Annotated in this window: 104 protein-coding genes and 7 pseudogenes (1 of these 111 running past the window's edge); 48 read left to right on the top strand and 63 right to left on the bottom strand. The window is 41.5% G+C overall.

The window, feature by feature from the left end; translation table 11 throughout:
- Together BN2628_RS01195 and BN2628_RS01200 are read left to right on the top strand one after the other, a co-directional pair.
- A pseudogene (locus BN2628_RS01195) lies at positions 1-659 on the top strand (DNA topoisomerase); the annotation flags it as partial.
- 4 nt (positions 660-663) lie between these two features.
- Positions 664-963, top strand: a pseudogene (locus tag BN2628_RS01200) (hypothetical protein); the annotation flags it as partial.
- Between the two features lie 19 nt (positions 964-982).
- Here the strand turns inward: BN2628_RS01200 and BN2628_RS01205 are convergent.
- Positions 983-1645, bottom strand: coding sequence for a hypothetical protein (locus BN2628_RS01205; RefSeq protein ID WP_154668358.1), 663 nt, complete (start codon positions 1643-1645; stop codon positions 983-985).
- Positions 1642-4692, bottom strand: coding sequence for an N-6 DNA methylase (locus tag BN2628_RS01210; protein ID WP_055095673.1), 3051 nt, complete (start codon positions 4690-4692; stop codon positions 1642-1644). Before BN2628_RS01210 ends, BN2628_RS01205 begins: the two co-directional genes overlap by 4 nt.
- 223 nt (positions 4693-4915) lie before the next feature.
- Here BN2628_RS01210 and BN2628_RS01215 point away from each other — a divergent pair, with 223 nt between their 5' ends.
- Together BN2628_RS01215 and BN2628_RS01220 are read left to right on the top strand one after the other, a co-directional pair.
- Positions 4916-6238: a DUF3945 domain-containing protein gene (locus BN2628_RS01215; RefSeq protein WP_055095675.1), complete on the top strand. Its 1323-nt coding sequence runs from the start codon at positions 4916-4918 to the stop codon at positions 6236-6238.
- A 26-nt stretch (positions 6239-6264) separates the two neighbouring features.
- Positions 6265-7786 (top strand): annotated as a pseudogene (locus tag BN2628_RS01220) (DNA topoisomerase).
- A gap of 97 nt (positions 7787-7883) precedes the next feature.
- Here BN2628_RS01220 and BN2628_RS01225 read toward each other — a convergent pair.
- From BN2628_RS01225 to BN2628_RS01275, 11 genes are all read right to left on the bottom strand, one after another.
- A complete protein-coding gene (locus tag BN2628_RS01225) occupies positions 7884-8402 on the bottom strand; it encodes a dihydrofolate reductase family protein (protein WP_055095678.1) in 519 nt (172 codons plus the stop codon).
- A gap of 403 nt (positions 8403-8805) precedes the next feature.
- A complete protein-coding gene (locus tag BN2628_RS01230; protein WP_055095680.1) occupies positions 8806-9084 on the bottom strand; it encodes a helix-turn-helix domain-containing protein in 279 nt (92 codons plus the stop codon).
- A 19-nt stretch (positions 9085-9103) separates the two neighbouring features.
- Complete coding sequence (locus BN2628_RS01235) at positions 9104-11149, bottom strand: bifunctional DNA primase/helicase (RefSeq protein WP_055095682.1); 2046 nt, start codon at positions 11147-11149, stop codon at positions 9104-9106.
- Entirely contained in the window at positions 11112-11465 is a 354-nt protein-coding gene (locus BN2628_RS01240) for a helix-turn-helix domain-containing protein (protein WP_055095684.1), read from the bottom strand. Before BN2628_RS01240 ends, BN2628_RS01235 begins: the two co-directional genes overlap by 38 nt.
- A gap of 216 nt (positions 11466-11681) precedes the next feature.
- Entirely contained in the window at positions 11682-12527 is an 846-nt protein-coding gene (locus BN2628_RS01245; protein WP_055095686.1) for an RteC domain-containing protein, read from the bottom strand.
- A 1-nt stretch (position 12528) separates the two neighbouring features.
- A complete protein-coding gene (locus BN2628_RS01250; protein WP_055095688.1) occupies positions 12529-13212 on the bottom strand; it encodes a 4Fe-4S dicluster domain-containing protein in 684 nt (227 codons plus the stop codon).
- Positions 13209-14336: a GyrI-like domain-containing protein gene (locus BN2628_RS01255; RefSeq protein ID WP_055095691.1), complete on the bottom strand. Its 1128-nt coding sequence runs from the start codon at positions 14334-14336 to the stop codon at positions 13209-13211. Before BN2628_RS01255 ends, BN2628_RS01250 begins: the two co-directional genes overlap by 4 nt.
- A gap of 91 nt (positions 14337-14427) precedes the next feature.
- Positions 14428-14877 (bottom strand): DUF2867 domain-containing protein, encoded by a 450-nt coding sequence (locus tag BN2628_RS01260; protein WP_082430116.1) that lies wholly within the window; start codon positions 14875-14877, stop codon positions 14428-14430.
- A 9-nt stretch (positions 14878-14886) separates the two neighbouring features.
- Complete coding sequence (locus BN2628_RS01265; RefSeq protein ID WP_055095693.1) at positions 14887-15426, bottom strand: TetR/AcrR family transcriptional regulator; 540 nt, start codon at positions 15424-15426, stop codon at positions 14887-14889.
- Between the two features lie 974 nt (positions 15427-16400).
- Positions 16401-16856, bottom strand: a complete 456-nt coding sequence (locus tag BN2628_RS01270) for a cupin domain-containing protein (protein WP_074023889.1) — start codon at positions 16854-16856, stop codon at positions 16401-16403.
- A 12-nt stretch (positions 16857-16868) separates the two neighbouring features.
- Positions 16869-17819, bottom strand: coding sequence for a bifunctional helix-turn-helix transcriptional regulator/GNAT family N-acetyltransferase (locus BN2628_RS01275; protein ID WP_044229087.1), 951 nt, complete (start codon positions 17817-17819; stop codon positions 16869-16871).
- 226 nt (positions 17820-18045) lie between these two features.
- Here BN2628_RS01275 and BN2628_RS17360 point away from each other — a divergent pair, with 226 nt between their 5' ends.
- On the top strand, positions 18046-18186 hold the full coding sequence (locus tag BN2628_RS17360; protein ID WP_257606334.1) for a hypothetical protein: 141 nt from the start codon (positions 18046-18048) through the stop codon (positions 18184-18186).
- A gap of 161 nt (positions 18187-18347) precedes the next feature.
- On the opposite strand, the gene BN2628_RS01280 is transcribed toward BN2628_RS17360, so the two are convergent.
- Positions 18348-18563, bottom strand: a complete 216-nt coding sequence (locus BN2628_RS01280; RefSeq protein ID WP_044229090.1) for a hypothetical protein — start codon at positions 18561-18563, stop codon at positions 18348-18350.
- Positions 18564-18597: 34 nt separating this feature from the next.
- On the opposite strand from BN2628_RS01280, the gene BN2628_RS17365 reads away from it, so the two are divergent.
- From BN2628_RS17365 to BN2628_RS01295, 4 genes are all read left to right on the top strand, one after another.
- Entirely contained in the window at positions 18598-18774 is a 177-nt protein-coding gene (locus BN2628_RS17365; protein WP_257606335.1) for a hypothetical protein, read from the top strand.
- Positions 18775-18905: 131 nt separating this feature from the next.
- Positions 18906-20465, top strand: a complete 1560-nt coding sequence (locus BN2628_RS01285) for a sulfatase family protein (protein WP_055095697.1) — start codon at positions 18906-18908, stop codon at positions 20463-20465.
- A gap of 113 nt (positions 20466-20578) precedes the next feature.
- Complete coding sequence (locus tag BN2628_RS01290; protein WP_074023890.1) at positions 20579-22084, top strand: calcineurin-like phosphoesterase C-terminal domain-containing protein; 1506 nt, start codon at positions 20579-20581, stop codon at positions 22082-22084.
- Positions 22085-22229: 145 nt separating this feature from the next.
- Positions 22230-23288 (top strand): class I fructose-bisphosphate aldolase, encoded by a 1059-nt coding sequence (locus tag BN2628_RS01295; protein ID WP_055095701.1) that lies wholly within the window; start codon positions 22230-22232, stop codon positions 23286-23288.
- A gap of 204 nt (positions 23289-23492) precedes the next feature.
- On the opposite strand, the gene BN2628_RS01300 is transcribed toward BN2628_RS01295, so the two are convergent.
- The 4 genes from BN2628_RS01300 to nfo all read right to left on the bottom strand — a co-directional run bounded on the left by BN2628_RS01300 (position 23493) and on the right by nfo (position 27157).
- Positions 23493-23762, bottom strand: coding sequence for a hypothetical protein (locus BN2628_RS01300; protein ID WP_021929473.1), 270 nt, complete (start codon positions 23760-23762; stop codon positions 23493-23495).
- A gap of 133 nt (positions 23763-23895) precedes the next feature.
- Entirely contained in the window at positions 23896-24954 is a 1059-nt protein-coding gene (locus BN2628_RS01305; RefSeq protein WP_055095703.1) for a threonine aldolase family protein, read from the bottom strand.
- A 141-nt stretch (positions 24955-25095) separates the two neighbouring features.
- Complete coding sequence (locus BN2628_RS01310) at positions 25096-26223, bottom strand: SGNH/GDSL hydrolase family protein (protein WP_052431533.1); 1128 nt, start codon at positions 26221-26223, stop codon at positions 25096-25098.
- Between the two features lie 97 nt (positions 26224-26320).
- Complete coding sequence (gene nfo, locus BN2628_RS01315) at positions 26321-27157, bottom strand: deoxyribonuclease IV (protein WP_055095704.1); 837 nt, start codon at positions 27155-27157, stop codon at positions 26321-26323.
- Between the two features lie 222 nt (positions 27158-27379).
- Between nfo and BN2628_RS01320 the strand changes: the two genes are divergently transcribed.
- Entirely contained in the window at positions 27380-28138 is a 759-nt protein-coding gene (locus BN2628_RS01320) for an RNA methyltransferase (RefSeq protein ID WP_021929469.1), read from the top strand.
- 560 nt (positions 28139-28698) lie between these two features.
- Here the strand turns inward: BN2628_RS01320 and BN2628_RS01330 are convergent.
- The 8 genes from BN2628_RS01330 to BN2628_RS01365 all read right to left on the bottom strand — a co-directional run bounded on the left by BN2628_RS01330 (position 28699) and on the right by BN2628_RS01365 (position 37017).
- Positions 28699-29535 (bottom strand): DUF4296 domain-containing protein, encoded by an 837-nt coding sequence (locus BN2628_RS01330; protein WP_021929466.1) that lies wholly within the window; start codon positions 29533-29535, stop codon positions 28699-28701.
- A gap of 50 nt (positions 29536-29585) precedes the next feature.
- Positions 29586-30212 (bottom strand): lipoprotein signal peptidase, encoded by a 627-nt coding sequence (locus BN2628_RS01335; RefSeq protein ID WP_021929465.1) that lies wholly within the window; start codon positions 30210-30212, stop codon positions 29586-29588.
- Between the two features lie 138 nt (positions 30213-30350).
- Positions 30351-30731 carry a TraR/DksA family transcriptional regulator gene (locus BN2628_RS01340; RefSeq protein ID WP_021929464.1) on the bottom strand — a complete coding sequence of 127 codons (381 nt, stop codon included), beginning with the start codon at positions 30729-30731 and terminating at the stop codon, positions 30351-30353.
- 144 nt (positions 30732-30875) lie between these two features.
- Positions 30876-34295, bottom strand: coding sequence for an isoleucine--tRNA ligase (gene ileS, locus BN2628_RS01345; RefSeq protein WP_021929463.1), 3420 nt, complete (start codon positions 34293-34295; stop codon positions 30876-30878).
- Positions 34296-34584: 289 nt separating this feature from the next.
- Positions 34585-35166 (bottom strand): Maf-like protein, encoded by a 582-nt coding sequence (locus BN2628_RS01350; protein WP_021929462.1) that lies wholly within the window; start codon positions 35164-35166, stop codon positions 34585-34587.
- 19 nt (positions 35167-35185) lie between these two features.
- Entirely contained in the window at positions 35186-35707 is a 522-nt protein-coding gene (locus BN2628_RS01355) for a KdsC family phosphatase (RefSeq protein WP_021929461.1), read from the bottom strand.
- Positions 35688-36476 carry a Rossmann-like and DUF2520 domain-containing protein gene (locus BN2628_RS01360; protein WP_021929460.1) on the bottom strand — a complete coding sequence of 263 codons (789 nt, stop codon included), beginning with the start codon at positions 36474-36476 and terminating at the stop codon, positions 35688-35690. Before BN2628_RS01360 ends, BN2628_RS01355 begins: the two co-directional genes overlap by 20 nt.
- Positions 36477-36489: 13 nt before the next feature.
- Complete coding sequence (locus BN2628_RS01365) at positions 36490-37017, bottom strand: nitroreductase family protein (protein ID WP_021929459.1); 528 nt, start codon at positions 37015-37017, stop codon at positions 36490-36492.
- Between the two features lie 276 nt (positions 37018-37293).
- Between BN2628_RS01365 and BN2628_RS01370 the strand changes: the two genes are divergently transcribed.
- Positions 37294-38319 carry an endonuclease/exonuclease/phosphatase family protein gene (locus BN2628_RS01370; protein ID WP_021929458.1) on the top strand — a complete coding sequence of 342 codons (1026 nt, stop codon included), beginning with the start codon at positions 37294-37296 and terminating at the stop codon, positions 38317-38319.
- A 254-nt stretch (positions 38320-38573) separates the two neighbouring features.
- Entirely contained in the window at positions 38574-40988 is a 2415-nt protein-coding gene (locus BN2628_RS01375) for a TonB-dependent receptor (protein ID WP_021929457.1), read from the top strand.
- 46 nt (positions 40989-41034) lie between these two features.
- Here BN2628_RS01375 and BN2628_RS01380 read toward each other — a convergent pair whose 3' ends face one another.
- The 3 genes from BN2628_RS01380 to BN2628_RS01390 form a co-directional block, all read right to left on the bottom strand.
- Complete coding sequence (locus tag BN2628_RS01380) at positions 41035-43119, bottom strand: ComEC/Rec2 family competence protein (RefSeq protein ID WP_074023894.1); 2085 nt, start codon at positions 43117-43119, stop codon at positions 41035-41037.
- Positions 43120-43261: 142 nt separating this feature from the next.
- Positions 43262-43915 (bottom strand): ribulose-phosphate 3-epimerase, encoded by a 654-nt coding sequence (rpe, locus tag BN2628_RS01385; RefSeq protein WP_055095708.1) that lies wholly within the window; start codon positions 43913-43915, stop codon positions 43262-43264.
- Positions 43916-44299: 384 nt separating this feature from the next.
- Positions 44300-44893, bottom strand: coding sequence for an RNA polymerase sigma factor (locus BN2628_RS01390; RefSeq protein WP_021929453.1), 594 nt, complete (start codon positions 44891-44893; stop codon positions 44300-44302).
- A 341-nt stretch (positions 44894-45234) separates the two neighbouring features.
- Here BN2628_RS01390 and BN2628_RS01395 point away from each other — a divergent pair, with 341 nt between their 5' ends.
- From BN2628_RS01395 to BN2628_RS01410, 4 genes are all read left to right on the top strand, one after another.
- Entirely contained in the window at positions 45235-46137 is a 903-nt protein-coding gene (locus BN2628_RS01395) for a glycosyltransferase family protein (protein WP_021929452.1), read from the top strand.
- 728 nt (positions 46138-46865) lie between these two features.
- Positions 46866-48110 (top strand): DUF3575 domain-containing protein, encoded by a 1245-nt coding sequence (locus tag BN2628_RS01400; protein ID WP_257606336.1) that lies wholly within the window; start codon positions 46866-46868, stop codon positions 48108-48110.
- A gap of 1 nt (position 48111) precedes the next feature.
- Positions 48112-49194 (top strand): DUF6562 domain-containing protein, encoded by a 1083-nt coding sequence (locus tag BN2628_RS01405; RefSeq protein ID WP_055095709.1) that lies wholly within the window; start codon positions 48112-48114, stop codon positions 49192-49194.
- Between the two features lie 58 nt (positions 49195-49252).
- Positions 49253-51277, top strand: coding sequence for a DUF6562 domain-containing protein (locus tag BN2628_RS01410; RefSeq protein WP_074023896.1), 2025 nt, complete (start codon positions 49253-49255; stop codon positions 51275-51277).
- A gap of 124 nt (positions 51278-51401) precedes the next feature.
- Here BN2628_RS01410 and miaA read toward each other — a convergent pair whose 3' ends face one another.
- Positions 51402-52301: a tRNA (adenosine(37)-N6)-dimethylallyltransferase MiaA gene (gene miaA, locus BN2628_RS01415; RefSeq protein WP_055095713.1), complete on the bottom strand. Its 900-nt coding sequence runs from the start codon at positions 52299-52301 to the stop codon at positions 51402-51404.
- A 237-nt stretch (positions 52302-52538) separates the two neighbouring features.
- A complete protein-coding gene (gene pepT / locus BN2628_RS01420) occupies positions 52539-53759 on the bottom strand; it encodes a peptidase T (protein ID WP_021929447.1) in 1221 nt (406 codons plus the stop codon).
- Between the two features lie 153 nt (positions 53760-53912).
- On the opposite strand from pepT, the gene BN2628_RS01425 reads away from it, so the two are divergent.
- The 6 genes from BN2628_RS01425 to BN2628_RS01450 all read left to right on the top strand — a co-directional run bounded on the left by BN2628_RS01425 (position 53913) and on the right by BN2628_RS01450 (position 60024).
- Entirely contained in the window at positions 53913-54725 is an 813-nt protein-coding gene (locus tag BN2628_RS01425) for a DNA/RNA non-specific endonuclease (RefSeq protein WP_257606337.1), read from the top strand.
- 13 nt (positions 54726-54738) lie between these two features.
- Entirely contained in the window at positions 54739-56139 is a 1401-nt protein-coding gene (gene mnmE / locus BN2628_RS01430; protein ID WP_055095893.1) for a tRNA uridine-5-carboxymethylaminomethyl(34) synthesis GTPase MnmE, read from the top strand.
- Positions 56140-56406: 267 nt separating this feature from the next.
- On the top strand, positions 56407-57318 hold the full coding sequence (locus BN2628_RS01435; protein ID WP_005859021.1) for a helix-turn-helix domain-containing protein: 912 nt from the start codon (positions 56407-56409) through the stop codon (positions 57316-57318).
- Between the two features lie 84 nt (positions 57319-57402).
- Positions 57403-58509, top strand: coding sequence for a site-specific integrase (locus BN2628_RS01440; RefSeq protein WP_005859027.1), 1107 nt, complete (start codon positions 57403-57405; stop codon positions 58507-58509).
- A 9-nt stretch (positions 58510-58518) separates the two neighbouring features.
- A complete protein-coding gene (locus BN2628_RS01445) occupies positions 58519-58884 on the top strand; it encodes a virulence RhuM family protein (protein WP_005859029.1) in 366 nt (121 codons plus the stop codon).
- Between the two features lie 264 nt (positions 58885-59148).
- A complete protein-coding gene (locus tag BN2628_RS01450; protein ID WP_005859030.1) occupies positions 59149-60024 on the top strand; it encodes a hypothetical protein in 876 nt (291 codons plus the stop codon).
- Between the two features lie 30 nt (positions 60025-60054).
- Here the strand turns inward: BN2628_RS01450 and BN2628_RS01455 are convergent, their stop codons facing one another.
- Both BN2628_RS01455 and BN2628_RS17120 read right to left on the bottom strand, forming a co-directional pair.
- Positions 60055-60912: a reverse transcriptase family protein gene (locus BN2628_RS01455; RefSeq protein WP_005859032.1), complete on the bottom strand. Its 858-nt coding sequence runs from the start codon at positions 60910-60912 to the stop codon at positions 60055-60057.
- 366 nt (positions 60913-61278) lie between these two features.
- The gene (locus BN2628_RS17120) at positions 61279-61434 is read right to left on the bottom strand and encodes a hypothetical protein (protein ID WP_154668359.1); all 156 of its coding nucleotides are present in this window, start codon (positions 61432-61434) and stop codon (positions 61279-61281) included.
- Between the two features lie 183 nt (positions 61435-61617).
- On the opposite strand from BN2628_RS17120, the gene BN2628_RS01460 reads away from it, so the two are divergent.
- From BN2628_RS01460 to BN2628_RS17375, 9 genes are all read left to right on the top strand, one after another.
- On the top strand, positions 61618-61983 hold the full coding sequence (locus BN2628_RS01460) for a helix-turn-helix domain-containing protein (protein ID WP_005859036.1): 366 nt from the start codon (positions 61618-61620) through the stop codon (positions 61981-61983).
- A gap of 11 nt (positions 61984-61994) precedes the next feature.
- The gene (locus BN2628_RS01465; protein ID WP_005859037.1) at positions 61995-63371 is read left to right on the top strand and encodes a DUF3987 domain-containing protein; all 1377 of its coding nucleotides are present in this window, start codon (positions 61995-61997) and stop codon (positions 63369-63371) included.
- 78 nt (positions 63372-63449) lie between these two features.
- Positions 63450-64529 (top strand): DUF6371 domain-containing protein, encoded by a 1080-nt coding sequence (locus BN2628_RS01470; RefSeq protein ID WP_005859039.1) that lies wholly within the window; start codon positions 63450-63452, stop codon positions 64527-64529.
- A 138-nt stretch (positions 64530-64667) separates the two neighbouring features.
- On the top strand, positions 64668-64976 hold the full coding sequence (locus tag BN2628_RS01475) for a MobC family plasmid mobilization relaxosome protein (RefSeq protein ID WP_004316509.1): 309 nt from the start codon (positions 64668-64670) through the stop codon (positions 64974-64976).
- Entirely contained in the window at positions 64966-65907 is a 942-nt protein-coding gene (locus BN2628_RS01480; protein WP_005859041.1) for a relaxase/mobilization nuclease domain-containing protein, read from the top strand. Before BN2628_RS01475 ends, BN2628_RS01480 begins: the two co-directional genes overlap by 11 nt.
- 34 nt (positions 65908-65941) lie before the next feature.
- Positions 65942-66340, top strand: a complete 399-nt coding sequence (locus BN2628_RS01485; protein ID WP_005859043.1) for a hypothetical protein — start codon at positions 65942-65944, stop codon at positions 66338-66340.
- Between the two features lie 74 nt (positions 66341-66414).
- Positions 66415-67113 carry a restriction endonuclease subunit S domain-containing protein gene (locus BN2628_RS01490; RefSeq protein ID WP_055095716.1) on the top strand — a complete coding sequence of 233 codons (699 nt, stop codon included), beginning with the start codon at positions 66415-66417 and terminating at the stop codon, positions 67111-67113.
- A 50-nt stretch (positions 67114-67163) separates the two neighbouring features.
- The gene (locus BN2628_RS17370; RefSeq protein WP_257606338.1) at positions 67164-67613 is read left to right on the top strand and encodes a DUF2971 domain-containing protein; all 450 of its coding nucleotides are present in this window, start codon (positions 67164-67166) and stop codon (positions 67611-67613) included.
- Positions 67614-67639: 26 nt separating this feature from the next.
- A complete protein-coding gene (locus BN2628_RS17375; protein ID WP_257606339.1) occupies positions 67640-67885 on the top strand; it encodes a hypothetical protein in 246 nt (81 codons plus the stop codon).
- An 84-nt stretch (positions 67886-67969) separates the two neighbouring features.
- Here BN2628_RS17375 and BN2628_RS01500 read toward each other — a convergent pair whose 3' ends face one another.
- The 7 genes from BN2628_RS01500 to BN2628_RS01530 are packed head-to-tail and all read right to left on the bottom strand — an operon-like array spanning position 67970 to position 75503.
- Positions 67970-68539: a restriction endonuclease subunit S gene (locus tag BN2628_RS01500; RefSeq protein WP_055095718.1), complete on the bottom strand. Its 570-nt coding sequence runs from the start codon at positions 68537-68539 to the stop codon at positions 67970-67972.
- Between the two features lie 10 nt (positions 68540-68549).
- Complete coding sequence (locus BN2628_RS01505) at positions 68550-68981, bottom strand: hypothetical protein (RefSeq protein ID WP_005859071.1); 432 nt, start codon at positions 68979-68981, stop codon at positions 68550-68552.
- Between the two features lie 36 nt (positions 68982-69017).
- Positions 69018-69443, bottom strand: a complete 426-nt coding sequence (locus BN2628_RS01510) for a hypothetical protein (protein ID WP_005859074.1) — start codon at positions 69441-69443, stop codon at positions 69018-69020.
- A gap of 12 nt (positions 69444-69455) precedes the next feature.
- Positions 69456-70457, bottom strand: a complete 1002-nt coding sequence (locus tag BN2628_RS01515; protein WP_005859076.1) for a virulence RhuM family protein — start codon at positions 70455-70457, stop codon at positions 69456-69458.
- The gene (locus tag BN2628_RS01520) at positions 70450-72126 is read right to left on the bottom strand and encodes an HsdM family class I SAM-dependent methyltransferase (protein WP_005859077.1); all 1677 of its coding nucleotides are present in this window, start codon (positions 72124-72126) and stop codon (positions 70450-70452) included. The genes BN2628_RS01515 and BN2628_RS01520 overlap by 8 nt, the downstream gene beginning before the upstream one ends.
- 2 nt (positions 72127-72128) lie before the next feature.
- The gene (locus BN2628_RS01525; RefSeq protein ID WP_005859079.1) at positions 72129-75293 is read right to left on the bottom strand and encodes a type I restriction endonuclease; all 3165 of its coding nucleotides are present in this window, start codon (positions 75291-75293) and stop codon (positions 72129-72131) included.
- Positions 75294-75299: 6 nt separating this feature from the next.
- Positions 75300-75503, bottom strand: a complete 204-nt coding sequence (locus BN2628_RS01530; protein ID WP_005859081.1) for a helix-turn-helix domain-containing protein — start codon at positions 75501-75503, stop codon at positions 75300-75302.
- 193 nt (positions 75504-75696) lie between these two features.
- Here BN2628_RS01530 and BN2628_RS01535 point away from each other — a divergent pair, with 193 nt between their 5' ends.
- A complete protein-coding gene (locus BN2628_RS01535) occupies positions 75697-76524 on the top strand; it encodes a GIY-YIG nuclease family protein (protein WP_008779797.1) in 828 nt (275 codons plus the stop codon).
- Positions 76525-76615: 91 nt separating this feature from the next.
- Positions 76616-77128 carry a DUF6155 family protein gene (locus tag BN2628_RS01540; RefSeq protein ID WP_005859085.1) on the top strand — a complete coding sequence of 171 codons (513 nt, stop codon included), beginning with the start codon at positions 76616-76618 and terminating at the stop codon, positions 77126-77128.
- A gap of 101 nt (positions 77129-77229) precedes the next feature.
- Here the strand turns inward: BN2628_RS01540 and BN2628_RS01545 are convergent, their stop codons facing one another.
- The 11 genes and pseudogenes from BN2628_RS01545 to BN2628_RS01600 all read right to left on the bottom strand — a co-directional run bounded on the left by BN2628_RS01545 (position 77230) and on the right by BN2628_RS01600 (position 86877).
- A complete protein-coding gene (locus BN2628_RS01545) occupies positions 77230-77505 on the bottom strand; it encodes a hypothetical protein (protein ID WP_005859087.1) in 276 nt (91 codons plus the stop codon).
- 627 nt (positions 77506-78132) lie between these two features.
- Positions 78133-78396, bottom strand: a pseudogene (gene rhuM / locus BN2628_RS17380) (RhuM family protein); the annotation flags it as partial.
- Positions 78397-78513: 117 nt separating this feature from the next.
- Positions 78514-79353: pseudogene (locus BN2628_RS01550) on the bottom strand (IS3 family transposase); the annotation flags it as partial.
- Positions 79338-79841, bottom strand: coding sequence for a helix-turn-helix domain-containing protein (locus BN2628_RS01555; RefSeq protein WP_154668361.1), 504 nt, complete (start codon positions 79839-79841; stop codon positions 79338-79340). The gene BN2628_RS01555 and the pseudogene BN2628_RS01550, both read right to left, overlap by 16 nt.
- Positions 79842-80006: 165 nt before the next feature.
- Positions 80007-81170 (bottom strand): MFS transporter, encoded by a 1164-nt coding sequence (locus BN2628_RS16625; RefSeq protein ID WP_074023902.1) that lies wholly within the window; start codon positions 81168-81170, stop codon positions 80007-80009.
- Positions 81171-81187: 17 nt separating this feature from the next.
- Entirely contained in the window at positions 81188-81895 is a 708-nt protein-coding gene (locus BN2628_RS01575) for an Mpv17/PMP22 family protein (protein WP_021929285.1), read from the bottom strand.
- 81 nt (positions 81896-81976) lie between these two features.
- On the bottom strand, positions 81977-82795 hold the full coding sequence (gene kdsA / locus BN2628_RS01580; RefSeq protein ID WP_021929286.1) for a 3-deoxy-8-phosphooctulonate synthase: 819 nt from the start codon (positions 82793-82795) through the stop codon (positions 81977-81979).
- Positions 82796-82809: 14 nt separating this feature from the next.
- Positions 82810-83511, bottom strand: coding sequence for a 16S rRNA (uracil(1498)-N(3))-methyltransferase (locus tag BN2628_RS01585; protein WP_055095722.1), 702 nt, complete (start codon positions 83509-83511; stop codon positions 82810-82812).
- 108 nt (positions 83512-83619) lie between these two features.
- On the bottom strand, positions 83620-84933 hold the full coding sequence (locus BN2628_RS01590; protein ID WP_021929288.1) for a NupC/NupG family nucleoside CNT transporter: 1314 nt from the start codon (positions 84931-84933) through the stop codon (positions 83620-83622).
- 46 nt (positions 84934-84979) lie between these two features.
- On the bottom strand, positions 84980-86221 hold the full coding sequence (locus BN2628_RS01595) for a nucleoside permease (protein WP_044231100.1): 1242 nt from the start codon (positions 86219-86221) through the stop codon (positions 84980-84982).
- 53 nt (positions 86222-86274) lie between these two features.
- Positions 86275-86877: a bifunctional nuclease family protein gene (locus BN2628_RS01600; RefSeq protein WP_044231098.1), complete on the bottom strand. Its 603-nt coding sequence runs from the start codon at positions 86875-86877 to the stop codon at positions 86275-86277.
- A gap of 478 nt (positions 86878-87355) precedes the next feature.
- Here BN2628_RS01600 and BN2628_RS01610 point away from each other — a divergent pair, with 478 nt between their 5' ends.
- The 6 genes and pseudogenes from BN2628_RS01610 to BN2628_RS01635 all read left to right on the top strand — a co-directional run bounded on the left by BN2628_RS01610 (position 87356) and on the right by BN2628_RS01635 (position 93397).
- Positions 87356-87859, top strand: coding sequence for a helix-turn-helix domain-containing protein (locus BN2628_RS01610; protein ID WP_154668362.1), 504 nt, complete (start codon positions 87356-87358; stop codon positions 87857-87859).
- Positions 87844-88683, top strand: a pseudogene (locus tag BN2628_RS01615) (IS3 family transposase); the annotation flags it as partial. The gene BN2628_RS01610 and the pseudogene BN2628_RS01615, both read left to right, overlap by 16 nt.
- 216 nt (positions 88684-88899) lie before the next feature.
- Positions 88900-89811, top strand: a complete 912-nt coding sequence (locus BN2628_RS01620) for a site-specific integrase (RefSeq protein ID WP_074023917.1) — start codon at positions 88900-88902, stop codon at positions 89809-89811.
- Positions 89812-90205: 394 nt separating this feature from the next.
- Positions 90206-91342, top strand: coding sequence for a DUF3575 domain-containing protein (locus BN2628_RS01625; RefSeq protein WP_055095729.1), 1137 nt, complete (start codon positions 90206-90208; stop codon positions 91340-91342).
- Complete coding sequence (locus BN2628_RS01630; protein WP_044231117.1) at positions 91339-92358, top strand: DUF5119 domain-containing protein; 1020 nt, start codon at positions 91339-91341, stop codon at positions 92356-92358. Before BN2628_RS01625 ends, BN2628_RS01630 begins: the two co-directional genes overlap by 4 nt.
- 73 nt (positions 92359-92431) lie before the next feature.
- Positions 92432-93397 carry a fimbrillin family protein gene (locus BN2628_RS01635; RefSeq protein WP_055095731.1) on the top strand — a complete coding sequence of 322 codons (966 nt, stop codon included), beginning with the start codon at positions 92432-92434 and terminating at the stop codon, positions 93395-93397.
- Positions 93398-93453: 56 nt separating this feature from the next.
- Here BN2628_RS01635 and BN2628_RS17385 read toward each other — a convergent pair whose 3' ends face one another.
- On the bottom strand, positions 93454-93813 hold the full coding sequence (locus BN2628_RS17385; protein WP_257606366.1) for a hypothetical protein: 360 nt from the start codon (positions 93811-93813) through the stop codon (positions 93454-93456).
- On the opposite strand from BN2628_RS17385, the gene BN2628_RS01640 reads away from it, so the two are divergent.
- From BN2628_RS01640 to BN2628_RS17390, 4 genes are all read left to right on the top strand, one after another.
- Complete coding sequence (locus tag BN2628_RS01640) at positions 93704-94588, top strand: fimbrillin family protein (protein WP_257606364.1); 885 nt, start codon at positions 93704-93706, stop codon at positions 94586-94588. The two genes, BN2628_RS17385 and BN2628_RS01640, sit on opposite strands and share 110 nt — an antisense overlap.
- Before the next feature lie 230 nt (positions 94589-94818).
- Entirely contained in the window at positions 94819-95826 is a 1008-nt protein-coding gene (locus BN2628_RS01645; protein ID WP_257606340.1) for a fimbrillin family protein, read from the top strand.
- Entirely contained in the window at positions 95819-98338 is a 2520-nt protein-coding gene (locus BN2628_RS01650; RefSeq protein ID WP_154668365.1) for a DUF4906 domain-containing protein, read from the top strand. The genes BN2628_RS01645 and BN2628_RS01650 overlap by 8 nt, the downstream gene beginning before the upstream one ends.
- A gap of 51 nt (positions 98339-98389) precedes the next feature.
- Positions 98390-98518 carry a hypothetical protein gene (locus BN2628_RS17390; RefSeq protein WP_257606341.1) on the top strand — a complete coding sequence of 43 codons (129 nt, stop codon included), beginning with the start codon at positions 98390-98392 and terminating at the stop codon, positions 98516-98518.
- On the opposite strand, the gene BN2628_RS01655 is transcribed toward BN2628_RS17390, so the two are convergent.
- The 11 genes and pseudogenes from BN2628_RS01655 to BN2628_RS17135 form a co-directional block, all read right to left on the bottom strand.
- Complete coding sequence (locus tag BN2628_RS01655; RefSeq protein WP_055095740.1) at positions 98508-98882, bottom strand: hypothetical protein; 375 nt, start codon at positions 98880-98882, stop codon at positions 98508-98510. The genes BN2628_RS17390 and BN2628_RS01655 overlap by 11 nt on opposite strands.
- Positions 98883-99003: 121 nt before the next feature.
- Complete coding sequence (locus BN2628_RS01660; protein WP_055095742.1) at positions 99004-99516, bottom strand: very short patch repair endonuclease; 513 nt, start codon at positions 99514-99516, stop codon at positions 99004-99006.
- A gap of 42 nt (positions 99517-99558) precedes the next feature.
- A complete protein-coding gene (locus BN2628_RS01665) occupies positions 99559-102852 on the bottom strand; it encodes a YobI family P-loop NTPase (RefSeq protein WP_055095744.1) in 3294 nt (1097 codons plus the stop codon).
- A gap of 27 nt (positions 102853-102879) precedes the next feature.
- Positions 102880-105123, bottom strand: coding sequence for an LlaJI family restriction endonuclease (locus tag BN2628_RS01670; protein ID WP_055095746.1), 2244 nt, complete (start codon positions 105121-105123; stop codon positions 102880-102882).
- A 7-nt stretch (positions 105124-105130) separates the two neighbouring features.
- Positions 105131-106942 carry an McrB family protein gene (locus BN2628_RS01675; RefSeq protein WP_055095749.1) on the bottom strand — a complete coding sequence of 604 codons (1812 nt, stop codon included), beginning with the start codon at positions 106940-106942 and terminating at the stop codon, positions 105131-105133.
- Positions 106943-106949: 7 nt separating this feature from the next.
- Positions 106950-108065: a DNA (cytosine-5-)-methyltransferase gene (gene dcm / locus BN2628_RS01680; RefSeq protein ID WP_055095751.1), complete on the bottom strand. Its 1116-nt coding sequence runs from the start codon at positions 108063-108065 to the stop codon at positions 106950-106952.
- Positions 108066-108077: 12 nt separating this feature from the next.
- The gene (locus BN2628_RS01685) at positions 108078-108287 is read right to left on the bottom strand and encodes an XRE family transcriptional regulator (RefSeq protein WP_055095753.1); all 210 of its coding nucleotides are present in this window, start codon (positions 108285-108287) and stop codon (positions 108078-108080) included.
- Between the two features lie 128 nt (positions 108288-108415).
- Positions 108416-108680, bottom strand: a pseudogene (locus BN2628_RS16630) (recombinase); the annotation flags it as partial.
- Between the two features lie 461 nt (positions 108681-109141).
- Positions 109142-109981 (bottom strand): aldo/keto reductase, encoded by an 840-nt coding sequence (locus tag BN2628_RS01690; RefSeq protein WP_055095901.1) that lies wholly within the window; start codon positions 109979-109981, stop codon positions 109142-109144.
- Entirely contained in the window at positions 109978-110538 is a 561-nt protein-coding gene (locus BN2628_RS01695; RefSeq protein WP_055095755.1) for a flavodoxin, read from the bottom strand. Before BN2628_RS01695 ends, BN2628_RS01690 begins: the two co-directional genes overlap by 4 nt.
- A gap of 17 nt (positions 110539-110555) precedes the next feature.
- Complete coding sequence (locus tag BN2628_RS17135) at positions 110556-110708, bottom strand: hypothetical protein (RefSeq protein ID WP_154668366.1); 153 nt, start codon at positions 110706-110708, stop codon at positions 110556-110558.
- A gap of 302 nt (positions 110709-111010) precedes the next feature.
- On the opposite strand from BN2628_RS17135, the gene BN2628_RS01700 reads away from it, so the two are divergent.
- From BN2628_RS01700 to BN2628_RS01720, 5 genes are all read left to right on the top strand, one after another.
- The gene (locus tag BN2628_RS01700) at positions 111011-111916 is read left to right on the top strand and encodes an aldo/keto reductase (protein WP_257606342.1); all 906 of its coding nucleotides are present in this window, start codon (positions 111011-111013) and stop codon (positions 111914-111916) included.
- A gap of 31 nt (positions 111917-111947) precedes the next feature.
- On the top strand, positions 111948-112949 hold the full coding sequence (locus BN2628_RS01705; protein ID WP_055095756.1) for an aldo/keto reductase: 1002 nt from the start codon (positions 111948-111950) through the stop codon (positions 112947-112949).
- Between the two features lie 272 nt (positions 112950-113221).
- On the top strand, positions 113222-114028 hold the full coding sequence (locus BN2628_RS01710; protein ID WP_055095758.1) for a helix-turn-helix domain-containing protein: 807 nt from the start codon (positions 113222-113224) through the stop codon (positions 114026-114028).
- Positions 114029-114233: 205 nt separating this feature from the next.
- Positions 114234-114410: a hypothetical protein gene (locus BN2628_RS17140; RefSeq protein WP_154668367.1), complete on the top strand. Its 177-nt coding sequence runs from the start codon at positions 114234-114236 to the stop codon at positions 114408-114410.
- Positions 114407-115343, top strand: the 5' portion of a protein-coding gene (locus BN2628_RS01720) for a porin (protein ID WP_257606343.1). 143 nt of this gene lie beyond the right edge of the window; 937 of the gene's 1080 nt are visible here — the first part of the coding sequence; its start codon is at positions 114407-114409; the stop codon falls past the right edge of the window. Before BN2628_RS17140 ends, BN2628_RS01720 begins: the two co-directional genes overlap by 4 nt.

The raw sequence follows: 115343 nt of genomic DNA on the forward strand, positions 1-115343 counted from the left end.
CCGGACTGCCACAGCTTCAGGAGGGAGAAACCTTGTCGCTCTCCGGCGTGGATCTGCTCGAAAAGCAGACCAAGCCGAAGCCTCTGCATACGGAAAGCAGCCTGCTTGCCGCAATGGAAAATGCGGGCAGGGAACTGGAAGATGCCGAGTTGAAAGCCAGCCTGAAAGATGCCGGGATAGGTACACCAGCCACCCGTGCGGCGATTATAGAAACACTGTTCGCACGCCAGTACATTATACGTGAGAAAAGGAATATTATACCCACAGAAAAGGGACTTGCCGTTTACAGGATTGTCAAGGACAAGAAGATTGCCGATGTCGAGATGACGGGTATGTGGGAAACTGCCCTTGCCAAGATAGAAGCGGGCAGCATGGATGCCGACACATTCAGGAAAGGCATCGAGGTCTATGCCGCCCAAATCACGGCGGAACTGCTTTCCGTACAACTGTCCATTGCCGGAGGTGAAACTTGTCCCTGTCCGAAATGTGGCAGCGGACGCATCCTGTTCTACCCGAAAGTGGCGAAATGTTCCAACGTGGACTGTACGCTTACCATATTCCGTAACAAGTGCGACAAGCAACTGACCGACAAGCAGGTTGTCGAACTGGTGACGAAGCGGAAGACCGGGTTAATCAAGGGCTTCAAGGGAAAGAACGGCAANCAACCTCACGCAAGGCATGTTCGTGGGGGCGGTGGCGGACAACTTCGATGAACGGATAGAACAGAAGATTTTCCACTGTGAAATCGTGGTGGACAACGAGAAGGTGAAACGGGAAACTGCCCGTTACGTGAAGCTGCCGCAGATTATTGACTTCACCGACAAGGACGGCAACGACCGGATGCAGGAAGAGATACAAGCCAACTATGACCGCATCCGTCAGGAAGTCCGGCAGATTGTCGAGGACGAGATAACCCGTATCAAGAATGATCCTAAATTGCAAAATCTACTGAAGTATGAATAATGTATAGAATCATTTAACTTTACTTCTTTATGTTGTTTGAGAAATCGAGCATCAAATGATAAATCGTTATATTATTATTATTAACTCTATGTATTGAATAATATGAATAATCGAAATTATTGACTATTTTTCGCTGTTGTATATTTTGTATTGTATGGGAAGGGAAACTTGAAGTTTTTATAATGTAATTAAGAGAATCAATATTTTCTTGAATATTTATAGGTTGTACGATGAAAGCAATCATACCATTTGTTTTATAATAGCATGAGTATTTAGAGGAAGTAAAACGACAAATTCCCTCTGAAATATATTCTCCATTTAATCCACTTGTACCTTTAGGATTGTTGGCATCCAATCTTTTACATTCTATAATATAGTATGCTTCATCACCTTTAAATGGGTTGATAGGCATTATTCTAATATCTATTCTTCCTTTATTTTCAGGTGTTTCAGAATCAAATAAATAATTCGTAAGATTAAATTGTTGCTTATAATGCTCTTTTTTTAAATAATTGTTTACTATTACATCCCTAATCTTATTTTCATCATTATAAACGTCTACTTTTTCTTTTAACATTAAAAGGTAACAAGCTATTATTTTTGATAAAATACTTTCAAATTCTGCATAATAATAAACAGACGAATATTTATAAGTTGAAGCATTTAATTCTGAAAACATCATAAGCCCCTCCCTATTTTAATAATAGCGTCAGAAAACTCATTTACATCTATGTAGCCAATAGCTTCATACCATAGACGCTTTTCATTAGGTTTTATAATGAAAAAATCATTACCGTTTGAATCAAATCCACGGATATCCTTTTGCACGAATAATTTATCTGTAATTTTTTCTACTCCTATTTTAGATATAAAAGATATTAGTTCAGCGTTATTTTGCTTATTGATCCATACTATATCTTGCTGATAATCTTGTATGGGAATCATTCTAAAAAATACTCCTATAATTTGTTCTGTATACCATATTTCAGCAATGAATTTTCTGTTTTCATTACTTAATTTCGATTTGAATTGTTGTATAAACAATGACACATATTTATTTATAATAACATCTTCATATTTTAAAGGGAAAAACAACCGAACTTTTTCTTCATTATTTCCTACAATAAAAATCCGATTAATGTCTAATGAGTATTTTATTAATGCAGTCTCGATTTCATTTAATTTTAATCTGCTATAAATTGTTTCATTTATATTGTTTAATTCTGTTTGAATCTTTTTATTTAGCGCATCTATCTTTTGGTTATCTTGTAATACCTCTTTTTTCTCTAAATATATCTCTTGATATGCCTTTTCAATTGATTTGATTTTATCTTTAACATTTAAATCAATATAAGGCAAGCTATATTTGTTATAATTTTTAACCCTTTCTCGTTCAATACCAATAGACACAAATGTATTTATAGCATAATAAGCAAACAAAGAAGAGCTTAATATCGCAGCTATATTATAGATTGTATCTATATTATTATTACTTAGACTTTTAATAGATGTTATTGAATCCTTAAACAGCACATCTTGTGTTGAAATAGCACATTTGGCAGTCAAGTTATGTAATTCAATACCTTCCCTTATTAAGAGCATTGGCGCTTTAAATAATCTTTCATCTCTACGTCTATGTACTTTCAATTTTTCAAAAAGAGAAATTTTTGAAAAATCAATAAAAAATGAATTTACACTATATGAATCTATAAAAGGATGTCCGATTAAATGAGTAGCATCATATAATGGATTGCTACTGTATTGAATACCTGTACCTTCAATAAATTTAGATTTATCAGAGATTATATCTCTTATTGAATCATATTCGTCTGTTAGACGTTTCAAAAAATTAAAATCTAAATATGAACCATATACTAATACTTTCCAAAGCCAATCAAAATCTTTAAACTTTTTTTGTTGAACTAACTTGTAGTCACTCCTATTTATGGTAAATATTTTAAATAAAGAAAAGAAACGACTAGGTTTTAATGTAATATGATTTACAATGTTATTATTCGTGTTTGCTCCTTTGGCATATCTATAGAATAATATTGCGGCAGGGGCTATTGCTGGATCATTTGATTTTTCAAAAACCTCATGCCGTACAGGTGCCAATTCGAAAACTCGATCAATAAAAAACTCTTCTAGCAAGTATTGCCTAAATGAACTATTATGCTCTTTGTTATATCCTAGATTATATAAACTACTGCTTCTTATAATTAATGCAACTTGAGTTATGTCAGAACAAAAGTCACTAACCCTAAATACAAAACCTTCTGCTATTTCATTATTGTTAATAGCTATATCAAATTTTAGGGACTGTTCTTTTTCTCTCTTTTTTCTGTCTTTCAAATATTTACTACCTAAATCTCCTATACCTCCACCTTTCCATGGTGGATTACCAACTATAAAATCAAATTTTATAGTTTTAAACAGAGTGTTAAATTCAGCTTTATCGTTAAAAAAATCTGATTCAAAAAAGTTTTCATTGATAAGCCTAGGAAATTTAAAGTCTTCTATTGCTGGAGGGTCTAAGTAATCCAATAGCGTTAAGTATATAGAAAAAATCGCAACTTGAACAGCATTTAAATCTTTATCGACACCAAAAATATTTTTTTTTGTAATATCTTTAATAGTTTCTTTAAATTCTATGGATTTTACATCTACTCCTGATGATATATATTTTTCAATTATTTTTCTAAGAGTCTCAACAAGAAAAATTCCTGAACCACACGCTGGATCCAAAACTTTGCAATCGTAATTTTCTTGAGTATTTAATTTGTTTTCAATGGTTTCTTTCAATATATAGTCAACAAGAAACAAAGGTGTATAGTATGCCCCCTCTTTCTCTTGATTATCTTTTCCTATAAAAAGTTCATATACATTACTGATAAATTCTATAGGGATGATTGAAAAATCGTAAAATTCAAAAAGAGAAGGTTGCATATTGTCCAAATCTTCTCCTTTTAATAATTTTTTTATAGTATTGTAATGAATAGATTGTATTTGAATATACTCTTCATCATGTAAAGGAAATAAGTCTCCATTAAAGCCTGTTTCTGGATTTTCCAAATAATCAAAGAAGTCTCTAGTCTTTTGAGGATTACTAAGAAGATTACAAAAATCTTCATTAGTCCAATATTTGGAAATTCCTTCAAAACAAAGTTTTACCCTACGATCTATTAAATATCGAACAAAAATAACTTTTCCAATTAAGGCATTAGCAATTTTGGAAGCTAACTTCTGTTCAGAGATTAAAATCCTTCTAGCTGCATCGATATTTTTTAGCAGATAATAATCAACTCTATTTTTATAATCTAAAGGTTCAGCATATTTTTCCCAAGTTTTACCTGTGACTAATTCAAAATAAGAAAAATTGTCCAGTTTGTCAATTCCCCCAAATTTTTCTAACGCTTTCTTATTTTTCAGAAAGTTGAATCCATTGTATATATCAACATGGTCATTTTCAATGATAATAGCTATAGGTGATTCATTAAAGTTCCATATAGCTTCATAAAGTTCTTCCTTATTAGAAGGATTATCAAAAAACAGAAGCAAAGGCTTATTATCAAAACAAAAAAAAGCATCCGGCCTTATTTTGTATTCTATTAGTTTTTTTATTCTATTAGGGAAAGACGTTTTCGCTTTCCAAAGACTATCCTTAACAAAAAAAAGTCCATTATTTTCGTTTAACCCAAGAGATGCTATTATGTTTTCTATTCTAATCATTTTTGCTTAAAGTATAGTTCCGCATTATACAAATGCCTTATTATGCAAAAGTACAAAGAAAAAATCACTTACTATCATGTTTTTATCTGATTCTGATATATAAGACAAATTTAGACAGTGCAGGACAAATCGGGACACTCATTGCCGCTTGTCAAAATATAGCATATTTAGTCGTTACCTTTGGACGGGAATAATCCCGTAACCACTAAAATTCCAATTATTTATGGCAAACAGAATGAACCCGCCCGCAGAGGGGCAGGAAAAAGACGTGATGCTGGTCTTGGATAAACAGCAAGGAAAAGTGAGTGCCGTTAAAGGTATCGACAACGAGGGTAATTTGCAGACCGTAGAACCGACCCAATCCCATAGCGGTGAGTTTATGCAGGTGGATAGGAACAGCGATGTGTTCAGCAACTTCATTTCCAATTTCTTCCGCAGGTATCAGGACACGGAGGGACTGGCTTTGTTCCGCAGCAAGGCTACGGAAGCGGAACAGGACGCAAAAGCTATCGAGGACAACCACCGCAACCCAACGCCGGAGGGCGACAGACGGGTGGAAATGTTGCGAGTTCCGAATCCCGACAATAACGAGGGCAGGCAGGACTACCGTTTCGACCCGGCTAAAATCAACTGGGAGGACTTGAAGAAAGTTGGCATTACCGCCGACACGTTGAAAAACACAAAGGATTTCGACAGGGTGATGCGTGGCTACAAATCCCGCAACACCTATACCGTTTCGGGGACGGTAGGCGGTTTCTACCTTAAACCTACCGATGTCAAGCTCTCTTTCTATCAGGCAAAGGACGGGATGGTAGTGCCTAAGCTGCACGGCGTGCAAATGGATGAAAAGCTGCTTCAACGCCCGTATAACGGGCACGAATTTTCCAAGCAGGAACAAGGCAACCTGCTGGGAACTGGCAATTTGGGCGGTATTATCCAAATCAAAGACCCGAAAAACGGGGAGCAAATCCCCGTGTTCGTCAGCCGGGACAGGTACACCCACGAACTGGAGTACATGCGGGCAGACAAGTGGAAATGTCCCGATACCGTTTGTGGCGTGAAAGTAAGCCCGGAACAGAAAGCCGCTTTTAAAGCCGGGAAACCCGTCAAGATGGAAAACCTGCAATTCAAGGACGGGACGAAACGCAGTGCCTATCTTCAAGTCAGCGCAGTGGAGCGTGGCTTGGAGTTCCTGCCGAGGTCTGCCGTCCAGTTCTTGCAGCAGGGGCAGCAGCCCGCACAGCAGCAGGTCACAGGATTAAAGGACGGCAAGGGTGTGGAGTTCAACGGTCATGTGCAACCTGGAGTACAGGGTAAATCCTCCGGCAAGGTGCAGCCGAAAGATGTTATCCCCGTTTCCGAGAGCCGGACGCAGGTAGCGGTCAATTCTGGAGGAAAGACCGATGAAGCAACCAAACAGACCAAAGAGCCGCTGAAACAGGGACAACAGAAACCCACTGCCAAGCAGAAAGAGAAACAGGAAAAAGCACATGACAAGAGCCTGAAAGCGGACAAGCCCAAGAAGTCCAGAGGGATGAAAATGTAGTACCTACCATTAAAAAGTGAAGAATTATGATTGCATTGATAGCGGAAAAGCCCAGCGTGGCAAAAGATATCGCCCGGATTATTGGGGCGACACAAAGGAATGACGGGTATCTGTCCGGCAACGGGTACATGGTGACATGGGCGTTCGGGCACTTGATACAGCTTGCCATGCCCGAAGCCTACGGCGTGGCAAATTTTCGCAGGGAGAGCCTGCCCATACTTCCGTCCGATTTCCGGCTAATCCCCCGTCAGGTGAAAGCAGAGAAGGGCTACAAGGCAGACCCCGGCGTGTTGAAACAGTTGAAAGTGATTAAGGAGGTGTTNGAACACGAAGCTGGATTTTTCAGCGGACAAGACGCTTTCGATAGCACAAAGCCTGTATGAAAAGAAAGTGATGTCCTATCCGAGAACCGGAAGCCGTTATATTTCGGAGGATGTTTTCGAGGAAATGCCGGAACGCATCGCACTGCTGGGACAATACCCCCGCTTTGCCGGATATGCTGCCAGCTTGAACAGCAACACACTGAACCGCCGCAGCGTGAATGACGGCAAGGTAACCGACCACCATGCCTTAATCGTTACCGAGAACCTGCCCGATGAACTTTCCGAAGATGAAAGGGCGGTCTATGAACTGGTAGCCGGGCGTATGCTGGAAGCCTTTTCGGACAAATGCGTGAAAGACTTTACCACCGCTGTATTGTCCGCCGGAAATACCGATTTCACCGTAAAAGGGGCGATAATGAAAGAAGCCGGATGGCGGGTTGTGTTCAACGAACAGGAAGCAGGCGAGGACGGAGAAGCTGCCGGACTGCCACAGCTTCAGGAGGGAGAAACCTTGTCGCTCTCCGGCGTGGATCTGCTCGAAAAGCAGACCAAGCCGAAGCCTCTGCATACGGAAAGCAGCCTGCTTGCCGCAATGGAAAATGCGGGCAGGGAACTGGAAGATGCCGAGTTGAAAGCCAGCCTGAAAGATGCCGGGATAGGTACACCAGCCACCCGTGCGGCGATTATAGAAACACTGTTCGCACGCCAGTACATTATACGTGAGAAAAGGAATATTATACCCACAGAAAAGGGACTTGCCGTTTACAGGATTGTCAAGGACAAGAAGATTGCCGATGTCGAGATGACGGGTATGTGGGAAACTGCCCTTGCCAAGATAGAAGCGGGCAGCATGGATGCCGACACATTCAGGAAAGGCATCGAGGTCTATGCCGCCCAAATCACGGCGGAACTGCTTTCCGTACAACTGTCCATTGCCGGAGGTGAAACTTGTCCCTGTCCGAAATGTGGCAGCGGACGCATCCTGTTCTACCCGAAAGTGGCGAAATGTTCCAACGTGGACTGTACGCTTACCATATTCCGTAACAAGTGCGACAAGCAACTGACCGACAAGCAGGTTGTCGAACTGGTGACGAAGCGGAAGACCGGGTTAATCAAGGGCTTCAAGGGAAAGAACGGCAAGGTTTTCGATGCTTCGCTAGTACTGGACGAACAGTTCAATGTCGCTTTTTCATTCCCTGAAAAGAAAGGAAAGCCGAAGAAATGACTTATCTTTACCGCTGAAATTTCATTGTGATGGGTTTTAAGGCTTATGATAATTGAAATTTTAGTGGTTGCGCCCGGAGGGAAACCGGGCGCATTTTTTATATGTTCCCGTCAAACAGGTAGGTCGAACGGACAATTCCGTTTCCTAATACGTTACTTTCCGACAACTTCCACTGCGAGCCGAATGTTTCCCCGACAAAGCCGATGCCTTTGCCTACCATGACGGGAACGATATAGATTGTCAGACTGTCCAGCAGTCCGGCTTTTATCAGCGAGGTAATCAGTTTTCCGCCACCCACCACCAGTATGTCATGCGTTTGTTTCAGTTCATAAACCTTTTGCAGCGGTTCTTCGGTCAGGAACTCCACCCCGTAGTCCGGCGTTACGTTGGTGTCGTAGTGTGACACCACAAAAGACCGCTTGCTTTTGTGCGGCCACCCGCCCCAGTGTTCAAAGATGTAGTTGTAGGTGTTCGCTCCCATGAGCAGGCAATCCGCTTCCAAGTATTGCTTGCCAACGATGTTTTTTATTTCACGGGGTAACCAGTCCAGTTCCTTGTCTAAGGTGGCTGTATGTCCGTCAAGAGATACGGCGATGTGCGCTTTTATTTGTTTCATACTATCAGGTATTTAACAGTTTAATATTCGTATTCAACTGTCCGCCAGTACCTAAAAAAGAAGCGTGGCTCTTACACTGCTTCGATACGTGGTACTGGCAATACCTTTGAGGAAACAGGCAAGACCACGCTATGCGATTGCATAACGTATCCTGCACTGAATATCCCCTCAATTTGAAAATTTGCCAGTTTTCGTATCAGGACGTTCAGCGGAACGCTAATTTTCAATATTATATATAAAGACGAAATCACAGTCAAAACTGTTCAATCGCCGCTATTCCCTTGTACTACTTTTGCAAATGTAATGAAAATCATTTAGAAATCATGGCATATAATAAAAAATCCTGCCGTGTTATCACAACAGGGCAGGACACGACTAATTGAATGATGACAAAAAACACTGTCTAATCCGTGCGCTCACGAATAAGCCTGTGTATGTCGCTTGCCCGATAGTAATATTTTCCGTCCAGAAGAAGATAGGGCAATATGCCTTTCTTTCGGTAACGCTGCAAGGTCTTGACGCTCACTTTAAGCATAAAGCATAAGTCCTGATTGTCAAGCAGCTTTTCACCGTTCAGGCAGTTGTGGCTGTTCATCAGACGGTCTATCTTTTTATCCTGCATGTCGAGCCTGTCCATGATACGCTCCATCCATGCCACGAAATTGTCATTGTCTATATACATAAGCTACCCCCGATTGAAATTAAATGAGACCTATCATAAAATAACTCTGGTTTGCCGGGTCCTTCAGGATGATTTCTTTCTCCCGCATGAAGCGGATATAGTTCTTGGCTGTCCGCTCCTTAATGTCCAGTACCTGTTGCAACTGTTCGCAAAGGTCTATGTAGGTGATGTGTGTCTGCCGCCCGAAAATGTCACGGGCTACACCCACCAGTTCCCTTTCCTTGCGTTTTTCTTTTTCTTCACGTGGCTTTTCGCCCCGGTACGTGTGCATCCCGGCTTTCTTGTCCCATGCGAAAAGCATCAGCGGTACGTCCAGCGGGCTTCCATCCCTTACTTTCAGGGCTTTCACTACCGATTGCGTGGGTTCATCGTCTTTTTCGATTGACAGGATGGTAGCTGCCTTCCTTTGCAGTTCGCTTCCAAGATGTCCACGCAGTTTTAATCCGTTCGGGACAAAATGAAGTACACAAAGTATGCAGGTGTTGTAGATACCAGCCAATCGATACAGTTCATCTATCACCGCTACGCTTTCTGCTTCATCGTTGGCACTCTTTACGAGGTCGGCGATGCCATCAATGACAACTAACTGGATGCCGCCATACTGGTAGTAGAACTTATCCATGCTTTGTATTATGGCGTTCAACCGCTCCTTTCGGGACATTCCCGTAAGGCAGAACGCTTTCAGTTCTTCTGGTTTTTCTTTTTGCCCCGCTCGTACCAGCAGGTTGCTTACGTTCTTGAAAAGCTGTACTTCCGACTGTTCGGTATCATAGAGCAAAACCGCCTTGTGCCTGTCGTTAGCGGTTATCCGTATGCCCAGCGTGTCTGTTTCCGTATCTGGCGGGCAGATACAGCCTGCCACGATTGCGGCCACATAATTACTCTTGCCCGTTCCCTCGCCCCCGGTGATGCCGAACAGGTTGCCTTGTGTTCCCAGTGGAACATCGCCCGCCGATATAATGACCTGTGCTTTGACTGGCGGATTGTTGAAGTCTATCTCGCATGATTTAAGCATAATCAGTGTGTCGCTATATAGGTCGTCTAAAAATCTGATAAACAATTTCAGGAAATCTTCACGGGTGTTTCCTGCCTTGAAATAATCCGATATGTCCTTTTCCTCTTTTGTGCCCGGAAGTGGGAGCGAAAGGCGTTTCACGCCAAATTCCCCCAGCACTCTTTCCTGTTTACTTGAACTCTCCCTGCCTGTCTTGTCCATGTCGAAAAGCAGGACAATGTGCTTGAAGCGGAACGTCAGTCGATAAACCAGCGTGGACGGTATCATTACCGTTTCACTGTTGAAACAGATGGCATGAAAACCATGTGCTGCCAGTGAGAGTACGTCCTTCTCGCCACCCGTAATAAACAATGTGTCACCTTTGGCAGGCAGTTGCTCCAACCCGAAACAGTAGTTTTCCCCGAAGCTACCGCCATATAGGAAACGGGGTGTGGAAAAGGGACGGTACAGCTTGATATACTGTTTGCCCTTGTAGCCGTACATCGGTTCAGCCGCCGATGAAATGTAGGTGTATGGCTTTCCCTCTACCGTTTCACTGCTGTATTCCCGGAGTGAGCAGACCTTGTAATGCTCCAGCACTTCGGGAGTGATGCCGTACTGCCGCCAGTATTCCATTTCTGCGGTGGAAAATTTCTGTTCCCTAAACTGGTAAGGCTTGACAGGCTTTTCGGGCGATTCAACAGGTGTGTTCGCCGCAATACGTTTGTCGGTAGTCTGGGATATAGGAACGGATGTCCCGGAAGATAAACCCAGTCCCAAGTCCCGGTCGATGGTTTCCAGTATCTCGATGAAGTCCAAAGCCCGGTTACAGTCCAGCCCTTTCAGTTGCCCCACGAGGAAAAAACAGTCGCCGCTGTAATTGTCGTTACCGAAGTCTTTCATCTTGTACATACCGCTATGACGGTCGAAGTAGATGTTGCAGGAAGCCTTGTTGTCTTTATACAACGGATTGAGAAAGTTCCTACCGATACGCCAGTTACCGGGCAGGTAGTGTTTGAACACCGACAAGCCGTTATTTGTCCTGCTTAGTATTTCTTCTTTCCTTAGCATACAATTCATGATTGGTTATCAGGTTACGCATACATTCGTCATTACTCTTTATCAGCCGTTCTTCCAGCAGGCGTTTCAGTTCGCCTATCTTGTAATAACACCGTCCTCCTATGTTGGAGAAAGCGACTACACCTTTTGCACGCAAACGTTGCAATGTTCGGTCGCTGATTTGGAGAAATGTGCAGACTTCGTAACTGTCCACCCAGATTTCATCCTCGTTTTTCGTGTCCTCCTGTGAAAACACATAATTGGCTATCACATCTATCTTAGCCACTATCTCCTTATAGGCTTTTGATTCAATCGTAATCACATCCATATTGCTAACTTATTGGTTTGCCGCAAAGTTCGGTAGAAAAAATAGCCCCAAAGTCATGGTTGTACCTATCATGGTATTACTTTTTTGAGGGAAAAATCGAGTAAAATGACGGATAAGTCCTCTGAAAAGGGGTGATTTTTCAAAGGACTTACCTACAAAAAAAGAAGCACCATATTAGGGTCAACATGGTACTTCTACAGACAATAATACAGAGGATTATTTCATATCATCTTCATTCATCCGCTTAACAAGATTATCTATCAAATGATGAAGATATGCCGTCCGGTTTTTTCTCTCTTTCATAGCTATATATGAAGCATAATAATCCCCTAAATCAATATGGAATATCGTACTAAGAAAATTCATCATTTCTTTTATTTCCACATTACCATTGTTTATGTCGCCTGAAGATACAAGAGAATATCCAAGCTCGATAAGATATGACTTTTTACCTGTGAAGCGGAACGGGTATTTGAAGCATCTTTGTAGATTATCTTCTATATGATTATCTGTTCCCAGTTTCACCAATCGTTTATTAAGATAAATGCGTAGCATTTCATTGACGATAATCTTTGCCACTTTATAGTCATATCCTGTTGAGAAATTAGGGTCTTTATCAAACTGTGCGCTATCGGTACATAACCGCAAATCTGCTTTCCCGCGTATAAAGTAATATTCATCGTACACTGTAGAGTGTGAACGGTAATATTGATAAAAGTCCAAATTACGATTGAAGAAATAGGTCAGACTATCCAGTTCTCGATTGATATGCTTCCTAATTACTTCATCGCTACCATTAGGACATTGTGTTTCAATCTTGTATATTTTATAAAAGAATAACAACCGACCAAGTATTTCCGGTTTCTGTGTCTTGAAAAATAAGATTTCGTCCTCTTTGGTTGGAAATATATAGGTTTGTATTTTTGTTCTCAATTCATCAAGAATTGTTTGCAGCTTATGTACCATTGAAAGAGAAGTTTCGATAATATCATAGCCGTAGAGGTCGATTTCGTCAATCTCTATGTCTATTTCCTGCAATATATTACCTATATACTCCTTCATTTTATTTCATAGTGATATATCGTTTCATGTACGCCTGGGTTTTCGGACAATAAACTAAACATTTCAAGCACGCAACACAGGCATAAACATTTACTATCTCATTCCTTGAAACATTTATGTCCCATCGAACTCCGTTCAACGCTTTTTGTGGACATACATTCTTGCATATATTGCAATTACCACATTGCGATGGTTTGATTTCGTGCTTCATTATTGATAGTGGTGCATTTGTCAGGACAGTACCAAGACATTGTGCGGCTCCATATTCAGCCGTAATGAACAGGTTGTTTTTACCGATATAACCATTACCGCTAAGTACGGCAATGGTCTTATGTGGTAGAACGGATGTTTTTGTTGCGAAGTCAAATGCATTTTCGGTTATCAAAGCATTGTCTGACTGTGATAGTGCTTTGTAACCTTTTCTGACAAGTAGGTCAGTCAGTTTGTCCGCAATTAATCCCACCCGCTTTTCTACTTGTGCATATTCATCACTGAGTGTATGCACATAATCAGGACTATCATGTACAGCTTTGATAAATTGTGGATTTAAGGCAATTCCTATCAATATGGCATACGGTAGCCCCTGGTTTTGTTGTATATCTAGTGTGGAAATATCCACGAAGCGAATAAAATCGGTATTTTCATTTATTAGCTGTTGTTCAATTTCCTTGTTTAAGCTATTCATTTGTTCTTTCGTACAATAGGAATATAAATATCCGTTCTCAACTCCGAAACAGGGGTCTTTTCGGGGGTATTGAGATAGGTTTCAAATGTATAGGGTTCTCGTAGCGTATATTCACTTGTTGGTAACCAATCAAGGTATATGTAACGATATACTCTGTTCAATTCGTGATATAACCCCTTGAATTGAAATACTGCATATTCTCCTGCTTCAATTTCATAAACAGAAAAGCCATTGGGTACGTTAAATGATTCTGGAACAGTTATACCCACCATAAACCGAATTTGTTCTTCCGAAGAAATTAGTGGACAATCTAATGTAAGGCTTATGTATTTACAGCCGTTTGACTGCAAATTGCAATTTTCAGAAAGACGTAGAATCTGTTTCCATAATACCGTAAAATCATGGTTTATGTGTTCAGTCCATTCCAATTTCAAACAGACAATACGGATTGTTGGAATTTTCTCAATGCAAGGAACTATTTGCACTGGATGTATTCCCGCAGGGTCTGCATTGGAGTGTCGCTTCCGAAATTCCGGTATCGTACACTTAAAATAACTCTTGAATGCTCTTGAAAGTGTATGTTTATTTTGGTAGTTTATTTGGCATAATAACTCTGTAACGCTTATATTGGTTGATATTAACTTGAAAGCAATATATTCTAATCTCAACCGTTGAATGTAAAGCCCGACATTTTCACCACATACAGCTTTGAAAACACGCCGGAAATGGTATTTGGAAATACCTGCCGCTTGCGACAGGGTATCTAAACTAAGTTCATCGAACAAATGTCGGTTAATATATTCTTGTATTCTCACAATCAACTCATACAGTACGTGTGCCGTATTGATTTTTTGTTTCCATCGTTTGATTTCGGGAAGCCGTCTTGACATTATATCCCTAATTTCTGATGAAGTATAGGATATGCCTACTTCTTTATAGTATTCTTCCGGGAAAAGTCCCCAAAGGTAAATCAGATAGTCCATTGAAAAATCATACCCCTTGACACCATGCTTTAAGCAATAGTCACAATACTCCGTACTTATGTTTTCCCCAAGATTATTATAGTCAATATTCAAGGGAATTCCACAAGTTTGGCAATATTTTATTTCTGTATCTGTTTGCATCATTATTTTGATTATCGGAAGCAAAGTTACTTAATGGGTTATGAAAAGAGTTACCATAAATAGCTATCTTTTAATATGTTCTTTTAAAATTTTATTTGTCATACTTCCTAACAGCTCTTTTTAATAGTCTATGAACTATAAATTTGTGAAATATCCATATCGCAAGAAAATACACTTTACCTAAAATATTATTGTATTTTACGAGTGTAGTTATACTTGCTATTTGTTCATTTCGTTTTGCTTCAATGCAAGATATAGACACATAGAATGTCAAATGCTTATCTTTTGTCCCTAAGATGATCTCGTGGCTATTTTGTTCTATGATTAACTCTTTGAACGATTTACTTGCTTTTATATTTAATGGTTTTACAATAAAATCACGTAACTTCAATAACCATGATACCCATTTAGGGTATTGGATGAACATTAAATCAAACAGTTCTTTTACAGCTACATTTGGCTTATTTGTAAGTTTTTCGCAAAAACAATCTTTATAGTCTGCTGGGAGATATTTGACAATCAAACTATCTTTTTGTTTCATGATTTACTTTTATTGTTTTGTTTCAAATTTTTCAATCAGCATATTTTGAAGTTCATTGAAATCACAAGCAGGGATTTCAGAGCAGATATGTTGCAATCCAATCAATAAGGAATAATGGATAGTAGCTATTTTATGCGCATATTCCATATCATAGCCACAATCTTGGATTAACTTTGTCAAATAGTCTAATCTCAATTTATCTACTTGTGCAACATATTGCTGTACAATATCATTTGTATAACTCCACCCTCTAATTCGTCCCTCACATTTGTATTCAGAAGAAGCAGACATTTGAGATAAGGTATGTAACTTCTCTTTTGAACTCCCTAATTTTTCTACTTTTTCAATAAATGCAAGTGTATTCTCTTTTACCCAAAAAGCCATAAGAGCATCTATATACCCGTCTATATTTTTGAAATGATGATAAAACGCTCCTTTTGTAATTCCCAAGAGATTACATAAGTTGTCTATTGTGATTTTTGTAACCCCACTGTTTTTTATAATTTGAAGCCCAATAATAAACCATTGTTTTTTCTCTACTTTCTTCATATTGCTGTTTTTTTACAATACCATACTATATGGTATGCAAATATATGAACGAAATCTTGATTAAGCAAACAGCCCTATTATTTTATGAAGAAAATTAGTGCAAGGTGCAAGTATATATCTATATATAGCTTGCACCTTGCACTAACCGTAGGACATTTATTTTCAACAATTTGCATAATTGAAAATAAAGTAGTATCTTTGAACCGAAGATAAAGGCAGACACAATCCTGACAAGGGAAGTCAAATGTTCTTTGAAAAAAGTGCCTAATTCGTACCTCCTTAAAGATTGAGGTACGCTAAAATATTGATTTTAAGACTTGTGATCCGCATGGTTCAAGACCCAAGCGGATCACAGAAACGCTGGACAGTAAATGTACAACTCCTACAATATCAGGGTATTGTAGGAGTTTTTCTTTGTATAATGTCTGTGCCCTAAGACATGAAAAGGTCTCAAAAAGACACACTTTCGTGACCAATTCGTGACTTGTCCACCCTCTAAGATTTTAGGTCACGGGATGTCCCAAATCGGCGGTTTGTTGTCTTGATTTGTCCGTACTGCAAATATCTCATTTTCAGTTTGTCAATTTAAGTTTGTAACTAAAAAAAGAGATTATGAGAAGTACTTTTAAGCTACTCTATTTCGTCAAACGGAATGCCGTAAAGAAGGACGGCAACGCACCGATTATCGCGCGTATCACTATCGACCAAGTATTTCCGGCTTCTTGGACTTAAAGAATGATATTTCATCTTCCTTAGTGGGGAAAACATAAGTTCGTAATTGATTTCTTAAATCATTCAATACGTCTTGTAACTGATGCGCCATTGAAAGAGAAGTAGGAATAATATCGTAGCCGTAGAGGTCAATTTCATCTATTTATTAGAACTAATATTGGGGAAAGGTTCTCTTTCATCTGCAAATTCTTTTGTAAGTCATCCACCTTGCTAAAATCAACAGCAAGGTGGATTCTCAGTTATTACAAGTAATCTTCTCGTTGAGGGGTGAACACATCAACAACTTCACCACCTTCAATAACTTCGAACGAATGGGGCGTGTTTCCAGGAATAGCATAGCTATCGCCTGGATGAAGCAATATATCAATATTTTTTTCCGGTATTTCCACTTTCAATCGGTATTCCCCTGAAATGACATAGCCGCATTGCTCATGCGGGTGTTGATGTGTTGTGGCGAAATTGCCTTTTACATAATTCATCTTGGTTACCATTGACTTTTCACCAATTGCCAAAGAATCCAATGAAACACCTTTAAATACTTTTTTCAAGGCATCTTTTTTGTGTACTACAATTTTTGTCTTTATCATCTTTCTACTTTTTAGATTAATTGTTTTTTCGTTATCTGTTTTCAATATGTTTTCATTAAAAGGATACTTACATAAATTAGCTACACTCAAAACGAATAATCTACTAAGCATAAATATTGTGATTTATATTGTCAGCTCCATTTGAATATTACCTCTTTCATAAGCAGGATGATATTCAGAAAGTTCTTTGAATCCTATCTTTTTGTATATATGGATAGCAGGTTTTAACAGTGTGTTGCTTTCAAGGAATAATTTCTTGGCTCCGAGTTCTTTTGCCTTATTTACAGCAGCTTTACATAACAGAATACCAATACCTTTCCCTTGTGCTTTTGGGCTGACAGCAAGTTTTGCCAATTCGTAATCAAATATTAAATCATCCATTTTGCAGAGAGCACATACGCCAACTGGTTCGTTTTTGTAAGTCGCAACAAAAATATATCCACCTTTATCAATAATATTTTGTTGGGGATAATCGAGATATTCCAAATCATGTGCTTCTAAACGCCAATGGGCAGTTATCCAATTCTCATTCAACGATTTGAATATAGCTTGAAAACTTGGGTTATAAGGAACTATCTGTATATCATGGCTTTCTCTTGCCTTTTTCGCTTCTTTCACCCGTTGAAATAAACTTTTCTCAGAGAGTAATTCTTCCCATTCTTCAATAGCTCTCCATAAATCATTACGTGTTTCTTTTGATATATTCTCGATTGCTGTTGCTACATCAGAGCATTGCGTAGATAAAATATCTGCCATTTCTTTTCCTTTATCAGACAGAACAATAACATTTCTTCTTTTGTCTGTTTTGTCTGTTATTTCTTTTATTAGCCCCTTCGCATCCATTTCTTTTACAATATTACTTACTGACGGGTGAGTATGGCCTATTTCTTTGGCAATACCCGTTATCGTCTTAGCTTCTCCATCGGATAATACAAAAAAAACGGGAAACCATTTAGGCTTTATTTCCACACCATACAATTGATAAATTTGAGATGCGTCAGCCGTAACTTTATCGGTAAGCATACGTAATCTGCTACCAATGGCCATTTTACCTGTTTTTTCAAAAAACTCCATATTATATATTATTAAAAACGTAATTGATTACACAAAAATATAAAACAAACTTTTATCTGCAAAAGAAGTACAGAAAATATTTTCTTTCTTGGCAAGTAATAAGTTTATTCTGAGAATTTATGCCTACAAATTTTTAGTGTAAGGTGCAAGTATATATCTATATATAGCTTGCACCTTGCACTAACCTTAGAATGTTTATTTTAACGGTTTGCAGAATTCAAAAATAATGCGTACGTTCGAACCCAAGATGTTGGCAGGCAGACACCGGACAAGAGCAAATAGTTTTTCAGGACTAAAGTGTGACGGATGCAAAGCCAAAATTTCTGAAAGTACTGATATTGAGGAAGAAATAACGTTTGGTTCATAATCCAAGCGGATCACTGGAACGCTGGACAGAAACGGACAGTAAATGTACGATTCCTACAATGTCTGGGTATTGTAGGAGTTTTTCTTTGTATAATGTCTGTGCTCCAAGATGCGAAAGGGTCATAAAAAGGGGGTGACGTAAAAATCAGAGGGCTTCATTGCTTACGCATAAATTGGGGGCGGTCTGAACAGAAAGGCCGCCTTGTCCTTTTCTTTTCTGAACTGAGAAGGGAAACTCTTTATTTTAGCACTGCAAGATTCGGACGCAGCGTTTGTAGAACGTTTTTCAAAGAGGTGTATGGTTTCCAAATGATGTGTCCGTACGGATTTGGCCCCGCCTTCCAAAAGCAAGGAAGCCGGATTTGTTCGCTTCATCATACTATCTTGCCGGTCTTGTCAAAGCCGTATCCTTATGTTTGTACTGGTGGTAAATCACCCCAAGCCTCATTGGACAAGGGCTGTCTCCCTGCTTCGGGGACGTCTGCGCCCGGAGGGTTCCAACAGGACGGAAGTAACAGTTCTTACACCAGCATCTTTTATGATTGCAATGATACATCCCGGACTTAGCGAAAGTAGGGAAATAATATAGTGTAATATATTGTAGGTAAATAAAAAATAATTTAGTAAATTTAGAGCTTTTAAAGATAGATAAAGGGGAAGGACAAAATTGGGAGTCGTATAGTGTAAGGTATATATACTCAAATCTAAAAACAAAGCCTGATGAAACATTTTGTTAGAAACGGAATTTGGCCGTCTATGGCGTTATTAGCATTTATAGGATGCAAAGGAGAAAAGAAAAGCGCATCACAAGAGTTGCCCAATGTTATATTTATTTATGCTGATGATATTGGATATGGTGATTTTAGTTGTAATGGATATGCTACGGTAGAAACTCCGAATGTGGATCGTTTAGCGAAAGATGGTATTCGTTTTACGAATGCTCATGCGACAGCTGCTACCAGTACCCCGTCACGCTATTCAATGTTAACAGGTGAATATGCCTGGAGGCGTGAAGGGACAGGGATAGCGACGGGTGATGCCGGTATGATTATACGTCCTGAACGGACAACTATAGCTGATATGTTTAAGCAGGCGGGTTATGTAACCGGTGTTGTCGGAAAGTGGCATTTAGGTTTAGGGGATAAAGCTGGTACACAAGATTGGAATGGAACAGTAACTCCAGGTCCGAAAGACATAGGTTTTGATTATTCTTATATAATGGCGGCTACAGGAGACAGGGTACCTTGCGTATGGATGCGTGATGGAAGAGTTGTAAATCTTTCTCCTGACGACCCTATTGAGGTAAGCTATACGACACCATTTCCGGGAGAACCTACTTATATGACAAATCCTGAACTTGCAACCGTGATGAGGCCCAGCCCCAATCATGGGCATAACCAGTCTATTATTAGCGGAATACCTCGTATCGGTTATATGAAGGGGGGGCATTCTGCGCGGTGGAAGGATGAGACTATAGGTGATAGTATATTGGTAAACGCGTTACAATTTATTGGGCAAAATAAGCAGCATCCCTTTTTTTTGTATTTAGGTACAAACGATATTCATGTTCCGAGAGTTCCTCATCCCCGTTTTGTTGGAAAAAGTGGATTAGGCCTGCGTGGAGATGCTATATTAGAGTTTGATTATACTGTAGGAAAAGTTTTAGATTTGTTAGATAGTCTTAATATCGCAGACAATACTTTGATTATTCTTTCGAGTGATAATGGGCCTGTGGTGGATGACGGTTATGCTGACAAGGCTTGGGAACTGTTGGGTGACCATAAACCATGGGGACCGTATAGAGGAGGAAAATATAGTTCGTTCGAAGCCGGGACTCGAGTGCCTTGTATTGTGCGTTGGCCTCAAAGAGTGGAATTCGGGGTCTCTGGGGCATTGGTGTCGCAGATTGATTGGTTTGCTTCTTTGGCTTCTCTTATCGGTATACAGTTACCTGATAGTGTGGCTCCTGACAGTCGAAATCAGATAGAGGCATGGCTTGGCAAAGACCTTAGAGGCAGAGACTATGTTATAGAACAATCGTTGAATAATAATCTTTCGGTAATATCGGCTGATGGATGGAAGTATATACAGCCCAATGGTGGCCCGGCTATTGAACAATATACTAAAATGGAATTGGGAAACAACCCGCAACCGCAGTTGTATAATATGATGAAAGACCCCGGGGAAACTGAAAATCTGGCCAAGACATATCCTGCCATATTGGAGCAGATGCAAAAGGTTATTGCTGACGAGCAGCAGAGAACGGCAGTCGTAAAATAGAGTGTTTGAAAATGATTTATGAAGTGCACTTCAAAAGTTAAAACTTGGACTTTTGGGGTGCACTTTGAATATTAGAAGTTTTATATATTCTCATTTAGTATAAAAAGTAAGATATGAGGGAGTGGATTATTTGTTTGTTATTCTTTTTACCAGGGATGTCAGTGGCACAATCGATTGTAACGGGGAGAGTATATTGGGATAAAAATCAAAATGGAAAATATGATAAGGGTGAGCCCGTCTTGAGGGGCATACCTGTATCGAATGGTGATACCATTGTGATGACCAATCGGAATGGGGAGTATTCGTTGACGGTATTTTCTGGAGAGAGTGTTTTTCCCATATTGCCGTCGGAATATACGTTGACAACTACAAATGAACAAATAGAAAATTCCCATTATGTTTATTTTCCGGCAGGAGATGTACCGGCAAAGAACAGAGTAGATTTTGCACTTTCCAGAATAGTTGTTGCTCCATCTTTTAGAGTAGCGGCAGTCGGAGACATGCAGGTAGGAAAATATTCGGAAGAAAATTATGCGGGAGCTACGATTCTCTCTGAATTGGCAGAGCGTCGAGATATAGATTTTAGCATTCATCTTGGAGATATAGTAAATGAGCCTTTTCCTTATTTAAAGAATATGTATGGTATGATGAGAGTGATACCTACTCCGTCGTGGACTGTATTAGGAAACCATGATAGGGATTTGACTCATGGGCCGGAAAAACAGGAATCTGTTTTTAATACTTATTTTGGTGCAGCAACTTATTCGTTCAATCGTGGAGGTATTCATTTCATTGTTATTAATAATATTTTTCCTGATGGACAAAGGGGGTATAATGGGGGTTATAATGATAAACAAATACGTTTCTTGAAAAATGATTTGAAATTGGTGCCCAGGCAAAATCGTATAGTGATATGCCAACATATACCTATGATGTATACAGCTCAAAAAGAACAGATTCTTGGTCTGCTGGCCGGTAGAGGTGATGTATTGGTGCTATCAGGACATACTCATCAGATAGCCCGCCATTTTATGGTTGGTGATCATGTCCGTATACATGAGTTAGGTGTCGGTGCTACTTGTGGAAGTTGGTGGGTCGGTGAACGGGATTGGATGGGAATTCCTGCTGCCATAATGCAATGTGGAAGTCCCAGGGGATACTTTACATTAGATTTTGACAGAATAGGGTATGATATTAAATTCAAAGGTGTAGGTCTTGATTCGAATCGTCAAATGGATATATGGGTAAATGGATTGGATTCTATTGATGGTAAGATACCAGGCCTGGATACGCTGAAACCGAATACGATAATAGTAAATGTGTATGGCGGATGTGATAGTACAGAAGTGAGAATTCAGCTTGATAATGGCACTTGGAATACGATGCAACATGTTTTGATGATTGCCCCTAATGTAAGCCGCATGTTGTATTGGAATAAAACCGCAGGTTATCCTACGAAATATAGCCGTCGTGCAGTTTTACGTCGACAAAAATCTCCTCATATATGGAAAATAGAATATCCAGATGCTTTAACGCCTGGTACTCATTTTGTAAAGATAAAAGCTTATGATAAATATGGCCTTGATGTGACTGGGGCTATGTCTTTTGTAAAAGAGTAGATGCAATAAGAGATAAAAGTAAAAAAATAAAAAATATTTATTTGTTGAACATTTTCATTTTTGTACTTGTATATATACATAGTAATATTATGATTGATTCTAAGCGTCTGTCGTAGGGGCTTAGAATCAATAAAAAATTGAATATATGAGTACAAAAAAAATAGTCGATTTGTTAGGAGATGAGGCTAGTCATTATCTCGATTATACGTGTAAAACCATTGATAAATCTCTTCTTCATCTACCATCGCCTGATGTCGTTGACAAGGTCTGGGTACAATCAGACAGGAATACTCCGACATTGAATAATTTCCAGATTTTGCTTAATCATGGTCGATTAGCAGGCACAGGGTATCTTTCTATATTACCAGTAGACCAAGGTATAGAGCATACTGCGGGGGCGTCATTTGCTCCTAATCCACTATATTTTGATCCGGAGAATATAATTCGTTTGGCCGTTGAGGGAGGGTGTAATGCTGTGGCTTCAACATTTGGCGTTTTAGGTTCTGTAGCGAGAAAGTATGCTCATAAAATACCTTTTATTGTAAAGCTTAATCATAATGAACTGTTAAGTTATCCCAATACTTACAATCAGATAATGTTTGGTTCAGTAAAAGAGGCTTGGAATATGGGGGCCGTGGCAGTTGGGGCGACAATATATTTTGGGTCAGAAGAAAGTCACCGCCAAATAATAGAGGTGGCCGAAGCATTCGAATATGCTCATGAGTTAGGTATGGTTACGATTTTGTGGTGTTATTTACGGAATGAAGCATTTAAGAAAGATGATGTGGATTACCATGCTTCTGCAGATTTGACCGGGCAGGCCAACCATTTGGGAGTGACTATTAAAGCTGATATTGTGAAACAAAAATTACCGGTTAATAATGGCGGATTTGTGAATCTTGGTTTCGGAAAGAGCGATAAGCGCATGTATACAGAACTGTCGTCAGTACATCCAATAGATATGTGCCGTTATCAAATTGTGAATGGGTACATGGGGCGTGTTGGTCTTATAAACTCAGGAGGCGAATCTTTGGGTGCGTCTGATATGAAAGACGCTGTGGTGACTGCCGTTGTAAACAAACGGGCCGGTGGTATGGGACTTATCAGTGGCCGTAAGGCATTCCAACGTCCGATGAAAGAAGGTATAGAACTGCTGAATACTATTCAAGATGTATATCTTGATAAGGATATTACGATAGCATAGAAAAAGTGAAGGAGAATTATTCCCTCTCAAAAAGAATAGTCAAAATATTCTTTTGGGGAGGGGATGGTTTGTAATAGTAAGATTGAAAAAGGATAATGATATTTTTATGGACAGTGTCTAAAAAGGAACTATCCACAATTTTGTGTGTTTATTGATGATAAAAAAGGTGTGTTAAACAACACACCTGAAAATGCGGGATTACTATTATCCGTTAATTTCGTTTTTTATGATTTCTTCTTCAATTATTTCTTCGGCATGATACGTGTTTTTATCCGGTATCCTTAATAATTTATTTATTTGATGGCGTTTATCGAGATCCTTGAAGTAGGTTTCGATTACTTTATATAAATCGAATCCGTCGGTAGAACCGGCTGCTATGCCTAATCTGTCTATCATTTTTTCTATAGCTTTATGAATTTCACTTGTTTCTATCAGGTGAAGTTCGTTGCTATGTATCAACCAATTTTCTTCCATAATGGTTTGTTTTTATAGTTATCTTATAAAGATAACCATCATTGAGGAAAGAAAGTTCAATGGATTAGATAACTAACCATTATTTAATAAAAATGAAAAACCAGGAAAATGTCCTGGTTTTTGTTTTATATGTTTATTTTTCGGAATTGACCGTAAATTTTAGTGGAAATTCTTTCAATGCATCTTTCAAATCTTCCAGGAAACTATGAACATCTTCGGGGGTTGTGTCGAAAGAAGTTACTAAACGCATTTCGTCAGTAATTTCGTTCCAGATATAGAATACATATTTTTGTTGTAATTTTTCTATTACTTTCCGAGGCATACACATCAATACGATATTGGCTTCCACTTTTTGAGAAAACTCGACGTCGCATATTTCTCGTATTCCTTTTACCAATAATTGGGCCATGTTGTTAGCGTGTAAAGCATTTTTTCGCCATAATTCATTGGTCAAATACGGAAGGAATTGGCAGGAAGTATATCTCATTTTAGAATATAATTGTCCAGATTGTTTCCGTATGTATTTCATGTTCTCAGAAAGTTCCGGCCGGAATGAGATTACCGCTTCTCCTAACATCATTCCGTTTTTCGTACCTCCAAAACTAAGGATGTCGACGTCGCAATCGGCTGTCAATTCTTTGAGTGTTACGCCCAAATAAGCAGCAGCATTTGCCAGACGAGCTCCGTCAACGTGTAAGTACATACCGTATTTGTGTATCAGGTCAGCAATAGCTTTTATTTCTTTGGGTGTGTATACAGTCCCGTATTCAGTGCATTCTGATATATATACGACCTTCGGCTGAGATTGATGTACGGCCCCGAAACCTACCAGTTTTTCACGAATTAGTTCAGGAGTTAATTTCCCGTCACGAGTTACAATTTCTTTTATCTGGCATCCTGTTTGGAATACAGGGGCTCCGCATTCGTCCATGAATATATGGGCCGATTCTGCGGCAATAATAGAATTGAATGTACGAGTGCAAGCTCTTAAAGCTACTGAGTTGGCTCCTGTACCGTTAAAAACAAAATAGGGGTCGGCTTTGGAACCGAATACTTCTTTGATAAGTGTTACAGCTCTGTTGGTCCATTCATCTTCGCCATATCCCATTGCGTGATCTTTATTGGCATCTTCAATAGCCTTTAAAACCAAAGGATGTATTCCGGAGTTATTGTCACTGGCAAAACTTCTCATGTCGATTTTTTTCTTGTATAATCAGGTTTATTTTAAATCCATTGCAAAGATATAGCTAATGACGCAAAGAAAATTGTATTTTTATGAAAAATTTTGGTATAACTTCGATATTTTAGCAAGCCAATATTTTAATGGTAATTTTTAGAAATTGTTTTTGACAAAAGGTTTTAAAGTAGGTACTAATTTGTTTATAATTTTGCTGGTTCCGGTTTCATTAGGATGTGTACCGTCTGAAAAGTCACTTTCGGAAAGCCATCCTGTAGTATCGATGAAATGTATTTTTTCATCTCCCATTGAGTTTAGCCGTCTTACGGCAGAAGATAGGGCATTTTCATAAATTCCCTTGAAAGGACGCATTACGAATATCTCGGCATCGTTGAATTTTTGTCGTATTTTGTAAATCATATTGCGACTATTTAGAGAAACAACTTCTTCCGGTGCTTGCCCACATTCATCATTTGTCCCTAAAAAGATAAATACAATATCGGGGGTGTAACTGAAATTCCAGGGAATTACAGGGCGCTCGTGTATATGGTTATAATTTTTTAGATTGAAATAAAGGGAATCCATACCGATTTTGGTATCAAGGCAACCATATCCGGAGGAGAGTGAGAGCCCGCTGAAAGAAATTTGAGTATGGTCGCAGCCCAGAAGTTCGGCAGTCTGCCAGGCATAGTTTACGGTAGGTGTATTATCCGAGCCTCCGAAAGCTGTGATGGAATCGCCGATATATTCGATCAGTAGCTTTTTGTCGGGGGGATAAGTTACGGCGTTTTTGTCGAGGACGAGACCTTCGAATTCAACTTCATAGTTTTGCCCTGCCGAGCCTACTAATAAAGTATGAGTTCCTTCTGATAGGGTAGTTGTATTCAAGAGTGTAATTCCAGACTGGCCTACTACAGCTCGGGGAGTTTCTCCGTCAATACTGACAACTAAGGAAGTGTTTGAACGCAATTTTATTCCAATAGACTTTCCTGTAAAGTTGACTCTTAAATAAGCTCCTGTCCAGTAACTGTGAAATACTGTATTATCACTTTTATCCCACCGTCCTACATATAAGATATTTTTATCGGTGATGCTTCCATCTCCTGGAGTTTTTATTTCTGGGGTGTTGGTATCTTCGGGTGTTTCTGGGATAATGGCATTTTCCGGAGATATTACAGGTGCGGATGAACAGCTGTTGGTTGTGAAGAAGAATAGGATGGCAAGAAAATAAAGGATAGGTCTGTGGCAGTGAATCCTTGATAAGAATTTTTCTGTATTTTTCATTTTATAGCATTTAGATTGTTTGGGACAAAGCTAAATGCTATAAGTGAGTATAATGGGCTTGAGTGTAACAAAAAAGGTTCGATATGTATCATTTCCTTTATAAACTATATAACCAGCTGATTTCTTTAGCCCATATATCTTCGTTTGGCGTTTCTAAAATAAGAGGAATATTGTCGAATCTGCTGTCTTGCATTAATAGTCTGAATAGTGTCGTACCCAATTCTCCTTTGCCTAAACTTTCATGGCGGTCAATATGTGACCCTACACCTTTTTTAGAATCGTTGAGGTGCATTGCTCTGAGATATTTGAATCCGATAATTTCATCAAATTCCCGAAACGTTTTTTCAAACCCCTCAGCTGTAGCAATATCATATCCTCCGGCAAATGTATGGCATGTATCTATACATACGCCTACACGGCTTTTATCTTCAACACGATTAATAATGTAGGCAAGATGCTCGAATTTGTATCCTATATTTGAACCTTGTCCGGCAGTATTTTCGATGACAGCTGTTACTCCATAGGTTTTATCCAATGTCAAATTTATTGATTCTGCTACACGATTTAAGCACTCTTCCACTGAAATTTGTTTTAAATGACTACCTGGGTGGAAATTGAGCATTTGTAATCCAAGTTGTTCGCATCGTTGCATTTCATCAAGGAAGGCTTCTCTTGATTTTTTTAAAGCTTCATTTTCGGGATGTCCTAAATTGATTAGGTAGCTGTCATGGGGTAATATATGTTGAGGTGAAAAGTTCAGTGATTGGCATCGTTGTTTAAATAATTCGATACTATTAGCTGAGAGTGGAGACGATTTCCATTGTCGCTGATTTTTTGTAAATAGAGCAAATGCTCTGGCTCCGATTTTCTGGGCATTTTCCGGAGCATTCTCTACTCCTCCGGATGTACTTACGTGTGCTCCTATATATTTCATATAGTTCGTTTTTAGCTGATATTTGTACAAATATAGTGATTATTGTGTTTTTTGTTGTGCATTCTTCAAGAAGTTTTATTTGTAGGGAAAAGATATTTATGATAGAAAAAGGAAAAAGAAGTGTTATATTTTTGATGTTTGAGGAAAATGAAAATAATGATATTCATAACATATTTTTTGTATCGGATAATTTCTGTTATTTTTGTTTGATAAAAAGTGAGTATGCTGAGTAAAAATAAAATAAAATATATACAGTCGTTATCTCAGAAAAAAAATCGGATGGCTACAGGGTGTTTTCTTGCTGAAGGTAATAAATTGGTAGGAGATACTTTATCTGCTTTTCATTGTGAGTTGTTGGTCGCTACAGAAGAGTGGTTGGCTGCTCACGCCGGGGCCGAGGCTGACGAGATACTTATTGCCGGGCAGGAAGAGATTGAGCGGGCTTCATTGCTGCGTTCACCGCAGTCGGTTATGGCTGTGTACCGTATGCCAGATAGGCATATGGACTATAATCTCGTATCCACGTCGTTGTCGCTTGTTTTGGATACGATACAGGATCCTGGAAATTTGGGGACGATCATTCGTCTGGCAGATTGGTTTGGCATTGAAAATGTTTTTTGTTCACCTGAGTGTGTTGATGTTTATAATCCGAAGACCGTGCAGGCTACTATGGGAGCATTGGCACGTGTAAAAGTTTTTTATTTACCTTTAGTCGAGTTATTTGGGCAGTTTTCAAAATTGCCCGTATATGGTACGTTTCTTGACGGGGAAAATATATATGAACAGGAATTGACGCAGAATGGATTTGTACTCATGGGTAATGAGGGGAACGGTATCTCGTCGTCATTGGAAAAATATATAAGTAAACGGCTATATTTGCCTAATTATCCTCCTTTCCGGCAGACTACAGAGTCTTTGAATGTTGCGGTAGCGACAGCTATCGTTTGTGCTGAATTCCGGAGAAGGTCGATTGGGAAATAAATGATTGAAAATATATTTTCTTAGAATTTGTTTTTAAGTTTTCGATAGAAGGAATTTTTTGCTACGGAGTATATTTTTATTATCATATACGGCCGGCTCCTTTTGAGGATAGGGAGGATTGGATGTTTGTTTTTGTCTTGGGATATTGGGCCGGTGAGGGTTTTCTCTTTGGGGGAGGGGAGGATGGCAATCTGTCATACTTTAATTTTTATTATTTCTATATTTCCCGGTTGAGAAGGACGNCCGTGTAATCAATATAAATAGGATTATTGAGAATTGCATTTCCCACAGTCAGTTTTAGATTTGTATCTAATTGTTTTTTGAGAATATCAATGAATATTTGCTCTTTTTCTTCAAATTCAGGAATAACGACAAACAGGACGCCTTCACAAAATGTAGTTAAAGATACTTCTTGCTGAAAAGGGAGTATCGATAAAATGGTATTATCATCAGAAGAGAGATAAAGGATATGTTTGTTTAATAGCAAACTTTTATAACAAATTTGGTGGGAGAAATATCCTTTTTTCATCTTCTTAATGGTGTTATCTCAAGTTATAGGGCTACTTATTTTTTATGGAATCTTTTTTCTCTACATTATGTAGGGAAGGTGGAATCTTTTCAGAGGTTTTGGGTATGATACCTTCTTTATATCGTATTCTCATTAGGGATATACTATCGATATACATTGTTGCCCGGCTGGGCTCAGAGGGTACGATGACACTACCGAATATCCTTGATGCTTTTGTTCCTTTGTCTGAGGTAATCATTAAACTGACGGGCCCGTCGTGACGGATATCGGTGGAAGTAAACCTGATAGAATCGTTTTGTTGTTTAAGGGCCAATATTACTTTGGGATAGTTGATATGTTGTTTAGGCAACATACCGAATTTTAATTTTAAAACGAATATGTCTTGTTCTCGTGTATTTTCGTCTGAATTGATTTCGAAAGTAAAAACTTGCCGACCGGCATGAGGTTCAAAAATAAAAAAGTTATCTCTCCTCCAGATATTTATGCTGTCACCCGGCCGAGACAGGGGCTGTGAATTATTGTCTGTTATAAGTCCGCTTACTTGTTTTTCTTGTGTCCTTAGCCGTTCAATGACTTTGCCGTATATATCGACGTATTTTTCGAGATTCCGCCCGTACCACATGAGTGAAGTATCAAATTGGGCTTTATTGGTGTTGTGTTTTCGAAATACAGATTCCCTTAATGCTTCTTTTTTTTCTGAAGTGTTGAATTTTTCATATTCGGTCTCTATCAGGGCTTCGGATTTGTGTATATCGACTAATAAGTCTTCCATCTGTTTCTCTTTTAGTATATAATCTGGTGTATGATCACAAGCTATAAATAGGGTATTTATTATCAGACATACTAATATGTGAAACGATGTTTTCATTGAATCTGTCTAATTTGCGATGGTAATTTTGTCGTAATTATCTGTATTTTTTATTTTTTCTCTTTTTCTTCGTCAGTTGATAAATAGCGGCGATAAAATAAGAGTACTAATATAACCCCTACCGATATGGCCGAATCTGCAATATTGAATACGGGGCGGAAAAATTCAAATAATTCTCCTCCGATTCCGGGAACCCAGTCGGGCCAATAGAAATGGAATAATGGAAAATATAACATATCTACGACTTTCCCATGAAATAGTGTTCCATATCCGCCTCCTTCCGGGAACAGTGTAGCAATAAAGGGTGCAGGTGGAGCATCAAATATAATGCCATAGAAAATGCTGTCTATAATATTTCCTGCCGCACCGGCCAATATCAATGATATACAAACGATGTATCCGGTTTTTGTTTCTTTTTTTTGGTGTACTAGTTTGAATAGATAATAAGAGATGAACAAGACTGCTATTATACGAAATAGGCTGAGAAATAACTTACTGATAATCTCGATACCGAAGGCCATTCCATTATTTTCTACAAATAAGATATAGAACCAATTGGTAATACGTATATCTTCCCCTAAATACATATGTGTCTTGACCCATATTTTACTTGTTTGGTCTACAAGTAATACTAAAAAAATAACTAAAATGGCAATTTTACCTTTTGTAAGTTTCATATGATAATGTATTCCTCTTGTGCATAATGGCTTTTGAGCTATGATGCCGGCATATTATAGCTCTTTATAACAACAATTCGATTCCTGTATCGTGAAATACTGGTATCGAATTGTTATTTTATTTTCTAAGAAGGCATTTTACTTCTGGCCTTTTTCTTTGGCATTGATACTCAATGTAGCATGCGGTACGGCCCGTAATCTTTCTTTGGGAATCAATTCACCTGTTTCGCGGCAGATGCCGTATGTTTTATTTTCGATTCGAACCATAGCAGCTTGCAGATGTTGTATGAACTTCATCTGACGCTGGGCTAACTGACCTGCTTCTTCTTTCGAAAGAGTTGAGGCGCCTTCTTCTAATACTTTAAATGTCGGTGACGTATCCGAAGTATCGTTTCCGTCAGTATTCATGATTGCACTTTTCAGCAAATCATAATCGCGGTAAGCTTTTTCGAGTTTTTCTTTGATGATTGCTCGAAACTCTTCTAATTCCGCATCCGAATATCGTGTTTTTGTGCTCATAGTGTTGAGTTTTTGAGAGGTTCTGTATAAAAATTCTAAAATATTTATTTCATATAACTATTATAACCTTTGTTTTGTTTATAGTGCGAATGTAAATAAATTAGTCTAATATACAAAAATTAATAGCTTCATTATCGAAGATTTTTAGGCTTTAACAATTGAAACTTTTAATTTGAAGTTTTCAAAATCCAATTCGTTGATATCTCTATCTAATTTTTCGGTTATCTCTATTGAATTTGCTAAAACCTGTTTTGCTATGTAAGTCTTGTATTCTTCCACAGCGGCATCAGTTTCTTCATTGGAAGATATTCTGATATTTATTTTATCTGTGATATCGAATCCGCTTGATTTACGTATATTTTGTATACGATTTACCAACTCACGAGCAATACCTTCTCTTTTTAGATCATCGGTGACTGTGACATCCAATGCTACAGTCAGTTTGCCTTCATTGGCCACTAACCAGCCGGGAATGTCTTCTGATATTATTTCGACATCGGAAGTTTCTATAACTGCATGTTGTCCGTTGATATCAAATAAGAAATTTCCTTCTGTTTCAAAACGAAGGATATCGTCTTGGCTCATCGCAGCTATCGCAGTTGCAAGTTGTTTCATTATTTTACCGTATTTCGGTCCCAGTTTTTTGAAATCGGGTTTGATACGTTTTACTAATATACCTGCCGCGTTATCGACAAATTTCAGATTTTTTACATTTACTTCATTTAATATCAATTCCTGTACAGCCTCGATATGTTCTTTTTGATACTCGTCAAGGATGGGTATCATAAGGGTTGTCAGGGGCTGACGTACTTTTATGTTGACTTTACGGCGTAAGGCCAGTACCATAGAAGTAATATCTTGAGCAATATGCATCCGCTCTTCAAGTTCCTTATCTATGATTTCTTCATGTAGAGTAGGAAAGTTACATAAATGTACTGATTTATCGGCACGTCCTGTCGCAGTTGTCAAATCGGTGAAAAGTCTGTCCGAGAAGAACGGGGCGATGGGTGCCATGAGCAGAGCAACAGTTTCGAGACACGTATATAAAGTCTGATATGCTGATAATTTGTCTTCATTCATTTCTCCACCCCAAAAACGTTTCCGGTTTAGGCGCACATACCAGTTGCTCAAATTGTCATTGACAAAATCTGAGATGGCTCGTCCAGCACGGGTGGGCTCGTAAGAATTGTAATGTTCGTCTACTTCTTTGACAAGAGTGTTTAATAGGGAAAGTATCCAACGGTCTATCTCCGGACGTTTCTCTACTGGAATATCTTTTTCTTTATAATTGAATCCGTCGACGTTAGCATATAAAGCAAAGAATGAATAGGTATTGTAAAGTGTCCCAAAAAATTTACGGCGGACTTCTTCTATACCGTCCAGGTCAAATTTTAGATTGTCCCATGGTGAGGCGTTTGTTATCATATACCATCGTAATGGGTCTGAACCGTATTTTTCGATGGTGGAGAAGGGATCTACAGCGTTTCCTAATCGTTTAGACATTTTGTTCCCATTTTTGTCGAGAACAAGTCCGTTGGAAACAACAGCTTTGTAAGCTACACTGTCAAATATCATTGTTCCCAATGCATGTAAGGTAAAGAACCAGCCGCGAGTTTGGTCTACGCCTTCAGCAATGAAATCGGCCGGGTATACTTCCCGTTTATCAAAAACTTCTTTATTTTCGAATGGGTAATGTATTTGTGCATATGGCATTGCTCCAGAATCGAACCAGACATCGATAAGGTCACTCTCGCGCTTCATTGGTTTGCCTGATTTTGAAATTAAAACAATATCATCGACATAGGGGCGATGCAAATCTATCTTGTTGTAATTCTCAGCTGTATATTCTCCTGGGATAAATCCTTTATATGGATTTTCTTTCATATAGCCGGCTTTGATGGCTTTTTCTATTTCGTTGTATAATTCCTCGACCGAGCCGATACAAATTTCTTCAGAACCGTCTTCTGTACGCCAGATAGGTAAAGGTGTACCCCAGTAACGGCTTCGAGATAGATTCCAATCTTGCAAATTTTCCAACCATTTGCCAAAACGGCCGCTTCCGGTAGATTGGGGTTTCCAGTTGATAGTATTGTTGAGCTCTATCATACGTTCTCGACAAGCGGTCGTACGGATAAACCAGCTATCTAATGGATAGTATAATACCGGTTTGTCTGTACGCCAGCAATGGGGATAACTGTGTATATGCTTTTCTATTTTGAAAGCTTTATTTGTTTGTTTTAGTAAGACACTTATATCTATATCGAGGCTGGGGTCATTTTCTTTGAGAGTACTGTCGTAAGCATTTTTTACATACCGTCCGGCATATTCTTTGTAAAGGTCTACATTTACGTATTTTTTTACAAATTCAGGGTCAAGGTCTTCTATTTTGTAGAATTTCCCCGTCATATCTACCATAGGCCGCTGGTTTCCTTCTTTGTCTATCATCATCATAGGAGGGATACCGGCTGCTTTGGCAACTCTATTATCATCGGCCCCGAAAGTGGGAGCAATGTGTACAATGCCTGTACCGTCTTCAGTGGAGACGTAGTCTCCCGGAATGACGCGAAACGCGCCTTCACCCGGATTTACCCAAGGTAATAACGGCTCATATTCCATACCTATCAAATCGTTTCCGGTATATTCGGCTACAATTTTATACGGTATTAGTTTATCGCCGGGTTTATAGTTGTCAAGGGGCAAATCGGCAGCTTTGACATTAAATAATGAAGATACGAGTTCTTTGGCAACAATAACGCTGATAGGAGCTCCGGTATACGGGTTGTAACTTTGTACTAAAACATAAGTTATATTTGGCCCTACACATAAAGCTGTATTCGACGGCAAGGTCCATGGGGTGGTGGTCCATGCCAAGAAGTAGGCTTCTCCAAAAGCTGTCATTTCAGGTTTTGGATTTTTCATGTGAAATTGTGCTACACAAGTAGTGTCTTTTACGTCTCTATAACATCCCGGCTGGTTCAGTTCATGGGTACTTAATCCTGTCCCTGCTGCCGGAGAATAGGGTTGGATAGTATATCCTTTATACAAAAGCCCTTTGTTATAGAGTTGCTTCAGCAGCCACCAAAGAGTTTCGATATAGCGGTTGTCATATGTAATATATGGGTCTTTCATGTCGACCCAGTATCCCATTTTATGTGTTAAATCTTCCCATTCATGGGTGTATTTCATGACATCTTTCCGGCAAGCGGCATTGTAATCGGCAACCGAAATGGATTTTCCTATATCTTCTTTAGTAATGCCCAAAGCTTTTTCTACTCCAAGTTCAACAGGAAGTCCATGGGTATCCCATCCGGCTTTTCGTTTTACATGAAAACCTTTCATCGTTTTGTAACGACAAAAAATATCTTTAATCGATCGAGCCATTACATGATGAATACCCGGCATTCCGTTAGCCGAGGGAGGCCCTTCGTAGAATACGAATGAGGGGCATCCTTCTCGTGTTTCCAAACTCTTGTGGAATACATCATTTTCGTCCCATTTTTTCAGCACTTCTTTGTTTACCTCTGATAAGTCGAAGTGAGAATATTCGTTAAATTTCTTGCTCATATCTGATTAAAAATATAGTTTCTTTTAAAAATTGCCACGAAGGTACGAAAAATGAATGAAATATAGAAAAACGATAATCATTAAATAATAAGACCGGTTTAAATTTGTGTGGGGGAAGTTTGGGGTGTTGAAATTATTTTTACCGTATATAAAATATTAAGGCATTCTCCAATCCTTACCGATTTGTTTAAAGAAGATATCTTTCTGATTTGCCTATTCATGGGGAATTAAAAAAAACGGATAAGGGATGGAAGATGGGTATTGAAATTTAAATCTTGTCGGTTTTGTTTTAAAATTGTTTTAGTTCTTGATATAACCTTTGGACAGGGAGTCCCATCACGTTGAAATAAGATCCTTGGAGTTTGCATACACCGATGTAACCAATCCACTCTTGTATACCGTAAGCTCCAGCTTTGTCTAAAGGATGGTAATGGTTTACATAATACTCGATTTCTTCGTCTGATAATTCGGAAAAGGAAACATCGGATGTTACTGCGAAAGAAACTTCTTTTTCTTGAGTGCAAATGGTTACTCCTGTAATTACCTGGTGTGTTTTTCCTGATAAATTTTTCAGCATGCGTTTGGCGTCGGATTCATCCGAAGGTTTTCCGTACACTTTTCCATCAAGCCAAACGATGGTATCGGCAGTAATAAGGAGTGTATTTTTTTTCATTTTAAAACGGTATGCTTTTGATTTTAATTTTGAAATAAAAAGCGGAATGTTTTCACCTTGGAGTGTATTAGGGTACGATTCATCTACATCGGGCAGAGAAGTGACTCGGTAATTAATGCCCAGACCGCTCAAAAGTTCACGCCTGCGAGGGGAATTGCTGGCTAACAGGATATCGTATTTTTCTAAGTGAGAAAGCATAGTATTTCATTTTTTTTGGTTACCATCCGAAAGCTTCATCGGCCATCCACTTGTTTTGGGCTTTCAGGACTTGTTCTATGACATCGCGCCCGCATCCGCAACCTCCGTTTTTATAGGATATATAAGTTGATATTGCTTTGATTTCAGGTGATGCATCTGCAGGGCATGCAGGTAGTCCGACTTGTCGCATTACTTCGTAATCAGGGATATCATCGCCCATGTACATAATCTCTTCTGGCTTTAGGCCGGTTTCTTGTATTAGATTTTTGTATTCGTTCATTTTTACGCTTGCACCCATATAGATATAAGGAATGCCTAAAGCTTCAAAGCGTTTTCTGACGGCATCGGTTCTTCCTCCTGTAATAATGGCTACGATATAGCCTAACCTTACGGCAAGTTGTAAAGCGTAACCATCTTTAATGTTCACCATTCGCATAGGTTCCCCGTTCGGGTGTAACGGGACCATATCGGCTGATAATACTCCGTCAACGTCAAAGACAAAAGCTTTTATTCGGGTCAAATCATAGTTTATTCTGCTCATGGTCTGTTTGGCTGAATTTATGTATATTTTTACTGATTAGATGATATATTTCTTTTTCTATGCTGTCAGATAACAATTCTTGTTGGGCTTGCATCACATTTTCATCGTATCGTACAGCGGGGCCTGTCTGAGCCTTTATGGGATTCATTTCGTGTATTTTTGTTGCTGTTTCGTCAATAAGAGGTAATAAAACGTCAAAAGAGAGCCCTTGTTGCTTTAATATATTGTTGGCAATGGCGTACATGTGGTTGGTAAAATTGCATGCAAAAACGGCCGATAAATGTAAGTATTTTCTTTGTTCGGATGTTGTTATTGTCACTTTTGTTGCTAAGCTATGGGCAATATCGGATAGCAATTTTAAGTCTTCAGGTGCAGATGCTTCAATAAAAAAGGGGGTAGTTGATATATCTATACTGCGGGTTTTACTGAAGGTTTGTAGCGGATATAGTACTCCATATCGTCGGATATATCCCTCGAATATGTTCATTGGCACGCTGCCTGCAGTATGTACCCATAATGCGGTATTGGGTTTTAGACGGGCAACGGTTTCTTTTAGGGCTGTATCTTTCAAAGAAAATATGTACAGGTCGGCGTTGTCTTTTACAGATGTGATATCTGTGGTATATGGAACCCCGAGTACTTGGCCTAATTGGGATGCTGATTCATTACTACGGCTAAAAACTTGTATAATCTCATATTGTTTGTTTTGCATGGCGACAGACAGATGTGTCGCTAAATTTCCGGCTCCTATAAAAATGACTTTTACCATTGTTTTTTTTGATTTACCATTTGTCTATATGAACTTTTTCCCACATCGTCTTCTCTTCATCAAAGGGTTTACGTTCTTCGTTTTTGTGGCCAAATGTAATGACTGATAGTACTTGTATCTGATAGGGGATACCTAACATTTCTCGGATGTAATCTTCTGCAGATTGTCCATTTTCAGTCAGCCTATTTCTTATTTGTATCCAACAGCTCCCTAATCCTAAATCTTCTGCTTGTAGTTGCATGAGTATTGAGGCTATTGATGCGTCTTCGATCCAAACATCACTTTTTAGAGGGTCTGCGAGTACGACAACGGCCATTGCTGCTCCTGCGATAGGTTTGGCTCCGAATTCTTTGCAATAGGATAGTTTTTCCAATTTTTCCTTTTCTTCTATTACGATAAATTCCCATCCGGTCGACCGTTTGGAGGATGGAGCCATTAAAGCTGCTTCGAGTATAAGCCTTACATCTTCCGGAGATAATGCTTCATCGGTATATTTTCGTATACTTCTACGGGATTTTAGCAATTCATGGAATGTTTTCATACGATAAATATCTTATAAGTGTTATGTTAGCAAATGTACTGATTTTTTCGGATAACTATAAAATGTGGTTTTAATTTTGGTGGGAGATAAAATATTTGATTTCTTATTTAGAGGGTGGAAACGCTTGTTCTATTTTCCTTTGGAATATTATAATTATTTTGAGAGTTGGATATTTTTCTGTTTTTTGGGACAGATTTGACTAATATTGAGTGTTTGTTACAATTTTTTTATACTTTTACTGTCTGTTGGAAGTATAAAATTAAATAATGAATATAGATGAGAAAGTTGGTATTGTTATCTGTTGTTTTTGTATTGTGCTTGGGGTGTAATAGGAAGCAAACAGTGAAGTTTTTACAATTGAATGTTTGGCAAGAAGGAACGATGGTCAAAGGTGGCTATGATGCTTTAGTTGATGAGCTGGCCCGGACAGATGCGGATTTTGTGATGTTGAGTGAAGTGCGTAATTATGATGGAACCCGTTTTTGTGACCGGATAACTGCGTCGTTAAAAGAAAAAGGGAAAACTTATTATTCATTTTACAGTTATGATTCGGGTCTTTTGAGTAAATATCCTATAATAGACAGTGCTACTGTTTTTCCGGAAAATGAAGACCATGGCAGTATTTATAAGTTAGTTGCCGATATGGACGGGCGGGAGGTTGCTGTGTATACTGCACATTTGGATTATCGCAATTGCGCTTATTATGATGTACGGGGATATGATGGAGATAATTGGGCAAAAATGGAGGCTCCTTTGACGGATATAGATAGTATATTGAGAAAGAATGTGGCATCTCAGCGGGATGATGCTATCCGCCAGTTTTTAGATGATGCTGCAAAAGAAAGAGAAAAAGGTCGTTTGATATTTATTGGAGGAGATTTTAATGAACCTTCTCATCAAGATTGGACGGAGGCAACGAAAGATAGTGCCGATCATCATGGATTGGTAATACCTTGGACCGTGACTACATTGTTGGCAGAAAATGGATATCAGGATGCGTATCGTACTTTGTATCCAGATCCTGTGAAATATCCTGGGTATACTTATCCGGCAGATTGTAAAGATATTGATATCAATAAGCTGTTATGGGCTCCGGAGGCTGATGAACGTGAGCGGGTGGATTATATTTTTTATTATCCGGCAGAGGGGTTGGCGTTATCTGATGTCGCTTTGTACGGGCCGAATGGTTGCATTCGTAAAGGGCAGCGGGTTCCGGAAAATTCTCTTGATAATTTTATCGCTCCTATTGGTGTCTGGCCTACTGACCATAAAGGGGTGATTGCGGAATTTCAGATACAATGATATAATCAAGTTGTGAGATTCAGAATTTGTTTATCGAGAATTACCTCCGAGAGTTGTATTTTGACTTATTGGAGGTAATTTTTGTTGGCATTATGTTGCAGTGATAAGGTGAGGGGCCGGTCTGATGTTTTGATTATGTAGCGATGATGATTTGAAGTTTGGATAAAATAACAAAATTGTATGGTTTCTTCTGAAAAATATACGGAAATCTGAATTTTTGCGTTAATATAAAATGTATTGTATATTGGAATTGAATGAACTCTAAATTGTATATACTAATTTTGTTCCTGCTTTGTGGCTCTGTCCTTCATGCCCAGAAAAAGGTAAAACTTTCGGGGAGAGTGATTGATGCAAATAATGAGGGAATAGAATTGGCGAGCATTAGGATTGAGGGAACGACTCAAGGCACAATGACCGATTTGAAGGGTAATTATGAGATATATGTGGCACCGGCTGATACGGTTGTCGTTATATATTCGTGCTTGGGATATCGAACTGAACGAAAAACGCTTCTTTCTCCGAAGCAGGACATGATGATGAATGTGCGTCTTTATACGATAGATCGTACAATAAAAGAAGTTGTAGTGACAGAGCATCGTAAGCAGACGAGTACTTTACAGCGTATCGATTCTAAAGATTTGAAACTGATGCCTGATGCAACGGGAGGGAGTATCGAAGCAATGTTGACAACAATGGCAGGGGTGAATTCGAGTAATGAATTGAGTTCGCAGTATTCGGTTAGAGGAGGGAATTTTGATGAAAATATTGTGTATGTAAATGGTATAGAGGTTTATCGGCCATTGACTGTTCGTTCGGGCCAACAAGAGGGGTTGAGTTTTATTAATCCGGATTTAGTGGGTAGTATAGGTTTTTCTTCGGGAGGATATTCTGCCGAATATGGAGACAAGATGTCTTCGGTGCTGGATATTACATACAAACAGCCGGAAGCGTTTGAGGGTGCTGTTGCCGCCAGCTTTTTAGGTGCAAGTGCTTCTGTGGGACAGAGTACATCTAAATTTTCGCAATTGCATGGGTTCCGATTTAAAACCAATTCAACGTTATTGAGTTCTTTGGATACTAAAGGGGAGTATAAACCTTCTTTTTTCGATTATCAGACCTTGATTGCCTACAAGTTTTCTCCTCAATGGAAATTGTCTTTTTTGGGAAATGTCTCGAACAATACTTATAAGTTTACCCCACAGGAACGTACAACAAAATTCGGAACATCGTCTAATGCCGCTCAATTTAAAGTTTATTTTGACGGTCAGGAAAAAGATAAGTTCCAGTCTTTTTTTGGAGCTTTATCTTTGGATTATTTTAAAAATAAAAATACTGCTTTTTCATTATTGGCGTCTGCTTTTGTTACGAATGAAATCGTTCGTTATGATATATCAGGGCAATATTGGCTGGACGAGCTTGATATGTCGGGAGAGGTTACGGAAACAGAGGCTGCTGGGACTTTAGGGGTGGGTACTTATCATGAACATGCTCGTAATAGATTGAATGCCGGAGTGATGTCTATAGCATTAAAAGGGGTAACTCGTATTCGACAAAATGATATAAAATGGGGACTCAATTATCAGATGGAAAAAATTACTGATAGGGTGAGAGAATGGGAGATGAGGGATTCTGCCGGGTATTCATTGCCTAATTTGGAGCATAGTTTGGAGTTGATTTCAAATTTGAATTCGAAACAGGATATGCAAACAAATCGTATATCTGCATACGTCCAGGATACATACCGTTTGCGTAAAGATGTAGGGTTGTTTACTTTTACAGGAGGAATACGGGCTTCATTTTGGGATTTTAATAAAGAGTGTATTGTTAGTCCCCGGGCCTCGGTAGGGTTTATTCCGGCACGGGAGGAGCGACTGACACTGCGTTTTGCAACAGGGATTTATTATCAGGCTCCTTTTTATAAGGAATTTCGTGATACTGTTCGTGATGAACGGAACAATCTTATAGTTGCTCTTAATAGAAATATAAAATCGCAACGTTCTATCCATTTTGTGCTGGGACAGGATTTTTCATTCAGGGCGGTCGACCGACCTTTTAAATTTACGGCTGAACTTTATTATAAAAAGTTAGACAATCTTATACCTTATGAGGTAGATAATGTGAAGATATGGTATTCTGGGAGAAATGAATCGAAGGGATATGCTGCGGGACTGGATATGAAATTGTTTGGTCAATTTGTTCCCGGAACAGATTCTTGGCTTAGTTTTTCATTGATGAAGACTCAGGAGAAAATAAATGGGAAATGGGTACCTCGACCTACTGAACAGCGGTATAGCATAGCGTTGTTTTTCCAGGATTATGTACCTCGTTTTCCGAAATATAAATTTAATTTGAGGGCTATATGGTCTGATGGATTACCTATTGGAGCACCTAAGTTGGGACGACAAGCGGGATATTTTAGAACAACACCTTATCGTCGTGTGGATATAGGTGCCTCACGTTTGTTGGTAGGAGGTGAAGACCGTATTATGAGACGTGGATTTTTCCGTCATTTTAAGAGTATTTGGATTGGATTAGACATATTTAATTTGTTGAATATCAGTAATGTGAATTCTTATTATTGGGTGACTGATGTGTATAGTAATCAATATGCCGTGCCTAACTATTTGACAATGAGACAATTTAATCTTAGGCTTTCTGCAGAATTTTAATGTAGATGTTTCGATAACTTGTTTTCCAGATTTCTTGGATGAGAAATTAGGGACGGGGCTCGTTCTTATCGAGGCTTGCCCAAGCTCCTTCTTTTCGTATTACATAACAATTTATATGATGTTTTGAACATTCCCGTTCGAGCCAATAACTTTTGAAATAAGTAATATTGGATGGTATTATCAGGTGTTTTATCTTGAATAGAGGCAAGAGGTCAGACAAGCGGCCTTTAAAATCATTGGTTGCGATGACATAATCGATAGGGAGTTGGTAAGCCGAATTTTTTGTTTTCCAGTTCGTTGAGTCGAGTAATAGAATTCGTTTTTGTCGGAAAAGGATAAATGGCCTGCTAATGAATAAATTGCCATTATTCATAGAATCTTTGGCGATTATAAATTTGTTTATCCCGTTTTTTATCCAAAAATTGGATGCTATTTTTTCTATTTTGGGATAGTCTACTATCGAGTCAGTACTGTATAAAAAATTATTTTTATCATCGATAAAGTTGATGACGGTATTCTGGTTGTCATTATAAATGACCCATCCGTTTTCTATTTGCTTGGGTAGGGGGACGGCTTTATTGTATATTAGGAATAGAAGTATAAAGGATAGGCAGAAAATAATCCAGTTACTTTTTTTTTGTTTGAAAGCTATATAAAGTGAAGATAATATTCCGAAATATAGCACTATGTGTCTCGGTTCTAACCATATTTTTAGTGAATTGCAGGGTATTTTGTCGGTGTAGTAGGCCACTAAAGACAAAAAATGCAGTAAATGTTCTGTGGCATAATGTATCCAAGTAATGGAAATATCGATTGCTGTCAATATAACAGAGATTATGCTTATGCCGAGTATGATTGGCAATAAAGGAATAATCAGTAAGTTGGTGAATAAGAAAAGTAAGGGTACCGTATGAAAATAGTAAGCTGCAACAGGTAATGTCCCGATTTGGGTTGCCAGAGAAATAGCAATGATTCCGGCAATTTTATTCCATAATTTGTTATTGGTCATGATGCCATGGAATATGACAGGGTAGAAAAGTACGATGGACAATACTGATATGTAACTGAGCTGAAATCCTATGTCGAAAAGATAATAAGGTTGGTATAATAGCATAAAGAAAGCTGCAGCGCATAAAGAGTTCAGCGTATTGCCTTTCCTGTTGAGAACATATCCTACGATAATGAATGAGGCCATTATACAAGCTCTTATTACAGAAGGAGAGAGTCCGGTAATGAAGGCATATATCCATAGTCCGACTATTGTGAAGATATGTCTCATTTGCGGCATACGTAACCATATTAACGGATAGAATGCAATATATAATATGCCCAATATAATGCCGGTATGTAGTCCGCTTACAGCCAGAATGTGAGAAAGTCCGGAAGAAGAGAATAACTTGCGTTGCTCTGTCGATATTTCATCGGTATATCCTAATAATAGGGCATTTAAAAGAGCTTGTTCTTCTTTACCCAGATTTATTTCAGAAATGATATTAACTACTTTTGTCCGATAGTATAGGGCTTTTTCTTTCCATGTCATTCGGGGAGAGAATCCAAGTCGTCTCCAGTCTTTTTCTGGCAGATATTGGCTATATAATATTCCTTTCCTTTGGGTATAAGAAGCGTAATCGAATGCTTCTGGATTGGGGATGTTTTGTATAGGTTGGAGCTTTTGTTTAAAGATGATGTAATTACCGGGTACCAGGGCGCAGGAATGATCATCCGGGTAAAAATAGAGAATGGCTTTTTTACTGAATTGATGATATGCTTCGTTTTGGTCGATTAGATGTTCTATTGTAACAGTGCATGAAACTGACTTGATTTTTTTCCCGTTATTTTCATCTATACGGGCAATTGCTTTTATGTATGTAGCGGGTATAGGTGTTTCTTGCATTTGCTTCAATGCAACGGAAAGCATGCCTAAGGTACAAAATAGAAAGCAAATTGATATGCCATATGTATACCGAAATCTGAATTTTTCTGCCGGATTGCGAGGGATAAGGTAGAACAAAAAACTGCAAATCGTTGTTATAAAAAATATGTAGATAAGGTTAACGGCAGGGCAAAAATGTTGAATGCAAATACCTGTAATAAGTGGGCATAATAACCGTATGAAAGGGGCGTTTTGCATGGAAAATTAGGAATAAGAGAGACAGAACTTTGAGATAAAATAAGTAAATTGTGTGTGTTTTTCGGTTTATTGGAATTAGATGAGATTAACAAAGAATGTGAGTTGTTGTGTCTTTATCTTTGTTCTGTCTCTCGTTATGCTTTTAGTCTAAATGTTTCAACTGATGTATCATTTGAGTAGGATTTTCTGCCTTAAATACAGAATTTCCAGCTACGAGAACATCAGCCCCGGCTTCAACAATTTGTTTTCCGGTTGTTAGATTTATTCCCCCGTCTACTTCGATGAGGGCTTTAGCGTTTTTGCTGTTGATTAGTTCTTTTAATTTTTTTACTTTTTCTATAGAATGTTCTATAAATTTCTGTCCGCCATAGCCCGGATTTACTGACATGATAAGAACCATATCTACATCATTGATAATGTCTTCGAGTAGGGATATCGGAGATGAAGGATTCAGAGTCACTCCGGCTTTCATTCCTGCTTCTTTTATTTGTTGTATCGTACGGTGTAAATGTATGCATGCTTCGTAATGGACATTCATCATGAAAGCTCCTGAATCTCTGACTTCTTTGATGAATTTGGCCGGATCGGTAATCATCAGGTGTACATCCAGAGGCTTTTGAGAAAGATTTTTTACATATTCAAGAACCGGAAAGCCAAAGGATATGTTGGGAACGAAAACTCCGTCCATTATGTCAATGTGTAGCCAATCGGCTTCACTTTTATTTACCATATCGATGTCGGCTTTAAGATTGCCGAAATCGGCGGATAGTAAAGAAGGGGCTATTTTATGATTCATAATATATAATCACGACATTTTTGCTTATACAAATATATAAGGAATGTATTTAATAATGAAGTAAATCGGGGAAAAATAAATGTATCTCCAATCGGTTATTGAACAAATGCTTAATAACCGATTAGAAATTTATAGTTTATCAGAATTAATTGATAATATAACTATTCAATTTTTCTGGCAGGCTACTCTCAAATGTATATGTTCGTGCAAATTGTTTAAGCTTTGTGAGAGTAAGATTGTTCGGGGCCAAATTGGTGTTCAAAGCTTTTTTTGATATAATTCCGGGAGTAATTTTTTTATTCATAGGCAAATTTTTAATTTTTTGTTATTGTTTACCTAAAAAACGCTCCCTGTATAATATTATTGTATATGGGCTATCTTTTTTTACAATGTTAACACAATATTGTTTTCTTCTGCCAAACGACGCATATTCAATATGGCATAACGCATTCTGCCGAGTGCAGTATTTATACTTACATTCGTTGCATCAGCAATCTCTTTGAAGCTCATATTTTTGTAATAGCGCATGATAAGAACCTCTTTTTGATTGTCAGGAAGTACGCTTATCAATTTTCGAATATCAGCGTCGATTTGTTTTTTTATGATGCTGTCTTCAATAGTGCCTTCACTCAATTCTTTATTGTTGAATATATCTGCACTAAGTTCATCATTTGAGATTTGGTTTTCACTTTTTTCTTGACGATAATAGTCGATAATCAAATTATGAGCAATACGGGTTATCCATGCCGGAAATTTTCCATTTTCGGTATATTTTCCCTGGCGTATGGTCATAATAGCTTTCACAAAAGTTTCCTGAAAGATATCTTCTGTCAAGTCACGGTTATGCACTATATAATAAATGTAAGAATATATTCTGTCTTTATGACGGTTTAGCAGAATATCGAAAGCTTCATTATTACCTTTTGCATATAAGCCAACCAGTGTTTCATCTGATTGCGATAACAAATTATTATCCATTACCTCTTGTTTTTGATTTAAGCGTAATGTTATATCCTATAGGCTTCTGAATTTTTATTGATTAATAAATAGAATAATTGTTCGTTGCAAATGAAATATATTTTTCTTAAATGAAAAAGGTTTGGGGCCTTTTTTTCTTATAAATTCTAATATTTAACCTTATTAACTAAATATTGTTAAGGCGGATATATTCATTTAACAAGTTACTTTTTTTCATTTCAAAATATGTAATTTAGTAGCGAAAATAATAATTAAATAATAGTGTAAAATATACATTTATTTTTAATACATTTGCAGTATTATAAAAATAACACAAACAATAATTACTTAAATTTTAAGAGATGAAACCGACACTTTTTGTTTTGGCAGCCGGTATGGGCAGTCGTTATGGAGGTTTGAAGCAATTGGATGGCTTGGGCCCCAATGGGGAAACTATCATGGACTATTCTATCTTCGATGCAATTCGCGGAGGGTTTGGCAAGGTTGTTTTCGTAATCCGCAAGGATTTTGAGGATGATTTTAGGAGAATTATTTTAAGCAAGTATGAAAATCATATTCCTGTAGAGCTCGTATTCCAGTCATTAAATGATTTGCCGGAAGGTTTTGAATGCCCGGAAGGCAGGGTGAAGCCTTGGGGTACAAATCATGCTGTATTGATGGGTAAAGATGTTATAAAAGAGCCGTTTGCAGTTATCAATGCCGATGATTTTTATGGTCGTGATAGTTTTGCCGTTTTAGGTAAGGCATTGAGTGAGATGGAGGGTAAGAAAAATGATTACTGTATGGTCGGTTATCGTGTAGGAAATACTCTTTCAGAAAGTGGTTCGGTAGCTCGCGGGGTATGCGAAACAAATGCGGAGGGTTATTTGACAACGGTTGTAGAACGTACGGCAATAGAACGGATTGACGGTAAAGTGTCATTTAAGGATGAAAATGATCGACTGGTGACTATTCCGGATAATACGCCTGTGTCAATGAATATGTGGGGTTTTACTCCTGATTATTTTGCATATTCCGAAGAATACTTTAAAGAATTCTTAAAGGCAAACATGGAAAATTTGAAGGCGGAATACTTTATTCCTTTGATGGTGAATAAATTAATACACGAAGGAGTGGCCAAAGTCAAGGTTCTTGATACTACATCGAAATGGTTTGGTGTTACTTATGCTGCCGATCGTCAAGGTGTGGTAGATAAAATTCAGGCATTGGTAGATGCTGGAGAATATCCTGCTAAATTATTTTGATTTTAGTCGGAAATAGAATAAATGCTATATATAATAAAAGAGGAGAGAAAATCCTATTAGGATTTTCTCTCCTCTTTTATTATTCTTAATTTAATAAATGGCAGTAATTGGAAATTATATATAGATTATAAATAGACAAATTTTTTCGTTTATCCAATCAACCCTAAAACAATATAGTGTGAGATTATCAGCGAGATAAAAAAGTGAGAACAGTTTGATATTCCCAATATTTATTTATGTATAAAAGGGAAAGATATAATTTCTAATAAAGAGATGTTACAAATTTTTTACAAAGATATATTTTTACATGAATTATACAATTATAAAAAATATATTTATAAATAGACCTACGTTTATATGTTATATAATATTCAGATTATTAACTATTTAGAATAGTAATAGTTAATTGAAAAAATTATATTATTTATATATAATATAATCTCCCTGTTCTCTTCAGAATCGATTTGGTATATAAATATTAGATAAAATAATCCAAAGAGAGGGTGTTGTATCTGATATATATATGATAATCAGATAAATGATAGTTTGTAACATCTCTTTATTAGAGACATTACATCCAACAAATGTAATAAAGTTAGATTATACCAACATTTATTAATATTTGAAAAACGGAAAGTAAAGATTGATGCAATCTTGAATTATTCTTATTTCCTATAATGAGTTGCATAAATATAAATAGATACGGGAGAAAGAAGATATTACTATTGGTGGTTAGTATATTTATGTTAGGGACTTTGTATGCAGAAAACCCTTTGGATTCTATCGTATCTTTTAGGGAAGCAGATTATCCAGATTATGTTATTTCTTTACCTGAAAAGAAGATTGATTCTGTTTTTTATTATGCTAACACTTCTATTGTTCCTGTAATATTTAAAGTTAATAAATATCGCTTATTTAATAATAAGCAACTTGATAGTATTGCGAATGTCTTGTGTCAAATATTACAGGATACAACGATGCGTTTGGCTTATGTTTGGATTGGAGGGAGTGCTTCGCCAGAAGGTCCTTCGAAATGGAATTATCAATTAGGAGATTATCGTTCACGGGCTCTTGCTGATTTTTTACGTCAAAAGACAGGGATTCAAGAAGATAAGTTGAAAGTAAAGAATCTTTGGGAAGATTGGTATTCTTTTGAATCGGCATTGAAAAATGGAGCAGAAATTCCTAATAAACAAGAAGTTTTAGATATTTTGGAAAAAGAAAGTGATAATGAACAACGTAAAAAACAGATAAAGGGTCTGGATGATGGTCATACATGGCAGTGTATTGTTCGAGATATATTTCCTCCTTTTCGGAATGCACGTATGGCTATTGTATGTCACGAAAGGCCGGAACTATTACCTTCCTTGCCGGTGGGGTTTGAACTTCAAGAATTTTGTTTGCCGGGATTGGCTCCATTGGTTTTACCTCTGTATTCGCGGCCAGAACCTAAGGAATGGATAATTGCAGTTAAAACAAATTTGTTTTTTATAGCGGCATTGACATCTAATATTGGAATGGAGGTTAGCCCTTGGTCTCATTGGTCATTGGATATTCCTGTTTGGTATTCACCCTATAATATTAGTTCAACTCGGAAACTGAGATTGCTGGCTGCTCAACCGGAGATACGTTGGTGGCCCAAACATGCGATGACGGGGCATTTCATAGGATTGCATACTCATATTGCAGGATTCAATGTTGCGATTAATAATCATGCTCGTTATCAGGATCCCAATCACGCATTATGGGGACTGGGGGTCAGCTATGGTTATACAATCCATTTGGGTACAACGGGAAAATGGGCATTGGATTTTAATATAGGAGCCGGATTTACAGAATATAGTTATGATGCTTACCGCAACTGGAAAAATGGGCCGAAATTTCATTCTGGGTCAGAGTGGTATTGGGGGATAACGAGAATGGGGATTTCTATATCTTATAAATGGTATAAACAGCGAAAAAGCAGAAGATGATATGAATATAAGAGGCCTGGTAATTATTGTGTCGTTGGTACTTGTGATGCTGGTGGGAGCGTGTGATGCTACCATTCATGAGTATCCCATGCTTGAGAGGTCTCTTGTTATCGTAAGACCTCATGTCGATAGGCAACCACCTCTTTATTATAAAGAAGTAGTTTATGATGAGAAATGGAATTGTACAGTTCGTGACTTAGAAGAAACGGCCGCACAACCTTATGTTCCCGAAGAAGATTATGAGTTACGCATTATTTTGGATATTTATAGGGGAAAACCCGATAAAAGGAACGGGTATATTCAAAGTAGAGAGGAACGACGTATTGTCTTGACAGATAAGGATGCGCTTCCTCCGCAGGATACGGTACATTTTTATTTGTCTGACGGGGATTATTATGTATTGGGATGGGCAGATTATGTATATAAAGGCAATCCGGTGGATTGGCATTATTATACCGATGTACTGACTAATATCCGGACTGATATAAGTACTTTTCCTTCTAATACGCATCATTGCAGCTCGGCGGCAGGACAAGAGAAATTTGCCATTGATTTTGGATATTCACAAAATGGTTATCCTGTATTGAATAACAATGTTATATCATCACGGATTGTTCCGGTGATGATGCAGCGTCCTATGGGGCGTTACAGGGTGGTGGCAACTGATTTTGAAGATTTTATACAGACAAGGGGATCTTTGGAGGGATTGACGGTGAAAGTCGTTTACAAGCAATATGTCAGTATCGGGTATAATGTAATGACGCAAGAACCGAACTTATTTATTACGACTTATAGTTTCAATATCGTTCCGGCACAAATAACATATGAGGGAAAAGAGCAAGCTTCGTTGTTTGGTGACTATTTGTTCACAAGTTATGGAAATGAAACGAATATACAAGCTGATTTCTATTTTTTTGATGCGTCTGGAAATGAAATCAGTCATTGTCAGAATATAAAGATTCCTTTAAAACGTAATCATGAGACGGTTGTAAAAGGATTCTTTCTTACTCGAGAGGTAGGAAAAGGTAATAATGTGGCTATTGACGATAATTTTGAAGGAGAATATGTCGTAGGGATTGATTAGGGGGTATTTCAATTTTGAAATGGATTCTGAATATATGGTTTAACAAAAATGTAATTGAATGAAAAGAATTAGTAATTTGATGTGTGGATTATGCTTGTTATTTGCAGCATGCCAATCAGAGGATGTATTTATTGACAGTCCGGTGGCTTCGGGAGAAGGGAATGTCAATTTTATGGTTTCTGTTCCTGAAGTATTAGAGACAACACGGGCCACATTGGGTAAAAGCAGTAATAGCGCTCGCGGAGGAATTACCAATGTAGATTTTACGAAGTATGATTTACGTTACCAGTTGGCCGTTTATAGAGTAGATGGGGAAGGTGAGTCCGTTACTTATACACAAGTAATCTCTCCACAAAGAAAAATTGTCGATAATTATCAGTCGGTGAATTATTCATTACGTCTGACGCCTAACCGTACTTATAGGTTTGTTGTTTGGGCAGATTTTGTAATGCAAGGTACAGATACAGATTTGCATTATGATACGGGCAGTTTTGAAAATATTACTTGTAAAGATGAGGTTGATGAGCAGCTGAATGATGAAAGCCGTGATGCGTATTTTATTACAGAAGAGGTGGCTGTGGGTGCAGATGGCATAATGAAGGATTTCGTATTGAAACGCCCATTTGCCAAAATACGTATTGTTACTACAGACTGGAATATCGGCAAGTTAGAGATGCCGGACAACTTTAGAATATCATATTATGGCTGTAAGCGTTTTTCAAGTATTAATGTTTTGACAGGTATATCTGAAAGTGAAGATTTAGGAGAGAATGGAAGTACATTGGTTTATTCCGGTTCTATTGATAAAGAAGAAAAAGAGTATGCTGATAATTATGATCAAGGTGAACATAATCGGACATTGGTGGTAGACTATCTAATGGCCGATTTAAATGAGCAAACCCCTATTCATTTTACTTTTGAGGCTTTGGATGGTGCAGTTCCGATCAGTTCTCATAATTTAAACACCGATATACCTATTCAGCGTAATTGGTTGACTACTGTAATAGGAAATATATTGACAACGGATGCTCAGTTTACAATCTCTATTGATGAAAATTTTGAAAATGATTGGATTGAAGGTGAGGAGTGGTGGAATACGGAAATTCTTACTCCAAAGGAACCTCGTTATGATGAGGCTACGAAAACTTACCGTATTTATACAAAAGATGAGTTTGCATGGTTACCTGACCATATACTCGATATGGTTACTGAAGTGAATGATGCAGGGAATCGGGTATCGAAAGGTGTTACGATTCTTTTGGAAAATGATATAGATATGAGTGGGATAGAATGGAAACCTATATATACTTCTGGAGAGCCTACTTATACGGTAGATGGACAGGGGCACGTATTGAGAAATTTTTCAATGAATGGAAAATTTGGAGCAGTATATGAATATTCTGCATTAGGAGGGTTGATTAAGTTAAAGTATAATGCGTATACAGGAGTGTGGGGCAAGTTTGAAGGAGTCATGAAGAATTTGATATTTGAGAATATAACCATTAATGGCCTTGCTAATGATGAGGTGCACACTGATGTCGAGGGCAATCCGATAGATCATAGTAAAGAATATGCTTATTTTGCAGGTTGCATAGGGTATACAGGTGCGAATTATAGTACTACTGCTCAGTTTGAGAATGTACATGCCAAACATATTCATGTTAAAGCTTCTACAGGATTGACCACTCAGAATATTGGTGGTTTGATTGGCTGGATTGGTGTAGGCGGAGGCGCAACGTGGATGGATAATTGTTCTGTAAATGATGTGCATTTGACCGGTTATCAGGCTGGGGGATTAGTCGGCCAGATTGTAGGCGGCCGTGGCATTGCCATTAAAAATTGCCTTGCGGAGAATGTATATATCCGTATGAGAAGTAGGTCAGGAATATCTGGATTTGTCGGGCAATATAATGATGGAGCAGGCTCGAGAATAGAGAATTGCGTTTATCCGACCTACGTCGAATATTTGGATGATAAAGAGGGGGCTATTGTGGAATATGTTCCCGAGAATAATTTTTTTGGAAGATGTACCAAAAATAAAGATAAAATTGTTATAATATCGTCAGAAGTTCCAGAACCGTAATTGTAAAATCTGTCCGAATTTATTGTCATTGATAAAATTCGGACAGATTTTTATTACATGCATATAGAATATGTCTATTTTTGTTTAAAGGAAAGGTATTGTAGATGTAAGAAGATTCCTGATTTTATATTTTTTGTTCGATATACTCGATAATAGCTTTTTCCTCTTCAGGATGAAACCATCGGATGGTATCGTCTTTTTTGAACCATGTGATTTGTTTTTTTGCATACACTCTGGTGTTTCGTTTTATTTTTTCTGTTGCTTGTTCGAGAGACCATTCCCCGGAAAGGTATTTGAACATTTCTTTATACCCTACGGTATTGAGGGAATTATAGTCTTTGTAAGCATACACTCGGCGGGCTTCTTCTATAAGGCCTTTGGCAACCATTTCATCTACACGAGTATTTATACGCGAAAACAGTTCTTTGCGTTCTCGGATTAGTCCTATTTTTATGATATTAAAATTTCTTTCTTTTGTCTGGTTGGTGCGTAATTCCGAATATGGCCGCCCTGTCATATAGCAGATTTCTAAAGCGTGAATGACCCTTTTGGGATTTTTCAAATCGACTTGTTCGTAATATATGGGATCAAGCTTTTTTAGTTCACGGCATATGCAATCTAAACCTTCGGAGTTGTATTTTTCTACGGTGTAATGTCGGATTTCGTCCGATATCGTTGGGATTTCATCTATTCCTTTACATACAGCGTCAATATACATCATAGACCCTCCACTCATGAGGATTACATTATGGGAAAGGAAAAGTTTATCCAGTAATTTTATAACATCTTCTTCATAGCGGGCAGCACTATAATATTCATGTAAGTCTAATGTACCTACAAAATAGTGTTGTATACGTCCCATTTGTTCTTGTGTGGGTGCAGCTGTCCCGATTGTCAGTTCGCGATATAACTGACGGCTGTCTGATGAGAGAATAGGACTATGATAGTATTCGGCTAAACGGAGCGAAAGCTCTGTTTTACCGACTCCGGTAGGACCTAAAAGTACAACCAGTGTTTTGGACATGTAGTATAAAGAGATGACTTGATTTATAATAGAAGGTACCTCAATTTATTTCGATGACCTTAGATTCTAATATATGTACCTTCGGATAATTAAAAAAGATGTGTCGAAATTATTTCCTGTTTATCTAACTAAAGTATTTTGTATCATGTAAAATATGTTTTCACGATACAGAAGATTTTGATAGATTTTTAGAATAAAAATAATTTTGACACATCTTTAGTGGAATATAGGAAATTCTTATTTTTCGGCTGTCAATTTGGCAATTTGTACAACTACCTCTTTGGCTTTTTCCATTGATTGGATGGGGACAAATTCATATCGGCCATGGAAATTTAATCCTCCTGCAAAAATGTTAGGGCAGGGCAGACCTTTGAAAGAAAGTTGTGCACCGTCTGTGCCTCCGCGTACTGGCTTTACAATAGGGGTGACACCTACATCTTCCATCGCTTTAAAGGCTAAATCGACGATGTACATGACAGGCTCTACTTTCTCGCGCATATTATAGTATTGGTCTTTTATTTCGAGACTGGCACAATCAGGAAATTCTTTGTTTATTTTTCGTGTCAGATGCTCGAATTCCTTTTTACGACGTTCAAATCGGTCGCGGTCATGGTCTCGTATGATGTAAGTGAGCACCGTTTTTTCCACAGTCCCTTCAAATGAGATCAGATGATAAAATCCTTCGTAGCCTTCGGTATGTTCAGGTGTTTCCCATCGAGGTAACATAATTGCGTACTGGGTGGCAACCCGTATAGAGTTGATCATTTTATGTTTGGCATATCCGGGATGTACATTTCTTCCTTTAAATGTGATACTTGCAACAGCGGCATTGAAATTCTCATACTCTAATTCTCCGATTTCGCCACCGTCGAGAGTATAAGCCCACTGAGCTCCAAATTTTTTTACGTCGAATTTGTGGGCTCCTTGACCGATTTCTTCATCAGGAGTGAACGCAACGCGTATTTTCCCGTGTTTGATTTCCGGGTGTTGTATCAGGTATTCCATTGCAGAAATGATTTCAGCTATGCCGGCTTTATCATCAGCACCCAATAGAGTTTTTCCATTTGTGACAATCAGGTCTTGACCGATATAATGCAATACTTCGGGAAAGTCTTCTGTCCTTAGTACAATGTTTTCCTCTTTACATAAAGTGATATCTTTGCCGTCATAATTCTTTAGAATGCGAGGAGTAACATGCCGACCTGACATGTCAGGACTGGTGTCAAGATGAGCGATGAAACCTATGACCGGAACTTCTTTATCTGTGTTCGAAGGCAGGGTTGCCATCAGGTATCCATTTTCGTCAAGCGAAACTTCGGTCATACCTATTGCTTTTAATTCTTTTTCCAGTTCACGAGCAAAAATCATTTGTCCAGGAGTACTGGGAGTCATATTAGTAAGTTCATCCGATTGGGTATCGAAGCTAACGTAATGGAGAAAACGATCGGTTAAATTCATATATGTGTTTTTATAAATTACAATTTCAAGGTTCGTAAATTTTGACAGACAAAGATAGAGATTTTTGTGTACATTTGCACAGCGTTTTATAAATATCTATTTTCGATTATGGTAAAAAAAAGGCGAAATAGGAAACCAAAAAGCCCGTCGTCGATGAAATATCTTACTATCGTAGCATGGGTCATATTTGTGCTTATATTACTATATTGTTTTAGAGAACCTATAAAATCTTTTTTTTCAGTTTCTAAGGGTGTGGGGGGGAAATATAATATTGAATCTGCCGATTTAGAGATACCTGGACCATTGAAAAACAGGCAAGAACAGCACATACGCCATACGGGCTATACAGTCTCATATAATGAACAGTGGAAAATACCTAATTGGGTGGCATATGAATTGACACGAGATGAGCTGGGAGGTGATGTGAAGCGAACGAATAAGTTTATGGTTGACCCTATGACAGGAGGGGTGAGTGCTACGAATCCTGATTATTTGCATTCTGGATTTGATAAGGGACATATGGCTCCGGCAGGAGATATGAAATGGAGTAAGAAAGCAATGAAAGAATCGTTTTACTTTTCGAATATGTGTCCACAACGACCGGGATTGAATAGGGGAGCGTGGAAAGTGCTTGAGGAAAAAGTCAGGGATTGGGCAGTTCAAGACAGTGCTATATATATCGTGTGTGGCCCGTTGGTTAAGGCATCAGATTCGACCATAGGTAAGAATAAAGTAAAGGTGCCACACGGTTTTTTTAAAGTTGTTTTGTCTCCTTATACCAGTACTCCTAAAGGTATTGCATTTATATTTGAAAATAAAAATGAGGATAAAAAACTAACTTCTTACGTTGTTTCAATTGATAGTGTGGAATCTCTTACAGGAATGGATTTTTTCCCAACTTTGCCGGATGAATTGGAAGATAACATTGAGTCGACGGTACAAATATCGGATTGGAATTTTAAGTGAATATTAGTATATGATGATAACGAATGATACGATATGTGCAGTATCCACAGCTCCCGGAGTTGGCGGAATTGCCGTGATACGAGTGAGTGGGAAAGAGGCGATACCCATAACAAATGGCATTTTTGTAGGGATAAAAAAGAATATGTCTCTTTTTTCACAGAAAGCTTATACCTTGGCTTATGGAAGTATATTGGATGAAGAGAATCGACTTATAGATGAGGTTATAGTCGCTCTTTTCCGTGCACCGCATTCCTTTACCGGAGAAGATGTTGTTGAGATATCGTGTCATGGTTCTTTATATATACAACAACAAATTATTGCTTTGCTTATTCGTAAAGGATGCCGGTCTGCTCTTCCGGGAGAATTTACACAACGGGCGTTTGCAAATGGGAAAATGGATCTTTCGCAGGCGGAGGCTGTTGCTGATTTGATAGCTTCAACATCGGCTGCGACCCATCGTCTGGCTATGAACCAGATGCGAGGAGGATTCAGCCGTGAATTGACCCTTTTGAGAACCCGATTGCTCAATTTTGTATCTCTCGTGGAGCTTGAGCTTGATTTTAGTGAGGAAGAGGTAGAATTTGCCAATCGGGAGCAGTTGAAAGATTTGTCGACACAGATAGAGCAGGAGATACGCCGTTTGTCTGAGTCATTTAGAGTAGGAAATGCCATAAAAAATGGAATCCCTACAGCAATAATAGGTGAAACCAATGCAGGAAAATCGACCTTGCTTAACCGTTTTTTGCATGAAGACCGGGCATTAGTGTCTGATATTCATGGAACTACCCGGGATGTTATAGAAGATACGATAAATCTTCAGGGCATCACTTTCCGGTTTATCGATACCGCAGGAATCCGGGATACCCAGGACAAGATAGAAAGTATGGGTATAGAGCGTACATTCAGGAAACTTGAACAGGCATCTATTGTGTTATGGGTGATAGATGTAACACAGGAGATAGGAAAAATCAAAAGATTAAGTGAGCGTATATTACCATTGTGTGAAAAGAAAAAGCTGGTTTTAGTCTTTAACAAAATCGATAATATGAGCGGTTTTGTAGAAGAAGAAAAAGAACGGTTTGCTCTGACTCTGCCTGGGGTGGAATATATTTTTATTTCAGCAAAAGAAAACAAATGTATTGTCCAGCTTGAAGAACTGTTGGTACGTGCTGCTCAATTACCGGAAACCGGGGAGAATGATATAATTGTCACCAATGCGCGTCATTATGAAGCGCTTACTCGTGCCCTTTCTGCGATAGAAAGAGTGCGGCATGGTCTTGATACTGATATTTCCGGGGATTTTCTTTCGCAGGACATACGTGAATGTATGCACTATCTGGGCGAAATTACCGGACAAATTTCTACAGATGACATTCTCGGTAATATTTTTAGTAAATTTTGCATCGGTAAGTAGGTAGTGATTACCAGCGATTAGCATATATCATCAATGATTATTAAGGCGTTCATTTTGAGCGCCTTTCTTTTTAGCCTTATAAGCGATGGTTATCGTTTATAGGGCTTTTTCAGCTCATTTTTGTACCGTATTTGTTACTCGCTTGTTACTCTCCGATTTTAGGTCGGAAAGGTCGTGGAGAAAGTTGACTGTGGTTGACTATGATTGACGATAGTTGAACAAAATGGAGAAATAACAAGAGAAATAAACCTCTAAAAAGTAACGAATATGGCAACAAGTAAAATGAAAATCAAAAAGGTATGCGAGTGGTGTGGCACAACATTTTATGCCCAAAAGCTAACAACACGCTTCTGTTCTCATCGGTGCAATAATCTTGCATACAAAGAAACGGTACGGCAGAAGAGAATACAAGAAGTAGAAACCAAAGTCCAAACGATCATCAGTGAACAACCCATATCCGATTTCAAGGATAAAGAATATCTATCGTTCAAAGAAGCTGCGACTTTATTAGGGCTGAGTAAACAAGCCGTATATAAAATGGTATATGCCGGAAAGCTGCAAGCATTCCGCATCAGTAGCAGGTTGTCTTTTATCCGTAAAAAAGATATTGACCGGATGGTAGAAGCTCGTCCTTATGAACAACGACATCCGAAGGACACTATTCCTATCACCGATTTCTACACCACAGCCGAAGTCAAAGAGAAATATCATGTAAATGAATCATGGATATTTGCGGTAGCCAAGAAGAACAACATTCCTCGCACTTTCAATCGTGGCAAGACCTACTGGAGCAAGAAGCACATGGACACTTACTTTGCCAAGAAAGCCCCGAGTCCAGACATCAATGAATGGTATAGTACACAAGAAATGCAGGAAAAATTCGGCATGACCTTATCCGCTATCTACACTTTCGTTTCTAAGAATGCCATTCCAAAGAAGAAAGAAGGTATCATGGTGTATTATTCCAAGAAACATGTCGATATAGCCAAAGGAGTGGAAGTACCCGAAGAACCTCAGTATTATACGGTAGCCGAAGCTATGGAGAAGTTCAATCTTACCCGTGACCAACTCTATCATTATGCGAAATATCATAATATCCCAAAGGTCAAGAAGGGCAAATACACGCTTATCTCCAAACCTGAATTGGATAAGCTACTTGCAGCCCCAAAAATTGAATAAGTTATTTATCGATGAATGTTCTCACCATTGAATCACCTTATTCCTTTGCACCAAACAAATGTAAAACTCTAAATATTAAACAGTATGACACACACGTGTACAAAAGTAACAGTTCGTCAGAGAGCGATTCGGAATAATCGCATCTCCTTGTATCTGGATTATTATCCGGCAGTTCGTAACCCCGAAACCATGCAGATGAGCCGTCGGGAATATCTCGGCATCTACATCTATGCCCATCCTAAAAATGAAATGGAACGGGAATTCAACAACGATATGCTAAACAAGGCAGAGGCTATCCGTTGTATCAGAGTGCAATCGCTCATCAATGAAGAGTTCGGTTTCTTAGACAAGACCAAACAGAAAGCCGACTTTCTCGCCTACTTCAAAAAGATGTGCCGAAGCAAAGACCAGAAATGGATGTTTGTCTATCAGCATTTCTACAACTTCGTCAAAGGGCAATGTACCTTCGGCGAAGTGAATGTGGATTTATGTAAGAAGTTCCGTGAGTACCTGTTGAATGCCAAGCAGCTCAAACACAGCAATCGTCCCATATCTCTCAATTCGGCATCCGGCTACTACTCTACTTTCAGAGGATTGTTGAAGATTGCTTACCGAGACAAATGGCTTCGAGAAAACATCAATGACTATCTTGACAAGATTGAACCACAAGATGTGAAGAAAGAATACCTGACACTGGACGAAGTGAAACAACTTGCCGCCACTCCTTGCGACATCCCCGTTCTGAAAGCCGCCTCATTGTTTGCTTGTCTGACAGGTTTACGCATCAGCGATATTCTCAATCTTCAATGGGAAGATTTTGCCATTGCTCCCGACCAAGGCTATTGCTTGCGTATCAGAACTCAGAAAACCCAAACGGAAGCGACACTCCCCATCAGCTACGAAGCCTATGAACTATGCGGTATGCCCGACACAGGTAAGGTATTCAAAGGGTTGAAACGAAGTATGATTAATTATCCGCTGAAGAACTGGCTCAAAAAGGCAGGAATAACGAAGCCGATAACCTTCCACGGATTTCGTCACTCCTACGCAGTTATCCAAATCTCTTTAGGCACAGATATTTACACTGTCTCAAAGATGCTAACCCACAAGAACGTTTCCACTACTCAAATCTACGCAGATTTGGTCAATGTAAAGAAACGAGAGACAGCCAATAAGATTTCACTGAAATAAATTACAGCTATGAAACGAGGAATCATAACAAACAACGGACATGGTATCCATATTTCTGATGGAGAAGTATGGATGACCGTTTGGGAGATTGCCGACTTATTCTATACAACAGTTGGATCAATCAATTCCCGTTTAAAAGCAATATTGAAAGCCAATGTCTTAAAGAAGTATGACATCTGCCAATGTATAAAGTTGGAAAATAGGAATAGTGCCGATGTATATAATCTCAACATGATTATAGCTCTATCCTATCAAATAGACACTGGACATTCTGCAGCATTCAGGAGATGGTTAATAAACAAAGTTACTCATAATCAAGATTACAACATCCTGTTATATCTCAACAAAGGTACAAACCATACATTGTATTGCTAATAAACTATACCTCTATACCCTATTGATTATCTGCATTGTTTATCCCAAATGATGCAGATAATTTTTATTTTTGAGATACACAAGTTTGTTGCACCAACTATTTTCATCTAAAAACAAGAAATTTGCAATACGCTTATTATTAAGCATGTAACATGATGAAAAGTGATGAAATATATCGTCAAAAGCCCATTGACAAGCAAAACTATGGATTTTCTCAAAAATTAATCCTATATATTTGCACACAAACGATTAATACAACTCACTATGGAGCAGAAAAAGATAGAACAGATAACATTGCATCTGATTGTTTTTGGTACAATCATTATCATTAGTGTTTTAGCCCGTCAGACCGTACTTCACTATGGTTGGGACGAGTTCAGCAGCTACCTTATTCTTATAGTATGCTCTATTGTCATAGGAGCTATCTACCTCAATCTACAAATGGCATTCAGACAACTCCTTTCCCCAACAATAGAAAGATGCATTTTGAGATTTGAGGGCTACCGTAATAAGGCTGTGGTGGTAGAAGCTCTAGTGAAACATTCGAAACTTGCCGAAAGTACCATTATTTCAAAATCCATCATTTCTGAACCTGAAATTGAAATTAAATCTGACACAACAGAAGAAGTTTCTACCCCTTCGTGTTCTGAACTCAATGAAGATGTGACAGAACTTCCAAAGGAAGAAGCCACACCTTCTACCATCAATAATATACCCATCGCAGAATCCAATCAGCCATCAGAATACGAGATATTCCGTGCCAACGCTATGGCTGAGAAGGAACGAGCATCGCAAGAAAAATTAGATAAGGTTCTCGCATATACGAAACAAAACTTGGTTCTCTACCTTAGCGAAACTGACCTCAATCGTCTATGTGGATATATTACAGAATATTACTTATCAGATACTATGCCCAAAGTCGAGCAAATAAAGGTTGATGCCCAATTAAAAACCATTGACATCATGCACTTTGGTTGGAATATAGGTAAGGCATTTGGCAAGCCACGTTTGCAGACAGCCACATTTATCAAAAGGGTATTTGCTCATACCCTCCGTGATTCAGAAATATCTACCATTGAGCGTAAGATGTCGCATACGGAATCCGTATGCAAGATTAAATTAGATAGGAGAATTGCATAAAATCACCACATATAATGACAACATAAATAGTCAAAGCGAACTTGATTTTTCAATTATTGACAAATACGCTTTTATTCCTTGTAGCTTATTCTTTATAAATTCGTGCGTTGAGAGCTGCTTGGATAGTATTGCTATCTTTTTTTTATAACCCAAAGGAGCAAGAAGTCGGTTATTTTGGCATATTACACCTGTTATAATAGGATTTTTAGTTTGATAATGTGTCTTTTTGTGACTGATTCTGAATCCTGACTTTTTAATGATTGCAAGGAACTGAGGTACTAGATTTTTAAAATCAACTTTAGATGACAAAGTTATATCATCAACAAACATTGAAAATTTAATATGATGCTCCTTTGCTAACTGGTCAATTTCCGTACCTATGGGTTTAAATACCAAATTAGCAATTAAAGTTGAGGTTGGAACACCTTGCGGAACTTGATATTTATGAGTAGTTAGTTTAGTTAATATTCTTGCTATAGCAGGCGTACAACCCTCTCGAAGAAACATTTGAAAAACTTGCTTATGAGAAATAGATGGAAAAAATGACTTCAAGTCTGTCGTAAATATATATTTATTTCCTTGATGAAGACGAGCATTACGCACATTATTTTTCCCCCGAATACCACCATAAACATATTGAGGAATTTTAACTTGCTTTGACATAAAATCGTAAAGGCGCGTTTGAACCTCTTTTAGTTTTCCTCTAGACGAGTTTATTTGTCTAGTGGCAATTTCTCCATTACTATTCTTCTTTGGTTTGTCAGTAAACTTATTAAATTTTACTCTTTCAAAAGAATAATAGTAATCTTCTATGTGTGCCAATAAGTAATCCAACTGTCCCTTATTAACACCCAGTATATATAGTAAATATTTTTCGTTTGTTATCATCAAAAAAAGAAATTAGAGAGCTGATTATAACAATTCAAAAAAAGATTTGCACCATTCAATCAAAGGCTTCATTACATTCGATAATTGAATCAATGCCTTTATAAATTCAGCAATGGCTTTAATCCATTTTGCCAATTTTTTTATCTTCTTCTCCTGTGTTACAATCATTGGAGAACAATGGAGGGAAATTTTGTAAGCCTTCTTCCCTCTCTTTGAAGGCTTCTTCTTTTTTTAGCCATAAGCATTTAATTTTAGTTCGGGCAATATTGCCACGTGCCTAAAATCAATATGACCTAACTAAAATATGCTTAGACATTGTCTTCCATTGTACTCTCTATTTTCACGTGCCTAAAAAATGGACACAAATTAATGAAGTAGATACGAATCTTCCATGTATCGACAATCGGAAATAATGAACGAACTATATGAGATGTTCTTGTCTCCATTCTGCCATACTTCAAAACTATATCCGCCCCATTTTACCAATGACTTGGTGCGATTGCTCGCTTTAGGTTTTAGCATAATCTAGTCTCCAAAGCCTTCCTCAGTCTATCAAAGAACTAATACATTGTAAACATAGCGAAATCTTCGCAATTATTCTACCAACTACATCAAAAAGTTATTCATCAGTTATATTTTGGTGAATAATTCCACCATTGAAACACCTGTTTCCTTTGCCATCGAACAATTAAAAACGATTGGCGTATGCAAAAAGAAACAGTAACATTTGATAAGCTGCCCGAAGCGGTAGGTTATCTGACCGAACAAGTCATCGAGTTGAAAAGAATGGTATCGGAACTTCAACCGCCCGCATCAGACAAACACGTGTTGGTTGAAATTGAGGATGCTTGCCGTATTATCAGAAAAGCCAAGCCTACCATTTATACATTGGTACGCAAAGGGCTGCTTCCTGCCTATAAGAAAGGAAAAAAACTCTATTTCTACGAAGACGAACTTCTAGCATGGATTGAGAATGGTCGAAGAAAAACTTCCGAGCAAACATACGAAGAGATGCTTGCCAATATGCAAGGCGGCATCCGTCATAAGCCCAAATCATCCGTGAAACTTTAATAGGTGTGGCTATGGATACATATTCTATTAATCCGGCATCCATCATTGACGAAGCGGTTGATTTAAGTATGCGACTAACGGGTACTGATTTCCCTGTTAGCATATTCCCTACAAGAATCCAACGTATCATCAGCGAGGTACACGAATGCCATAACTACCCAACCGACTACATTGCCGCAGCTATCCTTACGGCACTAGCAGTCGGCATTGGCAACACGCATCTTGTCCAAATCAAGCAAGGCTGGGTGGAAAGCCCTATCCTATATATAGCATTAATTGGACGACCGGGAGCAAACAAAAGCCATCCGCTCAGCTTTGCGATGAAGCCGTTTCTTGATTATGACTACCGACAGAATCAGGAATTTGAAAAGGCACTTGCAAAGTACGATGAGCTGATGAGCATGAGCCGCAAGGAACGTGCGGAAAGCGGTAGTGAGCAATTTCCACAAGAGCCTATCCGCAAACGCTTCTTGGTTTCGGATGTAACGCCCGAAGGATTGAGCCTCATTCATGCTCAAAACAAACGTGGGTTATGCTTGTGGGCTGATGAATTATCCGCTTGGTTCAAGAATTTCAACCGCTATAACAACGGTTCGGAGGAACAGTTTTGGCTCTCAGTATTCAGTGCAAAGACCACCATGTCCGACCGCAAGAACGCCAAGAGTTCCATCTTCATCAAGCGTCCGTACATATCGGTTATTGGGACTATCCAAAATAAAATCTTGAATGAGTTGGCTAAAGGTGAACGTTCCAGCAACGGGTTTATCGACCGCATCCTGTTTGTAATGCCGAATCTGCAACAGAAAGCACGGTGGAATGACAAAGAACTGCCGGAAGATATAGAGCAAGAGTGGAATGCCATCATTGACAAGCTGATACAATCAGAGTGCCACCTCAATGAACATGGAGAGATTGAACCACAAATCCTTTTTTTCTCAGAGGATGCCAAGAAACGGCTTTACGAGTGGCAGCACCATTTTTCTGAGCTGTGCGACCGGGAAACAAACGACACCATCGTAAGTATCTATTGCAAGCTGGAAATATACATCATCCGTTTCTGTCTGATTATCCAATTAGCACGATGGACTTGCGGAGAATGTGATAAGACCTGTATCGACCTGTTGACAGTGGAACGAGCAATCAAACTGACGGAGTATTTCAAAGAGTCTGCATTGAACGTTCAAAATGTCCTCAATGAAAATACGCTCAACAGCCAACAACAGACAATAGTCAATCTGCTTCCTCCATCCTTTACAACCGCCCAAGCTATGCAGATAGCCGAGCAAAACGGGATGAAGGAGCGCACGTTTCAACGCTTTCTCAATGACAACATCGGGACATTGTTTCGCAAAGAGAAACATGGAGAATATTCAAAGACTAACCCGTGACATTTTTGTCGGTATTGACACTTTCCAAACGAAAACGACAATAACGACAAAAGTGACACACTAAAAAAGAAACATACAATGAGTACACATAGATTCATATTAGAACCCTACAAAGGTGTCAGCACTCGACATACTTGTCCGAACTGTCACCGCCAAAGATGCTTTTCCAAATACATTGATACAGAGAAGCAAATCAAGTTCCCAGAATACGTGGGGCGTTGTGATCATGAGCAGAAATGTGGTTATCACTTCACGCCTCGTGATTACTTTGAGCAGAATCCATCTGAGAAAGAAAAGTTTGCAGAGAATAGCTTCGGAAGTTATACACCTATTAAAGAAGTAAAACCGATAGCCATCTCCTACATGGATTTGGATATAGTCAACCAATCATTACGAGGCTATTCTGCGAACAAGTTATTTCAGTTTCTATCGGCCCAATTCGGAGAGACGGAAACATTGAATCTTATGAAGAGATACAAGGTTGGTACATCCAAGTATTGGGATGGTGCAACCGTATTCTGGCAAACGGACAATCGGAGTAAAGTCAGAACTGGTAAGATAATGCTTTACAATTCCAAAACGGGTAAGCGAATAAAAGAACCATACAATCATGTTACGTGGGTGCACTCCGTATTACACAAAGATGATTACAATTTGAAGCAGTGCTTCTTCGGTGAGCATCTGCTTTCCGAAGACAAAAACCGTCCAGTTGCGCTGGTCGAAAGCGAGAAAACGGCAATTATTGCATCTTACTATCTGCCGCAATTCCTATGGATAGCATCAGGTGGAAAGAACGGTTGCTTCAATGTCAACAGCCTATCCGTTTTAGCAGGAAGAAGCGTTGTATTATTCCCTGATTTAGGTGCAACCGACTATTGGCAGAGCAAAATCAGCCTGATGAAAAGCTGCGGAATTGAAGTACAAATGTTCGATTATCTGGAAGCCAACGCTACCGAAGACGAACGCAAAGAGGGCTACGACATAGCTGATTATCTACTCAAAGTGAAGCCTGACGAAGCCATTCTTCAACAAATGATAAGGAAGAATCCTGTCTTGAAAACACTGATAGAGACATTCGATTTAAAGCTCATCAGCGTACAACAAGGCACTCCACAACCGAAGGTTTTACCACCCAAGAAGCGAGGATTCAGACTTTGAACTCAGGGAGAGGAATCGAGGCTTTTTTACTGTAGCAAGTTAATGTCGGTGTATTACATTCCCCGACCACTTGCTCCTCAAAAAGTCTGAGGAGGCGGCTCCCGATGGTCACACATTATTCACTAAAAACAGATTCAAATGGAAAAGAAATATACAGTAACACTCCGTCTGTCATATCAGCAATACGCATGGCTTGGTGCGCTTTGCAGACGGAGCAAGCAGACTCAAAGCGAAGTGATCCGTTCGCTCATCGAAAACGGTTCGGTACGTGAACGAATCACGCAAGAGCATATTCACATCATCCGTCAACTGATTGGCGAAAGTACCAATCTTAACCAGTTGGCAAGACAGGCAAACACCTACGGTTTCTTCGCCGTAGCGGACAGATGCAAGGAAATGGCTCAGCACATTAACCTACTTATAAAACGTTTGAAAGATGATAGGTAAACAGACTAAAGGGACATCGTTCGGTGGCTGTGTTAGCTATGTTCTCAAAGAGGAGAAATCCAAATTGCTGGAAGCAGTTGGAGTAGAAGGTACACCCGAACAGATGGCGGAGCAATTTGAGTTACAATCGCTGCTCAATGATAAGGTAAAGAATATTGTCGGACATACTTCGCTCAACTTCTCACCGGAAGATAGCGAACGCTTGAAATATGATGATGAACTGATGTTGCAAATTGCCCACGACTACATGAAACTGATGGGAATCGAAAACACGCAGTACATCATTGCCCGGCACATCGACCGTGAACATCCGCATTGCCACATCGTCTTTAATCGAGTGGACAATGACGGCAAAACGATTAGCGACAAGAATGACTTTCGCAGGAATGAGAAAGTTTGCAAAATGTTGACCGCCAAATATCGCTTGCATTTTGCCAATGGTAAAGACCATATCAAGGAGGAACGATTGCGCCCTTATGACCGAGCAAAGCATGAGATATACAAAGCGTTGAAAGAGGAACTGTCCCAAGTACAAAATTGGGCTGACTTAAAGGATGCACTTGCCGACCGAGACATTGATATGAAATTCAAGGTCAGCCGAACTACACGGGAAATACAGGGTGTAAAATTTGAGTACAACGGTTTTTCTTTCTCCGGCTCTAAGATTAGCCGAGAGTTCAGCTACTTGAATATCGACAACCGACTGGAAGAGAATGCTTGTGCATCCTTGTTTGAATCACCCAAACAGGAATCCAGACATAAGGAAGATAATGTACAACAAAGCGTTTCCCATTCCGATGATGGCTCAAGCATCAGTCTCGGCTTGCTAAACGGCAACTCGTCCTACGATGCCACTGCCGCAGAAGAAGCCGAGTTCAATCGGCTGATGAAAAAGAAAAAGGCTAAGCGCAAGCGAGGCTTTCATTTATAATCCACTTTTTATTAACACTTTAAATCAATTATTTATGGAAGATTTGATTCTAGATTTCAATCTCTACTTGTGTGAGAAGTTCGGCTACAGAAACAGTTGTAGCGTGATGCAAAATGCCAATGGCTTTTGTGTGAACATCAGTGAACGTGATCTAGACTGCTACATCCGCTTCTGGGAGTATAGTTGTGGAAGAGGCAATTTCCCCGACTGGTCTATCATCATTGTGCGCAGTAACTTCAAGAAGAACCAAGAAGAAAGCCTGAAAGATTTGGCTCGCTTCTTCAAGGAGTACATGCCACGCTACGGTTACAAATACCTTTGTACCGAAGGTGATAACTACAAGTATTATCAAACACTCGGTTTAAAGCTCATCTATCGAGGAATCTTTGATCAAAACAATTATGGATTGCCGATTAAAGACTTAAATGTCTGACACATCGTTTAAAATTGAGGAGGGGACTTTTCCTCTCCTTTTCTTATATACCGATAAATCAGAATTTAGAGGCGATGGCAAAACGACTCTACGATTATTGGTTTGTGCAGTTTGATTTTCCGAATGAAGAGGGTAAACCGTATAAGAGCAGTGGCGGAAAAATGAAATGGGATAATAAACTTAACCGTAATATTCCTAAGGATTGGCATTGTGGAAATCTCTTTGAAATAGCAGCATTTACAAATGGTCTAGCCTGCCAAAAATATAGACCACAAAAAGGAGAAAAGCCTTTACCTGTTATCAAAATACGAGAAATGCACGACGGTATTACGTCAGATACAGAAAAAATTACATCCAATATACCTGAAAAAGTAAAGGTTTATAATGGTGATGTACTATTTTCATGGTCAGCATCTCTTGAAGTAAAGCTTTGGGCTTATGGTCTTGGAGGATTAAATCAACACATTTTCAAAGTTACATCAGCTAACGATTTCCCAAAATCATTCTATTATTTCCAGTTATTGGATTATGTGGATGTATTCAAGAAAGTGGCAGAAGCAAGAAAAACAACGATGGGACATATTACACAAGACCATTTACAACAAAGTACGATAGCAGTCCCTGATAACAAAAATATTACAGATAAATTTGAACTAATGGTATCGCCTATCTTTAAACAACTTATTAGGTTGCAAGAGGAAATATCAAGTCTTACTAAGCAGCGTGATGAGCTTTTACCACTTTTAATGAATGGACAAATAACGATAGAATAAAAATGTCTCGCATACTCTACAAATATTTAGATATAGATGGCGCAAGATGCATGATTGGAAACCAGAATCTCCAATTCACTAATGCGTCTCAGATGAACGATCCTTTCGATTGTCATCCTAAATTAATCGACTATTCGAATGCACCTGACATTAAGCTCCAAGGATGGATACCAAAGGAGTGGTGGGTAGAGAAAGAGGAAAACGATGCACTCAATTTGCGCAATGATACATGGCTACGCAGTTTATCAAAAATCAATGATTCATTACTCATGTGGAGTCATTATTGTTATAACCATAAAGGTATTTGTATAGGACTTGATGTAGACAAAGTGATGGAAGCTGTTACACCGATGTTTGGTACACTATATCTTGAACCACTTGTCATAGATGTTCAATATCAAGATATAATAGAGCGTCCAAACGCATATAATAGTGCAAATGATAGATGCAGCTACCAATGGGGACAAAAGCAAAGGATTGGAAATATGAACAGGAAGTAAGATTAGTCATACCAAAACCAAGTCCTATGTATACAGCATTCACTCCTCAACAGGCGAAGCTGAAAAAGGAAACATGGGATTGGCGTGAAATACACCATTATTTGCCGCTGAAAAAAGAGTGTTTTGACTCAATCTATTTTGGAATCAATACAGAACAAACTGAAAAAGAAAAAATTATTCAATATGTTCGGAAGGAACTAAATCCGCAAATCAGGTTATACCAAATGGAAGTGGATGAAAATGCTCTTAGATTACGACCTGTAATCATATGAACGGTCAAATATCAGTAAATTCGGACTAACGTTCGCATTTACGGCTGCGATTCAGCAAAGGGAAAACAAGCTTTCCTTCTGCTCTCACCTTGCACGTAAATTCTGATTTATCGAACGGTTTATAGCCGTTTTCCCATCGATAGTACGAATAGTTTTGGCCAGTTTCTTTTGCTCAGCAATAGAAATTGGCTTTATTTCAATGGCTTGGTATGCCTGCTCTAGTTGTAGGTTCTTAATTCCTGAAGTTTTGCCCTCAAAATTGAAGAAAGCTCCCATGTTATAAAAGTGCTGAATGTAGAGATAAATGTATTCCGCATCCCACTCTTTTTTCACACGGAATGCTGCGCAAAAGTTTGAACAATCAACCGATTGCAACTTTTCTATAAGGTTAGGCGTTATAAGGCAAACTCTTCCTGTCGATTGTGTGGGGCTGCCTCCTGATTTTTCTACAATTATATCACCTACTTGTAGCAGCTTATTTTCATAACTACGTTTTGAAATATACCTTTTGGGTATATGATTATAATCTTGGTTTTTGATGGGCTCAATATCTGCACCACGTACACAGAAGACTTCGCAAGGAGTGTCTTCCGTATGTGATTCATTGCCCCAATCACCTGATATAAAAGTCTCTATGGTTTCTATTAGTTTCATTATTAAGAAATCAGATAGCGTTAATACTTATTGAAAGGATGACAGATATGAGCGCAACTATCAATGCCCACTTTGCAATTAAACGAGAGTATTTTGCTTCATACAATGATGCAAGAATACTATGGTATCTTTGCTCTTGACAAGCTTTATAGCCTTCTGGTGTGAGAGACATTTGCTGTGAGTTTTCATCAAAATTGATGAGACCCAACCATAACATTTCATGGACCCAAAGTTCAGTTTGTGCATGAATAGAGTCAATATAGTCAAATGTGCATTGTTTGTCAAGATACGTATGGATGTCCTTATATGATACATAGTCCTTACCAATATAAAATTGATTGGCAAGTAAATAATCCAAGATTTTACAGAATAGCCAATATTTCACTCGGCAATCTTTTGATATTTTGGTTTCACTTTTAAGAAATTCTTTAATTTCAGTCATTATATCTAATCGTATATATTTACTTTTGTAGTTTTATTACCAGTTTCTTTTTTCTTCAAAATTAGCTATTTTCTTTGACTCCCAATGCTCGTTGAGAATTTCGTAGAAGCGGTCATATATCTTTCTTTTAATAGACTCAGAGTCAAATTCGTTATCATAATAGCATTGGCTATAATCCACAAAGAACCGCTCTTGCGGCAATAGTTTCTCGTACTCATTGTCCAATACCCCCTCTATGGCGTCCTCTAAGCAGGGTGATATTTCATCGTAACACTTGCTTTGGTACTCTATTGAGAGAATATTAAAAAAGTTAAACGAAGAAGGATAATCATCTGTACCTATGTGAATGTTCCAGGAGTTTATTTTACGAATGGCTCGCTTACAAAGACTGTTTATGATGCCTTTTGCAAAATACTCGCATTGATCCTGTACTTCTTGGATAAGTTTTTCGTCTTCTGTCATACTATATCTATATTATTCACCCAACATTCCCCTAACTTCTTTATCGAAGTCAGAATCAATCCGTTGGGTTTTATTAAAAATATCGTATTCGCTTTCTGCCTTTGTCTTGGCTTGTGCCGCAGAGATTCGCCCTTTGTCGGGCAATATCTGATATTTGCGGAAAGTCAGAAACTCATTGACACTGGCTGCAAATTGCTCCATATTGAACGTGTTTTCACGCTCTATAAGGTCTTCTATATAGTCGAAATATCCTGTTACTACACGTTCCAACCGACGGATTTCATTTTCCTGCAAATAGTTCTTGGCTATTGACACATCCGATTTCAAGATACGCCCATCGGGAGCATTCTTCCATGTAGTCAGCCCCATGTGTTCTTGGGTATGGTCAGCCTTAGTGTAGATGATTTCTGCTGCTGTTTGCCCGGTAATGGCATAGTGAAAACGGTTCTGTATCATGGCATAGAAATCGTGTGTGGTAGGCGAGTTCTTGTCATAGTCAATACTGCACTCTGCATATATATCGGTAATCTGTTGCCAAATACGCCGTTCACTGGCACGGATGGAACGTACCCTTTCCAACAATTCACGGAAATAGTCTTTTCCGAATACTGCCGTTCCCTGTTTTAAGCGTTCATCGTCAAGCACAAAGCCTTTCTTGATATACTCATTCAGAATCTTGGTAGCCCACTGACGGAACTTGGTAGCTTTTGGAGAAGATACACGATAGCCAACAGCAATAATCATATCAAGATTATAGAAATCAACCAACTCTTCAACCTCGCCTCTTATGCCTCGATTTACGACGGTTGCAATTTTTGCAACCGTCGTGTCTTGCTGTAATTCTTCCTCTCTAAATATATTGGCTATGTGGCGGCTAATACCTGATTTATCAATACCGAAAAGCTCTGCCATAGCCTTTTGCGTACACCAAATGGTTTCGTCTTTTATAACCACCTGTACTCTTCCCTCTTTATCGGGAAGATTGTATAACAAAAACTGTATTTCGTTACTCATTGTTTCCTACATTTTCGTTGAACTGCAAAGCATCCAACTGCTTCATAATTTCCTCTTCCAACCGATGGCTTTCTTTAAATTGCTCGGAGAGTATTTGTTTATAATTTGCCATACGGTTGTTAAACTCTTCTTCCGTTATATCTACATAATCTATCTTGATGTCGAAATATTGTCCAGCAGAAAGAGAATAGCCCTTTTCCTTTATCTCATCGTAAGAAACAGCTACGGAAAAATCCTCTACAACTTCTTTGTTGCGGAACGTATTGACTATTAAATCTATCTCATTATCAAGCAAACGTCGTTTCTGGTTATTGCCTTCTTTATATTCTTCACCTAATTTGCTTGCATCAATCAAAATTACTTTATCTGCTGTTGCCGACTTATCAAAGAATATAACGGACACATTCGTTCCGGTAGTAGCAAATACATTAGTAGGCATTGATATACATCCACATACTATATGTTCATCTACAATTTTTTGAAGAATATTATAGGCAACAACATTGTTACGTTTTTTTGATGTAATAAAACCAGTTGGGACTACGACAGCTGACTTCCCTGTATCCTTTAAAGAGTTTATTACATGCTGTAAGAAACACAAATATATTCCCATCTGAGGCTTTTCGGGATTGATTTTTTTAACCTTATTCGGAACTCCAGCCCAAAACCGAATCGTATCAGCAGCTAATGTATCACGATACTCTGGAAAATCAAGTTTAAATGGAGGATTTGAAACGATAAAATCAAATTTCTTCAATGCGCCACTTAATTCTGTATGTGATGGTTCTGTCAATGTATTGCCCTGTACAACATTTGGCAGAGAAGCAGACAAACTATTCAGAATAAGGTTTAGACGCAACATTTCACTCGACTTTTCTGATATATCCTGACTATAAATCGAGCATCTATCTTCTCCTATCTGATGAGCAAGAGCCATAAGCAATGTACCTGTTCCAGCCGATGGGTCGTAACAAGTCACGCCTCGTAAATCTGCATTGTCCCCGACCAATAATCTCGCCATAACTTGGGCTATGGCACGTGGAGTATAATATTCGGCATATTTACCACCTCCGGCATTATTAAATCCCTTCAGCAAATGCTCGAATATTCTTGAAAAGAAGTCATACTTCTCAATAAATACATGTTCAAAATTGAATGAAGCAACATTACGCATCAGCGATTTTGCAAATTCATCACGCTTTTGTTGGTCAGTTACAAATGTTGTTATGGCACTGAAGATATTTACCTTACTTTTTCCGGAAGTTGTTACAGAAAAGGTATCTGCATTGATATTGGCTATATCTATTAATGTAGCATCCAACAATGTAGAGAAATCTCCCTTTCCTGTGAAATTATATAGATGAGAGAGTGTATGTTCAGGTTTAAGTCTCGGCACAGAAGCAGGCAAATAACTGAAAAGGTCTTCTACCTCTTCCTCTGTAAATGTATCATATTCGGCATCCCACTTTTCTGCTTTGCTTAGCCGTTCTCCGTACATTTTATCTCGCTTGGCTTCATAGCCGAACTTATCATTAAAGAACTTGTACAGAAACATTTCGGTTACGATTTTGTATTCGCTTCCTGTTCCTGCCAAACCAAATGCACCTGTTGTACTTTTCAAAGAATCAATCAGGGCAATCGTTGATTCTGTTATATTTATATCGCTCATAATCAATATGCAAAATTACGTTGTTGGAAATATTCTGTTGTGATAAGATTGTTGATATATTTACGGTCTGTCAAATTTGCCTTAATTCCAAGGTCTATTAATTTACGACCAATAATAGCCAATACATCACGCTTAAAGGCATCTTCATTATCCAAAACATTGATATTCAAGAATAACATATTGTCTATTTGAGACTTCATCTGTGACAGATTCTCGGCTATTTCATATTCGTGTGCAGATATAATAGGCTGTTCACGTTTTTGATTTTCCTCCTCAATCCGCTTGTGAATACGAACAAAACGCTCATCACCCTTATATTTTTTCTTCAAGATATTATTCCGTCTGTTTATTTCCCGAATCTTTTTCATTACATTATCCATGTAATCAATGCTGTCTTTTGCATCTTGAGTATTTTGCGGAACAAAACCTTTTTTACGGAAATATGCTCGGAACTCATCTGCAAGGATGACATATTTTTCTTCATTCCTATCAAAATTGGCATCAAATTCAGTTTGTACCTTTTCGCAACGCTCACGAATATCATTGACAACAATTCTCAGTTCCTCAGATATTCCCTTTTTGAACTCAAATTCCAATTCTGACAGAGCGACATTGATTATTCCGGCAACATCTGCTTTATGCTCTGTACTTTCAAACAGATTCATCCTCTCTATGCGATGCGTAACCTCTGTAACCAAAGTAGGAATACCACCAAAAGCCAAAGACTCTATTTTTTCTTTCAATTCATCATCACCAAAGGCTCTGACTTGATTCAAAATAGCTTTAGCATCATTCAATACTGACCGTAGTTCATAGAGCCTGTCTTTATCCTCAATTTCATCAATTTCCTGTCTGAACTCTTCCGGATTATCGCAAGTGAAATTAAAGAGAATACTCTTGATTTCTTTCATTTTCGCTATTATCTCTTCCTTATCTTCGATAATAGCATTACCAACAGGCTCGTCCTGTTGGATCTCCTTAATATCCGCTGTACGGTTTAATTCTCTCAGATAGCGGTCATTTGTAGAATCAAAGTTTTCCTTTATATCTACAAAGTCAACCACATAGCCATATTTAAAATCTTTATACGGACGATTTACACGCGTAAGAGCCTGTAACAAATCATGACCGTCAAGACTACGTCCCAAATATAGTTTCTTCAACCTGGGAGCATCAAATCCGGTAAGCAACATTTGATTGACAATCAGTACATCTACTGTCTGCTGCTTCTTATATTCTTCAATATATGCCTTTCTTTCTAATTTGTCTCCTTCATCATGCAATATCAGAGAGGCACGTAATGGTTTGGCATGACCATACGCAACCATTGGCTCTGCTACCATTCCCAACTGTTCTTCCCATTTATCTTCAATGCGCTGCGCAAATCTAAAACGCTGCTGCCATAAACGAAACATTTCACGAGCCTGTGGATTTGTTTTGCACACGATCATTGCCCCGATAGAATCATCAGCTTGTTCTTTTCTGAATCTTCGCAAATCAGAAATGATATAATCAAGCAAAGCATTCAGGTAACTTTCATGCTCAATTATTTTATTTTTGTCTATATCACTTTTCTTGACCTCTACGTTTCCAGCCAATTTATCAAGAATGCTCTCAATACGCTCTTTATAAATGGTTTCTATCGGTTCACGCATCAGTTTTAGCGTATAACCATCCGCTATCGACTTATCATAATAGTAGGTGTCAATGTAATCACCAAAGACACGCCAAGATTCTTTTTCTTCTCGCAACAAAGGAGTTCCTGTCAATGCGATTTTTACAGCATCCTTATCAGCTTCCAGAAGATTTGCAAGAAAACTACCCTGTGGACTATATCCTCTGTGTGCTTCGTCTATAAAGAATACACGCTGAAGATTAGTATTATAGCCTGACTCTATCTGTATTTTAGTGGAATCCTCCTTAAATTTCTGTATGTTTACAACCATTATTTCCGCTTTACCCTCACTGTTCACTACAGGGGTGGTATCGCGGATATCTTTCATTAAATCATCCCGACTATTGACATTCCTTACGACTAAGCCACGTGCAACAAACTCATCACTCGCCTGCTCCATCAGCGCAATACGGTCCACTATAAAGTAGAATTTAACAGCCGTCTCGCGTTTTGCATAATAATCGGTCAAACTACGAACTGAATAATACGCCAATGCTGTCTTGCCACTGCCTTGTGTATGCCATATTATTCCACTCTTGACACCTTTAGATAGTTTTTTGCGAATAGCCAATGATGCAAACAATTGCTGATAGCGCATCACATGTTTTTCAAGAGTTGTGATTTTACTGCCATCTTCCAGCTCTATAGTTCGATTAACATACGCAAAGCCATATCTTAACAGAAACAAAAACCTCTCCCGGCAAAGCATTGATGTCAAAACACGATTCGTTGGAGTATCTACCTTCTTATTGGTTTCATAATCGGGCAAGTTTTTAATAACGATACAGTTCCTATGTTTGAGAACCTGTTTTTCTGAATCTTCCGTCAACGCTAAATATGGATATTTCGACACGAAAGTAGCATCAGCCTCTCTAAACACATTAAAGAAAGCTCTCTCTTTTGCTGCACAACAATAAAATGCACCTTGTATCGGAACTCTGTTTTCATTATCGTATTCCTGATTATTGGAAAAAATCATCAATTGGGTAAGATTGATAAAGCGACGAAAACTCTTGCTCCGCATCCGTTTATTAATCCTATCCCGCTCTGCTAAAATTCCATCGTGATTATTAGGCTTCTTGACTTCGATAAAAGCTAAAGGCAAGCCGTTTATAAAGCACGTAATATCCGGACGGAAGCTATCACCGGATTCGACATTTTCGCATGTAAACTCTGTCGTAACGTGCCATTCATTATTATTCGCATCAGCGAAATCTATCAACTTCACACCACTGTTGGAAGAAAGCATAGTATAGAATTCCTTGCCCAAATCATCATTATTCAAGATTCCGACAATTTTATCCAGTAACTGGCTGCATTCCAAGTCCGTCAAAGCAGGATTCAGACGTTTTACTGAACGGATAAAAATATCCGTCAAAATATTCGTTTGGGGATTGTATGATGTTAAATCATCCAAATATGTATAACCGAGCTTGCAAAGATGCAATGCAGCCGGGACTTGTACTCTTGTATTCTCCGTAAAGTTTTTCATTGCATTTTACCTTTCCTCTTTATCTGTTATCAAATCCTTTAAATCCACCTGTAAAATCTCAGCAATCCGCTGAAGTGTTTCCAAATTCGGCTGAATTCTATTGCACGCATAAGCATTGACCATGCTAAAACTTTTATCAAGTTGCTTGGCTAACCATGTCTGGGAGATGCCTTTATCCGACAAAACAGTCTTTATTTTATTTAGCTTCATTGTTTAATGCGATTTTATAGTGCAAATATAGCGAATTATATTCGATAATGGTGTATATTTGCATTAAGAAAAGGCTATACTTAAATAAGTTATACCTCAAAACAGTTGAAATTAGACATATTTATGCAAAATCTTCGATTACGAATATAACAGTAAGTACAACTATCCTCAAAATCACTGAAGTTGAATAACAATGGGAAAGACTGTAACAACATATTTAATCGACGGAGATCCTAAAGGAACTCAATATGCATTCATTAGCAACAAAATTTGCCAAATGTTTGTCGTACCACGTTCTAATCTCTCCTATTTGAATACACAAGAGAAATTACAAAAACCTGCATTCTATATATTACTGGGGGAAGATGAATCAACAAAACCGCAGGCATATATAGGTGAAACGGAAAATTTCAAAGAACGTGTAAAAGACCACGACAGCAAAAAAGCGTTTTGGCAAAAAGCACTCATATTCGTATCGAAAGATGCCGATATGACTAAAGTTGATGTGCAATACCTAGAACATAAAGCGATAGCCGAAGCCAAGAAAGCAAACGCTTTTGTTTTAAGCGATAATAAACAAATCCCTAAAGCACCGAATCTACCAGAGCATCAACAGGACTCAATGGATGAATTTTTCGAAGATGTGAAGTTTCTGGCATCATTTATCGGTTGCAATATTTTTGATGTATCACAACCCAAAGAAGAACATCTATTCTACACCAAAGGTAGAGGATGCAATGCAAAGGGCTTCTATAGTTCCGATGGCTTTACAGTCCTAAAAGGAAGTACTGTTGCCAAAACAATGGTTCCGTCTTTCAACTGGAAAGAAAAACGAGAAAAAATGCTTCAAGATTACACTTCTACTGAGAACGGAATATTGGTATTGACATCAGATAAAACTTTTTCAAGTCCCAGTACTGCCGCAGATTTCTGTATTGGTAGCAGTAATAATGGCTGGTTGATATGGAAAGACAAAGATGGAAACACATTGGATTCAGTTTATAGAAAACAGCTGGATTAATAACATATCAATTGGAAGCATATATGGAAGAAAAAGGATTGTTTGGAAATTAGCAGGAATGTAAAATACACAATCAATTGAAAATCAATCTATGTCAAAAGCAAAGCTAAAAAAACACTTGTTGTCACTTACAAAAGAACAGATAACCGACATTGTTCTTGAACTATACGATGCACGTAAAGAGGCAAAAGATTATCTGGAGTTTTATCTTGCCCCAGATTGCAACGCTGAATTAGAAAAGAGCAAGAAAGCTATCAGAAACGAGTTCTTCCCAACTCGTGGATTTTCCGAAAAGCCGTCATTTGCCAAATGTCGAAAAGTCATTTCCGATTTTCAAAAGCTAAAACCGGAGCCGACCACTGTTGCCGATTTAATGTTGTTCTATATCGAACAAGGATGCGAATACACACTTGAATTTGGCGATATGTGGGAACAGTTCTATACAACACTGGAGGGAAATTTCGACAAAGCTATGCGCTTTATCTTTCTCAACGGATTGTTAGCCTGTTATTACGAACGGATTGAAAAGCTTATTGATAGCGTATCGGATTGTGGTTGGGGATTTTATGATACATTACAAGATATTTATTCTGAATATCGGTAGTGTTTTTAATCTTTGATAAAGCCTTGCCCTACACAAAAAAGTAAGGAACTGAACCTGTGCGCATAATGGCACAGATTTAGTTCCTATCCTGTCCCTTTAAACTACTCCATTGATTCCCGAATAATACGCAAAGTTTCTTTCTTATACTCTTTGCGGTCATATTCAAATCCTCTGCACATCCAGCAACTACACGGAGTTCCTGTAGTTTTGTAAACTTGTGCCCATTTGTCTTTTGCCAACTCAAACCAATGAGGATGTTCATAATAGCTTCCATCCTCACGAATGATGCAATGACCATAAGCGGCATACAGAATCATACGAGTCTTAAACACACGAGCCATTTGTTGGCGTCTCCACAATTTATTTCTTTTGTCCATCGTCTCTTTCTATTAAAGTTAGGATGAACAATGATGTTACTTTGGTGAGACTTAATATATCCATAGCATAATACCTTTAATGTTATACCCTTTCGGATACAAAATTAAGACAAAACATCAACAATATACCAGTATGGGTATAATTTGTTTGTATCTTTTAGAGGTATGTAATACGCGCATACATTTTTTATGCGAATAATTCAACCTTATTACACTTTTCCCAACGTATATCACCCATTGCACATTGCTCTACACTTTTTCAAGCGAATCAAACGTAAACCTTACAAAAGTTTTCAGGTTTTATGACCGATTCTATCATCCAACACCTTCTGGAAAATAAAAAACACACCGCAAACCACAGAAATTCCAAGAAAACCACTACCTTTGTATTCAACAAGTGTTCTGTAACATACCTGCGGAAATGCCCTATCATTCAACACCTTGTATCTGATAGCGGACATTCGCAAAAAAGGCTAAAAGAAAGCGGTACAACACATATATGCAAAGCTATGAAATACACCGATTTGCATTTGTCCCCACATTCTGTGTATTTGTCAAAACAGAGGTTGTACCGATTAAAATGAACAGTCACTGATAATCAGTGATGTAAATATGCTGCATCGGGAAATAGTTCTTGGCTATTTCCACATCACATCCATAGTTACATAGTTGCTTGTGTAGTTGGTCATTTCCTCAAAAGGCTTTTCGTTATTTACCTGATGATGGATTACTTCTGCAGTGGTATTCTCATGGACGGCATAGTGTAACTTGTGTTGTATGGTGGCAAAAAATGTTTTGGTCATTTCACTACGAGGGTCATAGTCCGTTGTAGTGGTATATATCCGTCACTTGCTGGTAAAGGTTATGTCCACTGCTGTGAATATATCTGATGCTTGAGGAGGTGTCTGTTGGTTTTAGGTGGTTGTTTTGATTTGAGGTGGCTATGCTTGGACGTGACACACCCCCAGCCCCTCTGAAGTGCCCCCAAAAAGTTGGACAGGTAATACATTATCCGGTAATGGAAAGAGTCCGGTATTGTACCGGGCTCTTCCCATTTAACCGGGATTTTATTCTCCTATGGTTATAATAGTCTATATATTCCTCCAAAGCTCTCGTGAAGGCTTCAGGGGATTCGAAGTTTTCGGCATAGAGCAGCTCGGACTTCATGATGGCGAAGAAGCTCTCGGCCATGGCGTTGTCCAGACAATTGCCCTTGCGTGACATGCTTTGGACCACGTTGCGCTCTTCGAGCCGTTGGCGGTAGCCGTAATGCTGGTATTGCCAGCCTTGGTCGGAGTGCAGGATTAGTCCTTCCAGGTCGTCATTCCGGGAAAAGGCCTTGTCCAACATATCGTAAATCTGTTCCATGTTGGGGGTTTCGGAGAGGTTATATGAGATGATTTCTCCATTGAACATGTCTATTATCGGCGAAAGGTACAGCTTGGCCGGACCGATGTTTATCTGCGTCACGTCCGTGGCCCATTTGCGGTTGGGGGCTTCGGCCCTGAAGTTCCTGGCGATGATGTTGGGGGCTGTCTTGCCGGCCTGGTGCCTGTATGAGCGGTAACGGACTTTGCGGATTCTGCTCTTGAGCTCCATTTCATCCATGAGCCGACGTACGGTCTTATGGTTGGTCGTGAAGCCTCTGTTGCGCATCTCGGCCGTCACCCGACGGTAACCGTACCGGCCCTTGTGCTCTTGATAAATGGTCTTTATCGTGTCTCTCTCCAAGGTGTATTTCTCTTTCTTGGTCAGGGCTTTCTTGTGGTAATAGAATACGGAACGGGCCATCTGTCTTGACTCCAATAGCAAGTCAAGGGGGTATTCCGACCTTAGTTCGTCGATGACTCGTGCCCATTCTCTCGTGCCCGGGCTTTCTTTTCCTCGACTAAGGCCTTCACTTTTTTTAGCAGCGCATTCTCGGCTCTGAGCCGCAGGTTTTCTGCCTGGAGTTTCTCCAGTTCTGTCTGTGGTTCTTTTTTCTTGGGTCTTGCCATGGGGCTCGGCTGTTTTATCCGGTAAAGGGAACCTCCTGTGCGGGCCTTTCTCAGCCAGGATTTTATGGTACTGCGGTCTACATCGTAACGGAGGCTCAGTTCTTGCAAAGATATTCTTTTTTTTGTATGTTCCCATATTATTCTTTCTTTTTCTTGGGTGTTGAAGTGGTATTTTGGGGTACGTATTCGGAGGCCTTGGTCTCCGTACTTTTCGTATCTCAGCAGCCAGTCTCTGACCATATGGCGGTCGAGATGTAGGGCCTTGCACAGGCTCGAGAGGGGACGGCCTCTCTTGATTTGCCTGACTATGTCCCGCTTTTCTTCTAAGGTGTGTTTCATTATTGTACTGTTTTTATAGGGTTTTTTGTCCAACTTTTGGGGGGCACTTCACTTTTCGAGAGGGGAGGTTGGGATGCTGCTTTTTGCTTGGTAATGAGGGGGGTGTAGTCTTGGCTTCTGCTCTCCGGAGGGGAAGTTTCTATGTTTTTGTCTTTGGTGGTGCTTTTATCGGGGGGTGGATTTGGGGATTGGGGCGAGCAGGAATGAGGCGATGGTGAGCAGCAGGAAGCAGGCGAATATCGTGTACATTCCTTGTGTGGATTGTGTGAGGTCGTTGATATAGCCGATAAGCAGGGGTATTATGGCTCCTCCGGAGACGGCCATAATCATCAGTCCCGATATTTCGTTGGCTTGCCGGGGTTTGTGCTGGAGTGCCAGTGAGAGGAGTATGGAGAAGATGTTGGCACACATGAGTCCTGTGATGAATATGCTGGTGAGTACCCAGGGGGTGTTGTGGGGCATGAGCATCATGGAGAGGAATGTGAGTGTGCCTGTGATGAGGATGATTTGCAGTAGTTTGCGGGCGGGATAGCGTACGAGTATCCATGCTCCGAGCAACGAGCCGATGATGCGTGCGGTGAAGTAGAGGGTGGGGCCGAGCCCGGCTTCTTTGAGGCTGAAGTGGCTGTGCGTGATGAGGAACCGGGGTGTGTAGACGTTCATGGCTACGTCGATTCCGACGAAGAGGAAGAGGGATGTGAAGAGGAGCAGGATGTACTTGTCGGTGAGGAGGGGGAGCAGGGACTTGTTGCCGGTTTGTCCGGGGGCTCTTTTTTCTTGTATGGGCATTTTCCACAGCCAGAGGGTGGCTGCCAGCGTGATGGTGCAGTAGAGGATGAATATGTTTTTCCAGTTGTCGGAGATGAGCAGGACGAGGGCGAGAAGGGAGGGCCCGAGGGCCGATGATGCTGACCTGAAGAATTGCCCTAATGTGAGTGAGGAGGTGAGGTGTCGGGGGTCTACGACATCGCCGAGCAGGGGATTTACGGAGGTTTGCATGAGGGTGTTGCCTATGCCTGCCAATGCGAATGCTATGAGCATGTGTGTGAATGTGTAGCCGGTGAGGGGTACGAGCATGGCGGCGAGTGTGATGATGAAGCTGAGCAGGACGCTGTTTTTCCTGCCGATACGGTTCATGAGCAGCCCGGAGGGTATGGCCAGGAAGGCAAAGCTGATGAATGCCATCATGGGGAGGAAGGATGTCATGGACTCGTTGAGCCGGAAGTCTTCTTTGACGTAGTTGGCTGATATGCCTACGATGTCGACGAGCCCCATGATGAAGTATGCGAAGTAGATGGAGGCGAGTGTGAGGGTTGCTTTGTTTCTCATGCGGTGTGTAATGTGGGTCAGTTCTTGTTTTCTTTTTTGCGTCCGGCTACGGCTGCGATGGAGAGTATGACTCCTAATACGATGCTCAGTGATGCTGCAAAGAGTACTTGTGACTGGGGTGGCAGGAGGAAGGTAATGGTGTGTGCGGGTATCCAGAAGAGGGGTATCGTCTTTTTGAATACGAATTGCCATTGTACTTTCCAGTTGAGCGAGCCGAGTATTTTGCCGAAGGGTATGGGGGTGATGAGGGCTTTGGGCTTGCCCCCGCAGTTGAGGATGTGGGTGTCTGTGATTTTGTGCAGGGTCATGAATACGGGGCCGAAGGTGGTGTTCATCATGAGGCTGATGAGGAATGCCCGCAGGAGGTTGCCCGGGGTGAGTCCTTCTTGTGCGGGGTGTATGAGGTCTCCGAGCCCGAGGCTGGTCATGAGCCCGGGCACTCCTGAGGCGAAGGTTTTCATGGCGATGGCAATCCACGTGCCGAGAAGTCCCCAGACTACGGCGCGGGGGAGTATGCCGAAGCCTTTTTCGGTGTAGTTGCCGTTTTTTATCCTGAGTCCTATCATCTCCCCGAAGGTGGCGAGGAGGGCAAACTTGGCGAATGCGAGCAGGTAGGGGTGCTGGCGGTTGGCTTCTTGATAATGGTCATAGACGGTGTCGCTCAGCAGGAAGGGAGCGAAAATGGCGATGATGATGAGCAGGCATATCCAGTCTTTTGTTTTCATGGGTTGTTGTTGTTTGTTGATTCTTATTTTATTTTGGTGAACGCCGAAGGTGGCGGCACGCCCTCTTGAGGGAGGGGTGCGTCAAAACCGGTTGATGGTCTGCCGTATGGCTACGAGTCTTTCGAGCAGGGGTTCGAGCAGGTCGAGGCGCAGCATGTTGGCTCCGTCGGATTTGGCTTTTGAGGGTTCGGGGTGTGTCTCCATGAACAGCCCGTCGGCTCCTGTGGCGATGCCTGCGCGGGCTATGGTCTCGATGAGCTGGGGCATGCCTCCGGTGACTCCGGATGTCTGGTTGGGTTGTTGCAGGGAGTGTGTGACGTCGAGTATTACGGGGTATCCGAATGTTTGCATTTCGGGGATGCCGCGGTAGTCGACAATGAGGTCGTGGTACCCGAATGTGGTGCCTCGCTCGGTAATGGCTACTTTGTCGTTGCCGGCGTCTATGACTTTTTGTGCGGCGAATTTCATGGCTTCGGGGGAGAGGAATTGTCCTTTTTTTATGTTTACGGTCTTTCCGGTCTGTGCGGCGGCTATGAGCAGGTCGGTCTGCCGGCAGAGGAAGGCCGGTATTTGGAGTACGTCTACGTATTCGGCAGCGATGGCCGCTTCGGCGGCGGTGTGTATGTCGGTCACAACGGGTATGCCGAATGTTTCGCTTATGCGGCGCAGGATGCGGAGGGCTTTTTCGTCACCGATTCCGGTGAAGGAGTCGATACGCGAGCGGTTTGCCTTGCGGTATGAGCCTTTGAATATGTAGGGGATGTCGAGCCGCCGGGTTATCTTGACGATGTGCTCGGCTATGTTGAGTGCCATGTCTTCGCCTTCGATGACGCAAGGGCCGGCTAACAGGAAGAAATTGTTTGTTTGTGAGGCTTTGAGTTTGTCTGTTTGTAATAGCATGTTTTTTATTTGTTTTATTCGTTTATCAGTTGTAATGTGTGGCAGGCGACTACTCCGGCGGTTTCGGTGCGTAGCCTGCTGTTTCCTAATGATACGGGGATGAATCCTCCGGCGATGGCTGCTTCTACTTCTTCGGTGCTGAAGTCTCCTTCGGGCCCGATGAGGACCAGTGTGTTTGTGCCCGGCTTACAGGTGTTTTTCAGCAGGGTTTTATTGTCCTGGTCGTAGCAATGGGCTATGTATTTGTCTCCGTCAAAGGGTTGTGCGATGAACTTTTTGAAATCGGTGATTCCGGACAGTGCGGGCAACGTGGCTTTGAGGGATTGCTTGGCTGCTGATATGATGATTTTTTCGATGCGTTCGTTTTTGACTTCTTTGCGTTCCGAGTAGCGGCAGTGCAGCAGGGTAATGGCGTCGATGCCTATTTCGGTGCATTTTTCGGCAAACCATTCTATGCGGTCGATGTTTTTGGTGGGTGCTATGGCTATGTGCAGGGTGCAGTTCCACGGGTTGGGGGAGGGTATCTTCTCTATGATGCTGACGGTGCAGTGCTTGGGGTGTGCCAGGGTGATGGCGGCACGGTAGAAGGTTCCTTTGCCGTCCATCAGGCGTATTTCGGTGCCTTCGGCGAGGCGCAACACGCGTACGCAGTGCCGCGATTCATCTTCGGGCAGTTCGAGGGTGGTTCCGATATGGGGTGTGTAGAAAATGTGCATAATTTGTTGTTGTATTTTTTGTATTTTTTATGGGTGCGGGCCGTCTTGTCTTGTGTTTTTCCCGAAACGGGGCTTGTTGCTTCCGGTTGTCGGGAGGGGGACGGCGCGTTATCCGACTATCATGCCGATGAGTGTTGCCGACATGCAGGATGCCAGCATGCCGCTTATCATCGCCAGGGGCCCGTATCGGGTCAGCATTTTTCTCTGGCCGGGTGCCAACACGCCGATGCCTCCGATTTGCATTCCGATGGAGCTGATGTTGGCAAATCCGCACAGTGCAAATGTAGTGATAATTATGGATTTTTCTTGTATGAGGGCTCCTGCGTTTTTCAGGGTGTTGAAGTCGGCGTAGGCGACAAATTCGTTGAGCACCATCTTGGTTCCCAGCAGGCTGCCGACGGCGGCCATGTCTTCTTTGCAGACGCCCATGAGCCATGCCAGAGGGGTGAAAATCCACCCGACAAGTGTCTGGAAGTCGAATTGCATGGGTCTCCCGTATAGTGTGGAGAGCCATTGGTTGAGTCCGGTGTATCGGCCGATGAGTCCTCCGAGAAGGTAATTGAGGAGGGCGATCATGGCGATGAATGTGAGCAGTAGTGCGGCGACGGTGACCGCGAGTTTTACTCCTTGCACGGTGCCTTTGGATATGGCGTCGAGCAGGTTGTCGCCGCTGTCTATCGTGTTTACTTTTATGGTGTTGTCTGTTTTCTCGTTTTGGGGGACGATGATTTTGGCAAATACGATGGCTGCAGGGGCTGCCATGACCGAGGCCGAGAGCAGGTAGCGGGCGAATGTGACTCGTGCTTGGGGGTCGTCGCCTCCCAGCATGCCTATGTATGCGGTCATGACGGCTCCGGCGATGGTTGCCATACCGGCTGTCATGACGAGGAATATTTCGGAACGGTTCATCCGGGGGAGGTATTCTTTGGCAAGCAGGGGTGCTTCGCATTGTCCGAGGAAGATGTTTCCGGCCACGGTGAGTCCTTCGGCTCCGGAGATGCGGAATATGCCTTTGAGGCACCAGGCGAAGAGTTGTACTATTTTTTGTATGATGTGCAGGTAGTATAGCAGGCTGGTGAGGGCCGAGAAGAAGATAATGGTGGGGAGTACTTGGAAAACGAATATGTATCCTATGTGCTTGCTGTCGAGCAGGCTGCCGAAGAGAAAGGCGGAGCCGGCTCGTGTGAAGTCCATGATTTTTACAAACGCTCGTCCTGCCCATTCGAAACTGTTCTGGATGAATGGGACGTAGAGGATGCCGAATGCGAGAATGAGCTGGAGGGCCAGTCCCGTGGCGACGGTGCGCCAGGGGATGTTTTTCCGGTCTGTGCTCAGGAGGTATGCGATGAGGAGGAGTGCCATTATTCCTAATATGCCTCTTCCTATGGATAGCAGGCTGATGCCTTGTGCCGGGATAGTCATGTTACGAACGGTCGGTAATAAGGGTTTGTAATTTTTTTGAATCTCGTCAGGCTTCTTGTTCGAATTCCCGAGGGTTATGCTTGTATTTGAATACGAGGGCAAATATGATGCCTATGGCCAGTGCGTAACCTGCGAATACGAACCATGCTGCGGGCCAGTCGGTGACGTGGTCGGTGGTGAAGTAGTCTACTACCCAGCCGCTTGCATTGCCTCCGATGATGGCTCCCAGCCCGTTGGTCATAATCATGAAGAGCCCTTGGGCGCTTGCCCGGATGGAGGGGGTGGTTTCTTTCTCGACAAACAGGGAGCCTGATATGTTGAAAAAGTCAAATGCCATGCCGTATACAATCATCGAGAGGATGAGGAGTATGAGTCCGTTTCCGGGATTGCCGATGCCGAAGAGCCCGAATCGGAGTACCCAGGCAAACATGCTCATGAGCATGACTTGCTTGATGCCGAAGCGTTTGAGGAAGAAGGGTATGGCGAGGATAAAGAGGGTCTCGGACATCTGCGAGATGGATAGCAGGATATTGGGGTGCTCTACTCCGAAGGAGTGTTCGTATTGTGGTATGGACTTGAAGCTGTCGAGGAAGGAGCCTCCGAAGGTATTGGTGATTTGGAGTGCTGCGCCTAACAGCATGGAGAACAGGAAGAAAATGGCCATTTTCTTTTGTTTGAAAAGTACCAGTGCATCGAGCCCGAAGGCTGAGAGCAGGGTCTTTTTCTGGCTTTTTGTGGGTGGGCATGCGGGAAGGGTAAAGGCGTATATTCCCAACAGCAGGGCTGCTGCTGCGCCTACGTAGAGTTGCATGGGGCTGCGGGCTATGCCGCTGAGGTCGACGGCCCACATGGCGCAGATAAATCCTACGGTACCCCATACCCGTATGGGTGGAAAGTCTTTGACTATGTCGAGGTGGAACTTTTCCAGGGCGTTGTATGATACGGCATTGGTAAGGGCGAGGGTGGGCATGTAGACCATCATATTGAGCAGCATAATCCAGTACATGGGCTGGTAGGTGGTAAGTGTGGAGGCGTACCAGAGGAGGGCGGCACCGAGCAGGTGGCAGACTCCGAGCAGCCTTTCTGCGTTTATCCAGCGGTCGGCGATGATGCCGAGCAGTCCCGGCATGAAGAGGGAGGCTATGCCCATGGTGGCGAATATTTTTCCTATTTGACCGCCTTCGAAGTGCAGGCTGGCTCCCATATAGCCTCCTAAGGAGATTAACCAAGAACCCCAGATGAAAAACTGGAGAAAGTTCATAATGGTCAGACGAAGTTTTATATTCATAGCACTTAATAAATTATGTTTTCAAGTTTTATGGTTGTGTTGTTTCCCGAAGTTTAGCATCGACCGGGGTTTTCATTTCGCCGGTTGATTTCTTGCTGAATCTGGGCTGCTATTTCGTAGGCCTCATCATCGATTGCTTTTTCGAGTTGTTCTTGTAATTCCTGTATCGTGAAATCTTTCAGTGTGCGTTTTTTGGGGGTGTCTTCTCTTTCTGTATCGTCGTTGTTTGCTTCTTCGGGTGTTTCGTCGAAAATGATACCGGCTTCTTCCACGATTTCGGGTGTGGTATAGACGGGGGCTTGTGAGCGGAGGGCAATGGCAATGGCGTCTGACGTGCGGGAGTCTACGCGAATCTGCCTTTCTCCGTCATCGAACAGGAGCTCGGAGCTGAACACTCCGTCTTCAAATTTGTAAATGAAAACTTCGACGAGGCGAATGCCAAAGGCGTGTGCGAAGCTGACAAAAAGGTCGTGTGTCATGGGACGGGGGGGAACAAGGTGTTCGAGCCGTATGGCAATGGCTTGTGCCTCGGCGGTACCGATGATGATGGGGATGCGATGCGGCCCTTCTTCTTCGGCCAACACGAGGGCGTATGCCCCGTTTTGTATCTGGCTGTAGGTAATGCCTAAGACTTTGAGTTTTATTCTGTTTTCCACTAAATTATGTTTTGTATCGTACAAAGAGTCATCATTGTAGAAACAAATATAGAAAATATTTTGTTGCTGTGGGGCAGAGGCCGGCTAAATTTTCCCGTAAAAGGGGTTTTTTGTTTTGGTGTGCGTTTTATGTCCGGTATACTTGGTTCTCTTGGGGGTGGTATCTGTCAGCTTCGGGTGGATGTTTTTGGTTTGAGGTGGCTGTGCGCAGGCGTGACACACCCCCGACCCCTCTCGAGAGGGGAGTTTTGGATGCTGCTTTCTGTTTGATAATGAGTTTTTTGAGAGGGGAGTAAGGGGTGTGTTATGGTGAGGGGCGCGGTTGGGATGTTTTTGCTGCTGTTTTTTGAGGTGCGGTTTGTTGGTTTCGGGTGTTTGTTTTTGGTTTGGGAGGCTATGCGCAGACGTGACACACCCCCGGCCCCTCTGAAGTGCCCCCAAAAAGTTGGACAAAAAACCCAATAAAAACAGTACAATAATGAAACACACCTTAGAAGAAAAGCGGGACATAGTCAGGCAAATCAAGAGAGGCCGTCCCCTCTCGAGCCTGTGCAAGGCCCTACATCTCGACCGCCATATGGTCAGAGACTGGCTGCTGAGATACGAAAAGTACGGAGACCAAGGCCTCCGAATACGTACCCCAAAATACCACTTCAACACCCAAGAAAAAGAAAGAATAATATGGGAACATACAAAAAAAAGAATATCTTTGCAAGAACTGAGCCTCCGTTACGATGTAGACCGCAGTACCATAAAATCCTGGCTGAGAAAGGCCCGCACAGGAGGTTCCCTTTACCGGATAAAACAGCCGAGCCCCATGGCAAGACCCAAGAAAAAAGAACCACAGACAGAACTGGAGAAACTCCAGGCAGAAAACCTGCGGCTCAGAGCCGAGAATGCGCTGCTAAAAAAAGTGAAGGCCTTAGTCGAGGAAAAGAAAGCCCGGGCACGAGAGAATGGGCAAAAGCCATCGACGAACTAAGGCCGGAATACCCCCTTGACTTATTGCTAAAGTTAAAAAGGATGGCCCGTTCAGTGTTCTACTATCATCTTAAGCATCTGAAAGACAAGGACAAGTATGCACACGAAAAGGAACTTATCAAATCCATTTACCATGAACATAAGGGCCGGTACGGTTACCGTCGGGTGACGGCCGAGATGCGCAACAGAGGCTTCACGACCAACCATAAGACCGTACGTCGGCTCATGGATGAAATGGAGCTCAAGAGCAGAATCCGCAAAGTCCGTTACCGCTCATACAGGCACCAGGCCGGCAAGACAGCCCCCAACATCATCGCCAGGAACTTCAGGGCCGAAGCCCCCAACCGCAAATGGGCCACGGACGTGACGCAGATAAACATCGGTCCGGCCAAGCTGTACCTTTCGCCGATAATAGACATGTTCAATGGAGAAATCATCTCATATAACCTCTCCGAAACCCCCAACATGGAACAGATTTACGATATGTTGGACAAAGCCTTTTCCCGGAATGACGACCTGGAAGGACTAATCCTGCACTCCGACCAAGGCTGGCAATACCAGCATTACGGCTACCGCCAACGGCTCGAAGAGCGCAACGTGGTCCAAAGCATGTCACGCAAGGGCAATTGTCTGGACAACGCCATGGCCGAGAGCTTCTTCACCATCATGAAGTCCGAGCTGCTCTATGCCGAAAACTTCAAATCCCCTGAAGCCTTCACGAGAGCTTTGGAGGAATATATCGATTATTATAACCATAGGAGAATAAAATCCCGGTTAAAGGGAAAGAGCCCGGTACAATACCGAACCCTTTCCATTACCGGATAATGTATAACCCGTCCAACTTTTGGGGTGCACTTCACTCTCGAGAGGGGAATTTTGGATGCTGCTTTTTGTTTGATAATTGGTATTCTGCATACAATCATTTTTTTCTCTATTTTGTTGTAGTAATTGGATTCTGCGGGGGACGGTCCGGACAAAAGCGGGGCGGATGCCTGTGGGATTTGGTTTGAAAAATGTCTCACAATTGAAAAAATGAAAGTTATGGAAAGAAAAGGAAAAAAGAATCTCATTTCGAAACAAAAATTCAGCGATAAACTTCTTGAGCTTGTTCGGGAGGTGAAGGCGGAGGGCAGGTATAGCACGGCGGCCAATTACCGGCATACGTGTTCCAGTTTTTTTCTCTTCTTGAGGGATACGGGTTCGGATTTCTTGCTAAATGGCTTGTTGATGGAGAGGTATGAGCGTTGGCTGTGGGGTCGCAGGGTTTCTCGTAACAGTTCTTCTTTCTATATGCGTAATCTGCGGGCGATGTGCAATGTATTGGCGAAGAAAGGGGTTATCGCGGATGCGGGGCTTTTTGCCAATGTGTATACGGGTGTGGCCAAGACTCGCAAGCGTGCTGTTGCCGAGGGGGTGCTTGCCCGTGTGAGGGATGCGGACTTGACGCTGTTTCCCAAACTGGCTTATTGCCGTGATTTGTTTCTTTTCAGTTTTTATTGCCGGGGTATGGCGTTTGTGGATATTGCTTATTTGAGGTGGAGGGATATAGAGGGGGAGTATATTTATTATACGCGTCACAAGACGGGCCAGAGGCTGGAGGTGCGGATAGAGCCTTGTATGCGGGAGATTATGCGCCGGTATGCGGGGAGTGCGGAGTATGTGTTTTCGATATTGACGGCTGCTGACCGGGAGGGGGCTTACCGGCAGTACCGTACGGCTATATGCAGTTTTAACCGGGCTCTTAAGTCTTTGTCGAAGTTCTTGGATATTCCTGTGCTTTCTTCTTATATGAGCCGCCATTCGTGGGCTACGATAGCGCGGAACAAGCAGATTCCTCTTTCTGTCATCAGTGAGGGGATGGGGCATAACTCGGAGAGTACTACTCAGATATATCTGGCTTCTTTTAACCAACAGGTCGTGGATGAGGCTAACAGGAGTGTTATAAGTATATAAAATATGTATATTTCTAACTAAGAAATATGCCGCAAAGTTATTATTTTTCATCTATTTATGCAATTTTTTAATTTATATTTCTAACTAAGAAATAGACAAAAGTCCCCTTATATTGTGTGCTATTGAGCGTACAGACCTGTCCAGGGGTACTGACTTACATTCAGATATTGAGGGAAATGGGGGCAATGGTTTGATTGCATCGCTCTACGGTTATTGGTTGTCACGGCTTGTGATACGGACAATCGAATCAATTTATACAAAATAATATAGGATATATTATTTTGTATATCAATATTTTACATGTATTTGTATATTTCTTAGTTAGAAATATACAAGTGGTAATTGGTTTGTATGTATCGGCCATTTTGTGGCGGCAGACCGGAGTAAAGTAGGTATGAGGAAAAGCGTCAGTATTTTTATCTTAATTTTCGTTATCGTGCAGGTTAGCTGGGGGGCTGTGAATGGGGATACTGTCCGGGTACATGCGGATACGGCCATCTTGTTTCGTTTGGCTCCGCAACGGCTGATGTTTTACTCTCCTTATCGTGGCAATGAGGTGGCTATCGGTGAGGCTATGGCGCTGATAGAGTCTCATCGTGCGGCTATCGTGCGGGGGGATGCGGTGATCCGCATACGGGGTTTTTGCCGGTCTTATCCTTCGTTGAGGGAGAATCTGGCGGCGGCGAAGAACCGGAGCAATCAGGTGAAGTCTTATTTTATCACTCATATGGGGATGCGGGAGGCGTATTATCGTACGTCCAACGAGGCTGTGGCTTATCGGGGGATGGGCGATATCGTGGCTCTGGTGGGTATAGAGTACCGGGATGCGGCTCTTGTGCCTGTGCCGGACAGTGTGCCGGAGGTGTGTGTGAGGAGCTTGCCGGAGGTGATACCTCATAGGGGGGTGTCGTTGCCGGTGGAGCCTCTTGTGCTTGTGCCGGATATAGACAGCATGGGATGGAGTGCGGGTGCGGCGGTTGCCGGTGGGCAGGTGCGTCGGGCCCGCAGGGTGATTCCTCTGTCGATAAAGAGCAATCTCTTGTATGATGCCGTGCTGATGCCTTCGTTGGAGCTGGAGTATCGGTTCAACAGGCGTTGGTCGGTGAATCTGGAGGGTACTATGGCTTGGTGGCACAAGGACAGCAAGCACAGGTATTACCAGTTGGCGCAGATTAGTCCCGAGGTCCGTTATTGGTTCAGTCCGCAGGGTGCCCGCAGGGGACATTATGTGGGGTTGTTTGTGGGCGGTGGCTGGTATGACCTGGAGAACGGCGGCCGCGGTTATAAGGGTGAGGATGAGCATGCGGGGTTGAGTTATGGCTATATGTTTCCGGTGGGCAGGTATTTTGCTCTGGAGGCGGGTGTCGGTGTGGGATTTTTGCATACCGACCTGGAGGAGTATGTGCCTCTTGACGGGCATTATGTGTACCGGTTGTCGAGCCGTACCAATTACTTCGGCCCGTTGAAGCTGAAGTTGGCTTTTGTGTGGGATATCGGTTACTGGATGAGGATGAAAGGAGGCGGGAGATGAGACGGTTTTCTGCGCATATGGTATATGTTGCTGTGGTGTTGCCGTTGTTATGCGGGTGCCGCAAGGATTTGTGTTATGACCACGAGTCGCACAGCTTTTCGGTGAAGACTGATGTGGCGGCGTCTTGGGAACAGGAGTGGGAGCGCACTTACGCGGTAGACTGGGAGCAGGAGTGGAATGCGGCTTGGAGGCGTGGTTATGATGAGCTCCGTCCGGAGGTTTCGGAGGGTATACGGGGTGTCGTTTATAATCCTGACGGGAGGTTTGTGGAGAATAATTTGCCGGCAGAGGGGGGACGCCTTCCCATGAGCGAGGGTGTGCACTCGTTGTTGTTTTATAATAATGATACGGAGTATATCGTGTTCAGCGGATTGTCGGCTTCGGCTACGGCTACTGCCACGACCCGGACGCTGACGAGGAGCGGATTCAAGGAACTGCACGGGGACGAGCGCACGGTGAATCCTCCGGACATGCTTTACGGGTGTTATATGGAGGAGCATTTTGCCGAGCGTACGCTGGAGGCGGTGGAGCTTCCTGTGGTGATGCGCCCGTTGACGTATACGTACTTGATACGGTATGAGTTCAGAAAGGGTGTGAAGTATGTGGCTCTGGCGCGCGGGGCTCTGGCGGGCATGGCGGAATCGGTGTATCTGAAGGACGGGCATACGGGGCCTGATGCGGCTACGGTAATGTTTGACTGCACGGTGGAGGATTTCGGGGCCGAGGCGCAGGTGCAGTCGTTCGGGGTGCCTGATTATCCGGGCGACCATTATGTGCGTGGGGGAGAGGATGAGCGTCGCTACTCGCTGAATCTGGAGGTGCGGATGAGAAACGGGAAGTTCAAGACTTTCGAGTTTGACGTGACGGGGCAGGTCAAGGGCCAGCCCCGGGGCGGGGTGATTGTGGTGAAGGGGCTTGAGATTTCGGATGAGGAAGGCGGCGGTGTCGGCGGCGGCTTCGATGTGGATGTGGACGGCTGGGGCGATTATGTGGATATTCCTGTGCCGATTGGTTGAGGGTGATGGATATGGATATGATAACATATATATAGATAACAAATTCGATGTTTAACTTAAAATTTAAGATGTAATGAAAAAAAGTTTATTTGTATTAGGTGTGGCTGCGGCTGTTTTGACGGGTTGTAGCCAGAGTGAAGTGACGGATATTGCGGAGAGCAGTGCTATCAAGTTCAGCAAAGCGTTTGTGGGGAATCCTACCAAGAGCGCGACTGTTGTGGATAATGACAATATCCAGAGCTTTTATGTGTATGCTTATAAAAATGAGGATGCTTTGCTGACGAATGAGAATGTGTATCTCCAGAATGGCTTATGGGCTTATGACAATATCAAAATATGGGATGATGCTGCTACTTATTCGTTTGCTGCTTATTCTAACGGCGGTACTGCCAAGGGTGCTGGAAGCCTCGAAAATGTGTCTTATGACAAGGGTGTGGGTACGCTGAAGATTTCTTCTTATACTGCCGGTGGCGATGATGACTTGCTGGCTTCTATCTCGACCGAGACTTTGGCTGACGCGAACACTCCGGTGGCGTTTACTTTCAAGCATGTCTTGTCGATGGTGAAGTTTACGGTAAAGAGTGGTCTGGGAAATGACAAGGAGCTGGTGATTAAAAGCTTGACAGTGGAGGCTAACAAAATACAGAATAACGGTGACTTGACGTACTCGACGGCTGCCACGAGCTGGGAGCTGGCCCAAAGCGGGCAGACATATGCTTCGTTGAGCGCAGCGGACTTGAATGCAACTACCGAGACTCCGGCAGAGGCTGAGTTTACGGTGCTTCCTCAAGATGTTTCCGGTGGGTTTACCGTGACGATAGAGGCTACGATTACTCCTGAGGGCGAGAGTGCTATCAACAAGACTTTCACGGCTACTATCCCGGCAGATAACGCGAAATGGAAAGTGGGCAACCGCTACAACTATATTGCTACTATCAATGCTACGGATATGGATATCATCGAGTTCGATGCTCCGAAAGTGGATGACTGGAACAATATACTGCCGGGTACTGATGTGGACGTGACGGAGCAGAACTAATTAAGGTGTATTTCGCTTGGGTATACGGGCGGAAGCGATACCGGATTTTATACAGGTTATAGGGGGTTGAATGTCCCCTTATAGCCACATTTTGAGAATTGAACAGGTTGGTTTGCACGAGGTACGTGTGTGCCTCCACTAAAATGTATGCAGGTTATGAAAATGGTCGGAGGGAAGGTAAAGTTTATCCGGTTTTGCCGGCTGGCGGTGATTGTGTTATGGCTGCCGGCTTGTACGGAGACATCGGTGGATATTATAAACGGAGATGTGACCGGGGATGCTCGCATCGGTTTCGGGACTCCCGGGATGACGCGTGCTGCCGGGGTGGTGAATGATTTTACTGCCGGGAGCGCTTTTTCGGTGTGGGGCTGGTATGTGCCTGCGGATGCGGATAGCGAAGTGTTCCGGGCTGCCACGGTGTCGACGCCGGATGGCTCGACGTGGGGTTATGAGGGGACGCGCTACTGGAAGGCGGGCCGGACGTATTCGTTTTATGCTTTGTATCCTACGTCGGGAGAGCTTACAAGCGACGGGGCTGTTGTATCGGCCGGTTATGAAGCCGATGGTACGCTTTCGCTCGAGGGTTTTGATGCGACTGTCGGGTATGACCTGATGGCGGCTTCGGCCCGGGATATGTCGGGGGATACTCCGGAGATAGTGCCGTTGGGTTTTAAGCATTTGTTGGCTCGCGTGGAGTTTGTGGGCAAACGAAGTGTCGCGACGGAGGGTCTTGAGGGATTTGTACCCCGTATCCATTCTATCAGGCTTTATGGGATGTATAAGTCGGGTAATTTTTCGGCCAAGGTTACCGACGTGATGGATAATGCGGAGATTCTTGCGGGATGGTCTTTCCCGGATGGGAGTCTGCGGACGACTTCGGAACATCCGTTTGCTTCTTACGACAAGGTTCAGGAGGTGACAACGGATGGAGTCTCTACCGTCGATGTGCTGCTCTTCCCGCAGAATATCGACCGGGAGTATTGCTTGGAGGTGACTTATTCGAGTGATGAGGCGGGTCGTGATGTGAGGCGCAGTGAGGTATATCTGGCTTCGTTGCCTCTTGCCGTGTGGGAGGCGGGCAAGCATTACCGCTATACGTTTACTATCTCGGATAATGACCGTATTCTGTTCGATACACCGACGGTGAATGCCTGGACTGAGGCCGTCGGGGGGATTATCATTGTGGATTGACGGGGTGTGGTTGAGAAGGAAAGGAGGAATAGCTCGATATGATGGGACTAAAATATGTGTTCGGAACGGCTGTGCTTGCGGTGGTATGTGCGGCTTGTGAGAAGGACAGCGCGGGGGAGCTTATGCGGGAGGAGTGCGACCGTATTGTATTCGACACTCCGGCTCTTATGGTGGAGACGGTTACGCGCAGCACGTTGAAGGATGCTCTGGTGCCGGGTGACGAATTCGGCGTGCTGGGGTATTGTGTGCCTTATACGGTGGGTACGCAGACTCCCAATTATAATGCGGGAGCGAGTTTGTGGGCTCTGAAGAGGGCTTTGTGCCCGCCGGACGTGTTTTATAAGCAACGGGTGGTCGTGGGTACCGGCGGGTGCACGTATGACCGGAACGGGGGTACGGGCAATGACCCGAAGTATTGGTACCGGGATGGTTATGATACTGATAATGCAGCGAATGCCGGTGTTACGGGGACGGATGATTACCGGTACTCTTTTGTCGCTTATTATCCGTATTCGGGGGCTTTTACCGTAGATAAGCCGGAAACGGGGCAGACGGCGGGGGCTCCTGTGCTGACGTTTACCATGCCGCAGACGGGGACGGATGTGGCGGCTCCTCTTGACCATAGGGCTACTCCTGATGCGATGCTTGCGGTGCTTTATAACAGCCGTAAGTCGGATGGTAACTTGCGTTTCAATTTCAGCCATGTACTGACGGGCCTCGGGTTCGAGGTCAATAATTTCAGCGGGTATGACCTGGAGGTGAAATCGGTTACGCTGAGCGGGTCATTTTACAAGAAGGTAAGGATAGACCTTACGGGGGATGTCTCGTCTTTTTCGTTTCCGGGCGACCGCTATACGGGAACGTATACGTTGTTTGACGGTGATGCCTCGGGGGGTAGCTTGATGCTTCCGGCTCCTGATGCGTCTCTCGGCGAGACGGTGACTTCGTCTCCGAGCCCGATAGGGGGAGAGCATGTGATGCTGATATCGGGGACGGGTACGAGCTTCGGGGAGAATGTGAAGGTGAGGATAGAGTATGTGTTCAACGGTGTGCCGAATGTTTTCGAGACGGCGCGTCCGGGTACGTTTACGCCTCAACCGGGTATCAAGTATACTGCCCAGCTCAATTTTGTGGGTGATACTTTCGTCTTGCAGTTTGTGGTTGACAATCAGGAACAGTGGGAGGACGGCGAGGCGGACGATGAAGATGAGACGAATGATGATGTGATATTTGAATAGGTTAATTTATACTGGTTACGAAATGGTGATGCGTTCAAGGTTATTTCGAGTTTTGAGTGCGGCAGTGGCGCTACTTGCGGGGCTCTGTGCCTGCCAGGAGGATGAATTGTTGCGAGATACGGTATCTGCGACGGGCGGCGGGGTGTCTCTGAGTTTCACCGGCGACCCGATGGATGAGTTGAAGGTGACTACGCGGTCGAGTGACATAAAGGATGAGAATGAGAAGAGAATCGACCAGCTTTATATTTTCTTTTTCGGCTCTGACGGCGAGTACTTGAAGGGGGGGTATCTTACGGGGTATCCGGATGCTGCGCGGGAGGGCGGGTATTATGCTCCCGGAAGGGGGGAGACTCTGCTCAAGATAGATAATACTTTGTTTGCGGATGAGGGGCTTGCGAAAAGCGCGACCGTTTATGCCGTGGCGAATGTGGATGCCTCGGTCTTCGGCCCTGATGAGGACAATGACGGGCGTCCCGACGGTATCGGTAACTTGTCGGACCTGAAAGGTCTTGTCTATATGCCCGAGAATGTCTCTCTGGGCTTGCCTTCGGAGGGTATGCCTATGGTGGGGAGCAAGGTGATAGACCTGACCAAGCCGGAGGAGACTGTAGAGGGGGAGCGCCGTATAGAATTGAAGGCTTTGATGTCGCGTATCGACATGAATATAGAGCTTGCGAGTGATGTGCAGGATGGCAATCTGCCTTCTCTGACACTTGTGGAGTGGACGGCAAAGAATATGCCGGTGCGGGTTCCTTTTACGGCTCCCGAGGTGAATGCCGAGACGGGTGCCGGCTGGGAGGAGGGGTGGACGAAGGATGTCACTACTCCTTTGCAGCGTACTATCTTCAACAAGAACGGGCAGATTGCTTTTACTTTCTACATGTATGAGAATGTGCAGAATGCGGAATGGAAGGTGGACGAGGGTGAGCAGTGGGCCAATCCGTCTCTGGCGGGTGAGCGGGGCGGGTTGTATCCTGACAGCATCAAGGATTACCAGAAGCAGCGTTACAAGCCTTATCTTGCCAACGGGAATGCTGCTGCCGTGGAGTTGCATGGTTTCTATACGACTTATAACGGGGCTACTTATGAGGTGAGGTATACTTTGTACCTGGGGGCGAATCATACGGATAATTTTCAGGTGAAACGTAACCACCAGTATAAGAATGATATTACGATTAAGGGATTGACTTCCCAGAATATAGAGACGGGGGAGTATACTCTCGATGCCCGTGTGAACGTGTCGGAGGATGATAATGAGTTTTATATCGCCATGTTGCGTGAGCGCAACCACGATGCTCATTTCTGCGTGACGCCTATGGATGTGTATATGTTTGCCGACAAGGTTACGAAGCATCCGACCATCGAGGTGATACTGGGCGAGGTGCCGGAGGGTACGGAGACGGCTGTGTCGGTACCGGAGTGGATACGGATGGAGAGGATTGCTGCGGAGGATATGGCGAACGGTACGGTAACGCACTCGGGTTTTACGGCTTATACTTCGGGGGGAAGCGGTACTCATCTGGCGACGGGTACTCCGTGGACTGCGGGGAACGGGAAGCGTGCATTCTTTACTTTGGGATTGCTGAAGGCAGGGGGTGCTCTTGCCAATGGCACGAAGGTTACCGTAGGGGACAGCCGGGACCGGGTCTATTTCTATATCGACGAGAATCTTGAGCTGCGAGACCGCAGTGCGGTGGTGACGTTGATATACAAGGAGAACGGCAGGGAGGTGAAACGCCGCACGGTCGAGATAGGCCAGACGCATTTGTTGCCGGTGGTGATGCGTGACGGGGGAACGATATATATGGAGCAGTATGAGGAGTATCTGGACCATTATGACCCGCTGGATGAGTATGCTACCGAGCAGATTTATACGGGATTGCCTTGGGCGGAGAAAAATTCGGGGCTGGATAATCAGGAAATCGAACCGTTATATGAAAAGTGGAGTGATATTTGGGTTTGGGATCAAATACCGTATGAGGAACCGGGGCAGGTTTTTAATGATGGATGGCCTTATACTGCTTTTATTATTTTCAGGGCAAATCAGGAAGTTATGACCTTAAATGATAAACCTTTATCAGCATTTCAGTATTGTCATAACAGGAACAAACGAAATAGTGACGGGATAGTTACTGCATCGTATGTTAGACATAATAAAATACTTCGGGGAACTTTTTATGAAGAACTTAGCAATGAAAGTAAATGGTTCTTGCCGGGTATCCGCCAGATGGAGGATGCTTTGACGCAGTATTATACGACTTTCAGGGAGTTCCAGTCGGACTATTATTGGAGCGCTTCTGCCGGGGAGCGGGAGAACGGGTCGAGCGGACAGAGTCGTGTGCGTGCCCGTGCTACGATGGTGTTGCCTGATGGTAATTATGTGAATAGTGGAGGCGGTGACGGAAGGGGTGAAGATACTTATGCTTATGAGCTGGGCCGGGGCGGGTATGCACTGCGTACGGAGTCGTTGCGCATCCGGGCATTCCGGGTGGACTTGGATAGGGTGGACTGATGCTGCCGGGCGGGAAAGAATGCTCTTTTTTGTCCTAAAAACGGGTAAGGGATGGCGCAGGACCTTGATAGATATGCGGGGCAAATCAATGTGGGTGTCGATTGTATCCATGCTAATATAGATAAGTGTCTGGATGTGCACGGCGGCCTTGTGTGTGCTCTCGTGACTTTCACCGGATGAGGGGGAGGGTGCGGGAGTATTTCATCTTCCATTTGGCTTTATGCAAATTCGCAATAAATACTATAATATCACGCTCTCCGTTTGAAATATGTTGTGCATCACCTATCTTTGAACAGAGTTTATCGTATTCTCTATGAGGAACTATATTTTTCCAAGTGTTACGAAGAGTCTTGAACAACTCTCGGCAAACATTTTCTTGTAACATGTATTTAGCATACTCTATTCTGTCTTCCAATTCATCTTTTTTTCTATAATGAAGTGTTATAAGGCGAGTAGCCTTTAACAACAACATTGCATTTCTGTCCTTAGGATAGATGGTTTTTATGTACTTAATGGCTTCAGATACAACAGAGCGTTTATTCAAAATGTTAAAATCATCATATTCTATTATCCTCTAATTCTCTAGCGTTTTTGATATGTATGGATTTTGTCTCCATAATCCAAATTTGCCGGATTTCACATTGTTCTTGCACAAATGTTATCTGTTATTTTTGATGTTTATGGTAATCAGCTTCCGGTTCTGCCGCGATTGACGGATCTTCTTCAATGGGTTCATAAGGTTTTATCCTTCTGTCTTCAAGAAAAATATGGTAAAGTGTATATACCAACGATTCCAAAGTCTGCCGGCGGACTTTCGGTTTCAGCTGACATTCCCAAACGGTAATGCAATGCCAGCCCATAGAAGCCAGTTTACGCTGTTCTTCTACATCCCGATTTCTGTTCCGCTCAATCTTGTTCTGCCAAAACTCGACATTGGTCTTGGGAAAAACGTAATATTTGCATCCTTGGTGTCCGTGCCAAAAGCATCCGTTCACAAAGATGACCGTCCTGTATTTGCGCAATACGAGGTCAGGATGTCCCGGAAGCCGCGGATGATTCAGCCTGTACCTGAATCCACGGCTGAACAAGAACTTCCGAACCAGCAATTCGGGCTTTGTATCCTTTCCTTTTATCGCTGACATGCAACGGTGTCTCTGTTCTTTGCTTAGCTTGTCCATATCAATATAGAACTACATATACTGTCCTTTTATTATAACCTTTCAATTATTTTTTGTTTTATGATGTACTTGCAATTTATCTTTATTGATTTTATAAGATGAGATAAATCCAACTTTTTTTAATGCCTCCAATAATTGCCTATTCAAGGTGTTGTCTGATAATTTAGCTCTCTTATCCTGATCGCAAACTTCAGCGTAATCACTTCCAATAGAAGTAATTAATTGTGCTATAGTACTATGGTTATTGAGCCCGGCTGCAATCACGTGTACGACCAATTCCAACTTCAAGGATTCATTTTTAGAGATATTGACAAGAAGTGACGCAAATGCATCTGCGTTGCATGAAATCCGTCCATTTTCGGCAAGGACCATCAATCTCGCTTGTCCTATATTCTTCAATTTGTCGATATCAGGAAAATCATTAGTGAAAGACCTTAATAACTTTCTATAATTATCTATCTCCAATATTTCGCTGCCGAATAATGATACATATAATTCCTCTTTATTGCTTAAAGTTTCCGGACATGCTTCGCCAGACAACTCTGTCGCATAATAATTTATAAACACCGTCAGCTCGTCACTCATTCCTTTTTTATATTCATAATAGAATGACACATTTTCCCATGTCGGCGACAATATTCGAGACTTGACAGCTATATCATACATTTCTGTATTTTCTATTCCGGAAAAACTACCTATATGATTATGCTGACCTGTCAAATATTTGACCTTCGCATCAGAATCAATATATTTGTTTGTCAACAAGAACATAAGAGCTTCGGAACTTTCATCCTGATTTTCATCCTTAAAACATTGGATTGCCGCAAAGATGTTTCTTTCCACATAGCTGACAAACGATTCGTTATTCGTCGCCTTTATTCGGGTATAGTTCAGATTCTCGGCAGACAACGCCTTATCGTCCGTATGAAGGTGCCTCGTAATAAGAAGCATATTCTCAAGATTGATCTCGTAACAATCGTTTTCGATGACGCAATCAAGCAAATCATCGGAGCCGTTGCATAAACTTGCAAACCGGCTTGTCTTTGCCAATATTAGCGACCTGTCCAAAGTGATACCGTCACAATGTACGGCCAGGAACTTATAATTGTCATTAAGCCATTTTCGTTGTGTCTGTCCCAATTTGGGACAGAACTTCAGATAGGCTTCTATGAGACTGTCTTTTTCAGACGGATTATTCCAGTTTGCTATATTTTCCCATGAATTTGCATGTTCAATGAAATATTCGAAAATCTTCCGCTGTTGCTTGCCTTCATAGTAATATTGAGACAAGAACTGAAGCGGAGCATTTTCTCGTTCCAAACGAATCATCACATGCTCGAATTTTTCGCTGTGGGCTTTGTGTGATGCAAGATAATCCAATAAGTCTATATTGAGAATGGCATCGCTCTCGAACATATAATCCTTCAGTTCTTTGACAAAATTCTCAATTTTGTCTATATGATATTCGTAAGGCTTACATTCTTCTATTTTCATTGACAACAGAAGCTCCCTGTCTGCCAAAGAAATCATTCCTTCATAGAAATATGATATGTAATCATAGTAATCTTCATCCAGATAGCCTCTACGTATAAACACATTCATCATAGGGGTCAATCCTATATTCTTATACACTTCCGTTTCTCCTAATTGATATTGTTTAATCAAGGTTGCCAATTTTAGGGATTTGACTTTAATCCTCTTTTCTTTAATCTGTTTACGCTGGCTGTTGAAGTAAGCGGCACCTTTTTCCAGCAGTTCTACCCGTCCGGAATAATTGATTTCTTCGTCAATTTGTTTGCAATCAATAGTCTTTGATAATGACGTTCCACCATATCGATATGTTATCTTGTTTATACTTAATAATTTATCAAAAAGAACTTCATCATTTGCTATTTGGTCAAGAGAAAAATAATTATTATCGATGTAAATAGATGCTAGGTTTGACACGTGCTTATTCTGCAATTTAAACAAAAACAACCTCCTCAAATCGGTCTTGCTTAAATTCATATCCTGTTTGAAGATCTGTTCTTTTTTGGACAGAGCGTTTTCGGATTCTTCAATAGCTTTCGAAGCGAGAGAAATGAATGTGGGCTTACTGTTGATACACTCGTAAACCTTGCCTTCTCTGCGGTGCAACGATGTAAAATCCTGAGGATAATAGTTCTTATAAACTATCATTCCCAGCAATTTTGTCTTGTCAAGCCGGGAATCATTTGCTTTGCACAGTTTGTCACGATATTGTTTGTATTCGTTTACAATATTAGTCAAAATGCGCATATCCTGAATGAAAAATGCCATTTCTGACAAATCGTCATCGCTGATGCCGTCGTTACCGCATCCTTTTCTCTCAAGTGCGGATTTGAGCTTGTCCTTTGAGTTGGATGGATTGATTACAGGTATTACCGTTGTTATAAAGTCAAAAAACTTTGTCCTTTCTTCATCTTTAAAAATATCATCCTTGATGGCATATACAAAAGTGATATGTCTGCCGACTATTTTGGATTCATTGATAAGCTGGTTCAGTTCACGAAGTTTCAAGAATATATTCGGTGTCCCGAACCTGTCCAAATCTTCTATGAGGACGACATCATAGTCCGTCACCTGGAAGAAATACAGGATCTCGTCGAGATGCCTGTTGAAAATAGAGTTGTCTTTTACGATTTCTATCTCCCCGTCTTTCAAGTTTAGCTTGTTCAGTTTTGAATTGCTGTATGATTTAAGGACATAGCGTGTTACCCAAAACATGGCGGACAAGAGCCAACCGGAAGCGATAAAATCAAAAAAAGTATTCCACTTATTTCCGAAATTGAAGAAGTCATATAGAGAGTCTACTCTTGCAAATGAAGGTTCAAATACGACAAGGAAACACAAAAGCGTGAGGACACAGCAGAACGGATATCCAAACAGTTCCCGTTTCGACAAATGTACTATTCTTCTAAAGCGTGAATTTGGAACGGTTCTCGTTTTCTCTCTATATATGAGTTGTTGCAGGATGCTGTATTCTATTTTGCGGTTCAGGTTTTCTGTCCGTCTCTCTTTTTCCGGTACTGCTTCATCCGGTTCCTCTTCTTGATTACCGGCCCTTATGGTTTTGTTGTCCTCCTCATTCGCCTGCAATGTGGCAAGGGATATAGGCAGGAACTTATACTTCTCGGCAAAGTCTTCCATAAGAGTAATGAGTACGGAACTCTTGCCCGAGCCAAAGGGACCGGTAAGGGCTATGTTCCTTATGTTCTCTTTTTTAGCCAAAGACAGGGCTTCTTCCAATTCTGTTACAGATTGGTATGAAGCGCCTGATTTATCCAATCTCTTCGGAAGCAATGTGTCAATTGCCATATCTGCCTTGTTTTGATCTGGACGAACTCATGTCCGTTGCCCGTATAATTTCATCATCGAATCATATGATACCAGTTCTCCCGGCTGCATTTTTGTACGATAGACCGGGACCTTGGTTTCTCCTAATGGAATGTAGGTTGAAAGGTTGAGCTTCAGGCACAGTCTGCCGCCCTTTGTACCTAAATAAACTTTCTCGACTTTATAATAGCCGTCAATGCTTCCACCGACCATCGGCAGGAAAAACTCGATATCCGTCACGTTGATGGAAGTAGGTATCCTTTCCATTGTGTATGACCTTGATGTATGGTCAGAGAAGATGCCAAAATCGCTGTCGGATGTTCTTACCAGTCCTGTCAGTATATTCCTGATCTCCGGTTTCGGCAGCTTGTCGAGTGTGCCGGCATTGCCGACGCTTTCGACATGAAACTCCGCGGCAAGCTCGAACGGGTTACCGATATGAAAATGAGTTTGCAGGGTGTCCAGCAATTCCTCATTTTGGGCAATTTCTCTTTCTACTGTTCCTGGTTTGATATTCAGAGATTTCCATATGCCAGACCCGTCATCTTTCATCAAGGCAAGAACCAGATAGCCGCTATTTGTCTTCGGGCGATACAGCTTCCCGTTCAGACTCCGGAAGTTGTCCTGGATAAACTGGTAGCAATCCATTCCTTCTCGTGGCTGGAGTGTCCTGAACGTATACAGCCGGTTCAGGGTGTACTGAATCTTGCTTCTGAATTCCTTGCGGACATATTCTCTCCACGCGGTTTGTGCGCTCTTGTTGCCACGGCCATACAGCGATACTATGTACAGGAAGTTCACATCATAATGGCACAGTAGGAGCGTATCACGGTCGAACAGGCGGTTCTCGAACTGACGGTTCAGCCGGACGCCTCCTTCCTGCGTTTTCAATTCCCTATCATCAAAAGACAGGAATTTGGCACTGCCATTCCGCCTGTCCGGAATTCTTGCGCTTATGAAAAAGTTGGGTATGGGATTATACCCTTCGGTCAGTGCATCCCTCAATTGCGGCTGCCCCCCATTTCCGTCACCGTCCAGGAACAGATTCATATTCCATTGGATGACGTTCCTGGCGTATGTGTATTGCTTGTAAATGGATTTGTCCCCAAGCTGTGTCCTGTCATTTTTGGAACGCTTGTAATACTTGCTGTCTCCGATGTAATAGGTGAGTTCGGATGTCAAATCGGACTGTTCGATAAGCCCTTGACCGATAAACATGTGGTCGACAAGTTTCCCGTCCTTTTGCTCGGTAAGTTCCTTGGGCAATTCTCGCTTGTCATTGCCACCGACAAGGGTATCGATCATCACTTCGAAAATATGTTCGAAGTCTTTGGCGAGCAAAAAGTCTTCCGACTGTCTGTTCATTGCAATCTTGTACTCCCTGTCAAAGAAGGCATAGCACAGGTCCCATATCCTTAAAGCCTTGTCCGAGAAATATTTGTATTTTATCTGCTTCAGCCGTCGGCATCCCATATTCTTCTTTATATAGGATTGCCTCAATTTATCGGGGGGTATGAGATGGTAATGGACGTTGATTTCGAAAGAGAAACCGTGTGTTTCGCGTATATAATCCAATATCGAGAAATAGATGACAAGCAGTTCTTCATCGAAATTGACCGTCTTCTTCCTGTTTACAGGCTCAACGTAGACAGGGCTCCCGTTTTGGATGAATGCCTGTGATGATGTGACGGTTTTGTTCCAGTTGATTCTGTTATGTCCGGAATGTACGTTCTTGGCAATGAACGTGAAGTAGTCCTGATTGCTCCTGTTGAAATCCCTGAGTGCTATGATCACATCAAGCAAGGTGTTGTGCTTCTGCTTTCGCCCCTTGCTTTCCGCCTGGTATTCTTTGCTTTCGAGTATATTGTCGTTATGGGTCTGCTTATATACGCTTATGGTCCTGTATATCCATATCGAAAGCGTGGAAAGAAACTCCTTGTATTCTTTGCAGCCCTTTTCCGTGAACTTGGACTTTACTTTGTCCGATTCAAAATCAATGATTTCCTGTGGGGATGCGCCGAATATCGTGTCGTCACCGCTTGCCTCGTTCTGCTCACCGGTCAGCACAACCTTTGGCAGGAAGAAAATGACGTCTTTTGCCGCCTTGCTATAGCAATACCCGACATACTCGAATGCATATCTGTCTTCCTTTACGGGTACAGACACCACATCCTTGAGCACGTCTCTGACAGTCAAATTATCTTTGACAATATCATTCAGAATGTATGGGTATCCTTCTATAAATAGCAGCATAGATAGATTATTGTATTTTTTCTACTTTCAGATTCCAACTCTCAGGAATTGCTTTTATCAAGTTATCCATAATACCTTGTCCTCCCCATCCATTGGTAGAAACATAAATATTTTCATTATTGCATTGAAGAATTATGACTCTTGGCTCCTTATCTGTTCGAGTATCATATTCTTCCTGAGTCTCAACAAAATGAGAAACGAATTTTCCTAAAGACTTCCATTTTTCAACTACTTTTGATGCGGACAAAGCAGGATTTTGTGCGATATACAATTTGATCAGTTCTGCCGCTAGATTTTTCTTTGCATATTTACCAACGCCATTTATTGTATACCTTGTTCTATCTTTCCCCGTGGCGCCATTTTCTATTTCGGTGTCATCGTCATCATCAATATCTTCTTCACTGTTCTCGAATTTGGAAACATCGAGATATTCCATCATGGCAATGAGCTTCTGCGCACCTCCATTACCATACAACTCGGAAAAAGAAACGGCTTCGGTTTCGCTGATTTTGAATATATCTCCCTCTTCATCCTTGCAGACATCGTTCCACAGATAAAAGAGGATTTTGTTCAACAGCATCTTTTCAGTGATTGTTCCGTCACCTGGATTGACGAAATAATCGCCAAGCATTTTGTCTTCCGAACTGGTCGCCTCCAAAATCCTTTTGTTTATTTCCTTTTGGAAAGACACCCATGAATATCTGTTCCCTTGGATGTCAATCACCCAACTTGTGTTTTTATACTTAATAGGTTCGTACTCCCAATCCCAACGTCTTTTGAATGCGCTGTCAATAGGGAACAGCGATTGGTCGGAGGTGTTCATGGTTGCGTAGATATACATGTTTGACGGCAGACAAAGTTCTCCGTCCTTTATGCCATCGCTGTCTTTACCGAGTTCTTCTTCCAGAAACGCCCTTAAATCAGCATCAGCCTTGATGGTATATTCGGAGACTCCGTTTTCGTCCCGGTCAAGCAGCTGGAATAGGTCTCCGAAAATTTGGGCACAATTTCCCCTGTTGATTTCTTCTATGATGAGATATACATTATCATCCGGCCTTTCGTAGGCCTGCATATACGCGTTTAGAAAAGCCTGGGGTACGAATTTATATGTAATCGTATCTTCACTCAAATCTTCACCGTCATTTAGTCTTACTGTAAGCCCTCCGTTCAACCCGTAGAGCGGACGCTTTCCTCTTGTCGGCTTGTATGCACCCACAAAGGTGGAGTAGTCGCTGTCCGGATGGAATGTAGTCCTGAAAATGTTTTCCTTTGATACACCTTCTAACTGTTCTTTTATCCTGTGCGATTTCCCAGTTCCGGGAGCACCGTAATAGATTATCTGGCGACTATTATTGTCAGATAATCTAAGACTTTTTATTACTGGTCTAAAGCTGTCCGCGACCTTTTCTAACTTTGCTATTGTCGTTTCTATAGCTTCTTTATCAAGACAAATTTTCGCATCAGAATCTACATCATCCAGCTTAGGCTGATTTGCCCACATTATAACTTTACTTAATGTTGAGAATAGGGGTTTTGTCTGTACTGTAGAGTTGGCGTTTGATACAGGATCCGTGAAATATTTAGAACCATTATTTCTCCATGGAGTTTCCTCATATTCGGTTAAGTTTTTAAAAACTTCAAGATGAACTAATATATCTTTTAAGGTTTGGAGAAAATTATCTAATCCTATTTGAAAAAATTTGATACCGCCACGTCTGCCAGAGTTGCTAAACGTAATAAAACCTCCTCTATCACTCAGTGCAGCTTTAAAGTCACTGTTATTGGATGCTTCATTTAAAAATGAGAATAAATCTTTCATAATCCTATTACATCAATTGTTTAACTATTTCTTCGGCCAATCTTCTAATAACGGGAATAGCGACACTATTTCCAAATTGGCGGTAAGCTTCTTTGCGTGATACTACAATTTTAAATTCGATATTGGAATCATTGTAATTGGGGCTATTTGCACACTCAGGCTTCTCCCATCCATTACCAATAATACGATATCCTTGCAATCGTCCGGCTTCCACAGGAGTTAACACACGAGGATTAAGTCCTTTTTCGGATTGATCGATAAGTATTTCACTTCCATCTTTCCAATATCTTGCTGAAATGGTGCTTGTATATGTGCTATCGCCATTGAATAATGAATATCCAAATCCCTTCCCATTTTGCTTGTTTCGTTCTTTACGTTTTCGATGTCCTTCCCACATCTTGTCACTGATAGTATATTGAGAATCCATGGTCTCCTCTGGCTCGAAAATGTCTGACACTTTGGTTGAAAGTGTTCCTTCTTTCAACTTTTCCTTCTCATATATAGTAGAACCGTCTTCAGCTATTCCATATGGGAATTTGAATTCATTGACATCTACCAGTTTCTTATACCATGCTATAATGAATAAACGTTCTCTATTTTGAGGTACTCCAAAATACTTTGCATTAAGTACATCAAAAGAATAGCCATATCCTAATTCTTCAAGTGTGGCTAATATCACTTTAAGAGTATTTCCTTTATCATGAGTCTTCAATCCACGAACATTTTCCAAAAACAATACTTTAGGAGGGCAGCCAGCATTGATTTTTTCTTTTATAATGTTGGCTATACTAAAAAACAAAGTTCCCCTCGTATCTTCAAATCCTCTTTTCAGACCTGCGATAGAAAAGGGTTGGCAAGGGAATCCGCCACAACAAACATCAAAATCAGGAATCTTACTCGGGATAGCATCATTAATATCTTCATTAAAATATAGGTACTTTCCGTCTTTATCTTTTTTAAAAAGTTTAGGTTCAATATCCTTATAGTTGGCTTCATATGATAAACGAGCATTCTTATCCCATTCGCTCGCAAAAACACATTTGCCTCCAACATAATGCATTGCCGTATGAAAACCACCAATGCCTGCAAACAAGTCTATAAACGTATATTTCTTTTTCGTCATTTCCTTTTCAGCTTACTCTACTGTTTCATATAAATCCTTCGGGTCACACTGCGGCACTTGTGAAATCTCTGTTGATTGCGGGGCACTCGGATGAGTGGTGCTGGCACACCGCCGGCTTACCGCTGTTTTTGATATACCAAGCTGCTCTGTCAGGTAGGTATTTGTAATCATCTTGTCAGTCAAGATAACCAGAATACGGTTTTCATACTCTTTCTTTTCCATTGATAATCTTTCTACACTTATGTGCAAATTTACACATAAATGTAGAAAGAGTCAAGCAAACAGGATTATATAATCGTACAGTCTGTTTTCTTCTATAACTTTTCTTCCGGTTCTGTCTGTTCACCATCCCAATCGCAAATATCCTTTGCCTGATATTCGATTTCCTCGCAACAATGCAGATGGCTGTTGCCAGTATCTCTCTCCAAATTGACGGTCTGGTCTCCGAAAGCTATTTCGAATGTCCGGTCATGGTTGCCGCTGAAGACATATTTCGTGCAACGGTTCGGCTGAATCTTGTTGTCTGGCTTGATCGGTTTCCACCCCAAAGCGGTTAGTCGTTCGTTTTCGTTTGCCTCTGCCGTGCCGAATGATTTTGTCGCTTTGATTATGCATAGCCTGTTTTTATATCTATATTCATATTTAGGGTGATCTTTTGATAAATGATTGATGTTTGGGCTTGCTTACTCCTAACCGGATTTTGCCGAATACCGACGGGACTTTGTAGCTGTCAGGCAAAAGGTCTTTGTTGTGTTATGGATTTTCCTGAAAACTTCCGAAGCAGGGCTTCGGATTACCTTACCGATGATAGATCCGGCTCATCAGTAAGTGGCTGCAATACAGGATTGTGTTGCACCGGCTTTTTCGATTTGCTCAATGTGAAGGCTTTGGCTTGTTTCAGGGTTTTCGGTGGTTTTGTGGGCCAGCGAGAGGTTCAGTGCTACGAGATGATAGCCGCGCTGGCCGCCCCATGCCACGTTCATGGCGTTGGGACGGCCAGCGTTGTCGTAAGTTGCTACAATCTGTACGGGCAGGGGAGCGACTGCGGGTGTGTTTTCTAAATACTTCTTTATCGCTTACCTCCATCCCATGAACATACGTGTCGTTTCGGCATCGTGGTGGTCGAAGAAAAGGCTTTTGCCGGTGTCGAGTGTAGCGATGGCCGCCATATCCTCGTCTGAGAGCGTGAAGTCGAATATGTCGATGTTCTGCTGCATCCGTTCGATGTGTGTCGATTTGGGAATGATAATCACTCCGCGCTGAATCAACCAACGCAAAGCTACTTGTGCTACGCTCTTGTCGTATTTGTGACCGATTTCGGCCAGTATCGGATTGGTAAAGAGGTTGTTGCGGCCTTCGGCGAGGGGGCCCCACGACATGATGCGTGTGCCGAACTCTTCCATGATTTTCTGCGGCTCGGTTTGCTGGTCGAAGACGTGTGTTTCTACTTGATTGACTGCCGGGACGATTTCCATATTGCTGGCGATGTCGATGAAGTGGTCGGGATAGAAGTTGCTCACGCCGATGGCGCGTAGCTTGCCTTCCTTGTATGCTTCTTCCAAAGCCCGGTATGCTCCGTATCGGTCGCAGAAGGGCTGGTGTAGCAGCATCAGGTCGATATAGTGGGTCTGCAACTTGCGCAGGCTCTCGTCGATGGAGGCTTTGGCTTTTTCGTAGCCGTAGTTGGAAATCCAGACTTTCGATACGAGAAAAATCTCTTGGCGGCTGATGCCGCTCTTGCGGACGGCATTTCCTACTCCTTCTTCGTTGTGGTATGCTTGTGCCGTGTCGATCATGCGATAGCCTACACTGAGGGCATCGCTTACACAACGCTCGCATTCGGCGGGCGATACTTGATAGACGCCGTAGCCCGTCTGGGGCATTTCGACGCCGTTGTTCAATGTTACTGTATTCATTTCGATATCCATTTTTTGATTTCTTCTGATTTAGCGGGCAGGCGAAGCCCTTTTTTGATTTTGAGGGAGGGGTAGCCTTTCTTTAGCGTGGCATCGGCTTCTGACATCGGGCTTTCGTAAGAGGTACAGAAAGGAAATATCACCTTGTCTTTCAGTTGCTCACCGTACTTGTCGAGGAAAGTGCGGATTACTGCCGGCTCTTCGTGCCACCAAATGGGGAAACCGACAAACAGGGTATCTATCTTTGCAAAGTCGATGTCAATGGGCTTAATGGCCGGTCGAAGTGACCGGTTGAGGTGTTCTTGTGTGCAACGGGACTGCTTGTTTGTCCAATTGACGTCTTCCGATGAATAGGGTTGTTCGGGCAGAAGCCTTATCATTCTCGCTCCTGTCGCTTCTGCAACTTGTTTGGCTGCAAGTTCGGTGTTGCCGGAATGTGTGAAATATACGATTACCGATTTTATGTTATTGTCCGTTTTTGTTTGGGCTTGTACGGTACTGCTGCATGACATGGTTATGGTTGCAGCTATTGCGGTGATGTATTTAAGTATGTGCATAACTGTTAGATTATATATTATTTAATTACTCTCATCTTTTTAAGCCATGATGGGGTGTTCTGTTCGTTGATGTGCCCGCTTGTCAATCTTTCGCCCGTCAGGTGACGGGTGTCGGGGGGGAAGTTCCACGATACCGCAGCCATCATCGGATAAATCAAATATTTTTTCATATTAACATCTTTGAATTATTTATTGTTCGGTTTCGATATGAGTGCAAAGTTATAGGTTCTCAATGATAATGAGGGGATAAAAATTACGGGTCGAATTACCATTTTTCCGGAAAATGCCATCAGGGGGTCGGGGTATTGGGTGTTGAAAAATGAAAAACCGGAATAAGTGTAGTTTGAACCGAATTTCTTGTAAAGCCTTGCAGAAAAGTTCCTTCTAATTTTGCAATGTCAAGGAACAAATGAATCTTTTAGGAAGTATGAAAAGGAAAATTATCGTGTTGTTTTTGGGGTTGTTCTTTTTTGTGGACACCCCGTTTTTCGGGCAAGATACTTGTGTAACTGTGGCCAATGTACCTATGGTACAATTGAATAATGGAGTCTTTATGCCGCGCTTCGGGCTGGGCACTTTCATGGCATCTGTGGAGGATTGCAAACAGGCTTGTCTCGTGGCGTTTAAGAACGGGTACCGGCATATTGATACGGCTCATGCTTATATGAACGAGCGTGGTGTCGGGGAGGCTGTCAAGGAGTGTGGTGTGCCTCGTGAGGAGATATGGATTACGAGCAAGCTTTGGCCTACCGAATACGGTGAGGGCAAGACGCTGGAGGCTATAGACAGAATGTTGTCCCGCTTACAGCTCGATTATATAGACTTGCTGTATGTGCATCAGCCTGTCGGTGATTTCGTAGGTGCGTGGAGGGATATGGAGAGGGCTGTAAAAGCTGGTAAGGTGCGTGCTCTCGGAATCAGCAATTTCGATGCAAGCGACGAGGTGTTCCGTACTATTATGGATAGTGCCCGTATAAGGCCCGCGGTGCTCCAGATAGAGTGTCATCCTTATGCGCAACGGCTGGAAATGAGGGAAAAAGTGAAACCGTATGGTATTTTGGTCGAATGCTGGTTTCCTCTGGGTGGCGCGATGTCGGACGGGGCTTTGCTGAGGGATCCGACTATTCTTGAAATAGCCGGGGCTCATGGTAAGAGTGCGGCGCAGATTATCTTGCGCTGGCATATACAGGAGGGCTTTTCGGTCATTCCGGGTGCTACGAATCCTGCTTATATCGAGGAGAATATCGGAATTTTCGATTTCAAATTGAGTGACGCGGAGATGGGGCAGATGCGTTCGCTCAACAAGGAGAAGCGTTTTTTCAACATGCCTCTTGGCGAAAAGGAGGAAGTGTATCTGAAGATGCAGTTGCCGGATTGACGGGTTTTATGAACTGTAAATTGTAGATGTAATGGAATATAGGATATTGGGATTGAGCGGATTGCGCGTTTCTGCCGTGGGACTTGGCTGCATGGGCATGAGCCATGCCTACGGTGCGCCAGCCGACAAACGGGAGATGGCGGAACTCCTTGCCGATGCGGTGGAGATGGGCTACACCTTTTTCGATACTGCCGAGGTATATGGCACACCCGACCGTCCGCACCACAATGAAGAGTTGTTAGGTGAGGCGTTGCGCCCTTACCGCAACCGCATTGTTATCGCTACGAAATTCGGACTGACATTCGATAAGCCCGATGAAGCGGGACTGCACGCGCTTGTCCCCGATGCACGTCCGGCAACTATCCGTCACTCGGTGGAGGAGTCGCTCCGGCGGCTGCGTACCGACCGCATCGACCTCTACTACCAGCACCGCATCGACCCGAAGGTCGCACCGGAGGAGGTGGCGGAGGTGATGGCAGGGCTTATCCGCGAGGGTAAAATCCTGCACTGGGGCATCTCGGAGGCAACGGAGGAATATCTGCGCCGTGCCCATCGCGTTTGCCCTGTGGCGGCGATACAGAACCGGTTTTCGATGATGGCGCGCTGGCACGAGGCGTTACTGCCCGTGTGCGAGGAGCTCGGCATAGGCTTCGTGGCGCATTCACCGCTTGCCAACGGCCTGTTGACCAACCGCTACACGGCCGGCATGGCTTTTGACCCTGTGACCGACTACCGCGCCTCGATGCCGCAATACCGTCCGGAGAGTTTCGGGAAGAACCGGGCGCTGTTCTCTTTGCTCGAAAGGCTGGCTGAGGAACACCGCGCTACCGCGTCGCAAATTTCGTTGGCGTGGATGATGAACAAGCGTCCGCCCATCGTTCCTATACCCGGCACTCGCCGCTTGTTCCGGTTGAAGGAGAATATCGGTGCAGCGGATATTCACTTGACCGATGGGGAGGTAAAGGCGATAGACACGGCTCTCGAGAGCATACCGATGAGTGAGGTGTTCGGCGGCTCATCGATAAAGAGGTGACATTTGTATAATATATAGGAAAAGATAAAAGGTTGTTGTGCCGTGTGCAGCGATGGCTGCATGCGGTATTTTAAACGCACAGGAGACGATGTAAGAGAACGACGCGTTCGCTGTGGCGGAACTGTCTGAATAGGGCATTGGACAAACTGGCGGGGAGGTCGGCGGGAACCTTTGATAAAAAGGGTGGGCCATAAAGCTTTGCCACAAAAAGTGTGAAATTGGGATATTGTCGGATATTTATCGCTAATTTTGCAAATCATTGGACAAGAAGCATGGAAGAGCGGGAAAATATAATCGTTGCCGATGCCCTCGGTGTGATAAAGACAGATATCGATAAGGAGTATCTGGCGCACTTGCTTTGTCTGGGAGGGACGTGCCGTTACCGTTTCAATGAACGGGATTTCGAGTTGCACGCGGGGGATTTGTCCATTATCCGCAAACGGAAGCTGATAGACAGGGTACAGCCGTCGGAGGATTTCCGGTGCAGGATAATCTATGCTACTCCCGGTTTTATAGACTTGTGTACGCCACAGAGCAATTATGGGATGAAGGGGTCGTTGGCCCTTTTCCTCAATCCGGTCATGCACCTTACACCGGAGCAGCAGATTGTCTGCCGCCGCGATTTCGACCTGCTGGAGCAGCGTATCCGGGACACGGGGCACCGCTTTTACCGGGAAACGCTTATCAACACCATGCAGGCGGCGATTCTCGACTTCTTCGACTTCCACGCCCGCATTTATGGGGATAGTGATATTTCGACGCAGAACGCTTCTATCATGAACCGTTTCCTGAAAATGCTGGAGGAGGGTACATACCGCGAGCATCGGGAGGTGACTTATTATGCCGATTGCTTGTGCGTCACGTCGAAATATCTGTCGGAGGTGTCGAAAAAGGTCAGCGGATATGCCGCCAACTACTGGATCAACCGTTATACGATACTCGACATCTCACGCCAGTTGCGCAACAAGTCGTTGACTTTCGTCCAGATTTCCGATATGTTCGGTTTCTCGTCACCGGCTTATTTCAGCCGTTATGTGCAGCAGAATTTGGGTGTGAGGCCGTCGGATTACAGGGAGTAGCCATTCCCTTTGAGAGTGAGGTTGTGNTTTCGCATCACCGCTATCTTTGCCGTAGTATCGTTGTCGAGGACAAACGGCAAGGGGGAAATTGGTTTGGGCTATACCGGGGTGCCGTATTTATTGTAAGTGGAGTTTCCGGTGTATATGTCATGGAAAACGGGCAATGGCGGCTTTCTGCGCTTGCCTTTACAAAAACTTTAGGTGAATGATTAAAAAAGAAACAGATATGAAATGGTGGAGCAGCTATGTAATGGATTTGCTTGCCCGTGGGCGGGCAGGAAGGATATCGGCAATCACGAGGGTCAAGCCTGTGGCCGACTATGGATGGGTAGCTTCTGCAGAAGGTCTCCTTCCTGTTCTTGTTAATACCGTCAAGGCATGAAAAGGGTACTGATGCTTATAGCGGTCTTTTTTATGGGCTGGCCGGTTGTCCGGGCGAATGGACCGTTGCAGGTAAAATTCCGTTCGAGGGCACTGCTTGATGCGACTGTTTCCGGATATGGGAAAGAAAAGGCGCAAGGGTATTATCGGATAGAAGACTTTCGTGCGGGGTTCAAGGCAACTTACGGAAGGTTCGAGATAAAGGCCGACGTGGGAATAGGAGACGGAAAGTTGGCCTTCAAAGACTTGGTGCTGGGCTACCGCTTCAAGAATGGTATGTTGTCGTTCGGAAACAGTTATGAGCCTTTTTCTATGGACATGCTGATCAGTACGGCTAACCTCCGTTTCCATCAGTCCTCCGCTTCTGTTCTGGCTTTTACTGATGGCCGTAAATTGGGGGTAACTTATCATTTTTACAATGCCCGCTGGTACTTGGGAACCGGTATATACACCCACAACGACCTTAATGAGATAGGTGACGGGCAAAGAAACGCTTTTGTTTCTACCAGCCGTGCCGTATGGAGAAAACAGGGCAGTGACCATCGGCTGTTGCATTTCGGAGGGGCTTTCTCTTTCCGTACCCAGGAGGTAAATGCTCCGGAAGCCCCGACGGGAGAAATAGGGTGTGTGGGGATTACGTCCATGTTTCCTGCTCCGTTGCTTGGGGCTGGAATATCTGACAAGGGCTCGGAAGTGAAGGGTGTGATGGAGGCGTTGCTCACTGCTCCGCGCTTCATGCTGCAGGCCGAGTATTATTTTGACAGGTTCGGCCGTACCGGGGGAAAACATGCTTTCTGTCCGCATGGCGGATATATACAGGGAGGGTTTCTTGTCAAGGGACGCGGGTTCGGTTATGATTCCGTGTACGGTATTCCGGGGCGTCCTGTATCTTCGCAAGCGATAGAATTGGTGGCTCGCTTCAACTATACCGATT

Origin of the sequence: Gabonia massiliensis (assembly GCF_001403595.1) — a bacterium.
In the GTDB taxonomy this organism is placed as follows: Bacteria; Bacteroidota; Bacteroidia; order Bacteroidales; family Coprobacteraceae; genus Coprobacter; species Coprobacter secundus.

Excerpts from the sequence above, each read along its gene's own strand:
- BN2628_RS01370 (WP_021929458.1), top strand. The coding sequence starts at position 37,294 with ATGAGAAAGTTGGTATTGTTATCTGTTGTTTTTGTATTGTGCTTGGGG.
- BN2628_RS01335 (WP_021929465.1), bottom strand. The coding sequence starts at position 30,212 with ATGAAACTTACAAAAGGTAAAATTGCCATTTTAGTTATTTTTTTAGTA.
- BN2628_RS01445 (WP_005859029.1), top strand. The coding sequence starts at position 58,519 with ATGAAACGAGGAATCATAACAAACAACGGACATGGTATCCATATTTCT.
- BN2628_RS01380 (WP_074023894.1), bottom strand. The coding sequence starts at position 43,119 with ATGCAAAACGCCCCTTTCATACGGTTATTATGCCCACTTATTACAGGT.
- BN2628_RS01410 (WP_074023896.1), top strand. The coding sequence starts at position 49,253 with ATGAAAAGAATTAGTAATTTGATGTGTGGATTATGCTTGTTATTTGCA.
- BN2628_RS01235 (WP_055095682.1), bottom strand. The coding sequence starts at position 11,149 with ATGCTAAGGAAAGAAGAAATACTAAGCAGGACAAATAACGGCTTGTCG.
- BN2628_RS01540 (WP_005859085.1), top strand. The coding sequence starts at position 76,616 with ATGTCAAAAGCAAAGCTAAAAAAACACTTGTTGTCACTTACAAAAGAA.
- BN2628_RS17140 (WP_154668367.1), top strand. The coding sequence starts at position 114,234 with ATGATTAAAAAAGAAACAGATATGAAATGGTGGAGCAGCTATGTAATG.
- dcm (WP_055095751.1), bottom strand. The coding sequence starts at position 108,065 with ATGACGAAAAAGAAATATACGTTTATAGACTTGTTTGCAGGCATTGGT.
- rpe (WP_055095708.1), bottom strand. The coding sequence starts at position 43,915 with ATGAATCATAAAATAGCCCCTTCTTTACTATCCGCCGATTTCGGCAAT.
- BN2628_RS01365 (WP_021929459.1), bottom strand. The coding sequence starts at position 37,017 with ATGAAAACATTCCATGAATTGCTAAAATCCCGTAGAAGTATACGAAAA.
- BN2628_RS01500 (WP_055095718.1), bottom strand. The coding sequence starts at position 68,539 with ATGAAACTAATAGAAACCATAGAGACTTTTATATCAGGTGATTGGGGC.
- BN2628_RS01505 (WP_005859071.1), bottom strand. The coding sequence starts at position 68,981 with ATGACTGAAATTAAAGAATTTCTTAAAAGTGAAACCAAAATATCAAAA.
- BN2628_RS01690 (WP_055095901.1), bottom strand. The coding sequence starts at position 109,981 with ATGAATACAGTAACATTGAACAACGGCGTCGAAATGCCCCAGACGGGC.
- mnmE (WP_055095893.1), top strand. The coding sequence starts at position 54,739 with ATGATAACGAATGATACGATATGTGCAGTATCCACAGCTCCCGGAGTT.
- BN2628_RS01225 (WP_055095678.1), bottom strand. The coding sequence starts at position 8,402 with ATGAAACAAATAAAAGCGCACATCGCCGTATCTCTTGACGGACATACA.
- BN2628_RS01350 (WP_021929462.1), bottom strand. The coding sequence starts at position 35,166 with ATGCTTTCTCACTTAGAAAAATACGATATCCTGTTAGCCAGCAATTCC.
- BN2628_RS01230 (WP_055095680.1), bottom strand. The coding sequence starts at position 9,084 with ATGTATATAGACAATGACAATTTCGTGGCATGGATGGAGCGTATCATG.
- BN2628_RS01685 (WP_055095753.1), bottom strand. The coding sequence starts at position 108,287 with ATGGAAAAGAAAGAGTATGAAAACCGTATTCTGGTTATCTTGACTGAC.
- BN2628_RS01435 (WP_005859021.1), top strand. The coding sequence starts at position 56,407 with ATGGCAACAAGTAAAATGAAAATCAAAAAGGTATGCGAGTGGTGTGGC.
- ileS (WP_021929463.1), bottom strand. The coding sequence starts at position 34,295 with ATGAGCAAGAAATTTAACGAATATTCTCACTTCGACTTATCAGAGGTA.
- BN2628_RS01510 (WP_005859074.1), bottom strand. The coding sequence starts at position 69,443 with ATGACAGAAGACGAAAAACTTATCCAAGAAGTACAGGATCAATGCGAG.
- BN2628_RS01485 (WP_005859043.1), top strand. The coding sequence starts at position 65,942 with ATGGAAGATTTGATTCTAGATTTCAATCTCTACTTGTGTGAGAAGTTC.
- BN2628_RS17390 (WP_257606341.1), top strand. The coding sequence starts at position 98,390 with ATGGCGCAGGACCTTGATAGATATGCGGGGCAAATCAATGTGGGTGTC.
- BN2628_RS01295 (WP_055095701.1), top strand. The coding sequence starts at position 22,230 with ATGAGTACAAAAAAAATAGTCGATTTGTTAGGAGATGAGGCTAGTCAT.
- BN2628_RS01665 (WP_055095744.1), bottom strand. The coding sequence starts at position 102,852 with ATGGCAATTGACACATTGCTTCCGAAGAGATTGGATAAATCAGGCGCT.
- BN2628_RS01375 (WP_021929457.1), top strand. The coding sequence starts at position 38,574 with ATGAACTCTAAATTGTATATACTAATTTTGTTCCTGCTTTGTGGCTCT.
- BN2628_RS17370 (WP_257606338.1), top strand. The coding sequence starts at position 67,164 with ATGATTGGAAACCAGAATCTCCAATTCACTAATGCGTCTCAGATGAAC.
- BN2628_RS01535 (WP_008779797.1), top strand. The coding sequence starts at position 75,697 with ATGGGAAAGACTGTAACAACATATTTAATCGACGGAGATCCTAAAGGA.
- BN2628_RS01475 (WP_004316509.1), top strand. The coding sequence starts at position 64,668 with ATGGAAAAGAAATATACAGTAACACTCCGTCTGTCATATCAGCAATAC.
- BN2628_RS01590 (WP_021929288.1), bottom strand. The coding sequence starts at position 84,933 with ATGACTATCCCGGCACAAGGCATCAGCCTGCTATCCATAGGAAGAGGC.
- BN2628_RS01395 (WP_021929452.1), top strand. The coding sequence starts at position 45,235 with ATGAAACCGACACTTTTTGTTTTGGCAGCCGGTATGGGCAGTCGTTAT.
- BN2628_RS01425 (WP_257606337.1), top strand. The coding sequence starts at position 53,913 with ATGAAATATCTTACTATCGTAGCATGGGTCATATTTGTGCTTATATTA.
- BN2628_RS01390 (WP_021929453.1), bottom strand. The coding sequence starts at position 44,893 with ATGGATAATAATTTGTTATCGCAATCAGATGAAACACTGGTTGGCTTA.
- kdsA (WP_021929286.1), bottom strand. The coding sequence starts at position 82,795 with ATGCTATTACAAACAGACAAACTCAAAGCCTCACAAACAAACAATTTC.
- BN2628_RS17365 (WP_257606335.1), top strand. The coding sequence starts at position 18,598 with ATGTTTGTACTGGTGGTAAATCACCCCAAGCCTCATTGGACAAGGGCT.
- miaA (WP_055095713.1), bottom strand. The coding sequence starts at position 52,301 with ATGTCCAAAACACTGGTTGTACTTTTAGGTCCTACCGGAGTCGGTAAA.
- BN2628_RS17360 (WP_257606334.1), top strand. The coding sequence starts at position 18,046 with ATGCGTACGTTCGAACCCAAGATGTTGGCAGGCAGACACCGGACAAGA.
- BN2628_RS01310 (WP_052431533.1), bottom strand. The coding sequence starts at position 26,223 with ATGAAAAATACAGAAAAATTCTTATCAAGGATTCACTGCCACAGACCT.
- BN2628_RS17135 (WP_154668366.1), bottom strand. The coding sequence starts at position 110,708 with ATGAAAAAATATTTGATTTATCCGATGATGGCTGCGGTATCGTGGAAC.
- BN2628_RS01460 (WP_005859036.1), top strand. The coding sequence starts at position 61,618 with ATGCAAAAAGAAACAGTAACATTTGATAAGCTGCCCGAAGCGGTAGGT.
- BN2628_RS01490 (WP_055095716.1), top strand. The coding sequence starts at position 66,415 with ATGGCAAAACGACTCTACGATTATTGGTTTGTGCAGTTTGATTTTCCG.
- BN2628_RS01465 (WP_005859037.1), top strand. The coding sequence starts at position 61,995 with ATGGATACATATTCTATTAATCCGGCATCCATCATTGACGAAGCGGTT.
- BN2628_RS01620 (WP_074023917.1), top strand. The coding sequence starts at position 88,900 with ATGGAAAGAAAAGGAAAAAAGAATCTCATTTCGAAACAAAAATTCAGC.
- BN2628_RS01270 (WP_074023889.1), bottom strand. The coding sequence starts at position 16,856 with ATGCTTAGTAGATTATTCGTTTTGAGTGTAGCTAATTTATGTAAGTAT.
- BN2628_RS01360 (WP_021929460.1), bottom strand. The coding sequence starts at position 36,476 with ATGGTAAAAGTCATTTTTATAGGAGCCGGAAATTTAGCGACACATCTG.
- BN2628_RS01470 (WP_005859039.1), top strand. The coding sequence starts at position 63,450 with ATGAGTACACATAGATTCATATTAGAACCCTACAAAGGTGTCAGCACT.
- BN2628_RS01260 (WP_082430116.1), bottom strand. The coding sequence starts at position 14,877 with ATGAAACAAAAAGATAGTTTGATTGTCAAATATCTCCCAGCAGACTAT.
- BN2628_RS01710 (WP_055095758.1), top strand. The coding sequence starts at position 113,222 with ATGGAAGAGCGGGAAAATATAATCGTTGCCGATGCCCTCGGTGTGATA.
- BN2628_RS01455 (WP_005859032.1), bottom strand. The coding sequence starts at position 60,912 with ATGATAACAAACGAAAAATATTTACTATATATACTGGGTGTTAATAAG.
- BN2628_RS01675 (WP_055095749.1), bottom strand. The coding sequence starts at position 106,942 with ATGAAAGATTTATTCTCATTTTTAAATGAAGCATCCAATAACAGTGAC.
- BN2628_RS01610 (WP_154668362.1), top strand. The coding sequence starts at position 87,356 with ATGAAACACACCTTAGAAGAAAAGCGGGACATAGTCAGGCAAATCAAG.
- BN2628_RS01440 (WP_005859027.1), top strand. The coding sequence starts at position 57,403 with ATGACACACACGTGTACAAAAGTAACAGTTCGTCAGAGAGCGATTCGG.
- BN2628_RS01515 (WP_005859076.1), bottom strand. The coding sequence starts at position 70,457 with ATGAGTAACGAAATACAGTTTTTGTTATACAATCTTCCCGATAAAGAG.
- BN2628_RS01705 (WP_055095756.1), top strand. The coding sequence starts at position 111,948 with ATGGAATATAGGATATTGGGATTGAGCGGATTGCGCGTTTCTGCCGTG.
- BN2628_RS01525 (WP_005859079.1), bottom strand. The coding sequence starts at position 75,293 with ATGAAAAACTTTACGGAGAATACAAGAGTACAAGTCCCGGCTGCATTG.
- nfo (WP_055095704.1), bottom strand. The coding sequence starts at position 27,157 with ATGAAATATATAGGAGCACACGTAAGTACATCCGGAGGAGTAGAGAAT.
- pepT (WP_021929447.1), bottom strand. The coding sequence starts at position 53,759 with ATGAATTTAACCGATCGTTTTCTCCATTACGTTAGCTTCGATACCCAA.
- BN2628_RS01480 (WP_005859041.1), top strand. The coding sequence starts at position 64,966 with ATGATAGGTAAACAGACTAAAGGGACATCGTTCGGTGGCTGTGTTAGC.
- BN2628_RS01640 (WP_257606364.1), top strand. The coding sequence starts at position 93,704 with ATGACGCGTGCTGCCGGGGTGGTGAATGATTTTACTGCCGGGAGCGCT.
- BN2628_RS01205 (WP_154668358.1), bottom strand. The coding sequence starts at position 1,645 with ATGATGTTTTCAGAATTAAATGCTTCAACTTATAAATATTCGTCTGTT.
- BN2628_RS01265 (WP_055095693.1), bottom strand. The coding sequence starts at position 15,426 with ATGAAGAAAGTAGAGAAAAAACAATGGTTTATTATTGGGCTTCAAATT.
- BN2628_RS01320 (WP_021929469.1), top strand. The coding sequence starts at position 27,380 with ATGCTGAGTAAAAATAAAATAAAATATATACAGTCGTTATCTCAGAAA.
- BN2628_RS01250 (WP_055095688.1), bottom strand. The coding sequence starts at position 13,212 with ATGAATAGCTTAAACAAGGAAATTGAACAACAGCTAATAAATGAAAAT.
- BN2628_RS01670 (WP_055095746.1), bottom strand. The coding sequence starts at position 105,123 with ATGCTGCTATTTATAGAAGGATACCCATACATTCTGAATGATATTGTC.
- BN2628_RS01330 (WP_021929466.1), bottom strand. The coding sequence starts at position 29,535 with ATGAAAACATCGTTTCACATATTAGTATGTCTGATAATAAATACCCTA.
- BN2628_RS01280 (WP_044229090.1), bottom strand. The coding sequence starts at position 18,563 with ATGATGAAGCGAACAAATCCGGCTTCCTTGCTTTTGGAAGGCGGGGCC.
- BN2628_RS01405 (WP_055095709.1), top strand. The coding sequence starts at position 48,112 with ATGAATATAAGAGGCCTGGTAATTATTGTGTCGTTGGTACTTGTGATG.
- BN2628_RS01215 (WP_055095675.1), top strand. The coding sequence starts at position 4,916 with ATGGCAAACAGAATGAACCCGCCCGCAGAGGGGCAGGAAAAAGACGTG.
- BN2628_RS01630 (WP_044231117.1), top strand. The coding sequence starts at position 91,339 with ATGAGACGGTTTTCTGCGCATATGGTATATGTTGCTGTGGTGTTGCCG.
- BN2628_RS01585 (WP_055095722.1), bottom strand. The coding sequence starts at position 83,511 with ATGCACATTTTCTACACACCCCATATCGGAACCACCCTCGAACTGCCC.
- BN2628_RS16625 (WP_074023902.1), bottom strand. The coding sequence starts at position 81,170 with ATGAGAAACAAAGCAACCCTCACACTCGCCTCCATCTACTTCGCATAC.
- BN2628_RS17120 (WP_154668359.1), bottom strand. The coding sequence starts at position 61,434 with ATGCTAAAACCTAAAGCGAGCAATCGCACCAAGTCATTGGTAAAATGG.
- BN2628_RS01300 (WP_021929473.1), bottom strand. The coding sequence starts at position 23,762 with ATGGAAGAAAATTGGTTGATACATAGCAACGAACTTCACCTGATAGAA.
- BN2628_RS01450 (WP_005859030.1), top strand. The coding sequence starts at position 59,149 with ATGGAGCAGAAAAAGATAGAACAGATAACATTGCATCTGATTGTTTTT.
- BN2628_RS01210 (WP_055095673.1), bottom strand. The coding sequence starts at position 4,692 with ATGATTAGAATAGAAAACATAATAGCATCTCTTGGGTTAAACGAAAAT.
- BN2628_RS01520 (WP_005859077.1), bottom strand. The coding sequence starts at position 72,126 with ATGAGCGATATAAATATAACAGAATCAACGATTGCCCTGATTGATTCT.
- BN2628_RS01355 (WP_021929461.1), bottom strand. The coding sequence starts at position 35,707 with ATGAGCAGAATAAACTATGATTTGACCCGAATAAAAGCTTTTGTCTTT.
- BN2628_RS01285 (WP_055095697.1), top strand. The coding sequence starts at position 18,906 with ATGAAACATTTTGTTAGAAACGGAATTTGGCCGTCTATGGCGTTATTA.
- BN2628_RS01305 (WP_055095703.1), bottom strand. The coding sequence starts at position 24,954 with ATGAGAAGTTTTGCCAGTGACAATAACTCCGGAATACATCCTTTGGTT.
- BN2628_RS17375 (WP_257606339.1), top strand. The coding sequence starts at position 67,640 with ATGTATACAGCATTCACTCCTCAACAGGCGAAGCTGAAAAAGGAAACA.
- BN2628_RS01530 (WP_005859081.1), bottom strand. The coding sequence starts at position 75,503 with ATGAAGCTAAATAAAATAAAGACTGTTTTGTCGGATAAAGGCATCTCC.
- BN2628_RS01290 (WP_074023890.1), top strand. The coding sequence starts at position 20,579 with ATGAGGGAGTGGATTATTTGTTTGTTATTCTTTTTACCAGGGATGTCA.
- BN2628_RS01575 (WP_021929285.1), bottom strand. The coding sequence starts at position 81,895 with ATGAAAACAAAAGACTGGATATGCCTGCTCATCATCATCGCCATTTTC.
- BN2628_RS01240 (WP_055095684.1), bottom strand. The coding sequence starts at position 11,465 with ATGGATGTGATTACGATTGAATCAAAAGCCTATAAGGAGATAGTGGCT.
- BN2628_RS01555 (WP_154668361.1), bottom strand. The coding sequence starts at position 79,841 with ATGAAACACACCTTAGAAGAAAAGCGGGACATAGTCAGGCAAATCAAG.
- BN2628_RS01545 (WP_005859087.1), bottom strand. The coding sequence starts at position 77,505 with ATGGACAAAAGAAATAAATTGTGGAGACGCCAACAAATGGCTCGTGTG.
- BN2628_RS01660 (WP_055095742.1), bottom strand. The coding sequence starts at position 99,516 with ATGGACAAGCTAAGCAAAGAACAGAGACACCGTTGCATGTCAGCGATA.
- BN2628_RS01635 (WP_055095731.1), top strand. The coding sequence starts at position 92,432 with ATGAAAAAAAGTTTATTTGTATTAGGTGTGGCTGCGGCTGTTTTGACG.
- BN2628_RS01695 (WP_055095755.1), bottom strand. The coding sequence starts at position 110,538 with ATGCACATACTTAAATACATCACCGCAATAGCTGCAACCATAACCATG.
- BN2628_RS01340 (WP_021929464.1), bottom strand. The coding sequence starts at position 30,731 with ATGAGCACAAAAACACGATATTCGGATGCGGAATTAGAAGAGTTTCGA.
- BN2628_RS01255 (WP_055095691.1), bottom strand. The coding sequence starts at position 14,336 with ATGCAAACAGATACAGAAATAAAATATTGCCAAACTTGTGGAATTCCC.
- BN2628_RS01245 (WP_055095686.1), bottom strand. The coding sequence starts at position 12,527 with ATGAAGGAGTATATAGGTAATATATTGCAGGAAATAGACATAGAGATT.
- BN2628_RS01625 (WP_055095729.1), top strand. The coding sequence starts at position 90,206 with ATGAGGAAAAGCGTCAGTATTTTTATCTTAATTTTCGTTATCGTGCAG.
- BN2628_RS01595 (WP_044231100.1), bottom strand. The coding sequence starts at position 86,221 with ATGAATATAAAACTTCGTCTGACCATTATGAACTTTCTCCAGTTTTTC.
- BN2628_RS01275 (WP_044229087.1), bottom strand. The coding sequence starts at position 17,819 with ATGGAGTTTTTTGAAAAAACAGGTAAAATGGCCATTGGTAGCAGATTA.